This window comes from Phytopseudomonas argentinensis, from assembly GCF_900113905.1.
In the GTDB taxonomy this organism is placed as follows: domain Bacteria; phylum Pseudomonadota; class Gammaproteobacteria; order Pseudomonadales; family Pseudomonadaceae; genus Aquipseudomonas; species Aquipseudomonas argentinensis.
This window is the reverse complement of record NZ_FORC01000004.1, coordinates 230,687-344,230: the sequence shown is the minus strand read 5'-3', so window position 1 is coordinate 344,230 and position 113,544 is coordinate 230,687. Positions and strand designations below refer to the sequence as shown.

Below are 113,544 nucleotides of genomic sequence, written 5' to 3'. Positions count from 1 at the left end.
CGTCCTCCTTGCCAGCCAGGCCCACCTTGGCCAGCAATTGTCGACCCAGCTCGATCGCCTTGTCTCGCGGCTGTTTCTTGACCACTACCGGGCCTTCGATGACGTTTTCCAGGGCGCTGCGGTGGGGGAACAGGTTGAAGTTCTGGAACACGAAACCGACCTGCTGGCGCAGCTTGCGAATCAGCCCCTGTTGCTGGCTGATCGGCTTGCCGGCATCGATCTCGATCTCGCCGACGCGGATGCTGCCGCCGTCAGGGGTTTCCAGGAGGTTCAGGCAGCGCAGCAGGGTGGTCTTGCCCGAGCCGCTGGGGCCGATGATGGCGACGACTTCACCGGCGGCGATATCCAGGTCGATACCCTTGAGTACGCCCTGGCCCTTGAAGGATTTGCTCAGGTTGCGAACGGTGATCATGGGTGAGGCCATCAGTTGTCCGCCTCGTGGCGATTGACGCGTGCTTCCAGACGGTTCTGCAGGTGCGCCAACAGGCTGGAGAGAATCCAGTAGATCACCGTTGCCGCCAGGTACATGGCGAACACCTCGTAGGTGCGGGCAGTGATCAACTGGGCCTGGCGGAAAAGCTCCGGCACCTGGATGGTGGCAGCCAGGGCGGTATCCTTGACCAGCGAGATGAAGCTGTTGCCCAGGGGCGGCAAGGCGGTACGCATCGCCTGCGGCAGGATGGCGCGCAGCATGGTCTGGCTCTTGCTCATGCCGATGCTGGCCGCGGCTTCCCATTGGCCGCGGTCGATGGAGGCGATGGCCGCGCGCATGATCTCGGCGACATAGGCCGCCATGTTCAGGGAAAAGCCGATCAGCGCCGCGGTAAGGGGCTGGAGCTGCAGTCCCAGCTCAGGCAGGCCGAAATAGATGATGAACAACTGCACCAGCAGCGGCGTGCCGCGGAAGAACGAAATGTACACCCGGGCCAGCCAGCCCAGCGGCGCAATGGCGTAAAGCCTGACCAGGGCGAGTCCGAAGCCCAGCAGCATGCCGAAGAACATGCCGCCGAGGCTCAGGACGATCGTCCAGATTGCACCCTTGAGCAGAAAGGGCAGGGAGTCCAGCACCAGCTGGAGGGTGTCCGGCGTCATTGCGTAACGTCAGCCTTGAACCATTTTTCGGAGAGCTGTTTCAAGGTGCCGTCGCTGCGCAGCTTATCAAGGGCCTTGTTGATGGCCGCGAGCAGCTGCGGGTTGCCTTTGCGCAGCGCGACCCCGGATTCCTGGCGGGAGAAGGCATCACCGGCGACGGCCATGCGCTCACCGGTCTTGGCGACCATCTCGAAGGCGGCCAGGCGGTCGACCAGTACCACGTCGATACGGCCGACGTTGAGGTCCTGGAACTTGGTCGGATCATCGTCATAGGTGCGGATGTCGGCTTGCGGCACGTTCTCCTTCAACCACTGCTCGTAATTGGTGCCCAGGCCGACGCCGACCTTCTTGCCGGCCAGGTCCGCGGCGCTCTTCACACTGTCCGCTTCACTCTTGCGGGTCAGCGCCTGGATGCCCGAAACGGTATAGGGCGTGGAGAAGTCGTACTTCTTCTTGCGCTCGTCGGAGATGGTCACCTGGTTGATCACCACATCGATGCGGCCCGATTCGAGGGAGGCGAGAATCCCATCCCACTTGGTTGGCTGAAAGCTGGCCTGCACGCCCAGCTCCTTGGCCAGGGCATTGGCCAGGTCCACTTCGAAACCAGCCAGCTTTCCGCTTTCATCCTGGAAGTTGAACGGCGGGTAGGTGCCTTCCAGGCCAACCTTGATGCTGCCGCTATCCTTGATCTTCTGCAGGTCATCGGCCGCGTAGGCCTGGCCACCGATGCCGGCGAAGAGCGCCAGGCCAAGGCTGCCAATAAGGAAATGTCGACGCAGTGTGGCGATTATCATGAGCGAGCCTCGGTGGGTGGTTTGCTAGGTGCCTTCGGGACGCGGCACTCTAAGGTTGCCTGGGTATTCGAGAAAATAATAAAAAATTATTTGTATATGCCGTTCATAGAGTCAAGGACTGGTACGCAAACAGTGCCGGCGCACCACCGGTGTGCAGGAAAACGATTGGTTTGCTTTCCTCGAAGGCGCCTTTATGAACCCCATCGAGCAAGCCGGCGAACGCCTTGCCGGTATACACGGGATCGAGCAGCAAGCCCTGGCTGCTGGCCAGCAGCCGAATGGCGTCCAGGGTACCGGGGTTCGGTTCGCCGTAGCGAGGGCCGTAGTACTCGTCCCACAGCTCGACGGTCAACTCATCCGGCACCCCGATGCCCAGCAATTCGGCCGTGCGCTGTACCAACCCCAGCACCTTGGGACGCTGCTGGTCGGCAGGGCGCGACACCGTGATGCCGAGCACACGCCAGGCGGGCAGCACATGGGCCAATGCCAGGGCCAGGCCGGCGTGGGTTGCACCGCTTCCCGAGGCCAGTACCAGGGTGCCGCTGTCGAGGCCCATGGCGCTGACCTGCTCGGCGAACTCCAGGCCGGCCTTGACGTAACCCAGGGTACCCAGCGCGTTGGAGCCGCCGATCGGGATCACGTAGGGGCTCTTGCCGGTGGCCCGCAGGCGCTCGGCCTTGGCCATCAGCATCATGTCCGGTTCTTCCAGGTTGTCGACCACCTCCACCCGCGTACCGAACAGATCGAGCAACAAGCGATTGCCGTTGTGCAGGTAATTCTGCTCCTGGGTGTCGATGGGGTTTTCCAGCAGGGCCACGCAGGCCAGCCCCAGCTTGGCCGCAAGCGCTGCAGTCTGGCGTACGTGATTGGACTGGATGGCACCGGCGGTAATCAGCGTATCGGCATTCTGAGCCAGGGCGTCGGAACCGAGGTATTCGAGCTTGCGCGCCTTGTTGCCACCGAGGGCGAAAAGGGTCAGGTCATCGCGTTTGACATAGATCTCACGGCCCAGGTGGTGCGACAGGCGCAGCAAGTGTTGCAGCGGGGTGGCATGGGGAACCAGTTCCAGGCGTTCGAAACGGCTCAGGGCTTCGCTGATCATGTTCATCAATCCGCAATAGAGGTGCTTTCACTGTAGAAGTGACCGCCCGAAACACAACAAGTGCGCCAGCTTCCGCTTATTCTGAAAAGAAATATGGGAATGAATTAAAAGTATTTTCAACGTATAACTGTGATCCGTATTGTCAGCGTGCCGCCCTATCGTATGCGGCCAAATCACCCATGCCGTTGTCGATCCAGCGGCTTCTACGAGAATAAACATGAAAAAAACGCTTCTGTTGGCTGCACTGGCCGCCGCTCTGACCTCCCAGGCATTTGCTGCGGAAAAGCTCACCATCGCGGCCACCCCGGTTCCTCACGCCGAGATTCTCGAGCTGATCAAGCCGAAGCTGGCCGAGCAGGGTGTGGACCTCGAGATCAAGGTATTCACCGATTATGTGCAGCCCAACCTGCAGGTCGCGCAGAAGCAGCTCGATGCCAATTACTTCCAGACCAAGCCGTATCTCGACAGCTTCAATGAAAGTCGCAAGACCGACCTGGTGATCGTCAAGGGTGTGCACGTCGAGCCTTTTGGTGGCTACTCCAGCAAGTACAAGAGCCTCAAGGAACTGCCAGACGGCGCTACCATCGCCATCCCCAGCGAGGGCAGCAACAGTGGCCGCGCCTTGCTGCTGCTGCAGCATGCTGGCCTGCTGACCCTCAAGGACCCGAGCAATGCCCAGGCAACGCCTAAGGACCTGGCCACCAACCCGCACAACTTCAAGTTCAAGGAACTGGAGGCGGCCATGCTGCCCCGGGTGCTGAATCAGGTCGACCTGGCGCTGATCAATACCAACTACGCGCTGGAAGCCAAGCTCAACCCGAACAAGGATGCGCTGGTGCTCGAAGACAAGGATTCGCCATACGTGAACTACCTGGTCGCGCGCCCGGACAACAAGGACAGCGACGCCATCAAGAAGCTGGCTGACGCGCTGACCAGCCCGGAAGTGAAGACCTTTATCGAGAAGAAATATTCCGGCGCGGTAGTGCCTGCGTTCTAAGGATCTTTCCAAGATCTTTTAGGCGACGTATCGAGGCTGCTACAAGGCAGAAGCGGACATCGCTGCTTTCACTGTGGGAACGGGCGGGGACGGCCAGTTCATGCCCGTGATTTTTTTCGCGGGCATGGCCCGCTCCCACAGATTATCGCCAGTGGCCGACCGGATGCTTTCGCTACTTTGCAGCCAAAGCGCTGAAGTCGTGACCGGGCCCTAAGGTTCACGCCTGCTATATCAAACGCCGACAGGGCTGAACCCTGTCGGCGTTTTTTGTTGGTATCGGCAACTGCAGATCGCCATAAGCACATGCGAAAAAGGTATTTAAATTTAACTTTTTATATCGATATAGTTATTCCCATGCGTACCCGCCGGCCAACCGGCGCGCCGCACGACTGAATACAGGTGCCAGACACCTGCTTCTGAAGACGCGTCCCGTTGGCGCCCTTACCGTGTGGAGTTGCGCAAATGCCTGCCGTGCCCTTGAGTTCTGCCTATCACCCGCCAGCGCAGAATTTTGCAGTCCGTCCCTTTTCCGCTGCCGTCGGCGCCGAGATCACCGGCCTCGACCTCAGCCGCCCGCTGAACGACGCCGATTTCGCCCGTGTGCACCAGGCACACCTCGACTACAACGTCGTGGTGTTTCGCGACCAGCGCATCACCCCGCAGCAACAGATCGATTTCAGCCGTCGCTTCGGTGTGCTGCAGATCCATGTGCTCAAGCAGTTCCTGCTGGCCAACCACCCGGAAGTGTTCATCATTTCCAATATCATCGAGAACGGCCAGCCGGTTGGCCTGGGCGATGCCGGCAAGTTCTGGCACTCGGATCTGTCCTACAAGGAGTTCCCCAGCCTGGGCTCGATGCTTTATGCCCAGGAGCTGCCGGAAGAGGGCGGCGATACGCTGTTCGCCAGCCAGCAACTGGCCTACGAAACACTGCCGGGCGAACTGCGCCAAGCCATCGACGGCAAGCGCGCGGCGCATTCCTACACCGCCCGCTACGCCGATGAAGTATTCAAAGGCATCCGTCGCCCGACGTTGACCGCAGCGCAGCTTGCCGAGGTCAAGGCCGTGGTGCACCCGGTGGTGCGTACCCACCCGGAAACCGGGCGCAAGGGATTGTTCGTCAACGAGAACTTCACCACCCACATTCTCGACGTTCCCGAGGACGAAAGCCGGCAGATCCTCGCCGAGCTGTATGCCCACAGCGCCAGACCGGAATTCATCTACCGCCATCAGTGGCAGGACGGCGACATGGTGTTCTGGGACAACCGCGCGCTGATCCACCTTGCCACCGGCTGCCCGAGTCACCTGCGCCGGCGCATGCACCGCACCACCATTCAAGGTGATGTGCCTTTTTAAACAGGTAGCCACCCGGCAAACCCAATTCCCGTATCACTGACTGGAGCCTCGCAATGTCGGCAGGTAAGCGCTTTCCCTTTATTCCACGTTTTGGCCGCTTGGCCAGCGGCATCACCTTTAGCCTGAGTCTGCTGGCAGGCAGCCTGGCGGCGCCGCAAGCCGCCCATGCCGAGGGGCAGATCCGCATCGCCGAGCAGTTCGGCATCGTTTACCTGCTGCTCAACGTGGTGCGTGACCAGCAACTGATCGAAAAGCACGGCAAGGCCGAAGGCCTGGATATCAAGGTCGACTGGCAGCAGCTCTCCGGTGGCTCGGCGGTCAACGATGCGCTGCTGTCCGGCGCCATCGATATCGCCGGTGCCGGCATCGGCCCGTTGCTGACCGTGTGGGATCGCACCCAGGGTCGCCAGAACGTCAAGGGCGTGGCCTCGCTGGGCAACTTCCCGTACTACCTTTTGAGCAACAACCCCAAGGTCAAGACCATCGCCGACTTCACCGCCAAGGATCGCATCGCCGTTCCTGCGGTGAGTGTGTCGGTGCAGTCGCGCTTCCTGCAGTACGCCGCCGCCAAACAGTGGGGCGATAAAGAATTCAACCGCCTCGACAAGTACACCGTGGCGCTGCCGCATCCGGACGCCACGGCGTCCCTGAAAGCTGGCGGCACCGAGCTGACCGGGCACTTCTCCAATCCGCCGTTCCAGAATCAGGCGCTGGAAAACCCGGATGTGCACGTGGTGCTCGACACCTACGAGCTGCTCGGCCCGAACTCGCCGACCGTGCTGTATGCCACCGAAAAATTCCGCACCGACAACCCCAAGACCTACAAGGCCTTCGTCGCTGCATTGGCCGAAGCGGCGGACTTCGCCCAGAACGACAAGGGCGCGGCAGCCGACACCTACCTCCGCGTCACCGGCGCCAAGATCAGCCGCGACGAGCTACTGAAGATCATCGACAACGAGCAGTTCCAGTTCACCGTCACCCCCACCAACACCTATCCGCTGGCCGACTTCCTGCACCGTGTCGGCGCCATCAAAAACAAGCCGGCCAGTTGGCAGGACTACTTCTTCGAAGACCCCGCCATCGGTCAGGGAAGCTGAAACCATGAATGCCCTTCTGCAAGGCCACACGGCCAGCACGCTGAATCCAGCCGCCTTCGACACCGTTCTGCAGGTGCAGAAGGTCAGCCTCGAGTACCGCACCCCGCAGCGCGTCGTGCGCGCCACCCACGAAGTCAGCTTCGAGGTGGATCGTGCCGATCGTTTCGTACTGCTCGGCCCCTCCGGCTGTGGCAAGTCCACGCTGCTCAAGGCGGTCGCCGGTTTTATCGAGCCGGTCGCCGGCAGCATCCGCCTGGACGGCGCCCAAGTGCGCGAACCGGGCCCGGATCGCATCGTGGTGTTCCAGGAGTTCGATCAACTGCCACCGTGGAAGACGGTGAAGCAGAACGTGATGTTCCCGTTGCTGGCCTCGCGCACCCTGGGCCGCGAAGATGCCGAGGAGCGCGCCCTGCATTATCTGGAGAAGGTCGGCCTGGCCGGCTTCGCCGATGCCTATCCGCATACCCTGTCCGGCGGCATGAAGGCCCGTGTAGCCATCGCTCGGGCACTGGCCATGCAGCCGAAGATCCTGCTGATGGACGAACCCTTCGCCGCCCTCGATGCACTGACCCGCCGCAAGATGCAGGAGGAGTTGCTGCAGCTGTGGGAGGAGGTGCGCTTCACCCTGTTGTTCGTCACCCATTCCATCGAAGAGGCGCTGATCGTCGGTAACCGCATTCTGCTGCTGTCGCCCCACCCTGGCCGAGTCCGGGCGGAGATCAACAGCCATCAGTTCGACCTGCACAGCCTCGGCGGTGTGGGCTTCCAGCAGACCGCGCAACGCATCCATCGCCTGTTGTTCGACGAGGAGGTCGACAGCGGCCAAGGCGCCGAGCTGGGTTTCCACGATATCCGCATCGCCTACTGAGGAGCGTTCAACCATGAATCTTTCCCCCGCACGGCGTGAGGAATACGAAATCCCCCTGCAACCGTTGCCCGGCCTCAAGCTGGAGCGCGAGCTGTCCCTCGGCCAGCGCCTGTGGCAACAGGGCTGGCTGCGCAAATCGCTGATTCTGCTGGCCCTGGCGCTGGTCTGGGAGGCGGCGGCTCGCTACCAGGCCAACGACCTGCTGCTGCCCAGCTTCCTGCAGACGGCCAAGGCCTTCATCGAAGGCATCGGCAGCGGCGAGCTGCTGGAAAAGGTGGCGATCTCGCTGTCGGTGCTGGTCAAGGGTTACCTGATCGGCATCGTCCTGGCCTTTCTGCTGACCAGCCTGGCGGTCTCGACCCAGCTCGGCCGCGACCTGCTGTCGACCCTGACCTCGATGTTCAACCCGCTGCCGGCCATCGCACTGTTGCCGCTGTCGCTGCTGTGGTTCGGCCTGGGCGAGAACAGTCTGATCTTCGTGCTGGTGCACTCGGTGCTCTGGGCCCTGGCGCTCAACACCTACGCCGGCTTTCTCGGCGTGTCCGAGACCCAGCGCATGGCCGGGCGCAACTATGGCCTCAAAGGCCTGCGCTTCGTGCTGTTCATCCTGATTCCAGCGGCGCTGCCGTCGATCCTCTCGGGGCTGAAGATTGGCTGGGCCTTCGCCTGGCGCACGCTGATCGCCGCCGAACTGGTGTTCGGCGCCTCCAGCGGCAAGGGCGGCCTGGGTTGGTACATCTTCCAGAACCGCAACGAGCTGTACACCGACAAGGTCTTCGCCGGGCTGGTGGCGGTGATCCTGATCGGCCTGCTGGTGGAGAACCTGGTGTTCGCCACCCTGGAGCGCGTCACCGTCAAGCGCTGGGGGATGCAGCGCTGATACGCAGGGGCACGTCACCGATCTACCTGTACAACACGAGTCGTAGGGTGGGCCGGGCGGCGATCCGCTTTAGCCCACCAGTTGGAAGCACTGTTGGTGGGCCGAAGCCCACCCTACATGCTACGTAAAACAGCATGCTGCTCGGCAACATTTTTGCCGGGCGCACATAACGAGAAGAGATGATGACCAACACTTACAAACTTGGCCGCCTGGCTACCGCTCTGGGCTTGCTAGGCGCCCTGGCAACTCCGCTGGCCGTTCACGCGGAAGGCAAGATCAGCATCGCCCAGCAATTCGGCATCGGTTACCTGGTGCTGCACGTGGTCAAGGAGCAGCAGCTGATCGAGAAGCACGCCAAGGCTCAGGGCCTGGACAAGATCGACGTCGAGTGGCGGACCATCTCCGGCGCCACCGCGATGAACGAAGCGCTGCTGGCCGGTGCCATCGACATGGTTTCGGCCGGCGTGCCGCCGATGCTTACCGTGTGGGATCGCACCCACGGCCGGCAGAACGTCAAGGCGGTCGCCTCGTTGGGTTCGCTGCCCAACTACCTGCTGAGCAACCGTGAAGAGGTGAAGACCCTCGATGATCTCGGCGAGAAGGACCGTATCGCGGTGCCGGCCGCCGGTGTCGGCTTCCAGTCGCGTACTTTGCAAATCGAGACCGCCAAGCTTTACGGCAATACCGACTTCCAGCGTTTCGACAAGATTTCCGTCAGCCTGCCGCACCCGGATGCCACCGCGGCACTGACCAAGGGCGGCTCGGAAATCACCGCGCATTTCTCCAGCCCGCCGTTCCAGTACCAGGCGCTGGAAAATCCCAAGGTGCACAAGCTGATCAGCAGCTACGACATCCTCGGCGGCCAGGCCACTTTCAACGTGCTCTACGCCACCGAGAAATTCCACGATGCCAACCCCAAGACCTACAAGGCCTTCTACGATGCGCTGGTCGAGGCCTCGCAGATCATCAAGGCCGACAAGGCCGCTGCGGCCGAGACCTACATTCGCGTGGAGAACTCCAAGTTGCCGCTGGAGTTCGTGAAGAAAATCATCGAGGACCCGGAGAACGACTTCACCGTGTCGCCACAGCGCACCTTCATCTACGCCGAGAAGCTGCATGAGCTGGGCGTGCTGAAGAACAAGGCAGCGTCCTGGAAGGATTACTTCTTCGAAGAAGCCTACGCCAATCCGGGTAGCTGACCAGCGTTGAACTGGATAGCGCCCTGGCTACTGGGCGCTTGACTTCTGGCACCGTAGCGACTCGATTGACGCGTAATATCGAATGGGAACAGCGCACTGCTGACGAACGCGCCACTGGCGTTGACCAGGCGTTGCTGGTGCGCGCCGGCATCAGTGTGACGCCTTCGCAGGCTCGACTTCGAGAAAGGCGGCCACCGAGGCCCTGAGGCCTTTGGCGATCTTGTACAGTCAGTCCTTGCGATTGCGGCGCAACTCCTCCAGCAACTTGTGCTTGTCGCGCTCGCGCTTGGCAATCACGTCACGCTCGCTGCGGATCTGGGCATGGCTGAGCAGGGCAAAGATAAAGCTGCCGCCGATGATATTGCCGGCCAGGGTGGGCCCCGCAAACACCAGCCAGAAATCGCCCCAGCTCACTTCACCGGCATATACCAAATAAGACACCTCTACCGAGCCGACCACGATATGGGTGAAGTCACCCAGTGCCATCAGGTAAGTGATCAGCACGATAATCGCGATCTTGGCGCTTTCCATCGAGGCGATCATCCACACCATGGTGGCGATCATCCAGCCCGAGATGATGCCTTTGGCAAGCATCTTGGACATGTCGTTTTCCATCACCTTGCGGCCGATTTCCAGAAACGCGACGTCGGTCTGGGTATCGAAAATCGGCAGGCGCAGCATCACCCAAGCCACCAGCAGGGTGCCGGCCAGGTTTCCGCATAGCACCACGCCCCAAAGACGCAATAGTCGCCCGACATTGTTCAGGGTCAGCTTGGTCATCACCGGCAGCACGGCGGTCAGGGTGTTTTCCGTAAACAGTTGCTGACGGGCGAGGATCACCGCCAGAAAGCCTGCCGAATAACCGAGGCTGGCGATCACATGACTTTCATCGCTGGGGCCCAACCGAGAGCGGAACAAACCCATGGCCATCAGCGACAGGCCCATGGTCAGCCCGGCGGCCAGCGCCGACCACCATAATGCTGCGATGCTGCGTTCCAGCTCATGGTCGCCCTGGATCCTGATGGTTTCATGCAACACCGCCGCCCGCGGCGGCAGCTTCTCGTCGATCTCGCGCTCTTCTTCGGCTGACAGGCCGGGGGTCTTGCCGTCTGCTTGTTCTTGCATACCAGTTACCTTCATGGGGGGGAACGGCGGAGGCCCGTTTGTCTGAGAACCTGTTCAAAGTCTGCTGCGCGTCGGCACTGCGGCGTTAAAAACAGGCTGGATTGCCAGCCCAGTCGGACTGCTCATTTACAGCTCGTAAACTCCGCGTCCTCGCCTGTTTTCGCCTTGCATTGCTCTAGCTCGCGAGACTTTGAACAGGCTCTGCGGATTCAGACCTGCGGCGCCCGGCGTCGTTCTGCCGTGATTAAGGCGGTCCTTGCCTCGCCGCAAAATGGGCTACGGCGTAGCCGTGCATGTAACCTCAACAGCCCCCTAGTGCGTTGTGGAATATGGTTATGATAAAAGGGTTCTTTTAAGGCATAAGGCCATCAGGCAGACTGCCGCCCTTATCTGCGCTCTCGTAAGGAAACCCTGGATCATGCTGAAGAAAATCCTGCTGGCGACTGCCGTCACCACGTCGCTGCTTGGCAGCGCTGTCGTATCGGCGGCGGACAAGCCGATTCTCAACGCCTCCTACGATGTCGCCCGCGAGCTGTTCGCCGAGATCAACCCCAAGTTCCAGGCCCACTGGAAAGCCGAGACCGGCAAGGATCTGAAGATCGACCAGTCGTTCGCCGGCACCTCGCGCCAGGCTCAGGACATCATTCAGGGCAAGAAGGTCGACACCGTGACCTTCAACCAGGTCACCGACGTGGACATCCTCGCCAAGCGTGGCCTGGTGCGCAAGAATTGGGCCGAGCAGTTCCCCAACCACAGCTCGCCGTACTACAGCACCACCGCATTCCTGGTGCGCAAGGGCAACCCCAAGGGCATCAAGAACTGGGACGACCTGGCCCGTTCCGACGTGAAACTGGTGTTCCCCAACCCGAAAACCTCCGGCAATGCCCGTTACAGTTACCTGGGCGCCTGGCTGTATGCCAACGAGGCATTCAAGGGTGATGAAGCCAAGATCAAGGAGTTCGTCGGCAAGGTACTGCGTAACGTCGAGAACTTCCCCACCGGCGGCCGTGGCGCCACCGTGGCCTTCGCCCAGAACGGGCAGGGCGACGTGCTGCTGAGCTTCGAATCGGAAGTGGTGAACATCGCCAAGGGCGAGGAATTCAAGTCCGGCGAGTTCGAGGTGATAGTGCCGCCGGTGAGCGTGCTGGCCGAATTCCCGGTCGCCATCGTCGACAAGGTGGTGGACGAGAAGGGTACCCGTGACGTAGCCAAGGCCTACCTGGACTTCCAGTACAGCAAGGACATCCAGAAGCTGCTGACCACCTACCACTACCGCGTGCAGGACAAGGAAGTGGCTGCCGAGACCGCTGGCCAGTTCCAGGAGCTGCGCCTGCTCAACCCGACCGATGTGCTCGGCACCTGGGACGAGATCACTGCCAAGCACTTCGATGGCAATGGTATTCTTGACCAGCTTTTGGCCGAAGGCCGCTAACTCGGCTCTCGCAACGATCTGCTGCGCGTCGGCCCTGCGGCTCGAGCGATCATGATGATTGCCGGGCGCTGAGCCGCATCAGCTGTATTTCACAAACCGCCGATTTCCGGCGGTTTGTGCATTCAAGGATTTCCGAGTGAGCAAGACCCCCGTTTTCTTTCTGCAGAATCCGCTGCTGCCGGGTTTTGGCCTGAGCTTCGGTTTCAGCGTCTTCTACCTGTCGCTGGTCATTCTGTTTCCGCTATCGGCCCTGTTGCTGTACGTCAGCGACATGAGCTGGGCGCAGTACTGGCAAGCGATCAGCGATCCGCGCGTTGTGCAGAGCTACAAGGTGACCATCAGCGGCGCCTTCTATTCGACGGTGATCGTGCTGCTGATCGGCCTGCTGATCGCCTGGATCATCACCCGTTACGACTTTCCGGGCCGCCGCCTGGTCGATGCCCTGGTGGATCTGCCGTTCGCGCTGCCAACCTCGGTCGCTGGCCTGACCCTGGCCACACTGCTGGTACCGAGCGGCTGGCTTGGCCAGTATTTCGATGCCGCCGGCATCAAGATCGCCTATGCCTACCCGGGCCTGCTGATCGCCATGGTGTTCACCAGCCTGCCATTCGTGGTGCGCACCGTGCAGCCGGTGCTGCAGAGCCTGGGCAGCGAATACGAAGAGGCGGCACGCACCCTGGGCGCCAAGAAATGGCAGAGCTTTGCCTACGTGGTGCTGCCGAGCCTGGCGCCGGCGCTGATCACCGGTGCGTCGCAAGCCTTCGTGCGCAGCCTCGGCGAGTTTGGCGCGGTGATCATGATCGCCGGCAACATTCCCTACAAAACCGAAGTGTCGTCGCTGATGATTTTCGTGCGCCTGCAGGAATTCAACTACCCGGCAGCGGCGGCGATCGCCTCGGTGATTCTATTGGCGTCGCTGTTCCTGCTGTTCAGCCTGCAGGTGGTGCAGGGCCGACTGTTCAAATGGCAGAGGCAAGGTCGATGAAAAAGCCTCAATCCTGGCATCAATGGTTGCTCATCGGCCTTGGCCTCGGCGCGGTAGCGCTGATGCTGGTGGTGCCGCTGGTGCTGATTTTCAGCAAGGCCCTGAGCGGTGGTTGGGCGATGCTGGTCGACAATCTGTCCCAGGACTACATGCAGCACGCCATTGGCCTGACCTTGCTGGTCGCCGCGCTGACCGTGCCGTTGAACCTGTGCTTCGGCATTCTGCTGGCCTGGTGCGTGACCCATTACGACTTCCGCGGCCGCAAGTTGCTGACCACCCTGGTGGACATTCCCTACGCCGTTTCACCAGTGGTTGCAGGCCTTTGCTACCTGGTCGTCTACGGGCTGGAAACGGCGCTGGGCCAGTGGTTCTACGATAACGACATGCAGCTGATGTTCGCCTGGCCGGGCATCGTCATGGTCACGGTATTCGTCACTGCACCTTATGTGGCGCGCATCCTGATTCCGGTGATGCAGTCCCAGGGCAATGACGAGGAAACCTCGGCGCTGTGCCTGGGCGCCAATGGCTGGCAGATCTTCCGTCACATCACGCTGCCCAATATCAAGTGGGCGCTGCTGTATGGCGTGGTGGTCACCAATGCACGAGCGGTCGGCGAGTTCGGTGCGGTGTCGGTGGTCTCCGGCACCATTCTCAACCAGACCCTGACGCTGCCGTTGCTGGTCGACCAGCTCAACAACGACTACAAGCCGGTCGCCGCCTTCACCGCGGCAGCGCTGCTGGCCTGCATGGCGTTGCTCACCTTGCTGCTGAAGACCTATATGGAATGGCGGCAACGGGTGAATATGCAGCGTGCCGCCGACAGCTGATTAGGCTCTGTCCGAAAAGTACCTGCGCTCGGAGACTTTTCAGACAGACCCTAGCGCGAAACCTGGGTCAGATGACGGGCCAGCGCCGTCTTGAAGGGCGGCAGGTTCTGCGCCAGGCGCAGCCCGGCATTGCGTAGCAGGCGGGTAGGCGTACGGTCATCGGTGTACAGACGCACCAGCAGGCTGGTGGCCTGGTACAACGGCCAGCTGGCACGTTGCTGGGTGCGGGCGTAGCGCTGTAGTACCGCTGGCGCGCCAATGTCTCGGCCTTGGCGCAGCGCGTCGAGCAGGTTATCGGCAAGGCGCTTCTGGCTTTGCAGACCCAAGTTGAAACCGTGGGCCGTGACCGGATGCATACCCACCGCAGCATCACCGACCAGCGCGCTGCGCATACCCGAAAAGCGCTCGGCATAGACGCCAACCAGCGGATAGGTGGTACGCTCGCCAACCAGCTCCATGCACCCCAGGCGCCCGTCAAAACGCCGTTCCATCTCACGGGCGAATGCCTGCGGATCGAGGCTCATCACCCGATTCATTTGCGTAGGCGCAAGCGTCAGCACCGCCGAGGCTAGATTGCCGTTCAAGGGCAGCAGGGCGAGCGTCTGGCCGTAACCGAACCATTCCCAGGCGACCTGTTCATGGCTGCGCTCGTGGGCCATGCGGCAAACCAGCATGGTCTTGCCGAAATCCTCCATGCGCGCGCCGATACCGAGACGCCGCCGTGTTTCCGAGAAACGGCTATCTGCGGCGACGATCAGGCGCGCTTGCAGTCGGCGGCCATCGCTCAGGCGTAGCGCGACACCTTCGACGCTGCAGCTCAGCTCATTTATCGTGCACTCGGCCAGCAGTTCGATATCCGCACACTCCTGCACGGCTGCATGAGCCGCACGGCGAATCGCCTGGTTGGGCACCAGGCAGCCCAGGCGCTGCTTGCCGGCTGCGGCAGCGGCGATGCGCAGTGCGTAGGGCGATGGGCCGTTGAGCACCTGGGCATCGCGCAGTACAGCGATCTCGTCGCCACGCACGCGCGGCCAGAGGCCAAGGGTTTCGAGAATGTGTTGCGAGGCGTGGGTCAGCGCTATTTCGCGGCCGTCCAGCGGCGGATCGGCAAGCTCGGCGTGGGATTGCCGTTCGATGATGCCGATACTCAAGCCCTGGCCCGATAACGAACGCGCCAGGCACAGCCCAGCCGGCCCGGCTCCAACGATAACCACATCGACTTTCATGGCTGTACCCCTCGCAACTGACCAGCCGGCAGTCTAGGTCAGCAGCTGCCGGCAAGCCTTGCTCAGGATCAGTCAAACACCGGCTTACCAGAAGCCGATGGGGTGACGCTCGTTGATGTAGTCAAGCGGCAGGGCGAAGCCCTTGCGGAAGAAGTTGGCCAGACGGGTATCGATGACCTTTTCATTGATCGAGGCGAGCAGCGACTCCTGCCGGTGGATATCGCCACTGTCGGCATAGAACTCCTCGTGCAACATGCGTTGCGAGGCCAGATTGGCGACCAGGCTGTAACTGCTGACGGTGTCTTCACCTGGACGGCTGACCGCCAGGATCAGACGTGGCTTGTCGTGCTCCAGCACCAGGTCGACGACCACGTCGAGGTCATGGTTGCGGGCATAGCTGGCCGCTTCCTCGAACAGCGGTCGCGCCTTTTCGCCCAAGGCAAGGATGAATGCCTGGCGCGTCGAGTCGTCGCTCACATCATGCAGCTCATGGGTGTCATGCAGTTTGCGCAGCGTATTCACGTGTCTTCCCCTCGATTCTCAAGCTGTCTAGAGTCGGAAAGACAAGCTGCCTACGGAGTTCAGGCGTTGCGATCAGTGGTCTGCGTGAATTGCTTCGGAACTTGTATGCCAAGGGCACTGCCATAGACACACAGAAACGATTGCTGGGAGTCATCGGCGGGCATGCAAAACATCGAGCAGGCGGTTCATTTCCTGGAAAAGTACAACCTGGTGCTGAGCACTGCCGAGTCGGCCACGGCCGGCCTGCTGGCCGCCACAGTGGCTGCCGTGCCGGGTTGTGACGGCGTGCTCGAGAGCGGTTTCGTGGTGTATTCCAAACACGCCATGCAGAGCTCCCTGGGTGTGAAACCGGAGACCATCGAGGCCTTCGGCATGAACAGCGAAGAGGTTGCCCGCGAAATGGCCCTTGGCGTGTTGATGGCCAGCAGCGCCGACATCATCCTGGCGATTACCGGCGCGCCGACTGCCGACGACAAGCGTGGCCAGGAGGTCTACGACGGCGCCATGTGCTTCGCCTGCGCCACGCGCCTGGCCGAGCACCAGGGTGTCACCAGCGAGACCGTGACCTTCCCCGGAGACAACAACGAACGGCGCGCCGCTGCGGCACGCCATGCCTTGCTGCGACTGCCTTATTACTACGAGCGGCTGCGTCAGACCTCCTGATGAAGCCGGTTCAGCGACTTGAGCAACATTGACCATTCAAGGAAAACACATGATCAAGAAATGCCTATTCCCTGCGGCCGGTTATGGCACCCGCTTTCTCCCGGCGACCAAGGCCATGCCCAAGGAAATGCTGCCAGTGGTCAACACCCCGCTGATCCAGTACGGCGTCGAAGAAGCACTGAATGCCGGACTGACTGAAATCGCCATGGTCACCGGTCGCGGCAAGCGCTCGCTGGAAGACCATTTCGACATCAGCTACGAGCTGGAACACCAGATCCGCAATACCGACAAGGAAAAGTACCTGGTCGGTATTCGTCGCCTGATCGACAACTGCACCTTCTCCTACACCCGTCAGGTAGAAATGAAGGGCCTGGGGCACGCGATTCTCAGCGGCCGTCCGCTGATCGGCGACGAGCCGTTCGCCGTGGTGCTGGCCGATGACCTGTGCCTGAACGTAGGCGGCGATGGCGTGCTGACCCAGATGGTCAAGCTGTACAACCAGTTCCGCTGCTCGATCGTGGCGGTGCAGGAAGTGCCGATGGAAGAGATCCACAAGTATGGCGTGATCGCCGGCGAAACCATCCGTGATGACATCTTCCGCGTCAGCCACATGGTCGAGAAGCCGAAGGCCGAAGATGCGCCGTCGAACCTGGCGATCATCGGTCGCTACATCCTGACACCGGATATCTTCGACCTGATCGCGAACACCGAGCCGGGCAAAGGCGGTGAAATCCAGATCACCGACGCGCTGATGAAACAGGCCCAGGACGGTTGTGTGCTGGCTTACAAGTTCAAGGGACAGCGTTTCGACTGCGGTGGCGCCGAGGGTTATATCGAGGCAACCAACTTCTGCTTCGAGCACCTGTACCGCGAAGGTCGTGGCTGATACGCGGCACTGATCGAGAAAACCGGGCCGTGTGCCCGGTTTTTTATTGCCTGCGCTTTGTTGACCTGGGCCATACGGCGATCACCATCTGCAGATACAATCGCCCAAGCCTCGGCAGTCCCAAACAGATGGATCGGATGGCTAGGCGCAGGGTCGATAACAGTGGCCAATGCGCAGCGATCCCGCTTGGTCATTGCCCTGCAAGTTGGCAAACTGCCTCTCTATCTTTTCAGCGCCCGTGCGCCGGTTACCCCATGATCATCAACGCTCTGGTTTTTCTCGCCACCCTGACCGCCATGGAAGGTGTGGCCTATTACGCTCACAAATACGTGATGCACGGCTGGGGTTGGGGTTGGCACCGTTCGCACCATGAGCCCCGTGAGGGCTGGTTCGAGAAGAACGACCTGTATGCCGTGGTGTTCGCCGGGCTGGCCATCGTGCTGATCGCCCTGGGCACTCAGGGTATGCACCCGCTGGAATGGGTCGGTGCGGGCATGACCGCATACGGGCTGCTGTACTTCGTCGTCCATGACGGCCTGGTGCATCACCGCTGGCCGTTTCGTTTCGTGCCGCGCAGCGGCTACCTCAAGCGCCTGTACCAGGCGCATCTGATGCACCATGCGGTGGAAGGCAAGGAGCGCTGCGTGTCGTTCGGCTTTCTCTATGCGCCGACTACGGCGCGTCTGAAGGCGCAGTTGCGGGCGATGCACGATGGCCCGCTGCGCAAGACGGACGCGGACGTTGCCACAGCTGCGCGGAGCGAGCCGGCCAGCGCGCGAAACGACTCGTAACGGCGCGCCACAAGCCGATCGACACAGCGCCGATCTTCTCCGCCTTGGAGGTTGAAATGCGCTCGTCCCAGGCATGCTCGCCTGCTTCCAGCACCTTCATGCCGATCTGCCGATACACCGCTGCGGCCGTCGCCACCGCCCAGGCCGAGCGCCAGGGCAGGGCGGCAAGGCCCGCCTGGGCGCTGGCATAATAGGGTTCGGCCAGTTCCACCAGGCGCTGGCCAAGTATGGCGATGGCGGGCCGGTGATGGATGTCGGCGACCTGGTCACGTGGTACCCCCAGCTCCTCAAGCCACTGTTCGGGCAGATAGCAGCGGCCTACCGCCGCGTCATCGACGATGTCCCGGGCGATATTGGTCAGCTGGAACGCCAGACCCAGGTCGCAGGCGCGATCCAGGGTCTCTTCATCGCGGGCGCCCATTACCCGGGCCATCATCAGGCCCACCACGCCAGCGACGTGGTAGCAGTACTGCAGGGTGTCATCGATGCTCAGGTAGCGGCGCTCCAGCACATCCATCTCGAAGCCGGCCAGGTGCTCGAGGGCATGCTGCTCGGGAATCTGGTGGGCGAGCACCACCTGGCGAAAGGCGGCGAACGCCGGGTCATCCAGCGCGTCACCGGTATACACGGCGCGGGTCTGGTCCTTCAGGTGGGCGAGGCGGCGTTCGGCTTCTTCGCGGCTGATCGATACCGCATCGTGGCCGGCCACCTGGCCATCGATCACATCGTCGCAGTGCCGGCACCAGGCGTAGAGCATCACGGCGCCGCGCCGGGTTTGCTCGTCGAACAGTTTCGACGCTGCCGCGAAGCTTTTCGAGCCCACCGCGATGCTCTGGTTGGCGTGCTCGATCAGCGCGTCATCCCGGGCTGCCTTGCCGGTCATGGCTGCAAATCCTCGAGCATCAGGCCGGCGGTCGCCTTGGCCGAGCCGATCACCCCCGGCACGCCCGCGCCCGGGTGAGTGCCGGCGCCGACCAGGTAGAGGTTGCCGAGCTGGGCGTCGCGGTTGTGCGGGCGGAACCAGGCGCTCTGCTGCAGGACCGGCTCCAGCGAGAACGCCGAGCCCTGGTAGGCATAGAGCTCGTCACGGAAGTCGTCCGGGGTGAAGATCCGGCAGGTCACCAGGTCTTCGCGCAGGCCAGGCATGTAGTGCTCTTCGAGGTAGGCGAGGATACGGTCGCGGTAGCGCGGGCCTTCGACGCTCCAGTCGATGGGGGCATTGCCCAGGTGCGGCACCGGTGACAGCACGTAATGGCTGGAGCAGCCTTCGGGGGCCAGGCTCGGGTCGGTCACGCAGGGCGCGTGCAGGTAGAGGGAAAAGTCCTCGGCCAGGGTCTGGCCCTTGAAGATCTCCTGGATCAGCTCGCGGTAGCGCGGCCCGAAGCACACCGTGTGGTGCTGCAACTGCGGTTGCGGGCGCTTGAGGCCGAAATGGATCACGAACAGCGAGTTGCTGAAGCGCTTGCCCTTCAGACGCTTGCCTTCCTGGCGCCCGCGTGGGTGACCCGCCAGCAGTTTGTCGTAGGTGTGCACCACGTCGCCGTTGGAGGCTACGCTGTCGGCGGCAAAATGGCGGCCGTCCTGCAGGCGCACACCGGTGGCGCGGTTGCCGCTGGTGTCGATGGCGGCCACGTCGGCATTCAGTTCCAGCTTGCCGCCCAGGTCTTCGAACAGCCTGACCATACCCTGCACCAGCGCGCCGGTACCGCCCTTGGGAAACCACACGCCCCATTCACGCTCCAGCGCATGGATCAGCGTATAGATCGACGAGGTGGCGAACGGGTTGCCGCCCACCAGCAGCGAGTGAAAGGAAAACGCCTGGCGCAATTTGTCGTGCTCGACGAAGCTCGACACCATCGAATAGACGCTGCGCCAGGCCTGCAGGCGCGCCAGTTGCGGGCCGACCTGCAGCATGTCGCGAAACGACAGGAAGGGCACAGCGCCAAGCTTCAGGTAGCCCTCCTTGAACACCGCTTTCGAGTAGGCGAGAAAGCGCTGGTAACCGGCCACGTCGGCAGGGTTCAGGGCGGCGATCTGGCGATCCAGATCGGCCTGGTCATTGGCGTAGTCGAACTGCGTGCCGTCTTCCCAGCACAAACGGTAGAACGGCGCGACCGGCAGCAGCTCCACATAGTCCTCTATCTTGCGGCCGCTGAGGGCGAACAGCTCTTCGATGGCGCTCGGGTCGGTGATCACCGTCGGGCCGGCATCGAAGGTGAAGCCCTGATCGCGGTACACGTAGGCACGGCCGCCGGGCTGGTCACGTTTTTCCAGCAGGGTGGTGTGGATGCCGGCACTCTGCAGGCGGATGGCCAGGGCCAGCCCGCCGAAGCCCGCGCCAATGACGATGGCAGTTTTCGTTTGGTTCATGAACGCGTCTCGAAATGCCTGGGGGCGTGGCGCATGGCCGCCCGCATGGCTTGATCAACGGGCACCGGCGGCTTGCCGATAAGAATGCGGGCACGGTCGTACCAGGGGTTGCTGCCAGCGTAGAAACGCTCGATCAGCCCCGCAGGCAGGCCGTAGAAACGTTGCATCACCTGCCAGCGATCCTGCGGCTGGCCGGCCAGGAACAGCATGCGATTGAGCAGGCGGTAAAAGCCCTGGTTACGCCATTCGCCACGGGCATGAGTGCGCAGGTCGCGGGCCAGGGTGGCGGCGTCGCGCAGCTCATAGGCCACCAGCCAGTCGGCCAGGCGCACGGCATGGGGCAGGGAATAACCGGTGGTGCAGTGGAACAGTCCGGCCCGCAGCCCGGACAGCGGTTGCCCAGCGGCCTCATCCCAGAATGCATCGAAATCGCCGGCCAGGGTGATGGGTAGAATGCCCTGTTCTTCACGCAGACATTCGGCCACCTGCCAGCCGTGCTGACGGACATAGGCGGCAATGTGCTCGCGCAGCTGCTCGATAGTGGCGCGGTGGTTGTCGACGTAGTGGGTGTCTTCGATCAGCAGCGTGTCCGCCGAGAAGGGCAGCACGTAGACGAAACGATAGCCGTCACCCTGGGGCACGCGCGCGTCCATGATGATCGGCGCGGTCAGCCCGTGGGGCTGTTCGAGGCGCAGCAACTGGCCGACGAAGGCCTGCTGGCCCAGCACCAGATTGCTGCTCTGCCGTGCACCGCGGCCATCGATCACCGCGCGGGCCGCGAGGCGCTCGCCGCTTTCCAGCAGCACCTGGGTCGGGCTGATCTCGCTGATGGTGCTGTTCAGGCGCAGGGAAGAGCCCAGCGCCGGGGTGATCACCTCGGCGAAGTGCTCGCCGGTGATGCTCGCGTAACCGCTGTCCATGGCGCGGGACAGATAAGGAAAGTGCACCTGATAGCTTGCCCAGCGCTTGACCACCAGCGGCTCCAGCCAGCGGTGCTGCGCTTCGCTCAGGTCGCCATCGTGGAACGACCAGGTATGGTTGCCGCCCAGGTGTGGCTGCTCTTCGATGCACAGCACCTTCAAGTCCGGCCGCTGTTGCTGCAGTCGCCAGGCGATAAGCCCATTGGCGAGGCCGCCGCCGGCAAGGATCAGGTCATAGGTCATAGGGTGTGCGCCTGTGTTGTGGCGTGCTCGACCACCGCGGCCTCGACGATATCGGCGGCGCGTCTTACACCGCCAGCCTGCTGCAGCTCATCGATCAGCGCATCGAAGCCGGGCAACGGCTGCGCGAGCAGCGCCCGCAGTGCACTTTCGATACGTGCTGCACTGGCGCGCCGGCTCAATTGACTGCCAACCCTCCGATAGGCCACACGGGCCGCGACACCTGGCTGGTCGAAGGCAATCGGCATTACCAGCATCGGCGTGCGGGCGGCAATCGCATCCATCACGGTATTCAGGCCGCCATGGGTAATCACCGCGTCGGCCTGCTCGAGGGCCCATTGCTGCGGCGCGAAATCGGTCACCCAGGTGGCGCCGCAGTCGATCAACCGACGTTCCTGAGCCGCGTCGAGCTTGCCGCAATGAGCAATCAGCAACTGGCCGTCGAGGCGCTTGCAGGCTTTGGCGATGCGCTCGAACTGCTTGAGGCGGTCGCCCTGCAGGGTGCCGAGGCTGGCGAAAAAGAACGGCCGCTGGCCGTCGATCGGCCACTCGCCCTGCTGCGGCGTGGACGGGCTGCGCAGCGGGCCGACCGCATGGAAACTGGCCGGCAACCGGCTGCGCGGAAAGTCGAAGCCGGGCAGGGTCTGGCTGATCTGTGCCAGGGGCGACAGGCATTCGTGCAGGGCGCTGCGCGGCGGAACACCCAGGCGCCGCGCCGCCTCATTGATCACCTTGCCGAGCGGCTTCATCAGCCAGTCGTAAACCTGGCTGCTGCCGCGGTACATATGCCCGCTGCGCTCGTCGGTGGCATAGGCGAAGGGCATTACCGGCAGCGGTAGCCCGGGCTCGCGATTGACCGGCAGCGCGCAGGCGACGGATACGAACGGCAGGCCCAGGCTTTCGGCAACCAGCCCGCCAGCCGGCTCCATCTGGTCGCAGAGCAGCGCATCGACCCCGTTGTCCGCCAGCGCTTGCGGCAATTCGTTGCAGAGCATGGCGGTGGTAGCCGCCATCTGTTTGATGATCCGTCGCAGGCCCCAGGGCGTATCCGGGTGCGCGGCCTGATGCAGGGTACGCTCCAGGCTGCCCGGCGGATGGCTGTTGGCGCCGACCGAACGAAAGCTGACCCGCGGATCGCTGAGCCAGTGGGCAGCATCGGACTGATGAAAGAAGGTCACCCGGTGGCCGCGCTCGATCAGTTCGATGGCGAGGGCCTGCAGGGCCTGGAAGTGGCTGTAGTAGGGCGGCGCGACGACGGCGAAATGGGTCATGCTTGAGTCGTTCGTGGTGAGCCGGTCGGGAGCAGTCGCGCGTTGCGCAGTGCGGCCAGGTTGGCCGAGCCGGTGCAGAAGCAGGCCGTGCGCAGTTGCCGGATGACGATCTGGAAGTGCTCGACCACCGCTTCGGTCGACAGCGTGGCGCCAGGCAGCGCGCCGGCCGCCTGGCCGACGATATCGGCGCCCAGGCGGATGGCTTTGGCCGCGTCGACGCCGTCGCGGATCCCGCCAGAGGCAATCAGGGTCGCTTGCGGCAAGGCAGCGCGTATCGCCTGAACGGCGCTCGCAGTGGGAATGCCCCAGTCGGCGAAGGCCATGGCCACCGCGCGATCCGCTTCATTGGCCGCGCGCTCGCCTTCCACGGCGGCCCAACTGGTACCGCCGGCGCCGGCTACATCGATGACCTGCACGCCAGCCTCTATAAGCGAGCGGGCCACCGAAGCCGACAAGCCGGCGCCGACTTCCTTGACCACCACCGGCACCTCCAGGCTGCTGGCCACGCGGGCGATTTGCGTCAGCACACCGCGCCAGTTGCGATCGCCTTCGGCTTGCACGGCTTCCTGCAGCGGGTTGAGATGAATGATCAGGCCGTTGGCGTGCAAGGTATCGACCGCGCGGCGGGCCAGGTCGATGCCCTCGGCCTCGAGCAACTGGGCGGCGCCGATATTGGACAGCAGCACGATATCCGGAGCGAGTCGGCGCAGTTCGCGAGTCAGCCCCTGGTCGTTGCCGGTCTGCAGGCTGACACGCTGGGAGCCAACGCCCATGGCGATACCCAGCTCTTGCGCGGCTTCGGCAAGGTGGCGGTTGATGGCCTCGGAGCGGTTGGCGCCGCCGGTCATCGAGCTGATCAGCAGCGGCGCCTGCAACGCGATGCCAAGCAAGGAGGTACGCAGATCGATGGCCGCGTGGTCGAGTTCGGGCAGGGCGCAATGCTCGAAGTGCACCTCTGACCAGCCTGCACTGATACGCGACGCCGCCTTGTGCCGATCCAGAACGATATCGAGGTGATCATCCTTACGCCGACTGAGGTCGCTATTATTCATGCAGGCTCCATTACGCCGGAATCATTTTTGGGTGCGCGCGGTCTGTGCAAAACGGAATAATCGAATAGCATGTCGATTCAGCTGTCTTGTACAAGTCTTTTACAGGCAGCTGGCGTGCAAGATTATCAGGCAACCGCGCGCATTAGACGTTCCAACATTACAAATCGGCTTTGGGTTACGAACATTTCAGTGTCAGGATCGTACACCGCCGTGACCTTGCAGTACTTGGGGGTATGTTCGGGTGCTGCAGGAATACAGAAGAAGAGAGTGAACGATGACGGCCTATGCGACTGCGACGATCGACAGCGGATTTACCGAACACCTGATGCAGCTGCGGGTGGCCATCGATGGCCGGCTCGACGAGTTGCTGCCAGCCGCCAGCAATGAACGCGATCTGGTCGCAGCCGCCGTTCGCGATGGTGCTCTGGCGCGGGGCAAGCGCATGCGTCCGCTGTTGCTGCTGCTGGCGGCCAATGGCCTGGGTGCCAGCCAGCACCATGCCCTGGATATTGCGTGTGCCATCGAGATGGTGCACGCCGCCTCGCTGATTCTCGATGACATGCCCTGCATGGACAACGCCCAGCTGCGCCGCGGCAGGCCGACCGTGCACCTGGCGTTCGGTGAGGACATCGCCATCCTCGCCGCCGTGGCGCTGCTGTCACGGGCATTTGGGGTGGTCGCGTCGATCGAAGGTGTACGCCCGTTGGTGCGCACCCAACTGGTGGAAATCCTTGCCAATACCGTGGGCTCCCAGGGCCTGGTACAGGGGCAGTTGCAGGATTTGCGTGATGGCAAGCATGCGCGCAGCGAAGAAGAGATCGCCGCGACCAACAACCTCAAGACCGGTGTGCTGTTCAGCGCGATCATGGACATGGCGTACCTGATCAGCGATGCACCGAAACCCGTGCGCAGTGTGCTGCAGTGCTTCGCCATCGAACTGGGGCATGCCGTGCAGCTCTACGATGACCTGCAGGACATCAACCCCAACAGCGACAAGGATCAGGGCAAGGATGACGGCAAGTCGACCTTGCTGGCCCTGTATGGCGAGCAGAAGGTACGCGAGCGCCTCGATGGGCACCTGGCGCGCGCGCAGGTCTGCCTGGATGAAGCCTACGGCGGCGACGTCTACATCGGCCGCTTCTTGAGCATGTTGTTCGCCTGACTACTGCGGCAGCGCCTCAAGGGCGCTCTGCAGCGCGGCGGCATCGCTGAAACGCTGCTCGCGAATCACCTTGCCGTCTTCCAGATCCAGCCACTGCACGGTTTCCCGATCACCGTCATAACGGCTGGCGACCCGGCCGGTCTGGTCGAGCATGATGCGGTACTTGGCCGAGCGCATGGCCGGTACCGCAACCATCTTCGCCAGCGACGGCATCTTCTCGATATCCGCCACATAGACCACGTGGCGGGCATCCAGGAAACCCTCTTGTTTCTCTTCCAGCGCGCCATTGACCAGGCGAGCGGTGGACATGCTGCGTGCCACCAGCACCACCCGGGCGCTGTCATCCAGGGTGTAGGCCTTCTCGAATTGATCGAGCAGCGTCCAGCGCGTCGTCACCGGGGCGGCGGCGTCCGCCCAGGCAGATGAACAGACAACACTGAACAACAGGATGCAAAGACGCTTCATGGTGGGCCGCTCTGTCGGAAAATTGGCAGCACAATAGAGCGCAGCAGCGGTGCTTGCCAAATATTTTGCGTTCGCCTGCAGCGCAGGGGCTCAACCAGGTAGCGCGGTTTTGCTTGAGCGAAGCAAATCACAGGCGAGGCTACCTTTCGGGATAATTGTTAATTAGAATCGATCTCGTTATTGATCCTTCGTATCGGGTGTCTGGATGGGCGGTTTGGCTGTATCGAGTGAGCAGGCTTTCCACAATCTCTACCGGGAACATCGCAGCTGGCTTGAGCAATGGCTGAGCCGCCGCATGGGCAACGGTTGGGATGCTGCAGATCTCAGTCAGGATGCCTTCATACGTGTGCTGGCAGGTTCCCAGTCGATCAGCGAGCTGCAAGAACCCCGTGCCTACCTGAAAACCATCGGCAAGCGCCTGCTGATCAACCTCTACAAGCGCCGCAGCCTGGAGCAGGCGTATGTGGATGCGCTTGCGCAACTGCCGGAGGCCTGCGCGCCGTCACCGGAAGAGCGCTGGCTGGTGCTGGAAACCTTGCAGGCCCTGGACGAGCTGCTCGATGGCCTGCCACAGGTGGTGCGCCGGGCCTTTCTGCTTAGCCAGCTCGAAGGCCTGGGCTATCGGGATATCGCCGAGCGCCTGGAGGTGTCCGAGCGCAGCGTCAAACGCTATATGGCGCAAGCCTACGAACATTGCCTGCTGGCCGAGCTGTGCTGAATCGCGAAGTAAGCGAGGACAGCCGCCGGGTCGCCCGCGCGGCGGCGCGCTGGTTGGCGCTGATCGAATCCGGCGAGGCAAGCGAACGCGACCACCTGGCCCTGCAGCGCTGGCGCGATGTGCATGCCAGTCACGAGCGTGCCTGGCAGAAGATCCAGGCCTTGCGCTCGCGTTTCGCCGGGCTGCCGCCCGAGCTGGCGATGGCCAGCCTGGATCGCCCTGACCAGGGCCGGCGGCGCATGCTCAAAGGCATGCTGGGATTTGCCGCATTGGCGCCCGCTGCCTGGCTGGCCAGCCGTGAACTGCCTATCGATGCCTGGCGCGCCGATCTGGCAACCCGTGTGGGTGAGCGGCAGCGGCTGACCCTGGCCGATGGCAGCGTGCTGGATATCAATACCGATTCTGCGCTGAACCTCGACGCTGGTGCGCGTCGCCTGACCCTGTTGCAGGGCGAGGTTGCCCTGAAGGTCGCTGGTAGCACGCCATTCGTTATCGAGACCAGCCAGGGCAGGGCGACGCTTGGCACGGGTGAGGTCTGCGTGCATCAGCAGGGCGACAGCTGCCAGTTCTCGGTGCTGGCTGGCTCGGTGCAACTGCAGGCAAGTACTGATGACACGCAGGTCCTGCAGCCGGGCCAGCGGGTCACGTTACGTGCCGGGCGCATCCAGTCCACCCAGACTTTCGACACCGGAGCGCTTGGCTGGCGTGACGGTGTACTGATGGCCAATGATCAGCCGCTCGGCGACTTCCTGCGCGAACTCGACCGCTACCGCCCAGGCATTCTGCGTTGGTCGCCAGCCCTGGAAAGCCTGCGGGTGACCGGCAGTTTCCGCCTGGCCGACACCGACCAGATCCTCGATTTGCTGGCCGCCAGCCTGCCAGTCGAGGTACACAAACGCACCCGTTACTGGGTCACGCTGGTACCGCGCGAAAAAATTGCCTGAGCGCTGTCCCTTTTTTTCCACTCGCCTGTCATGGGAGGTAGTGAATTAAAAAGAGAGCGTCTGCCATGCCACCCCTGACACGTAATCGGCCTCGTCTGGTGTCTTCGATTTCCTATTCCACCCTGTGCCTGAGCCTGATGCTCGGCCTGGGCAGCATCGCGCCCCTGAACGCCGAGGCACAAAGCGCCGAGCGCAGCTATAGCGTGCCGAGCAGCAGCCTCGGTGAGGCCCTGAGCCGCTTTGCCAGCCAGGCCGGAGTGAGCCTGTCAGTGGACCCGGCATTGGTCAGCGGCCGCAGCAGCCAGGGACTGTCCGGCACCTACAGCGTCGATGAAGGTTTCGCACGTCTGCTGCAGGGCAGCGGCCTGCGCCTGCAGCCGGTGGGCGACTCGGCCTACACCATAGCCCCGGCAGCCGACAGCGCCGAGACCCTGGAAATCGCACCCACTGCCATCACTGGCGTGACCATGCCCTCGGAAAGCCTGGAAGGCGAGCGCTACGCCGGCGGCCAGGTCGCGCGCCGTAGCTCCCAGGGGCTGTTGGGCTCGCGGGACTTCATGGAGTCGCCGCTGAGCATGACCACCTACACCAGCGAGGCGGTGAAGAACACCCAGTCGCGCACCCTGGCCGACCTGACCGCCAGCGACCCGGCGGTGCGCTCCACCAACCCGGCGGGCGGGCGCTTCGAGCAATTCACCATCCGCGGCTTCAGCCTGTTCAACAGCGACGTGTCCTACGGCGGCCTGTACGGAATCATGCCGACGTACTCCATCGACATGGAAATGGCCGACCGCGTCGATATCCTTCGTGGCCCGACCCAACTGGTCAACGGCATCTCGCCACGCGGCAGCGTTGGCGGCGGTATCAACGTGGTGCCAAAGCGCGCCACCGGCAAGCCGATCACCGAGTTCACCGGCAGCTATGCCTCGGACAGCCAGGTCGGCGGCGCAGTGGACGTAGGTCGCCGCTTCGGCGAGGACAACCGCTTCGGCATCCGCTTCAACGGCGTCAAGCAATCCGGTGATACCGAGTGGGATCACCAGAAGGTCAATCGTGAAATGGCCGTGGTTGGCCTGGATTTCCGCGATGAGCGCCTGCGCCTGTCGATGGATGTGGGGCATACCGAGCGCGATACCGATGCGCCCCAGGAGCGGGTGCTGGTCGGCGCAAACGCGCCGGTACCAAGAGCCAGTGACGTGCGCCACAACTATGCCCAGGCCTGGAGCAAGGCCGAGACCAGCGACACATTCGGTGCACTGCGCGGTGAGTACGATATCGACGATTCGTTGATGGTTTATGGCGCTGTGGGTGCGCGTAAGAGTCGTCACGATTTCCTGCGTCACAACGTGACGGTGACGAACGCTGCTGGCGACTTCACGGTTGACCCGAGGGGGTTCAGCAGGGATGAGGATGTTCGAACCATCAACGCCGGCGTGCGTAAATGGTTCAACACAGGATCGGTCAGCCATGAGGTCAACCTGGCCGCCGACTATTTCTCCATGGATTTTGAAAACGGCGACACACGCTACGCCCGTGGAAATAGCAACCTCTACAACCCGCGACCAACGCCTGAGCCAGGCTTGCCCACTAGGCCGTCAACCAAGGATTACACCGAGAATCGCTTCAGCGGGGTAGCGCTCTCGGACACGCTTGGTTTCATGGAAGACAGGCTCTTGGTTACCTTGGGAGGACGCTGGCAGCGAGTGATTGTCGATGACTGGGCGGACGGGGTGAAACAACCTACAGCGTACGATGAAGAGAAGTTCTCGCCTTCGGCTGGCGTGCTGTTCAAGGCGACCGATCAGCTGTCGCTTTACGCCAACTACATGGAAGGTTTGAGCCAGGGCAAGATTGCTCCCGGCACTGCCGAGAACGAAAACGAAATTTTCCCGCCTTTCATCAGTCGCCAGGCTGAGGCAGGTGCCAAGTACGACATGGGCAAGTTTGCTTTGACGGCAGCAGTATTCCGCATCAAGCAACCGGCTTACGAGACTGCAGCACCGGTGGGAACACAAACAGAAGGTACCTTCGGCCCCAACGGCAAACGCGTCAACGATGGTATCGAACTCAATGTATTCGGTGAGCCAGTTGATGGCGTCAGGCTGCTCGGCGGCGTGATGTACATCGACAGCGAGCTGAAGGACACCAACAACGGCGGTGCCAATGATGGCAACCGCGCGCCTGCCACGCCAAAGCTCAATGCCAATTTCGGTGCAGAGTGGGACCTGCCTGGTATTCAGGGCCTGACGGTGACTGGTCGCGGGATCTACAGCAGTTCGCAATATCTGGATCAGGCCAATAACCAGAAAATCGGTTCTTGGACGCGTTATGACCTTGGGGCGCGCTATGCCTTCAAAGTTAACGAGACTGATGTGACCCTGCGAAGCACCGTTGAAAACGTCGCCAATTCGCGTGACTGGATTTCCGCTGGCGCCTCGGATGACAGCGCTGCCGGCCTGACCCTGTCCGCTCCACGCACTTTCGTGCTGTCGGCCACCCTCGGGTTCTGATGCATTGAACAGGATCGAGCTTGCAACCTGACAAGACCGGGCTGATGTCCAGGCGCACGCTGATGCGCCTGTCCCTGGGCGTTCTCGCTGCCGGTGCAATGCCCCTGGCCAAGGCCGGGCCTGCAGCGCAGCGCGTCATCACCTTGTTCCAGGGCGGCACCGACACTGCGGTGGCGCTTGGTATCCGGCCGGCCGGCGTGGTCGATTCGTGGAGCGAGAAGCCCATGTATCGCTACCTGCGCTCGGCGCTGGCCGGCGTGCCCCATGTCGGCCTGGAAACCCAGCCGAGCCTGGAGGACATCGCCTTGCTCAGCCCGGACCTGATCGTCGCCTCGCGCTTTCGCCATGAGCGGATCGCCGGGCTGCTCGAACAGCTGTGCCCGGTGGTGATGCTCGACGAGGTATTCGAATTCCGCCATACCCTGCGCGTGATGGGGGTTGCCACCGAGCGCAGTGGCGAAGCGCAGGCCTTGCAAACGCGCTGGGATGCGCGCGTCGGTGAGTTGCGCGGGCGGCTGGCCGCGAAGTTCGGCGCGCGCTGGCCGCTCAGCGTGTCGGTGCTGGACGTGCGTGAAGATCACCTGCGCAGCTACCTGCCCGACAGCTTCGCCGGCAGCGTGCTGGCCGAGCTGGGTTTCGTGTGGAACCGCCAGAGCCGCGATGCCACCGGCGTGTCCATCAAGCTGCGCAGCCGCGAAAGCCTGCCGGTGGCCGACGCCGATGTGTTCTTCGTGTTCGGCCGTGCCGACAGCCCGGCGGTGCAGCGCCATTACCAGGCGATTACCCATCACCCGCTATGGCAGCGCATGAGCGCGCCCAAAGCCGGGCAGGTGTGGTGGGTCGATGGCGTGGCCTGGATATTTTCCGGCGGCATCCTCGGCGCCAATCGCATTCTCGACGATATCGAACGCACCCTGCTGCAGGACGCTGCGGCATGACGGCGTGGAGCAAACTGATCATCGTTTCGTTCGTGCTGCTTGCCTGCTGCGTGCTGAGCCTGTCCACGGGCCCCAGCTGGATCGCCCCGCACACGGTGTTCAACGCCTTGCTGCAGGCGGATCCGTCTAACGTCGATCATCTGCTGGTCAACACCACGCGGTTGTCGCGCACCCTGATGGCGGTGGTGGTCGGCGCCAGCCTGGCGGTGGCCGGCGCGCTGATGCAGGCCATGACCCGCAATCCGTTGGCCTCGCCTGGGTTGTTCGGCATCAACGCCGGGGCGACCTTCGCGCTGATCGTCAGCCTGTCGCTGTTCTCCCTGAATGCGCCTGAGCAATGGCTGTGGAGCGCCTTCTGCGGCGCCGCCGTGGCCGGTGCGCTGGTCTGGACCGTGGGCAACAGTGGGCAGGGCGTGCTCAACCCGCTGCGCATGGTGCTGGCGGGGGCGGCGATCACCGCGCTGTTCACGGCATTCAGCCAGGCGCTGCTGGTGATCGACCAACAAGGTTTGGATACCGTGCTGTTCTGGCTGGCCGGCTCGCTCAGCGAGCGCAGCCTGGTCACTGCCGAACCGCTGCTGATCTGCGCGCTGGTGGCGCTGCTGGTGGCCTGCCTGCTCGGCGCCCAGGTCAACGTGCTCAATGCCGGCGTGCAGATCGCCATCGGCCTGGGCCAGCGCACCGGTCTGATCCGCCTGCAACTCGGCGTGCTGGTGGTGATGCTGGCCGGCAGCGCCGTGGCCCTGGCGGGCAGCATCGGTTTTATCGGGCTGATCGTGCCGCACATGGTGCGTCGCCTGGTCGGTATCGACCATCGGGTGATGCTGCCTGGCTGCGCGCTACTTGGCGCCACGCTGCTGCTGGTCGCCGACATGCTCGCCCGGGTGCTGATCCTGCCTCAGGAAGTGCCGGTCGGGGTGATGACCGCACTGTTCGGCGCGCCGTTCTTCATTGCCCTGGCAAGGCGTGGAGGTCGCAATGCCTAGACCTCGCATCCTGCGTCAGGGCGGCTTTTCACGGCACATCGAAGGCACCGGCGCGCTGCGTCTGCTACTGGCCGTGTCATTGAGCCTCGTCGTCCTGATCCTCGGTCTGTGTCTGGGCAAGGTCATGCTCTCGCCACAGCGGGTCGCCGCCGTGCTGATGGGCGAGGGCGGTGCCGGGCTGAGCTTCATCGTCGAGCAGCTGCGCCTGCCGCGCCTGCTGCTCGGCGCGCTGATCGGTGGTGCCCTGGCGGTGTCCGGGCTGATCCTGCAGGCCATGGTGCGCAACCCCCTGGCCTCGCCGGATCTGCTCGGGCTGTCCAGCGGCGCCAGTGCGGCGGCGGTGCTGTACCTGTCGGCCTTCGCGGCGAGCTGGGGGACGGGCGGCTTGCCGCTGGCGGCGATGCTCGGTGCGGGCAGCGCCGCACTGGCGGTCTATGGCCTGGCCTGGAAGCAGGGCACTTCACCGCTGCGGCTGGTGCTGATCGGCGTCGGTGTATCGGCCATGCTGGCTGCGACCACCACCTTCATGCTGGTGTTCAGCCCGCTGAGCACCACCCTGTCGGCCTATGTGTGGCTGACCGGCAGCGTGTACGGCGCGGGCTGGCGAGAGGTCAAGGCGCTGGCGGGCGTGCTGCTGTGCCTGCTGCCTATCCTGGTATTGCTGTCGCGCCATGTGGTGGTTCAACAGCTGGACGAGGGCCTGGCTCGCGGTATCGGCGTGCGCGTGCAGTTGCTGCGCGCTGCGCTGCTGGCGGTCAGCGTGGCCCTGGCCGGTTCCGCCATCGCCTGGGGCGGGGTCATGGCCTTCGTCGGTTTGATCGCCCCGCATATCGCCCGCCAGCTGATCCCCACCGGCTTCGCGGCCCAGGCCTGCATGGCGGCGCTGGTCGGTGCCAACCTGGTGATGCTCGCCGATCTGGCCGGGCGCACCCTGTTCCTGCCGCTGGACCTGCCCGCCGGTATCTTCGTCGCCGTGTTCGGCACCCCGTATTTTCTCTACCTGCTGATCAAGCAGCGGCCGTGAGGACCCAGACATGACCGCCATCGCCAGCCGCAACCTGACCCTGGCCTACCAGCGCCAGACGATCATCGACAACCTCGACCTGGATCTGCCACGCGGCCGGGTCTCGGTGCTGATCGGCAGCAACGGCTGTGGCAAGAGCACGCTGCTGAAAGCCTTCGCCCGGCTGCTCAAGCCCCAGGCCGGCACGGTGATCCTCAATGGCGCCGACATCCAGCGCAAACCCACCGCCACCGTGGCGCGGGAGCTGGCGATCCTGCCGCAGATGCCGGTGGCGCCCGAGGGCATCAGCGTGCGCCAGCTGGTCGCCCTGGGGCGCTACCCGTACCAGAGCTGGATGCAGCAGTGGTCAGCCGAGGACGAAGCCGTGGTGGCCCGCGCGCTGACCCGCACCGGCCTCGATGAGCTGGCCGACCGCCCGGTCGATGCGCTGTCCGGCGGTCAGCGGCAGCGCGCCTGGATCGCCATGACCCTGGCCCAGGAAACCGAACTGGTGCTGCTCGACGAGCCGACCACCTTTCTCGACCTGGCCCACCAGATCGAGGTGCTGGACCTGCTGCGCGAGCTCAATCGCCAGGAGGGCAAGACCATCGTCATGGTCCTGCACGACCTCAACCTGGCCTGTCGCTACGCCGACCACATGGTCGCCGTGCACCAGCGCACCGCCTATGCCCAGGGCAAACCGGCGGACATTCTCAGCGAAGAGCTGGTCAAGACGGTGTTCGACCTGGATTGCCGGATCATCCCCGATCCGTTCTTCCACACGCCGCTGTGCATTCCGTTCGGCCGGGACATTCCACGATGAGCTTCAGCGACGCCGAGTGGGCCAGCCTTTCCAGCGCGCTGCGCCTGCGCCGTGAAAGCGAACGGGATATTGAGCGCAGCCTACCGGCCGCCGAGCTGCTCGACGAAGCCACCTGCATGGCGCTGCTGGATCAACTCGGCCCGGTGATTCTCTCGCCGTCGCGGCGCATTACCGCCTCGCTGCTGGGCAAACGTCAGTCTTTCCTGCTCACCGGCGCCTGCCTGTACGCCATGTCTGCCTACGACAAGGGGCTTGAGCTGTCGCTGGACAACACCTTCATCGAGTACGGCCACGACGACGGCCTGTGGACCTCGTCGCTGCCGCTGCGCAGCCTGGCGGTCTCCCGGCCCGAACCCGGCGCGCGCGATGCCTGGCGCGAGGCGGTGGCCGGCGGGCTGTTCGCCGGCTTGCTGCAGCCGCTGTGGGAGAGCTTCTACCGGCTCACCGGCGTGTCGCGGCGCATCCTCTGGGAGAACACCGCGGTGCGCGTCTACTCGCTGTACGAGCGACGCCTGGCCAAGCTGGAGTGCGCTGCGACGCGCCAGCGCTGCGCCGAGGACTTTCGCTGGCTGACCATCGATGCACCCGGCAGCCTGTTCGGTCTCGACTACAACCCGCTGCAGCACTTCAACCGGCCGCTGACCCTGCTCGACGATGGTGCCAAGGCGATACGCTTCCGTCGCACCTGCTGCTTCTACTACCAGGCCAGCGATCCGGTGGAATATTGCTCCACCTGCCCATTGATCCGCCCTAAGGCCCCGCGATAACCGGGTGGTCGTTGGCCGGGCGCCGTGGCAGCTCAGACCGGCCAAGGCAATTGCGCAGGGGCAGACTAATCGCTCCGGTTTTCTTGGCTGACCACCCAGCGCAGCAGCCTTACCAGCGACACCCGGTGATCGCGGCTGCTGCCCCAGACGCAGCGATCCTCGCTGTACAGCTCGGCATAGCGGCTGAGCACCAGATAACGACCATCGGCGTCGAGGCGCAGCTCCAGTTCCCGGCAATGCAGGGTGGCCAGGTCGGGGGTTCTGATTCGCCGGTGAAGCACCAACACCTCTTCAGCGTTCATCGTTCCCTCCACAGTGCCGGGCCAGATCCAGCTGTTCGCCGAGCTTGCCCTCGGTGACGAAGTGCGCCCGCCGTTCGGCCACCGCATCACGCAGCGCCGCGTAGTAGTCAGGCTCCGTGCGCAGTTGGTCGGTCAGCGGCAGCAGCTCGGCCCGGCCATCGACGATGCCGCCAACGGTATTGAGCGTGCTCAGGGTGTCCACCGTGTCGCTGCTGCTGCCGAACGGCGACACCGCGAAGCTCAGCGCCTTGCCCGTGGCGTCGCGCAGGTTGCCGGTACCCAGCAGCGGTAGCTCGACGATCGGCCCATTGGCGATATTCCATACGCCGAAGGTCTGGCCGAAGTCCGCCTCGTGGCGTTCGATGCCGAGCCGCCCGGATACGTCGATCAGGCCGACGATACCAACCGTGGTATTGAGCGCGAAGCGGCCGACCGTGGTGACCGAGCGCTGGCCGTTGCCCTGCAGCAGGTCGTTGATGAACACCTTGGGCTCGCCGAAGTTGGCCACGAAGTTATGTACGCCGCCCTGCACGAACCCGGGCAGGTGCCGATAGCCGCGAGCTACCGGGGCCAGCAGGTAGTCGTCGAGGCTGCGGTTGAACGCGAAGATGCCGCGGTTGAACGGCTCGGCCGGGTCATGGGGCGCTGCCAGGGGGCCCTGGCAAAGCTGGGTGGAAGAGGGCGTGGGGCTGGCACAGCCCGTGGCCAGGCCCACGACGGCAGCCAGCGAAAGTGTACGGGCAAAGGGGCAAGCGAAAGCGATGGTCGGCATGGCTGATCCTCTATGGAAACTGCGCCGATGCTGCCTCTCAGTTTTTTCCGGTGGATGTCCGCACTGTTGCCAAGGCGTCGCTTTATTGCCGAATTGAAATATATGACGCGCCCGCGCCAATGGTTTTAGATAGCCGCTCCGGAAACTCCCGCAGTGAGCCGCGCGTGAACCACCTATTGCTTGTGGGCGACGATCTCGACGTCCTTGCCCTGCTGAAGAAATTTCTCGAGCAGCACGGCTATCGCGTCGATGTGGCGACCGATGGCGCCAGCCTGTGGCAGGCGATGCAGCGCCAGCAGCCCGACCTGGTCATCCTCGACGTCATGCTACCGGGGGAGAGTGGGCTGGTGCTCTGTCAACGCCTGCGCAACGAACACTCGGTTGCGGTGATCATGCTCACCGCCATGGGCGAACTCAGCGACCGTGTGGTGGGCCTGGAGCTTGGCGCCGATGATTACCTCACCAAGCCCTTCGACGCCCGCGAGCTGCTGGCCAGGGTACGCGCGGTATTGCGCCGCACCGGGGAAGTCAGCAGCGTGCTCAATGACAAACCGCGGCCCACCCTGGAGTTCGCCGGCTGGCAGCTGGACGTCACCCGCCGTGAATTGCGCTCCCCGGACCGGATAATGATTCCGCTGTCCGGCGGCGAATTCGAGCTGCTGCTGGTGTTCGCCGAGCATCCCCGGCGGGTGCTGAGCCGTCAGCAGTTGCTGGACATGACCCGGGGCGAGGCATTCGAGGCGTTCGATCGCAGTATCGACGTGCAGGTCAGCCGCCTGCGTCGCAAGCTGGAGGGTGATGTCAGCGGTTCACCGATGATCCGTACGGTGCGCAACAGCGGCTACCTGTTTACCCCCAGCGTACTGGTGAAACGGTGAACAGCTGGCGTAGGCTGGGTGGCCGACGTGACACCGTGGCGCGCTGGATCGCCCTGACAACGCTGACGGCGATGCTCACCGCGCTATTGCTCACCTGGGCGCTGAGCAAGCTTGCCGGCGTGTGGGCGCGCCCGCCCTTGCTGGAAACCGGGCTGCTGGAGAGCCTGGGCAGCATCAGCCGGATCATCGATGGCGCGCCGGTCGAGCAGCGCGATGCCATCGCCCGTTCGGCCAGCAACGAGGTCTACACCACCACCTGGCTGCGCCGCTACGAGGATGCCGGGCTGCCGCGGGGCGACGACGATGCGGATTTCCGCTCCGGTGAAGCCTACTTGCGCCAGCAGCTCGGCAATCCCGGCGCACGCCTCGAAGGCTACGAACCTGCCGATTGGCCGGCCGGCCATCCGGGGGCGGGCTACGCCTTGCTGGTCGAACTACGCGACGGCTCCTGGGTTCGCTTCTCGGCCCTGACCCGCAATTGGGGGCTGGACGAATTGCCACGCAACCTCGTCGTCATTGCCCTGGTGCTACTGTCGACCATTGCCGTGGCCCTGATCGCCACGCGTCACCTGGCCACCCCGCTGGAGCGCTTCGCCCACGGCGCACGGCGCTTCGGCAGTGATCTTCGCGCACCGCCCATCGCTGTCGAGGGGCCTCGGGAACTGCGCCAGGCCATCGTCGCCTTCAACGCCATGCAGGCCCAGCTGCAGCACTTCATCCACGACCGCACGCAGATGCTCGCGGCGATTTCCCACGACCTGCGCACACCGCTGACGCGTATGCGCCTGCGCGGTGAGTTCATCGACGACCCGGAGCAGCAGGCCAAGCTGTTTCGCGACGTGGATGAGATGCAGGCGATGGTCAACAGCGCCCTGGCGTTCTTTCGCGACGATGCGCGGCTCGAAGCGGCAACGGCCTTCGACCTGAGTGGTTTGCTGCACACCGTGGTGGACGACTACCGCGATGCTGGCGTCGACGTGCAGCTGAGCGCGCCGGCACGGGTGGTGTACGTCGGTCGCCCGATCGGTATCAAACGCCTGCTCGCCAACCTGCTCGACAATGCCATCAAGTACGGCGACGAACCGGCCGTGACGCTGGAGCAGGGCGCCCGCGGCGTGACAATTCGCGTGCTGGACAGTGGGCCGGGCATAGCCGCGGTGTACCAGGAGGAGGTCTTCAAGCCGTTCTTCCGCATCGAGGGCTCGCGCAACAAGCATACCGGCGGCGTTGGCCTGGGGCTCTCCGCCGCGCGCGCCATCGTGCTGGAACATGGTGGCAGCCTGATCTTGCGCAATCGCTCGCGCGGTGGCCTGGAAGTGCGGATCGAATTGCCGTTCGCCTGAACCTTGCCGAGGCCTCAACCGAGCGCTCGGCCATCTGGCAGGCCAGCGGCGTGGCCCTGCAAGCCGTCGAAAGTCGCCATGCACCGCGCCTCTGGTGCAGCGGATGGCCGGCATAGTACCGCCGCCCATCCATCCCATCGCTGGCCGGCAGATGGGCTCGGCTCACTGCATGTCGCGGGCCTGTATCCACAGCACGGCGTCCTGCGACAGCGCCTTGCCCTTGTAGGTCTTGGTGCTGCCGATATCGAGTGCGGCGATGCCCCACCAGCCGGCGCGGGGCAGGCCGATGGTCACCACGCCTTCGGCGTCCGAGTAGGTGCTCAGGGTATTGAAGGCGGGTTGCGGCGATTTGACTTCGCCCTCCGACTTGAAGGCGTTCTTGTCGAGCTCGACGCCGTGGTTGAGGTACTCGACCTCGATCTGCGCGAACGGTACCGGCTTGCCATCGGCCAGCACCTGCGCACGGAACACGCCGCCAGTCCAGTTCGCATAGGGTTTGCTGAGCGGCTTGATGTCGACCGGCAGATCCTGGGCGTCCGACCACTGGCCCGGCACGCCACCGACATTGACGATCAGCTTGGTGAACTGCTGGATGTACAGGTCTTCTTCGGTTTCCAGGTAGGGCTCGGGCTCAAGGACGAAAATATGGTCGCCCAGGGCGCGCATCATCGCCTTGGGGAGGGTGGCGCGGAATGCCCTGGCCTGGTTCTCGCGGCTCTGCCAGTCGACCGGGCGAAGGTAGCGCAACAGGTCGGTTTTCTCGCCGTTGTGGGAACTGATATGGCTGAACGACAGCGGCTTGCCCATGGCCATCGTCGGGCCGCCGTCGAACGGGTGGGTGAATACCGCCGCCATCTCCAGTTCCTGGGCCTTGTGCATCGCGGTGTCGTTTACATAGAGCAGTTGGAAATGTGCATGAGCGACGCTGGCGGTGCAGCTCAAGGCGGCGCCGGCGAGCAACTGGAGCAGTCTGCTTTGTTGGGTCATGGCGGTATTACCTCGTGATGTCGGAAGACTGGATGGTGACGCCGTGGCCTTCACCGCCAAGAAACACCACGGCGTAATCACCGGCAGGCGGCTTGAAGCCATAGGTGCTGTCCGCGCCGACGCTGCCGTCGAGCAGCACCTTGCCGCTGGCGTCCTGCACATGCACCTTGCGCCCGGCAGCCGAGCTGCCGTCGGTGAAGCCCGCTTCGCATTTCACCCAGTCGTCCTGCTCGAGGTAGCAGTCGAATACCGGGCCATGGGCAAGTGCGGCCTGGCTGAGCACAAGCGTGCCCAGCACCGCGGTTCGAGCAACAGAACAGAAGCGTTTCATGGGTGTGGGTCTCCACGGTCAGGGGTGATCAACAGCAGGCGTGGCCGGGCTCGACGGGGCGAAGCCTGCCAGCACGGCATCCAGGTCGGCGCGCAAGAGGTCTTCGTAGGGTTTGCCCGCCTCGGCGAGAACGCCCGGGTTGCCGGCATCGAGAATCAGCAGGCGTGCGCCGCCGGCTTCGATGGCCTGGGCGATGGCAGCGTCCGGCGCCCATTTGTGCACCACCACCTTGATCTCGCGTTCGCGCAGGTAATGGGTCAGGGCCTCGCGGTCGGCGGGGCTCCAGTCGATGTCCTGGCGCACGAACCAGCCGTCGACGAAGATATCGAACTCGCCGAACAGGTAGACGAACTCGCTGGCCAGCGACAGCACGCGCAGGTCCGGGATCTGCGCCAGGCGCGGGCCGTAGTCGGCCTTGAGCTGCCGTAAACGGTTCTCCAGGGTGCTGAGGTTACGGGCGATTCGCGGCACATCCTCGGGCGACAGGCGCGCCAGGTCGGCAGCGATGATTGCCGCCATGCGCATGGCGTTGATCGCGCCGAGCCAGGCATAGGGCGACGGCTCTGCGCCGGGCTGATCGTCAGCCCCGGCCCACGGCACGTCGTTGCCCGGGGCTTGGGTTACCGCCACACCCGGCTTGACCGGATCCCAGGAGCGCGATGCGTCGATCTCGACGATACGCAGGTTGTGCCGGCGCGCGGTGGCGAACAGCGGGTCGGCGCGCCACAGGCTGCTCAGGGTGATCACCGCATCGGCCTGCTGGAACACGCCAGGATCCAGGCGCAACAGGGCATTGGCCTGGCTTTGCATGGGCACCGCAGCGTCTGCCGGAATGCGCACGGCCGTGATGCGGGTGCCCTTGCAAAGGCTCGCGGCCAGTGCATGCAGCGCCGGCAGGGCAACCAGCACCCGCGGCTGCGCGGTGTCCGCCAGCACGCCCGTTGTCGCGCCCAGCAGCAGGGCCACACACAGCCAGCGCACGGCACGCAATGGCGCTGAAAATACCGTCAGGCTCATACGCTGGCTCCCCTGAAGCGGGCGGTACTGGTGCGGATGATGGTGGTCAGCACGAACACCAGGGCGGCGGCGATCACGATCGCGCCGCCGGTAGGCACCGGTATGTAGAACTGCATGGGCACCAGGATGCCGACCACGCAGGAGAAGGTGGCGATCAGCGCGGCAAGGGTGACCAGCACCGGCAACGAGCGGCTGATGTTGCGTGCGGCTGCGGCCGGGATCAGCAGCAGTGCCTCGACCAGCACCGCGCCGATGATCTTCAGGCAGGCCACCGTCACCAGGGTCACCAGCACCACGAACAGGTATTCGACGACCCGCACCGGCACGCCACGCGCATGGGCCAGGCTGGGGTTGAGACTGGCCAGCAGCATGGCGTTGTACAGTGGCAGGCCGATGAGTGCGCACAGGGCGCTGACGCCCAGCAGCACGTTCATGTCGGTGTGATCCACCGCCAGAATGGAGCCGAACAGCACGCTCTCCATCACGTGGGTGTTGATCTTCGCCGAGACGAACAGCAGCAGCGAGGCACCGACCGCCAGGGAAATGGACAGGAACACGCCGATCAGCGTGTCGTTGGGCAGCGTGGTGCGGTGCTGGGTGTACTTCAGCGTGAGGGCGAACAACAGGCAGAAGCCGAACATCGACAGGTAAGGCGAGGTATAGGACTCGCCGACCAGCACGCCGATGGCCACGCCGGTCATCGCCGCATTGCCGACCGACTGGCTGAAGAACGCCATGCGCTTGATCATCACCATCGAGCCCAGTACGCCGAGCAGCGGGCCGATCAGCAAGGCGCAGAGCAGGGCGTTGATGACGAACTCGTATTCGAACGGCTGCGGCAGCACCTGGCTGGCGGCCAGCGCCTGCAGGTGGTCGCGTATCCAGCTGTACAGATCATTCATCAGCGGTACTCCAGCTCATCGGCAGTTTCTGCGTGGCACCGTGGAACAGCACACGCTGGTTCAGAACGGTCACCGACTGGGCGATACGCCGTACTTGCTCGAGGTCGTGGTTGATCCACAGGATGGTCACGCCACTGTCGTGCAGCTCTTGCACCAGTCGCTCCACCAGTTGCAGCCCTGGCTTGTCGATCCCAGCGGTGGGTTCATCGAGAATCAGCAGGCGCGGCAACGGGCTGATGGCCTGGGCGAGCAACACGCGCTGGCGCTGGCCGCCAGACAGGCTGCCAAACGGCTTGTGGCCCATGCCCGCCACACCGGTGCGCTGCAGCGCTTCGGCATTGGCCGCCCTGGCCGCCCGGCTGGAACCGAGGAAAGCTGGCCGGCGCTGGCCGAGCAACGCCATCACGTCATAGACGGTCATCGGTACGTTACGGTCGAAGTCGGCCAGTTGCGGCACGTAGCCCACCGGGCGGCTGGGCTCGCCATCGAGGCGGATGTTGCCCGTATGCGGCATCTGCCCCAGCAGGGCCCGCACCAGCGAGGTCTTGCCGCCGCCATTGGGGCCGACCAGGCAGTGCAGCGCACCGGCCCCGACCTGGAAACTCACCGCGTCCAGTACATGGGTGCCGCCCAGCTTCAGGGATACGTTGTCGAACACCAGGGCCGGGCCGCGCATGCTGTTTTCCTTGCTCATTGCTGGGTGTACTCGACGGCTTCGGCGAGGGTTTCGAGGTTCTCGGCCATGGCCATTTCGAACTCATCGGCGCTGTAGGTGCCGCCGGTGATGTGGGAGAGGGCGAACACCTTCACGCCGGTGGCGGCCTCGATGGGCTTGGCCAGATCGAGGGAAAAGGTCTTCTCGGCGAACAGCACCCGCACCTTGGCCTTCTTGATGGCTTCGATGGTGTTGGCCAGTTGCCGTGCGGTGGGCGCAACGCCGTGGCGTGGCTCGATGACCGCACTGACGAACAGGCCGAACTCCTGCATCAGGTAGTCGTAGCCTGCGTGGGTGGTGGCGCAGCGAAATGTGGACAGGTCCAGCCCGGCAAGGCGGTTCATGAACTGGGCACGCAGCGCGCGGATACGCCCGGCGTAGGCCATGGCGTTGCGCCGGTAGGTGGCGGCGTTGTCCGGGTCCAGCTCGCCAAGGCGGCGGGTGATTTCGAAGACCTGCTGGATCGCCGCCGTGGTGGAGACGAAGGTATGCGGGTTGACCACCTTGGCGCCGCTCTGATCACCGCCGATGGGAATCAGCGCGACCGAGGCGTTGGCCTGGATGATCGGCAGGTTCGCGCTGCGCCCGGCCGCCTTGACGATGGCCCCGGCCCACTCGTCGTGACCGATGCCGTTGACCACCAGGGCATCGAGGGTCATCGCGCGGGTGATATCGGCAGGCTGCGGCTGATAGTTGTGCGGGTTGGCTTCACCCGGAATCAGCGCCACCACCTCGGCGCGGTCGCCGACGATATTGGCGACGAAACTGTAGTAGGGGTGCAGCGTCACACCGATCTTGAGTTTCTTCGCGGCCGCCTGCGCGTGGCCGGCCAGGACCAGTGCGGGAATCAGTACCAGCAGGGCGAGATAGCTGCGCAGCCGCGGCCTATGTGTTGCTGAAACAGTCATGGCTGGGTTCCTTTCACACGTTCGATTTCACTGTTGCCGTCGTAGGCGATGACCTGGCGCCAGCCTTTGCCCACCAGCGATTCGGGCTTGACGATGCCGGGGTAGGGCGCATTCGGGTCGCGGTGCACCCAGATGGTCGCCTGGTTGGCCCACATCACCCCGGCGTGGGCATGGCCGATGACCAGCAGGTAGGCGCTCTGGCCTGGCAGGCGACCGCCCGAGCCGTAGTACACGGCGGCGCCCTGGCCCTGGGTGGCCTGGGAAACCTCGCTGGGGCTAGGCGCCGGCGCAGCTGCATCACCGCTGCGCGCATGGGCCTGGTGGCTGCCGGGCAGAATCAGCTGCCAGTGCACTTCACCGTTGTTCTTCCAGAACGCGTCACGGTAGAAGGGCGGCAGAACGATCTTCTGGGCGTGCTCCAGGGTGATCCAGCCGCCGGTGTCGTTGTTGTTCCAGATGATTTCCTCGCCAGCCGGCAGCAAGGCGCTGTGAATGGCCTGGTCGACCGCATTCAAGCCGTCGAACGAGCGCACCTGCCAGCTCAATGCCGCGGGCGGGCCGACCTGCTGCGGGCGCAGCAGCAGGTAGCCCGCCAGGCAAGCGATCACGCTCAGGGTCAACAGCAGCATGGCGACTGATTCCCAGCGCCCGGAGGCCGGCCTCACCACCTTGCCGGGCTTGCCAGCGCTCAGGTCGGCATCGAGGTCGTGCAGCGCCTGGCTGGCCATCAGACGAACGCGATCCAGCGGCCGAGAAAGATCACCCCAATCCACAGCGCCAGCGAACTGAAGCCGGCGATGCGCGCCTGGGTCGGCGGTGGCAGGTTGGTGTCCCACTCGTGGATGCGGCGAAAGGCACCCAGGTGGAAGATCGCCATGTTGAGGCCCGCCAGGGCCAGCAGGCCCATCTTGCCCAGAAACATGGGGTTTTGCGCGTAGGTGGTGGCGTTGGCCATGAACATCAGCACGCCGGTCACCACGCACGTCACGAAGGCCACCCAGGTAAAGGGCAGCAGTTCCTTGATCAGCCGCAGCGCGCCAGGGCGGTGAGCGGCGATGCCGAGCAGGCGCAGGTCGACCACGACAATGCTGCCCAGCACCAGGGCGATGCCGATGACGTGCAGCGACTCCAGGGCTGGAAAGCCCGAATCGGACTCGCGGATCAGCGTGGCGAGGGTGGTGTCCTGCAGGGTTTGCAGCAGTGATTGGATATCCATGACGGCTACCTGAGAGCGTTGGAATGAATTAGATCGAGTAGGCGATCCAGCGACCGCAGAAGATCACCACGCACCACAGCGCGATCGACAGCCAGGCCAGCAGCTTGATGCCGGGATGACTGGCATCGCTTTGCGGCCCGCCGACAGCCGGTTTGAGCAGCGGTCGGCGGATGCTCCAGGTCACCGCGAAGGCACCGATCACCAGGGCCATCTTCAGCCAGAAGGTCGAGTTGACGAGTACCCGGTCCGGCTCGCCGATGATCATGACCAGGCCGGTGGCCAGCAGTACCAGCAGCGCGTTGCGCATCCACGGGTAGTAACGGCCTATCACCTCGCGAGTCGGGCGATCGACGGCCAGCACGCCGGCCAGGCGCAGGTCGGAAATCACCGCGGAACCAAAGAGCGCGGCGATGGCGATGATGTGTACGCTCTGCACGGTGGGCACCACCCAGAGCATGTCCCGGATGGTGGTGCTCAGCGCTGACGCGTAGAGCCAGGCAATGAATTCCGCTGACATCGGTTGTCTCCCTGAAACGGGTTAGAAGTCTTGGGGTTTGGCGATGGGGTGCAGGCCCTTGGCGTCCTCGGGCAGCAGATAGCCTTCGCGCACCGAGCGGGCCTTGGCGTCCTCGAAGGCCTTCTGGTACTGCGCGTAGCTGCCGTAACGCCTGCGCAACTCGTCCCGCGAGTAGGCCACCTTGGTGTCGTAGATCAGCCCGCAGGCGGTTTCCTGATCGGTGAGGTAGGTGGCGCTCGGCGCCTGGATCCACGGCGGGCGCACACCGCCCAGCAGGTTGCCGGTAGCGGCGTCGCGCACCGCGCTGTTGCCCTGGCGCGGCACGCGCGGGGCCTTGGGCATGGGCGTGCCGTCACGTACCCAGCGGTCCATGCCGTCGAGCAGCGCCGCGATGACCAGCTCGGCAGGCTCGTCGTAGAGCGTCTGGCAGCGCGGGTCATTGCCCTTGCCGACATCGGCGGCGAGGCGCTCGCTGTGCTGGGTACCGAGGTCGGCCAGGCGCAGGTGTGGCATGCCGATCACTTCGTAGTAGCGAAGCTTGGGGGTGTCGGTATCGGCGGGCAGCGCGATGCCTTCGAGTACGTCGTGCATCAGCTCGGACTGGCTGTAGACGGTTACGAAGGGCGCGTCGCCCGGCATCCTGCGCGGCACGCGGATGACATCGCCGCCGACTTCGCCATAGGCCATGCGGCCGGTCATGTAGGCATCGATCAGCGGTTTGCCGTCGGGCATGCGCCACTGCTGGTGGCGGCCCTGGTCGAGGTAGTCCATCCACACCTGGGCGGTCACCGCCCAGCTGTTGACGTACACCCGCTTGACGTCCAGCCCGGCCAGCGGGCCGCCCGGCGTCGCGCTCTTGAGCAGCAGCGCCAGTTGCGCACCGATGCCCTGGGATTGCGGCACGAAGGGATCCGGCGCGTCGCCGCGGGTGAAGCGTCTGGCATCGTAGTAGCTGCCCAGAGGCGCGTAACGGGCGTAGTCGAAACGGCGCATGAAGTCGAAGTTGACGATCTTGCCGTACTGGGCAATGCCATCCGCTTCGACGGCCGGGTCAGCGGCGATGAACTTGGGATCCACCTCAGGCTTGTTGATGTTCAGCGTGTAGCCGACGTAGGCATAACCATGACGCAGCAGGTAGTCGCGAGTGAGAATCCAGCCCGCGGCGCGCTCGCCAAACCAGCTGAACGGCTCGATGATCACCGTACCGTTGAAACGCGCCGGGTCGGCAGGTTTGCGCACCAGCATGCGGGTGGTATAGGGCGCTTCGAGCAGGGTTTGCCCGGCCGCGGTGATCGCCGGCGCAACGCCTTGCAGGTAGAACTCCTGCTCGAGGTAGCCGCTGCCCTTGAGGTCGGCGTACTCGGTACCCCGATAGGTCGCCGACGACAGCGGCGGCTTGCCGGAGTCCGGCACCGCCACGGCGGTGGGCAGGCGTGGCACCTCGGCGAAGGCGGTGGGAGCCAGGGCCAGCGTCAACAGTGCGCCATGCATGGCGGCGTGCAGGATGCTGATTGTTATTGGGCGTTGCATCCGATCCTCTCCTGATGATGGTCGACAGTGGGTGTCACTCAGTCCGTTTTAAGGGTGGCCTTGCCTTCGCTGTCGATGACTATCTGGTTGTTCTCGCAGACGTATTCCTCGATGCGGTAGTCCGAGCGCTTGTATTCGAAGGTGAATTCATAGGGTTTGGTGAGGATCTGCGGATCTTCGATGGTCACGCGGTTCTGCAGGTGATCAGGTGCCGTCAGGCGGATGCGCTCGGTGATCTTCACGCCTTCGCTGTGGGGCACGTCGTAGAAGGTCACGTCGGTGCGAATGGCGCGGGTTTCCACCACCAGGGTGTCGCCTTGCCAGCGCCCACGTGAGTGGCCCTGATAGACCGGGTCGAGTTCGTCCAGCGGCGGCAGCGCTTCGTTGAGGATGATGCGGCGCACCTGCTGCAGGTATTCGCCGAGCACGATCACGTTGTTGTCGTCATAAATGATCTGGATCGGAAACAGCGCCGCCATCAGCGTCGGCATGCCCTCCGGCAAGCACTTGGCACTGGTGGTGGCCAGTGGCGTGCCGGCCTCGTTGGCCTCGGCCTGCTTTTTCTTCAGCTCGCTGTACTGGCTGGCGTACGGCTCCTTGAGCGGTATCGGCCCACCTGGCAGTACCGGGTCATCCGGGTCTTCGCCAAACCAGTCATCCGGGGTGCGTTCCCAGGTGCCGCTGATGTTCGGCTTTCGCGCGGCGATTTCGGCTGCGCCGCTGGTGGCGGCCAGGGCCAGGCAAAGGGCGCCCAGCAGCAACGCTACCGGGGTCAGGTGTCGTGTCGGTTTCATGCAGGTGTCTCCAGCCTGGGGATTCAGTGCGGTCGGGTTGCAGCGCGGCAGCAGCGGTCAGCCGCCACCGGTGAGCACCGTGTCGCCAATCTTGATCTCGACCAGCAGGCCACCAGGCTCGCCGTTCTTCAGCGGCTTGAAGGTCACCTCGGCCTCGTCGCCCGCCTTGATCACATTGGCTTTCCAGCCCGTGCGTTTGAGCGCGTTGACGCTGCCGGTCTCGATCTTGAATTGCTGCTCGGGTGGGCCGGGGGCGTCGACGTAGATGGCGACGTGGGGGTTGGTCCAGGCGAAACGCGAAACCACGCCCTTGATGGTGACCGTCTTGGTCTGATCGAAAATGGCGAATGAGTGGTGGGCGCTGACCACACCGGGGAGTGCGCAGGTGACGAGGGCTGCGAGCAGCCAGCGTCGCTGACGGAAAAGCGGGGGGAACGACATGAGCGTCATGACAGGTACCTCGGTTCTTATTTGTTCTTATGAGGCCGAGCATAGGGCCGTGCACCTGTCGGCCCTTATCCCAAAATGGCAGTGAATGACCGGGGGATGCTGTTTTTTGGCGCAGGTAGCCAAGCAATAAAGAAACACCCGTGAGTGCGGCGTCGTTCGTTGCTGATTTGGGATACCGCTGCCGGGGTTCAGGGGAAAACACTCGCGGCTCGCCTCATCAATAACAACAACAGGAGAGACGTCATGCGCACCCACAGCTATGCCCCGGTCTTGTCACTGGTCGCACTCTGTACGGTCGGCTTGCAGGCCCGTGCCTATGAGCTGTACAACGAGAACGACGGCGCTACCGTGCTGAACGCCGACCTTTGGGCGGGAGTCGGCTGGTACACCGCCAACAAGAATTACCTGGGGGATCCCGAGCGTGAGCCGGGGCGAATGCACTGGCAGGAAGGTTTCATCAAGTACGGCCTGAGCGGCGCCACCGACAAGATTGCAGCCGGCTCGCTATACGGCGGCCTGAGCATGATCAGTTCGGGATCGTTCGGGGATGGCGATCCGGGCGGCCTTACCAATGGCGAAGAACGCAGAACCTCGCTGGAGGATGCCTATCTGGGCTGGAAATCCGCCGACATGTTCCCGGCCCTGGGCACCGATGGTGTGGATTTTTCCTTCGGCCGGCAGATCGTCACGCTGGACGGCTTTCTGATCACCGATGACGGCTTCTCGCCCGGCCGCGCCTTCAACCCCATCGAAGGCGTGTCCGACGGCCGTTTCGACCGCGGCGGTGCGTTCTACCTGGGCCCGCGCCTGGCGTTCGGCAGCTCGGCGGTGCTCAAACTGGGCGGCACCGAAGGCCTGCATGGCAGCATGATGTGGCTGAAGATCGACAGCCCGGGGCAGTCCAAGACCGAAGTCGCCGCCGCCACCGTCGACTACACCACGGCATTCGGCTCGATCGGCTCGACCTACATCCACGGTCTGCATGTCGATGAGCACTACGCTTTCGGTGACCGCATGGAGCGCGAGGGCATGGATGTCTACAGCATCCGTGGCCAGGGCGACGCGGGTATCGAGAACGCCGACTTCGCGTTCGAGGTGGCCCGCCAGGAAAAACGCTCGGGCTCGCAACGGGCGATGTTCTTCGATGCCGGTTACACCTTCAACGACGTGCGCTGGAAGCCTGCGGTGAGCTACCGCTTCTCGCGTTATTCCGAAGGCTGGGACTTTCTGTTCCAGGGCGGCTATCGCAAGCGCCTGCAGGGCGAAGTGGGGGTGAACTACGCGGGCTCGGTCACCTCGAACATGCGCATCAACGATGTGCAGTTTTCCGTACAGCCAACGGAAAAACTGACCCTCAATGCCATGTATTTCAACTTCCACCAGCTGTCGCGGCGCGACGAGCAGGATTACAGCGCGCAGGAGATCGATCTGTTCCTGGACTGGATGGTGACCGACAACATCACCCTCTCGCCGCTGGTGGGTTTCTACAAGCCTGACAAATGGCGGGAAACCGGTGGGCTGCAGAGTGGCCCGGGCACCAACACCTACATGCAGTTCATCGTGTGGATGGAGTTCTGACTCAACGCTATCGGTAACAACCTGTTCATGATTTTTCAGTACAGGCTCGTCGACTTTGGCAGCTAAGTGGCGATGGCGGCCAGGGTGGCTGGTGATTATCTGTGGGAGCGGGCCATGCCCGCGATTTTTCGCGGGCATGGCCCGCTCCCACAATGGATCATTGACGGCTGCCTTTGCCGGGCAAGCGGCCGTTCGCGACCTCGTGGGAGGGGCTTTAACCCCGAGCTCTTTACGCCTAGGCAGGCAAAATCGAGGCTAAAGCCGCCGCCCGGCCTCTCCCACAAAAGCTCCGCCCACCGTCCGCTTTTGCCTTGTAGCTGCCGCTTCATGCTCATAAAGATCGCGAACAGGTTCGAAGGGTTTTCAGCCCGCAAAAACAAGCGCCACCCTGAGGTGGCGCTTGTTTTTCAGTAGGATTACCGGCCTTTACAGCATGCGTTTCAGTACATCGTTGCGCTTGTCCTTGTCGAAGAAGCGGTGCTTCAGCGAGCCGACCAGGTGCACCACGATCAGGGCGAGCAGGGTGTAGGCCAGCACCTTGTGCAGCCACTGGAAGACCACGAACCAGTCGTCGTTCTTGGCCAGCAGCTCCGGCAGGTTGATGCCGAAGAAGTACACGCCATCGCTCATGGTGTAGGTGCTCGACATCGAGTAACCCATCAGCGGTACCAGCACCAGCAGCACGTACATCGAGCGCTGCACCAGCTGCGCGAGAACACGCTCGTGGCTGGCCAGGCTCAGCGGTGGTTTCGGCAGCACCGGGGTCTTCAGGCGAATGGCGATCTGAATCAGCACCACCAGAAAGGCCAGCACACCGAAGGATTTGTGCCAGGGGTAATAGAGTACGAACTTGCTTTCCTCGTCGTCGCTCATCCCGGTCATGTGCCAGCCGGCCCAAAGCAGGCCGATGATCAGCACCGCGCGTACCCAGTGCAGCGCAATCAGTGACCTGGGATAGCGGTCAGTGGGTTGTTTTCCAATCGTATTCATGACGGTCTCTTTTATTCTCATCAGGGAACTGCCAGTGCGCTCGCCGCCCTCAGCTGAAGGGGGCGATCACACCTGCGGTGGGGTCAGCTGGGCAGCAATACGGTGACCACCTTCTCCTCGGTGTAGGCGAGCGCGCCGCCAAAGCCGCCCTCGCGCCCGATACCGCTGGTCTTCACGCCGCCCCAGGGCAGGTTGGCATCCAGCGGGCTCCAGCAGTTGACGCCCACAGCGCCGGTTTTCAGGGCCGCCGCCACGCGGTGCGCGCGGGCCAGGTTGGTGGTCCAGACGGTGGCCGCCAGGCCGTAGCTGGAATCGTTGGCCAGGGCGATGGCTTCTTCTTCAGTGTCGAAGGTGATCACCGTGCCGACCGGGCCGAAGATTTCGTCGCGGGCGATGGCCATGTCATTGCGGGCGTTGGCGAAAATGGTCGGGCGCACGAAGAAGCCCTTGTCGGGGTTCGACACGCCGCCGGCCAGCAGCGTCGCGCCCTGGTCGATGCCCAGCTGGATGTAACGGTTGACGCGGTCGAACTGCGCCTTCTTGGCCACCGGGCCCATCTGGGTGTCGGGCTGGCGCGGGTCGCCGACCTTCACCGCACTGGCCGCCTGTGCCAATGCCGCGGCGAAACGCTCGGCCACGCCGCGCTGCACCAGAATCCGCGAGCCAGCTGCGCAAACCTGGCCCTGGTTGGCGAACAGGCCGAGCGAGCAGCCGAACAGGGCGTCTTCGAAAGACGCATCATCGAAGACGATCTGCGGGCTCTTGCCGCCCAGCTCCAGGGCTACGCGCTTGAACAGCACGCCGGCGGTGCGCTGGATCTCGCGACCCGCTTCGGGGCTGCCGGTGAAGCTGATCTTGGCGATGTCCGGGTGTTCGCACAGAGCGCGGCCCACCTCGGCGCCAAAACCGGTGACGATGTTGATCACGCCGTCGGGGAAGCCCGCTTCCTTGGCCAGGGCGGCCAGGTGCAGGGCCGACTGCGGGGTTTCTTCGGACGGTTTGACCACCACGGTGCAGCCAGCGGCCAGCAGGGCGGCCAGTTTCCACACGGTGATCATCAGCGGCGAGTTCCACGGCACGATGGCGCCGACCACGCCGATCGGTTCACGCACCGTGTACGAGAGGGTCTTGGTGCCGAAATAGCCGCCGCTTGGAATGGTGCGGCCTTCGAGCTGGTTGGCCCAGCCAGCGGCGGCGCGCAGGTTGGCGAGGACGTTGGGCAGGTCCATGCGCCGCGGCTCCATCGGCGAGCGGCCGATGGCGTTGGCGTCCATGTCGGCGAGCTGTTCGCTGTCGCGTTCAACGAGGTCGGCCAGCTTGATCAGCAGGCGAGCGCGCTGGGAGCCGGAAAGCTGACTCCAGGCGCCGCCTTCGAGTTGGCTGCGCGCCGCTTCCACGGCACGGTTGACGTCCTCGGGGGTGCCGCGGGCGGAGCTGCCGTAGACCTTTTCGGTCACCGGGTCTACGAGGCCGAAGCGGCGGCCGTCGGACGAGTCCGCGGCGGCGCCGGCGATGAAGTGCTGCAGATGCTGAGTCATGTGCGTATCCACGAATGAGGGAGTCGGTTAAGCCTTGAGCGACGCCAGGGCGTCACCGAAGATGTCCAGTGCCTTGAAGAACAGCGCGCGGGAGATGGTCAGCGATGGCATCACACGCATCACGTTGCTGTAGCGCCCGCAGGGAATCATCAGCACGCCGTGGTTCATCAGGTAGCCCATCAGCTGGCCGATCTTGTCGCGCGACAGCGGCTCCTTGGTGGCCGGGTCCTCGACCAGTTCGATGCCGATCATCAGGCCGCGGCCGCGCACCTCGCCCACCAACGGGCTGTTGAAGCCGCGGATTCGCTCCTGGGCTTCCAGGCCCAGCACCTGGGCACGGTTGAGCAGATCGAGCTCCGGGTCCTGGAGGATGGCGATATTGGTCAGCGCCACAGCGGCGGACAGCGAGTTGGCGGCAAAGGTGTTGGGCATCGAGCCGTCGGGGATCTGCGCCGCCAGGTCCGAGCGCATCATCAGGCCGGCCATTGGCAGGTCGCTGCCGATGCCCTTGCCGAAGGTCAGCATGTCCGGCTTGACGCTCGAGTGCTCGACGGCCCACATCTTGCCGGTGCGCCCGGCGCCGGCCTGCACTTCGTCGACGATCAGCAGGGCGCCGCTGCGGTCGCAGGCCTTGCGCAGCAGCTGCAGGAACTCGGGCGAGGGCGGCACGTAGCCACCTTCACCCTGCACCGGCTCGACGATCACCGCAGCCACGTCGTCGGCGGCGGTATAGGGCGTGTTGAGCAGGTAATCCACGTACTCGCCGGCGATCTGCTCGGCGCTCTTGTGGGTGGTGTCGAACGGGAAGCGGTAGGCGTAGGGATAGGGCGCATGAATCACGCCGCCCATCTGCGCGCCGTAGCCCTTGCGGTAGGCGTTGCCGGTAGTCAGCGCACCCGAGGCGTTCCATACCCCGTGGTAGCCGCCGTGGAAGGCGATGATCTGGTGGCGCCCGGTGATGCGTTTGGCGAACTTGATCGCCGCTTCCAGCGCGTCGCTGCCACTTTGCGTGAAGAAGGTCACGCAGTCGCCGCGCAGGCCGGGTGGCGCAACGTCGGAGAGCTTGGCGGCCAGCTCGGTACGCCGGGTGCTGTTGATCTCCAGCGCATGCATCAGCACTTCGGACTGCTCACGAATGGCCGCCACCACCTTGGGGTGACAACGGCCGACGCTGCTTACGCCGACGCCAGCGGAGAGGTCGATGTAGGTGTTGCCGTCCGGATCCTTGAAGGTCGCGCCGAATGCACGGTCCATGGCGATAGGCATGCGGCCGCCACCCCGGGCCATTGATTCGGTGCGTGCCGAGAGGGCCAGGGCTTCGCTGGTTTTCGGGCCGGGCAGGGTGCTGGAGAGAATGTGTGGCGCATCGGCAAAATGCAGGGCTTCGAGTATGGCTTCGCTCATGATGGTCTCTACGGGTGTCGGTTCTGATGCGCCGATCATCTCCGCTGCACGTGCGTAGCCGGTATCCCAAATTGGCACTTGGATAGCCCATGGCGGGTGCAGGTCCCGTTCACGAGCGAGGCGCCATGTGCGACTATCTCACCCCAGGGCAGCCTGAAAACAACAAGGCTGGCGAGGGCGCTGCAGGCCATGAAACACCAGAACATCAGCCATTTTCGCGACATCCATCTGCATGCCGCCACGGTGCAGCAGTGGAGCCAGGACTACAGCCAGTTAAGCGCCGGCTCGAGCGAAAGCTCGCTCATGCAGCTGAGCACAGAGCATTGCCATATGTTTCTGGAGCAGATCAATCAGCGCGTGGTGCAGAACGGCGTGGCGCCGCGCGAACGCATGTGTTTCGCCGTGCCGATCAACGTACCGGGCTCGGTGCGCATGCAAGGGCGTGACGTGGACGACAGCAGCCTGTTCTTTCTCAACGGCGGCGAGGAGTTCATGTTCCACATGCCGACCGGCATGCAGCTGCTGTCCGTGACCTTTGAACGGGAAACCTTCGAACAGGCCCTGGCGCAGACGCCCTCGGCGAAGGAAATCGGTGTGTTGCTGCGCCAGCCAGTGATCAGGGTGTCCCACAAGCGTTTCGCCGCTGCCCGTCGTCGCCTGCTGTCGATGTTCTCCCAGGCGATGACCAGCGAGGCGCCCGGCGGTGTCTGGGAGCCGGCCCTGGAGCAGGCGATGCTCGATGAGCTGCTGCAGCTGATGATCGACCCGGCGTGCGACAAGCAGCAACGCTCGCCGAGCTCGACACGCAGTTTCATCGTCGAGAAATGCCATCGGTTGGTCGCCGCGCAAATGCTCAGCGCGCCCAGCGTGATCGATCTGTGCGAGCGCCTGCAGGTCAGCCGACGCACCTTGCAGAACAGTTTCCATGCGGTCGCCGAAACCACACCGCTCAAGTACCTGCGTTCGGTGCGCCTCAATGGCGTGCGGCGAACCCTGATGACCACCCGGGCAGCACAGCTGTCGATTGGCGATGCGGCCGCCCAGTGGGGCTTCTATCACCTGAGCCATTTCGCCGCCGAGTACTTCGAGCTGTTCGCCGAGTTGCCGTCGCAAACGACGCGCGCCGCCATTCCCGGCTGAGCCTTGGCCTGAGCGTACTGCGCCATCCATCATTTTCCAGCATCGATAGCGGCCTGCACCGGTCATAACCTGACATGACCGTTCAGGGAGCCGCCAATGAAGCGCCTGCGCATCGCCACCTTCAATATCAATGGCATCAATGCCCGACTGGCCAACCTGTTGAGCTGGCTGGAACGCGAGCAGCCGGACGTGGTGTGCCTGCAGGAGCTGAAAACACCGGACAAGTCGTTCCCGGCCAGTGATATCGAGGCCGCTGGCTATGGCGTGGTGTACCAGGGGCAGACCTCGTGGAACGGCGTGGCGATTCTTGGCCGCGATACCCAGCCGCTGGAGATTCGTCGCGGCCTGCCCGGCGCCGAATGGGACAGCCAGGCGCGGTACATCGAGGCGGCGGTACTCGGGGTGGTGGTCGCCTGCCTGTACCTGCCCAACGGCAATCCGCAGCCCGGCCCGAAATTCGATTACAAGCTCAAATGGTTCGAACACCTGATCGAGCATGCGCAAACGCTGCAGGCCAGTGAACACCCGGTGGTGCTGGCCGGCGACTTCAACGTGGTGCCGACCGACTTCGATATCTACAACACCCGTTCCTGGCTCAAGGATGCCCTGCTGCAACCCGAGAGCCGCGAGTGTTTCCAGCGCCTGCTGGATCAGGGCTGGGTGGACGCGTTGCGCGCACTACACCCGGACGAGCAGCTGTTTACCTTCTGGGATTACTTCCGCCGCCACTGGCAGAGCAACTCCGGGCTGCGTATTGACCACCTGCTGCTCAACCCGGCGCTGGCGCCCTATCTGCAGTCGGCAGGGGTGGACACCTGGGTGCGCGGGGAGGATCACCCCAGCGACCATGCGCCAACCTGGATCCAGCTGAGCAGCCGCAAACGGCGAAGCAAATAGCGCAGCGCTAACAGGGGCTCTCGTTATTTCCTTTGGTAATAACTAAAGACTTTTTTCATATTGGCGGCCATCCGGAGTGACAAGGAAAATGCTCTGCTACTGAAATTTATTGATACAGGTCAAGACCTTACTTTAAAGGTGCCTTTTGAACACTTCTCTCAGCGGCCAGCTGGCCAGAACGCTTTTCGACAGCCAGCCAGGGCCTGACGAGCGTCGGCGCGCCCGTGAGGGCCTGATCGATTATTTCGCCTGCCTGCTGCCCGTGCAGCTTGGCTTGCTGCAGGACTCGGGGCTGGTGCCGGTGCGTGAAGTGTTTCCCGCAGCGCGCAGTACGGAGAATCATGCCCTGCAGCTGGGTTACATGAGCCACGCGCTGGATTTCGACGACTACCATGCGACCTTCCGCGGCCACCCGACCACAGTGGTGCTGTCGACGCTGCTGGCCTTGCTCGCGAACCAGCCACGCCTGGCGGTCGAGGATTTTCTCGATGCCTATGTCGTCGGCGTCGAGCTGGCTGGGCGTCTGGGCAAGGCCATCGGTACCCGCCATTACGCCGCCGGGCTGCACAGCACCGCGACGCTTGGCGTGATTGCGGCAACGGGCGCCGCGTGCCGGTTGCTGCGTCTGACGCTTGGGCAAAGTGAAGTCGCCCTTGGCCTGGCCGCCACCCAGGCTTCGGGCCTGCGCGCCCAGTTCGGCTCCGCGGCCAAGGCGCTGCACGCCGGGCTGGCCGCACGCGGTGCCGTCAACAGTGTCGAGTTGGCCCGTGCCGGTTTCGCCGCGCAGCGCCACGGCGTGCTGGAGGGATTCCTGGCTGCCCTGGGTTACGGCGTCGAACGCCCTGATGACCTGCTGGCCGAGTGGGGCGCACCTTGGCGAATCATCTCGCCCGGCCTGGAATTCAAGCGCTATCCCACCTGCGGTGGAACCCACAGTGCGGCGGAGGCCGCGTTCGTGCTGCGCGAGCGGCTGGGCGCCGACCTGCATGCGGTGCAGCATATCGAGGTGAGTTTCCCGCCGGGCGCCGACACTGCACCCAATATCATCGCCCCGGTCAATGGCGTGCAGGCGCGCTTCAGCCTCGAGTACGTGATCGCCGACGCGCTGCTCAACGGCGCGATTTCCCTCGAGCGTTACGGCGAAGAACCGGTCGATACCCAGATCGCCGCGCTGGCAGCACGAGTGAGGCGAGTACCGGACTCCAGTGCGCCGGCCGATGAGCACGATCCGGATCGCCGCTTTCACCGCGTCACCCTGTTCATGGCCGATGGTACGTCCCACAGCCATTGCGTGACCCGCATGGAAACCGCCGCGGCGCCCACCGATGTGCTGGCCAAGCTGCGCAACAACCTTCGATCCCTGCCCGAGGCGCGGCTGGCCGCGATCAGCGCGGATCTGCAACTCGCTGACGATGCCGCGCTGCATCGTCTGGCTTCACTCATTAGCTGTCAGTAAGGATTCGTTATGTCCGTGCAACCTGCTTCACCCCGTCAACTGCGCCTCGGCCTGTTCGTGCAGGCGCTGGGGCACCACGTGGGCGGCTGGCGTGCCGAGGGTGCGAAAGGCTCGCCCACCGACATCGACTGGTTCACCTGGATCGCCAGGAAGGCGGAAGAGGGCAAGTTCGACATGTTCTTCGTTGGCGACGCCCTGGCCACCAGCGTGCACCGTCTGCCGTCGACCATGTCGCGCCTGGAACCGCTGACGCTGCTCTCGGCCCTGGCCGTGCAGACCAAACACATCGGCCTGGCCGCCACGGCGTCCACCACCTTCGACGAGCCGTTCCACCTGGCCCGCGCGCTGTGTTCGGTGGACCACATCAGCCGTGGCCGTGGCGCCTGGAACGTGGTCACTTCGTTCTCCCTCGACGCGGCGCGCAACTTCAGCCGTGAAGACCTGCCGTCCCACGCTGACCGCTATGAAATGGCCCGCGAGTTTCTCGATGTCGCCTTCAAACTGTGGGATGGCTGGGAGGAGGGCGCCATCGTCCGCGAGAAGGACACCGGCCGTTACTCGGACGAAAGCAAGATCCACCCGGCCAACCACAAGGGCAAGCACTTCCAGGTGCAGGGGCCACTGAACATCGCCCGTTCGCCCCAGGGCCGCCCGGTGATCATCGAGGCGGGTTCGTCGCCGGCCGGTCAGCAGCTCGCTGCGCAAACCGCCGAAGTGGTTTTCACCGCAGCGTCGTCGCTGGAGGAGGGCCAGGCCTTCTACCAGAGCCAGAAGCAATTCGTGCGCGACGCCGGTCGCCAGCCCGACCACCTGCTGATTCTGCCGGGGGTGATGCCCATCGTCGGTCGCACCCGTGAAGAGGCCCAGGCAGTCTGGAATCAGCTCAACGAGCTGGTGGACATCGATAACGGCATCGAGCAGCTGTCGGCGCGTTTCGGCGTGGACATGACCGCCTACCCGCTGGACGGCCCGGTGCCGGAAATCCCCGCGACCGAAGGCAGCCAGAGCCGCGTCAAGCTGCTCACCGAGCTGGCCGCCCGCGAAAACCTGACCCTGCGCCAGCTGGCTGCGGTGGCTGCAGGCTCGCGTGGTCACCGCGTGGTGGTCGGCACCGCCGAGGATATCGCCGATGACTTCCAGCACTGGCTGGAGCAGGGCGGCGCCGATGGTTTCAACATCATGCCGGCCGTACTGCCCGACCAGCTCGAGCTGTTCGTCGAGCTGGTGATTCCAGAGCTGCAGCGCCGCGGCCTGTTCCGCACCGATTACCAATACAGCACGCTGCGGGAAAACCTCGGCCTGCCCTCCGTTGACGAAAATTTTGCCGCCGTTGCCCCACTGGCAACCGAGAAGGAATAAGCCATGAAACGTTCTGTTCTGACCGCTGCCGCCTTTGCGCTGTTGCCGTTGACTGGCGCCATTGCCGCCGACAAGGGCGTGCCCTTCAACGCCACCGCCAAACCTGCGGCCGACGCCGCCCTGCACGACACGCTGCCCGAGGCGATCAAGAAGCGTGGCAGCATCATCGCCGGTACCAACCCGAACACACCGCCGACCACCTTCTACCAGGCCGACAACAAGACCCTGGCCGGGCGCGAGATCGACATCATAAGTGCCGTTGCCGATCGCCTCGGCGTGAAGCTGGACCTGCGCGACACCGGCGGCTTCGACAACATCATTCCGGGGCTGAAATCCGGGCGCTACGACGCGGCGGTCGCCAATATCGACGCCAATGCCAAGCGCCTGGAGCAGGTGGACTTCGTCGGCTACTACAACGCCTCCAAGCTGGCCCTGATCGGCCGCGCGGATGCCGACAAGGGGCCGTTCAACAGCTTTGCCGAGCTGTGCGGCCAGACCGTCGGCGCCGGCGCCGGCACTTCCCAGGTCACGCGTCTGCAGCAGGCCAGCGAGGCGTGCGTGGCCGATGGCAAGCCGGCCATCAAGGTGCCGATCTTCCCGGATCGCCCAGCCGGCGTGCAGGCGGTGATCAGCGGCCGCGTGCCGATGTTCTTCGGCCCGTACGAAGGTCTGCGCTACCAGGCCAGCCAGGTGAAGGCGCTGAAACTGGCCGGTGAGATCACCATCGAGGACACCATCGTGTCCATCGCCCTGGCCAAGGATTCGCCGCTGGGCAAGCCGATCCAGGCAGCGCTGAACTCGCTGATCAAGGACGGCACCTACCAGCAGATCCTCGACAAGTGGGAAATCGGCTTCGGCGCCGTCGAGTCCGCCGGCCTCAACGCAGAAAACCTCAAATGAGCCAACGGCCTGACGACGACATCGCCGGGCTGCGCATCGTCAAGCACCGTCACTGGGGGCGCTGGTTCAGCGCCCTGATCGTGCTGTTGCTGCTGTCGCTGGTGGCCACTTCGATGGTCAACAACCCGCGTTTCGAATGGGACGTGGTGGCGCAGAACCTGACGGAAGAGTCGATCCTCGCCGGCGTGCTGATGACCATCGAACTGACGGTCATCTCGGTAGTGTTCGGCTTCGCCGGCGGCACGCTGCTGGCCCTCATGCGGCTGTCTTCCAACCCGGTGCTGGTCAGCGTCAGCTGGGCCTACACCTGGTTCTTTCGCGCCGTGCCGATGCTGGTGCAGCTGTTTCTCTGGTACAACATCGCAGCGCTGTATCCACAGTTGTCGCTGAGCCTGCCGCTGGTGGGCGAGGTGTGGAGTGCGGAAACCAACGAGATCATCAGCCCGTTCAGCGCGGCGGTGCTGGCCCTGGTGATTCACCAGTCCGCGTACGCCGCGGAGATCATCCGTGCCGGCATCCAGAGCGTCGGCCAGGGCCAGCTCGAAGCGGCCAAGGCGCTCGGCTACCGGCCTGGGCAGATTTTCCGCCAGACCGTGCTGCCCCAGGCCATGCGCACCATCCTGCCGCCCGCCGGCAACGAGGTGATCGGCCAGCTGAAAACCACTGCGGTGGTGTCGGTGATCGCCCTGCAGGACGTGCTCTATTCGGCACAGATCATCTACCAGCGCACCTATGAAGTCATCCCGCTGTTGCTGGTCGCCACCCTCTGGTACCTGGTGATGACCTCGGTGCTGTCGGTGCTCCAGCATTACATCGAGGTGCGGTTCAGCCGCGGTAATGGCCCGGTGCGCAGCAGTTGGTTGCGCCGTAACAAGGTCACTCAGGAGGCCGAATCATGAGCGAGTCCGTCCGCCTGCGGGGCGTACACAAGCAGTTTTCCGGCAACAGGGTGCTGCACGGCATCGACCTGGACATCGCCGCCGGCTCGGTGACGGTGATTCTCGGGCCCTCCGGCTCGGGCAAGTCGACCTTGCTGCGCTGTATCAACCACCTGGAAAAGCTCGACGGCGGCACCATCCATGTTGGCGACGCTCTGATCGGTTACTGCCGCAAGGGCCAGGCGCTTTATGAACTGCCGGAGAAGGTCGTCGCCCAGCAGCGTCAGCGCATCGGCATGGTGTTCCAGCAGTTCAACCTGTTCCCGCACCGCACGGTGCTGCAGAACATCGCCGATGCACCGATCCGCATCCTTGGCCAGAAGCGTGCCGAGGTGGAGGCGCGGGCCATGCAGCTGCTCGAACAGGTCGGCCTGGCGCACCGCGCACAAGCCTGGCCGCGCGAGCTGTCCGGTGGGCAGCAGCAGCGTGTGGCGATCGCCAGGGCGCTGGCCATGCAACCCGACGTGATGCTGTTCGACGAGCCGACCTCAGCCCTGGACCCCGAACTGGTTGGCGAAGTGCTGCAGGTCATGAAACAGTTGGCGCACTCGGGCATCACCATGCTGGTGGTCACCCATGAAATCGGCTTTGCCCGCGAGGTGGCGGACAACATCGTGTTCATGGACAACGGCAAGGTGGTGGAGGCGGGCGATGCCCGGGCCTTGCTGGATAACCCGCAGCATCCACGGCTGCGCGAGTTCCTGGCCAGCGTGCTTTGAGGCGCCGCCTGGTGATGGGCCCACGCTCATCGCCAGGTGGCTCATTCCTCCGGCCTGAGTTAATGGCCTGCAGAAATTGCCCACCGTTCAAGGCGGGTGAGGGCGCTGATTCGAAATCCCTGCCCATTTAATGGGTTAGATCACGCGCCCTGACGGGTCGGAATCATTCGCCTGATGCTTTAGACTTGGCGGTTGCCAAAAGAACCGTCATGGCCAAGCCATGAAGGGCTTTAATCCTTCAAATATCTGTGGTGAAGATGAACAAGCCTTTCATTTCGCTGTGCCCTGAAATTACTCGGGCGCATGCGCTGAAGCTGATGGACTGGTTGGAAGATGATCGCGTTACCTGCTACCTGAGCGATTCACGAGATGTCTCCCGTTCCATCGAACATGCCATCGATCGGACTCAATTGCCGATCCTGACCCATCTATTCAACCAGGGCGGCCGCTTCTTCATGGCCTACGACCGGTATGACGCCCCTGTAGGCTTTGTGCGACTTATCAAGAGCGGCTCGGATTGCGAGATCGTCCTGGCCATCGGCGACAGCGAAAAATGGGGCCGTAACCTCGGCACCCGCACCATCCGCGAAGGCATGAAGCTGGCGTTCCTCGACATGCGCGCCGGGAAGCTCATCGCCAAGATCCACCCGGACAACCAGCGCTCGCAGAAAGCCTTCCTTCGTAGCGGCTTCAGACTCGAGAGCGAAACATCGACCATGACGTCATGGGCCATGACGGCCGAGCACTATCTGCAGTTCTTGCGAGAAGATGCCTTCAATGACGCCCCGGGGATATACATCACCGAAATGGACAAGGCCAAACTCGACAGTCTGATCGCGCTGGAGGATGGCCCGGTCGTCCAACTCGAACATGAGCTCGAACGCGCCGTCGTCGTCGAACCCCAGCAGGTGCCCAGCACTGTCGTCACCATGAACTCCAGGGCTCTGGTGCAACTGGATGACGAAGCGATCGAAGTGGCCCTGGTTTACCCCGAAGATGCTGACCACAGCGCCGGCAAGCATTCTGTGTGTTCCGACCTCGGCGCCGCCATCCTGGGTTATCAGGAAGGTGACGCCATCGACTGGCGGATCGCGGGTCGCACGCGGCAGATCGAGATCAGGAAGGTGCTGTACCAGCCGGAGGCTGCGGGCGACTACCACCTGTAGTTGCATCTGGCCCGGTGGGCGGACATCAAGCGCGGGAATGTATAAAGGCACTTCGCGCCTGATGCCCCTGGCCGTCATCAGTAGGCCGTAAATCTTGCTGAAGCAAGTCTTCGAGGCCCGGCCTGCCAGGCGACGATAGGTCTTGGTCATCTCCAGCGCAGTGTGGGCTCACTCTGAACCGGCGCCGAAAACAACCTATCGCTCAGCTCACCCGGCATCAGGTCGGCGATCTGCTTGGCCACAAGTTCCTCGGTTTCTTGCAATTGATCTGCGCCAAATGCCGCAAAGGCCGTCAAGCACGCGGCCAGCTTGAGTCGACTTGCAGGTAGAGCAGGGGCCTGCAGGATCTTCCGAACGTGCAATCAGCTTGTAACCAATTAATGGGTGAGTTAAATCTGTATCTACTTATCTTCACGTATTGAAAAACTCACCCATGCCCAAAAAAGCCCCGCTGAGCCAGGTCAGTGATTTCGAACTGCGCCTGCTCAGGCTGTTCAAGACGGTGGCCGAGTGCGGCAGCTTCGCCGCGGCCGAGGGGGCGCTGGGCATCAGCCGCTCGGCCATCAGCCTGCATATGAGCGATCTGGAAAAGCGCCTTGGCATGCGCCTGTGCCAGCGCGGGCGTGCCGGGTTCGCGCTGACCGATGAAGGCCGCGAAGTGCTGCGCGCTGGCGAGGCGGTGCTGGTGGCCATCGAAGGTTTTCGCAGCGAAGTGAACCAGATGCACCAGCAACTGCGTGGTGATCTCAACGTCGGCATCGTCAACAATCTCGTCACCCAACCGAAGATGCGCATTACCCGGGCGCTGCAGGCGGTGCGCGCGCAGGGCAGCGGGGTACGGATCAACCTTAGCATGAGCACCCCGAGCGAGATCGAGCGGGGCCTTCTCGACGGCCGCCTGCACCTTGGCGCCATGCCGCTGATCACGCCGCTGTCCGGGCTCGAATACAGCCTGCTGTACGAGGAGCGCTCGAATCTCTACTGCAGCCGCGAGCACCCGCTGTTCGCGCGGGCCGCCGAAATCGGCAACGAGGAGCTGCGCAGCGCCGATGCCGTGGTGCCGAGCTACCGGATGAGCGCAGAGGCCATCGGCCTGCACCAGTTGCTCAACTTCGCCGCCTCGGCAACCGACCGCGAGGGCATCGCCTTTCTGATTCTCACCGGCAGCTACATCGGCTTTCTGCCCGATCACTACGCAGCGGCCTGGGTGGAGAAGGGGCTGATGGCCCCGCTCAGCCCGGATCGTCTGTTCTTCGATACCAAACTGGCCGTCGCCGTGCGCAAGGGCCGCCGGCAGAACCTGATTCTCGAGCGCTTTCTCGAGGCCTTGCAGCTTTCCCGGTAACTCTCGGCTATCCCCCTGATTTCCCCTCGCTTTTCACTGTTGAGCCAGCCTCCGCTGGCGCGACCGGCCGGTCATTGCCCGGGAAAAATCCAGGTTGCGTGTTGACAGGGTGTTTTTCTCGGCCCTAATCTGCATGCAGCACTGCACACAACAGCACATGCCTTGAAACTCAGTGCAACACCCTTTGCTGTGACTTCTGCCTACAAAAACAACTTATCGGTGAGGTGCAACATGGCTCGGTTTTTCCCAGGCTCCATCCGTAATCTGATCGCCAGCGCAGCGGCGATCGGCGCATTGCTCGCTCAGGTCCCTGCCCAGGCGGCCGAAACACAGATCTGGAAAGACATTCAGAAGGCTGGTGTGCTGCGCTGCGGTGCGGCGGTGGCCGCCCCCTACGTCATGCGGGACGCGGCCTCCGGCCAGTACAGCGGCTATTTCGTGGAGCTGTGCCGCGATTTCGGCGAGCAGGTGCTGAAGGTCAAGGTCGAGTTCGTCGATACCAGCTGGGACAACATCGTCGCCGGTGTGCAGAGCAACAAGTGGGACCTGGCCATGGCGCTCAATCAGACGCCGGAGCGCGCCCTGGCGCTGGCCTTCTCGGCGCCCGCGACCGAGTATCAGGTGTCGCTGCTGGTCAACAAGGACAACCCGAAGTTCGCCGAGGCAGGCAACAGCGTGGCCGACTATGACAAGGAGGGCGTGACCTTCGCGGTGATGTCCGGTACGGCCGGTGACAAGCTGATTTCCGCCGCGGTGAAGAACGCCAGGATCATGCGCCTGCCGGGCATGGACGAAACGCGCATGGCGCTGATGTCGCGCCGCGCCGACGTACTGGTCGATGCCAACGACACCAACCACCTGTTCGCCCTGGCCAATCCGGACTGGAGCAAGGAGATTCTGCCCGAGCCGGCCCTCGCCAAGCAGGGCGTTTCTTTCGGCCTGCGCCGCGACATTTCCCCGGCCGACCTGCAGGTGCTGAACATCTACCTGACCCAGCGTCGTGAGACCGGTGAGATCGATGCGCTGATCGACAAGGCCTCCGCCGAAGTCAACGCCACCTCCAAGACCGCCCAGTAATCCTGCTCAGCGCCGAGGGTTGCCCGAACGGGCAGCCCTCCCGGAGACACGCTCATGAATACTCCCCGTTTGGTGGCTGCCCAGCCACAGCCCGTGCACGCCTCCAGTGCGCCGCCCGCTGGTGATTTCATCCAGTTGCGCGGCGTGTGCAAGTCCTATGGCGAGCAACTGGTGGTGATGGACAACCTCAGCCTGGACATGCGCGCGGACGACCGGCTGGTGATCATCGGCCCGAGCGGCAGCGGCAAGAGTTCCCTGCTGCGGGTGTTGATGGGGTTGGAAGGTATTCAGGGCGGCACCATCAGCTTTCAGGGCCAACCCTACATTGCCGGTGGCTCGGGTTGCGGCAAGCCGCTGCACGAGGGCCTGCGCACCCAGATCGGCATGGTCTTTCAGCACTACACCCTGTTCCCGCACCTGTCGGTGCTGGGCAACCTGATCCTGGCGCCGACCAAGGTGCATGGTCTGTCGAAGGCCGAGGCCAGCGAGAAGGCGCGTGCCTACCTCGCGCGCCTGGGCCTGGAGAGCAAGCTGCACGCCTATCCCAGCCAGTTGTCCGGCGGCCAGAAACAGCGCGTGGCGATTGCCCGGGCGCTGATGCTGGAGCCCAAGCTGATGCTGTTCGACGAAGTGACCTCGGCACTCGACCCGGAGATGGTCATCGAGGTGCAGAACGTGATGCTGCAACTGGCCGAGCAGAAGATGGCCATGATCATCGTCACCCACGACATGCACTTCGCCCGGCATATCGCCACCCGCGTGGTGTTCTGCGCAGGCGGCAAGGTGATCGAGCAGGGCCCGCCCGAGCAGATTTTCACCCAGCCGAAGGAAGCCCGTACCCGCGAGTTCCTTGAAAAAGTCCTGCACCTGGACTGAGGGCCGCCGCCATGAACTATCAATTCGACTTTCACTTCCTGACCGGCAGCCTCGGTGCGCTCTGGGAGGGCCTGCAGGTGACCCTCGAACTGGCGCTGGTGGCCAACCTGATCGGCCTGGTGCTCGGCTTCGGCCTGTGCCTGATGACGCTGAGCCGCTGGTTCTTCATCCGCTGGCCGGCGCAACTGTTCATCGAGTTCTTTCGCTGCACGCCGGCGCTGCTGCAGATCGTCTGGTTCTTCTACTGCGTGCCGATGCTGTTCAACGTTTTCATCGACCCGGTGGCCATGGGGTTTCTGGCGCTGGGCCTGAACCTTGCGGCCTTCAACTCCGAGGCCTATCGCGCCGGGGTGCAGGCGGTGCCCCGCGAACACCTCGACGCCTCCATCGCCCTGGGCCTGCGTGCCTGGCAGCGCACCTTCTACGTGGTGCTGCCGCAGGCCCTGCGCAGCGCGCTGCCGGTGCTGATGACCAACGGTATCGGCAGCCTGCAGCAGAGCGCGCTGGTGGCCATCGTCGCGGTGGGCGACCTGATGTACGTGGGCAAGAGCCTGGCCACCGAGGCTTACCGCCCCCTGGAAACCTACACCCTGATCGCCCTGATCTACTTCGCCCTGTCGCTGCCCATCGCGCAGTTGGTGCAGTACATCGAGCGGCGTCAGGAAGCCGCGACCGCGCGCTGAGGAAAACGCCATGAACATCGATTTTTCCGTGGTTTTCCCCTACTGGTACATCCTGCTCAAGGGGCTTGGGCTGACCCTCGCCATCACCCTGACCTGTGCCGTGCTGGGCAGCCTGGCGGGCTTCGCGATCAGCCTGTTGCGCACGCTGCGCAACCCGCTGATCAGGCTGCCGATCGGCCTTTACGTGGAGTTCTTCCGCGGCACGCCGCTGCTGATCCAGTTGTTCTGGGTGTTCTTCTGTTTCCCGGTGGTGTTCGGCCTGACCCTGTCGCCCTACGTCTCGGTGATGCTGGCGCTGATTCTGTACATGGCGGCGATCACCAGCGAGACGTTCCGTGGCGCGCTCAAGTCCATCGCCAGCGAGCAGCATGACGCCTGCACGGCGCTCGGGCTGACCCCACGGGCCAAGGTGCTGTTCGTGATCTTCCCGCAGGCCCTGCTGCGGGCCACGCCGCCGCTGCTGTCCAACGTGGTCAGCCTGTTCAAGGAGAGCGCGCTGATCTCCTCGGTGGGCATCGCCGACCTGATGTTCATCGGCCAGAACATTTCCAACAGCACGGCCCGCCCGGTGGAGTTCCTCACGGCCGTGGCCGCCATCTACTTCCTCGTCGCGTTCCCCTTGACCCGCCTGGTCGGCGTGGTCGAGTCGCGGATGCTGCGTCGCTACGCCTACTAACCCCCCAGCTGCAGCGGAGACACCACCATGCAACTCAAAGGCATCCTGCCCGCCATCGTCACCCCTTTCGACAAGCACGGCGCCGTCGATCACGAGATTCTCGCCTCGATCCTCGAACACCAGCTCAAGGCCGGCGTCAGCGGCTTCGTGCCGCTGGGCTCGACCGGCGAATACTACGCGCTGACCAACGAAGAGCGGCGTCAGGTCCTGGCCACCGTGAAGGAAGTGGTGGGCGAGCGCGGCACCCTGATCTCCGGGGCCAACGGCTCCTGCACCCGCGAGGTACTGGAACAGGTGCAGCAGAGCGTCGACGCCGGCTACAGCAACCTGCTGATCGCACCGCCGTACTACGCGCTGCCGTCCCAGGAGGAGTTGCTCAGCCACTACCACACCATTCTCGACGCCTTCCCGCAGATCAACCTGGTGCTCTACAACTACCCGGTACGGACCAACGTCGAGGTGGGCATGGGGGTGATCGAGGCGCTCAAGGATCACCCGCGCGTCATCGGTATCAAGGAAAGCAGCGGCAACCTGCTGCGCGGCATCGAGATCGGCGAGCACTACAAGGGCAAGATCCAGCTCTCCTGCGGCTCGGACGACCAGGCGCTGGACTTCTTCCTCTGGGGCGCCACCAGTTGGATCTGTGGCCCGGCCAACATCTTCCCGGAGAAGGTGGTGGACTTCTACAACAAGTTCACCGCTGGCGATCTGGCCGGTGCCCAGAACGTGATGCGCAACCTGTTCCCGATCATGGCCAACCTGGAAAGCGGCAAGTTCGTGCAGAAGGTGAAGTACGGCGCCGAGCTGGCGGGCTTCAAGGGCGGCAATGCCCGTGCGCCGTTGCTGCCGCTGACCGATGAGGAAAAGGCCGAGTTCCGCCGCGTCTTCGAGGCCTCGTTGCGTTGAGGCGGCCGCCTGCCGGCCCACATCGGCCGGCACGCGCAGACCCGGGGCGGCGTTACGCAACCGTCGCAACGGGCGCTGTGTGCATACTGACAGCGCGATCAGCCACCGCGGTATTGATTCCCCCGTCATTCATCGTTCGGGCCAAGTGAGCGTCATATGAACTCTTTACCCGCTGCAAACCCGCAACAAGCCGTGGTCATCGGTGGCGGCATTGTCGGCGTCTGTTGCGCGCTGTACCTGCAGCGCGAAGGTCATCGGGTCACCCTGGTCGACCCCGCAGCCCCCGGCGACAGCACGGCCAAATGGAGCTGTGGGCAGATGGCCGTCAGCGAGGTCATTCCGCTGTCCAAGCCCGGCATCCTGAAGAAGATTCCCGGCTGGCTGCTGGATCAGAAGGGCCCGCTGGCCCTGCGCCCGAGCGCGCTGCCGGGCATCCTGCCGTGGTTCCTGCGCTTCGTGGCCAACGCCCGCCAGGCGAAGATCGTCGAGATCGCCCAGGCCATGACCACCCTGACCGAACATGTCTACCAGGACTACGCGCCGCTGCTCGATGCCTGCGCGGACAAGACCCTGCTGGGAGATCGACCGATCCTCGAAGTCTTCGATTCGCCGGCCGGGGTGGCCCACGAGCGCCCGCATCTGGAACTGCGCAAGGCCCTGGGTTTTGCCTCCGAGGAACTGGATGCCGGCGCCATCGCCGAGCTGGAACCGAGCCTGGCCGGCAAGTTCCAGCACGGTCTGCTATTTCCCGACTGGCGCGCGGTCAGCGACACCGAAGGTTTCATTGCCGCGCTGACGCAGAGCTTCATCGACCAGGGCGGCGTGCGCGTGCGCGAGCAGGCCAAGCGCATCGACTGCCTGGCCGACCGCGCCACCGGCGTGACCCTGGCCAGTGGCAAGCGCCTGCCCGCCGAGCATGTGGTGGTCGCCGCAGGCACCGGCTCGCGGCAATTCTTCGCGCAGCTTGGCGTGGCGGTTCCGCTGGCCGGCATCGCCGGTTACCAGGTGGTGGTGCCCGAGCCCGGGGTGGAGGTGCGCCACTCGGTGATCTATGCCGACGGCGGCTTCTGCTTCGCGCCGATGACCCGCGGCCTGCAGATCGGCGGTACCATCGAGTTCGCCGGCGAGGGTGCCGAGCCGAACTTCGAGCGCGCCGAGATCATCCTGGCGAAAGCCCGGCGCATCCTGCCCGAACTGCAGACCGCCCGGCTCGAATACGGCGTCGGCTATCGGCCGTTCCTGCCCGATACCAAGCCCATCATCGACCGCTCAGCGCGCCTGCCCAACGTACTCATGGCCTTCGGCCACGGCCAATTGGGCCTGACCCTGGGGGCCACCACCGGGCGGCTGATCGCCGACCTGGCAGCCGGGCGAGCCCCCGCCCAGAACCTGACCCCCTTCAGCGCCAAGCGCTTCGCCCTTATTGGAGGACTTGCATGAACACCTATGACCAGCTCTATATCGACGGCCAGTGGGTCGCGCCGGTAAGGGGCGGCACCTTCGAGACACTCGATCCGAGCAGCGAGCAGCCTCTGGCCAGGGTCGCCGCGGCCAACGCCGAGGACATCGACCTCGCCGTCAGGGCGGCGCGCCGGGCCTTCGACGAAGGGCCCTGGCCGAACATGAGCGGTGCGGCGCGCGCCGCCGTGCTGCGGCGCATCGCCCAGGGCATCCGCGCGCGTCAGCAGGAACTGGCCGAGCTGGAGGTGCGCGACAACGGCAAGCCGCTGCCCGAGGCGCTCTGGGATATCGGCGACACCGCTGGCTGCTTCGATTTCTATGCCGACCTGGCCGAAGACCTCGACAGCCATGCTGAACAACCCGTGGCGCTGGCCGACGAGCGCTTCAGCTCGGTGGCGCGCAAGGAGCCGGTGGGCGTCGCCGGCGCCATCATCCCCTGGAACTTCCCCATGCTGATGGCTGCCTGGAAGGTCGCCCCGGCCCTGGCGGCCGGGTGCAGCATGGTACTCAAACCATCCGAGCTGACCCCGCTGACCGCCCTGGAACTTGCCGGTATCGCCCATGAGGCCGGGCTGCCGGCCGGCGTGCTGAACCTGGTCAGCGGCCTTGGCCCGGATGCCGGCGCGCCGCTGGCCGAGCACCCCGGCATCGACAAGCTGGCCTTTACCGGCAGCGTGCCGACCGGCAGCCGGATCATGCAGGCGGCTGCCAAGGACATCAAAAACATCAGCCTGGAGCTGGGCGGCAAGTCACCGTTCATTGTCTTCGCCGATAGCGATATCGAGGCCGCCGTCGAGTGGATCATGTTCGGCATCTTCTGGAACCAGGGCCAGGTCTGCTCGGCCACCTCTCGCGTGCTGGTGCAGCGCGAGCTGTACGCGCCGCTGCTCGAACGCCTCAGGCAGGAGGCCGGGAAGGTGCGCATCGGCAACGGGATGGAGGAGGGCGTGCTGCTCGGCCCCTTGGTCAGCCAGAGCCAGTACGACAAGGTGCGCGAGGCCATCGGCCGTGGGCGCGAGGAGGGCGCCAGGCTGGTCCATGGCGGCGAGCGCCCGGCTGGTTTCGCCAAGGGCTTCTACCTGCAGCCGACCATTTTCGCCGACGTGCCAGAAGACAGTTGGATCTGGAACGAGGAAATCTTCGGCCCGGTGGTATGCCTGCGCCCGTTCGATGACGAAGCCGAGGCGCTGCATGCTGCCAACGACTCGCGCTTCGGCCTGGCGGCTGCGGTGATGTCCAGGGACCTGCCGCGCGCCGAGCGGGTCGCCCGCAAGCTGCGCGCCGGCATCGTCTGGATCAACTGCTCGCAACCGACCTTCACCGAGGCGCCGTGGGGCGGTTACAAGCACAGCGGCATCGGCCGCGAACTGGGCGAGTGGGGCCTGAACAACTATCTGGAAACCAAGCAGATCACTCGCTACGACAGCGAGCAACCCTGGGCCTGGTACATCAAGTGAGGTAACGGCCATGCGCTGGAAGAAAACGCTGCAACTGGTGGACGTGCACTGCGAGGGTGAGATCGGCAAGGTCATTACCGCAGGCGTGATCGGCATCCCCGGCGAGACCATGCTGGACAAGATGAACCATATCAACCAGGTGGACGACAGCCTGCGCCGCCTGGTGACGCTGGAGCCACGCGGCTGCCTGCAGATGTCGGTCAACCTGCTGCTGCCGCCGACCCGGCCGGAAGCGCAGGCCGGCTTCATCGTGCTGCAGGCAGACAAGGCCCACCCGATGTCCGGCAGCAACTGTATCTGCGTGGTCACCGCGTTGCTGGAACTGGGCATGCTGCCGATGCAGGAGCCGGAAACCAGCGTGGTGCTGGACACCCCGGCCGGCCTCGTCACCGCCCGCGCGCAGTGCGCGGACGGGCGCTGCCTGAGCGTGTCGCTGGACATGGTGCCGTCGTTCGTCGAACACCTGGACCTGGCCATCGACACCGAGGCATTCGGCACCATCAAGGCCGATATTGCCTTTGGCGGCGTGTACTACGCCCTGGTCGACGTGGAACAGGTGGGCCTGAGCATCGCCCCGCAGCACGCCCGCGAGCTGGCCGCCGCCGGCGTGGCGCTGAAGGAATTGATCAACCGCCAGGTCAGCGTGCAGCACCCGCTGTTCGCCGCGCTCGACGAAGTGGCTTATGTGATGTTCCGCAACCGCCTGGATGACCGCACCTACCAGACCTGCACCACCTTGCCACCGGGGCGCGTCGACCGCTCGCCCTGCGGTACCGGCAGTTCGGCCAACCTGGCCACCCTGGCGGCACGGGGCCTGGTCGAGGAGGGCGCGCAACTGGTCTCGCGCTCCACCATCGGCGGCGAGTTCCAGGTGCAGCTTCTGGGGCACTGCGAGGTCGGTGGCCGGCCTGCGGTGTTGCCGCGCATCACCGGGCGCGCCTGGATCTACGGCATCCAGCAACTGGGAGTGGACCCGGACGACCCCCTGGCCGCAGGTTTCATGCTCAGCGATACCTGGGGCCCGGCCTTCGCCCAGTGAGTGCGTGACAGCCGGCCCGTCCGAACCTGCGGAGCAGCGCCATGGGCGTAATCGAGATCGAAGCGCAAGGCAGCGCCAGGCGCCACGGCGGTCGCTATATCTACGAGGCGCTGCGCCGGCAGATCCTTACCTTGCAACTCAAGCCCGGTGCGCAGTTGGACGAGGTCTCGCTGGCGACGCAGTTCAAGCTGTCCCGTTCGCCGGTGCGCGATGCCCTGGCACGGCTGATCAGCGAGGGGCTGGTGAGCATCCTGCCCAATCGCACCCTGCTGGTCACGCCCTTCGAGATCGAGGCGTTTCCCGACTATATCGCCGCGCTGGACCTGACCCAGCGCGCGGTAACCCGACTGGCGGCGCTGAACCACACCGAGCAGGACCTGCAGCGCATTCGTCAGGCCAATGGCGCCTATGTCGAGGCGCTGGGAAAGGGTAGCTTCGAGGCCATGTCCGAGTTGAACAAGGCCTTCCACCTGGAGATCGCCAGGGCAGGGCACAACCCCTATTTCACCCGCTACTACGAAAAGCTGCTGGGCGAGGGCCAACGCCTGCTGCACCTGCAGTTCGACTTCATCGTCAGCTCGCAGGGGCTCAGCAGTGCCGAGCAGGACCATGACGGCATCATCGACGCCATCGCCAACCGCCAGGCGGACCTGGCCGAACGGGCTTCCCACGAGCACACCATGCTGTTTCGTGATCGCTTTCTGGAATTCATGAAGCAGAACCTCACCCAGGGCGTCTCGATTCGCTAGCGGCGATCTCTTCGCGCTGCACGGCGCCGGCCGATGGTTCGGCGTCGCGACCATGGGGTACTCTTGGCAGCATTCGCCGGCTGCGCTGCCGGGCCCAGGCACTGTCAGGAACCACCGATGAGCAACGATGCAGTAGAACCCGAAAGCAACGGGCGCCGACATGGCGGGCGTTACATCTACGAAGAGCTGCGCAAGCAGATACTCACCCTGAAACTCAAGCCGGGCTCGCAACTCGACGAGGTGTCGCTGGCCGCACAGTTCGGCCTTTCCCGCTCGCCGGTGCGCGATGCCCTGGCGCGGCTGATCACGGAGGGGCTGGTCACCATCCTGCCGAATCGCACCACCCTGGTCACACCGTTCGAGATCGAGGAGTTCCCCAACTACGTGGCGGCGCTGGACCTGATCCAGCGTGCGGTCACCCGGCTTGCCGCCTTGCAACGTACCGATGAAGACATGCAACGCATCCGTGCTGCCGAGGATGCCTACATGGCGTCGATCTCCAAGGGCGACTTCCAGGCCATGACCGAACTGAACAAGGCGCTGCACCTGAAAATTGCCCAGGCCGGCAAGAATCCGTACCTGACCCGCTACTACGAGCGGCTGCTGGGTGAGGGGCAGCGCCTGCTGCACCTGCATTTCGACTTCATCATCAGCACCGCCAGCTCGTCGGGTCTGGGCCGCGATCACGAAGAGCTCGTCGAGGCCATCGCCGCCCGCGACGCCGATGCCGCCGAGACCGCCGCACACGAGCACACGATGCTGTTCCAGCGCCGGTTCCTGGATTTCATGCAGCAGAACCTGACGGCGAACATAACCATTAGCTAATTCAATGACGCCAAGTTCGCAGGCGATGGCTATCAACCAAGAAAATCTCCCCAAGGAAGGGGCGCGTTTTCTCGTACCTGATGCCAGCTTTCGACAGCAGCAGAAACGACGAGGAGAAAATTGCCAGAGGATCAGGATTTGGTGTTGCTGAGTGGGGCAAACGGCACAGGTTGGTCTGGCGTGGATCAATCTAGAATACTTAATTTAACATAATATACATTATGCGAAGTTATGTGTTGGCTGATGCCAGCTGTTCTCCCGCCAGATTCTCGTGACCATCTGCTGCAAAACTCACTTCGTAATCGTCAGTCCCTTCAAAGTGGCCGCTGCTCATGCCGAACGCTTTAGTTTTGCGAAAGATGCTCTCAATGTGCGCGCGCACGGTGCTTGGACGACTTTGCAGATATCGCTGTCAAAGATGCCGCGGCTGGCGCCTTGCTTTCAGTTCGCGTTGTGCCTGAGAAATATCCCGGGTCGTTCGTCAGGATCTGGCGCCGCGTAAGGCACCAGATGAAGCTGCCGGGTTGTTCCAGATCTGGAACGGTGTGTAATCCCGCACCGATGCCGTCGCCATGACGGCATCGGCCTTACACGCTACAGGATCAGGCTGCCAATGACCGCCAAGATGAAGGCGATGCCGCCGAGCAACGTTTCCATCACCGTCCAGGTTTTCAGCGTGGTCTTCTCGTCCATTTCCAGGAAACGGCTGACCAGCCAGAAGCCCGAGTCGTTGACGTGGGACAGCACCGTCGCGCCACCGGCGATGGCGACCACGATAAAGCACAGATCGAACTCGCTAAGGCCTGCGGTCGCCGCGACCATTGGCGCCACCAAGGCTGCCGTGGTGGTCAGGGCGACGGTTGCCGATCCCTGAGCTACGCGCAGCGCCGCGGAGATCACGAAGGCCGCGACAATGACCGGCATGCCGGTATCCGAGAGTGTGTCCGCCAGGGCGTCACCAATGCCGCTGGTGCGCAGCACACCGCCGAACATGCCCCCTGCCCCGGTAACCAGAATGATCGAGCAGATCGGCCCGAGCGCACCATCACAGACTTTCTCGAGGTGCTTGCCGCTGTGCCGGCCGCTGAAGGCGATCAGCGCGAACAGTACGGTAATCAGCAGCGCCACCGGGGTTTTACCGAGCATGCGCAGGAACTGCACCCAGTTGCTGCCGCCATCCACCGCGCCTATGACGGTCAGCGTGTTGAGGCCGGTATCCAGGAAGATCAGCGCCAGCGGCAGCAGGAGAATGGTCAATACCAGTGAGAACCGCGGCGGTGTCACGTTTTCGTCGCGCGGCACATCGGTCAGGAAGCTGGCCGGCAGCTTGAGGTCGAAGCGTTTGCCGGCCCATTTGCCAAACACATAGCCGCCAAAGTACCAGGTAGGCAAGGCAATCACGGCGCCGACCAGCACCAGCAGGCCAATGTTGGCCCCCAGCAATTCTGCCGCCGCAACCGGGCCGGGGTGTGGCGGAACCAGCGCATGCATGGCAGCGAAGGCACCTGCGGCAGGCAGTGCGTAGGTCAGCGTCGAGCCACCAAAACGTTTGGCCACGCTGAAGATGATCGGCAGCATGACCACCAGGCCAGCGTCAAAGAAGATCGGAAAGCCGAACAGCAACGAGGCCACGCCCAATGCGAATGGCGCCCGCTGTTCACCGAACTTGTTGATCAGCGTGTCTGCAAGCACCTGGGCGCCGCCGGTGATTTCCAGCAGGCGCCCGATCATCGCGCCAAGGCCAACCAGCAAGGCCACCGCCGCGAGCGTGGTGCCGAAGCCGCCGAGCAGTGTCGGGACGATCTTGTCGAAGGGAATCTGCGTCGCCAGTGCCGTGAAGATGCTCACCAGCACCAGAGCCAGGAAGGCGTGCAGGCGGAAGCGGATGATCATCAGCAACAGCAGCAGGACGGCGCCGGCAGCGATGGACAGCAGTGGCCCGGCACCAAGGGTGGTGGTCACCTCATTCATGGTGAGCGCCCTCCTCTATGCCGGCTGCCGGGTGATTAAAGGGGGTGCGGTACAGCTCAGCCCGATGTTTGGTATTCATGTCGCCTCCACTTGTCTTTGTTATGGGAGATGCATGGGGTGCACGGTTAACGAGCGTCGTTGGCCCGCCACCAGTCAGCGGCCTTGCGGCCAAGGGTATCGATGGGTTGCGTGGCATCCAGCGCCAGCGTGGAAGGCTCGCCATGGGGCGGTTCCAGGGTGGCGAACTGGCTGTCGATAAGGCTGGCCGGCATGAAGTGACCTGGGCGATTACCAACGCGTTGCGCCGCCTCCTCACGGGACAGCTCGAGAAACACGAAGCCCAGGCCGGGCACGGCTTCGCGCAGCCGGTCGCGGTATTTGCGCTTGAGCGACGAGCAGGTCAGTACCGGGTGGGCGTGGGTTTCCAGCGCGCTGACCAGCTCCTGACCCAGGCGGGCCAGCCAATCGGCACGGTCGTCGTCATTGAGGGGAATCCCGGCGCTCATCTTCTCGATGTTGGCGGGCGGATGAAACTGGTCACCTTCGATCAGGTAACCGCCGACATGATTGGCGATAGATTCTCCGACGCAGCTCTTGCCACACCCGGACACGCCCATGACGACCACTGCGGTTATCGGTTTATTCATTGTGCAACTCCAGCAGAAGACAGCGCTATCTTTGGCGGATAAAACCTATGCAAGACAGCGGCTTCAGATGTTGTAACTGTTATATCGCCGGTTACTGCTGCTCCAGGCTTGAGAGCGCAAGATGCTCAATTGCCAAGCCTTCGAGACAGCGCTACCTTACCCAGCACTTCCGGCCGATGACAACCCCCTGGCGATGAAATCTCCGACGCACAGCAACTCCCGCACCCTAGGCATGCCCACCCTGGCAGAGGTCGCCGAGCGCGCAGGGGTATCGACCATCACGGCTTCGCGGGCGCTACGCGGCGTGGCTACGGTGGGCACCGATCTCGCCGAGCGTGTGCGCAAGGCGGCCGACGAGCTGGGCTATGTGGCCAACCCGGCGGCCCGCATGCTGGCCTCGGCCCGTAGCACGTCCGTGGTGGTGTTGATTCCGTCGCTGTCCAACCAGCTGTTCATCGAACCTTTGGAAGCCATCCACGAAGTGATGCGCCCGCGCGGTATCGAGGTACTGATTGGCGATTACCACTACTGCCGGGACGAGGAAGAACGGCTGGTGCGCAACTACCTGCCGTACCGACCGATGGGCATGCTGTTGACTGGCTTCGACCGCACCGAAGGCACGCGGCATCTGCTCAGCGCCAGCCGTATTCCCTGCGTGCACATGATGGAGTTGAGCGATGCGCCGGGTATCGCCAGCGTCGGGTTTTCCCAGCAGGCGGCCGGTGAAGCCGCGGCCAGGCATCTGCTGCAGCAAGGTCGCAAGCGGCTAGCCTATGTGGCGGCCCAGCTGGACCCGCGGGTGATGCAGCGCGGTGAAGGGTTTCGCCGCGCCTTGCAGGCCGCCGGCTTCTACGACCCGGCCCTGGAGCTGCTGCATCCCCTGCCCTCGTCCATCGGCCTGGGCTGCCAGCTGTTTCGCGATTTGATGCAGCGCCATCCGGATGTCGACGGCATCTTCTTCTGCAACGACGACCTGGCCCAAGGCGCGCTGTTCGAAGCACAGCGCTGCGAGATGGAGGTGCCGGGGCGCGTGGCGATGGTCGGTTTCAATGATCTGCCGGCTTCGGCGCACACCGTGCCGCGGCTGTCGTCGATCCATACGCCGCGCACGGAAGTGGGCCGCGAGGCCGCCAACCTGTTGCTGAAGATGCTCGATGGCAGTGCCGCGACGCCCCACGTCGACCTGGGTTTCGAACTGCGGGTGCGCGAGAGCAGCTAGCCGCCGGGTTCATCAAATCGCAATGCTTGGGCGGCATGCTGCACACTGACACAGGGAAGTGTCAGCCCCATAAAAAAGCCCGGTATCTACCGGGCTTTTCTGGTTCAGGGTGAGTCACTCGAGGGTCAAGGCGACGCGTCCACGCTCGGGGCAGGCCTCCATGTAGCGATGCGACTCGGCGAACTCCTCGAAAGCGAAGGTCTTGTCGATCCGCGGCTTGAGCAGGCCATCGGCGGTGAGCATGTTGATATGATCCAGGGCGCGCTGCACGGCGGCGTGATCCTGCTCGATGCCCAATTCCGAATGCCCGGTGAAGTCGAGCACGCAGTGGCGGAAGAACTGCAGGTGTTTCTTGAACGCGGCGCAGGCGGGAAACGCGGTGTCATTGCCACCGTTGAGGCCGTAGAGAATCAACTTGCCCCGGGTAGCGGCCACGTCACCGAGCAGCTTGAGCTGCTGGCCGGCGCAGTGGTCGAGGATCACTTCGGCGCCCTTGCCTTCGGTGTAGCGCTCGACCTCTAGCACCAGGTCCTGCTCTTCGGTGAAGATGATCTTGTCGGCCCCCAGCTCGCGCAGGAACTCACGGCTACCCGGCACACTGGTCGAGACGATGACATTTGCACCCAGCGCCTTGGCCAGCTGTACGGACTGGGGTGCCAGGCAGTGGCAGGCTTCGGTGATCAGCACGTGCTGACCGGCCTTGAGCTTGGCCAGGTCGACCATTGCGAAATACGCGAACAGCAGGCCGGTGTAATGGATGCTGGCTTCAACCGGGCTGAGCACGTCCGGGTAGCGGGTCAGCGCATAGCGCGGCACCACCACCATATCGCCCCAGGTCGGGTAACGGTTGGGGGTATTGGCCGGGAACGCGGCCACCGGCGTGCCGACCGCGAGGTCGTCAACGCCCTCGCCCACGGCTTCTACGATACCGGCCAGCTCCGAGCCGACGCCGGAGGGTAATTTGGCTTCCTCGGATGCCAGGTTCTGGCGCCACAGCACGTCGCCCCAGCTGACGCCGAGCGCCTGGACACGTACCAGCACCTCTCCGGCGCTCGGCGTGGGTGTCGGCACTTCTTCGCACTGCAATACGCTGGCGTCGCCGAACTTGTGGAAACGGATCATGCGGGACATCGTCAACCTCAACTGATCGCGGATTGGGTCATTCACTGGATTCGACTTTATCTGCTGCCCTGGGTGCGCACCACCCGACAGGAGTGATAGTCGTCATGTCTGGCAGTGATATAGGCCGCCGGAACGTGTGGATATAGTAATGATACCGGTGTCTTTCCCAATGCGCTCAAGTGCTCGTACTATTGGCGGACAAGGCTCTCACTAGCGTCCCGCTCTGGCAAGCCCGCACATTTGGAACCCGGATGAACCGCAACGACCTGCGCCGTCTCGACCTCAACCTGCTGATCGTGTTCGAAACGCTGATGCATGAGCGCAGCGTGACCCGTGCGGCCGAGAAGCTGTTTCTCGGCCAGCCGGCGATCAGTGCCGCCTTGTCGCGGCTGCGCAACCTGTTCGATGACCCCTTGTTCGTGCGTACCGGGCGCAGCATGGAGCCGACTGCCCGCGCCCAGGAGATCTTTGCCCTGCTCTCGCCGGCGCTGGACTCGATCTCCACCGCCGTCAGCCGCGCCTCCGAGTTCGACCCGGCCACCAGCACCGCGGTATTTCGCGTTGGCCTCTCGGACGACGTCGAGTTCGCCCTGCTCCCTGCCCTGCTACGCCGCTTGCGCTCCGAAGCGCCCAACGTGGTGCTGGTGGTGCGTCGCGCCAACTACCTGCTGATGCCCAACCTGCTCGCTTCCGGTGAAATCTCGGTGGGCGTCAGTTACACCGAGGAGCTGCCGGCCAACGCCAAGCGCAAGACCCTGCGCCGCAGCAAGCCCAAGCTACTGCGCGCCGACGCCATTCCGGGCAAGCTCAGCCTCGACGAATACTGCGCTCGGCCCCATGCGATGGTGTCGTTTGCCGGCGACCTCAACGGGTTTATCGATGAGCAACTGGCGCGTTTCGATCGCACCCGCAAGGTTGTGCTTGCCGTGCCGCAGTTCAATGGCCTGGGCACCCTGCTCGCCGGTACCGATCTGATCGCCGTGGTGCCCGACTACACGGCCGCCACCCTAACAGCCGCGGGTGGGTTGCGGGCCGAGGACCTGCCGTTCGAAAGCAACACCTTCGAGATGTCCATGGCCTGGCGTGGCGCCCAGGACAACGACCCTGCCGAGCGCTGGCTGCGCTCGCGCATCCAGATGTTCTTTGGTGATCCCGACAGCCTGGAATGAAAACGCTATGGGCGCCGAGGGCTAGACTCAAATAGATAGGTAGCTTTCTATTTATATTCCAACAGGTAATATCATCATTCACGATGATATCTATCTTCGTGGCGTTCGATTCGTTCCTGGATGTTGCTGCGACCAAAATCCGCCTCCATCACTCCCTCTTGGCGGATCGCAATCATGGAACAGCCCAATCCAAGGCTCTGGCAATTTCCTCTGGCACTTACCGCGGCACTGATGCTGTCGGCCTGTGGCAAGACCCAGGAAAGCGCACAGCAGATGCCTACTCCCAAGGTCAGTGTGGCCGAAGTCATCGAGCAGCCCCTCAATGAGTGGGACGAATTCACCGGTCGCCTCGAAGCGCCCGAGTCGGTGCAGATTCGCCCTCGCGTGTCCGGCTTCATCGACAAGGTGAGCTTCACCGAAGGCGCCTTGGTGAAGAAGGGCGACCTGCTGTTCCAGATCGATCCACGTCCGTTCCAGGCCGAGGTCAAACGCCTCGAGGCACAGTTGCAGCAAGCCCGCGCCAACCAGCTACGGGCCAGCAGCGAAGCCCAGCGTGGTGAGCGCTTGCGCGAAGGCAACGCGATCTCCACCGAACTGGCCGATGCGCGCAAGACCGCCGCCCAGGAGGCCCAGGCGGCAGTGGTCGGCATTCAGGCCGAGCTGGACAATGCCCGCCTCAACCTCAGTTTCACCCGCGTGACTGCGCCCATCGATGGCCGTGTCAGCCGCGCTGAAGTCACCGCCGGCAACCTGGTCACCGCCAGCGAATCGTTGCTGACCTCGCTGGTTTCCACTGACAAGGTCTACGCCTACTTCGATGCCGACGAGCGCGCCTTCCTCAAGTACACCGAGCTGGCGCGCAAAGCCGGTCATGACAGCCGCAGCAAGAGCCCGGTGTACCTGGGCCTGTCCAATGAACAAGGCAACCCGCACCTGGGCCAGCTGGACTTTCTCGACAACCAGGTCAACCCGCGTACCGGCACCATCCGTGGCCGGGCGGTGTTCGATAACGCCGACGGGCGCTTCACCCCAGGCCTGTACGCACGTTTGAAGCTGGTAGGCAGCAGTACCTACGACGCCACCCTGATTCAGGATGTCGCCGTCGGCACTGACCTAGGCAAGAAGTTCGTGCTGGTGCTCGGCGCCGACAACAAGGTCGCCTATCGCTCCGTTGAGCTGGGGCCGAAGCTGGAAGGCTTGCGCATCGTGCGCAGCGGCCTGGCCAAGGGTGATCGCGTGGTGGTCAACGGCCTGCAGCGCGCCATTCCGGGCAGCACCGTGGACCCGCAAGCCGTGCCGATGGCCGACGAGAAAACCCTGGCGACCCTGGAAAAGCAGCGCAAGGCAGTGGCCTCGGCGCGCAATGACGGACCCCTGAAGGTCAGCATCAAGTAACGCCGGGCCTCGCCCTCCACCTTACTACCGAGAACCTGCTCGCGCCGCCTATGGCGCGGGCAGGCCGGACTGTGCCCGCATCACAAGGACATTAACGATGAACTTCTCACAGTTCTTCATCCAGCGGCCGATCTTTGCCGCCGTGCTGTCGCTGATCATCCTGATCGGAGGCGCCATCTCGCTGTTCCAGCTGCCGATCAGCGAATACCCGGAAGTGGTTCCGCCCACCGTGGTGGTCACCGCCAACTTCCCCGGCGCCAACCCCAAGGTCATAGGTGAAACCGTGGCCTCGCCACTGGAACAGGCCATCGTCGGCGTGGAGGGCATGCTGTACATGTCCTCCCAGGCCAACAACGACGGGCGCATGACGCTGACCATCACCTTCGCCCTGGGCACCAACCTGGATACCGCCCAGGTGCAGGTGCAGAACCGCGTGACGCGCACCATGCCGACCCTGCCCACCGAGGTGCAGCGCCTCGGCGTGACGGTCGACAAGGCCTCACCGGACATGACCATGGTGGTGCACCTGACGTCGCCGGATAACAGCTACGACATGCTCTACCTGTCCAACTACGCCGCCCTGAACATCAAGGACGAGCTGTCGCGTCTGGATGGCGTCGGTGACGTGCGCCTGTTCGGCCTCGGTGACTACTCGATGCGCGTGTGGCTGGACCCGGACAAGGTCGCCTCGCGCGGTTTGACGGCCACCGACGTGGTCAACGCCATTCGCGAGCAGAACCGCCAGGTCGCCGCCGGCTCCCTGGGCGCGCCGCCCGCTGCCAGTGACACCAGCTTCCAGCTGTCGATCAACACCCAGGGCCGCCTGGTCAGCGAGGAAGAGTTCGAGAACATCGTCATCCGTGCCGGCGAAAACGGTGAAATCACCCGCCTCAAGGACATCGCCCGAATCGAATTGGGCTCCGAGCAGTACGCCCTGCGCTCTCTGCTCAACAACCAGCCCGCCGTGGCCATGCCGATCTTCCAGCGCCCGGGCTCCAACGCCATCGCCATTTCCGATGCGGTACGTGAGCGCATGGCCGAGCTGAAGCAGAGCTTCCCCCAGGGTGTGGACTACGAAATCGTCTACGACCCGACTATCTTCGTGCGCGGTTCCATCGAGGCGGTGGTGCACACCCTGCTCGAGGCCATCGTGCTGGTGGTGCTGGTGGTTATCCTGTTCCTGCAGACCTGGCGCGCCTCGATCATCCCCCTGGCCGCGGTGCCGGTGTCGTTGATCGGCACCTTCGCGGTGATGCACATGTTCGGCTTCTCGCTCAACGCCCTGTCGCTGTTCGGCCTGGTGCTGGCCATCGGCATCGTGGTGGACGACGCCATCGTCGTGGTGGAGAACGTCGAGCGCAACATCGGGCTTGGCAAAACGCCCGTGGAGGCCACCAAGCAGGCGATGAAGGAAGTTACCGGCCCCATCGTCGCCACGGCCCTGGTGCTCTGTGCGGTATTCGTGCCGACGGCGTTCATTTCCGGCCTTAGCGGGCAGTTCTACCAGCAGTTCGCGCTGACCATCGCCATCTCCACGGTGATCTCGGCCTTCAACTCCCTGACCCTTTCGCCGGCCCTGGCCGCGGTGCTGCTCAAGGGCCACCATGAGCCCAAGGATCGCTTCTCCCGTGGCCTGGACCGGCTGTTCGGCGGCTGGCTGTTCGCCCCGTTCAACCGTGTGTTCGAGCGGGCCAGCAATGGTTACGTCGGCACGGTGCGCCGCGTATTGCGCGGTAGCGGCATTGCCCTGATCGTCTATGCCGGCCTGATGGGTCTGACCTACCTGGGCTTCGCCAGCACACCGACCGGCTTCGTGCCGCCCCAGGACAAGCAGTACCTGGTCGCCTTCGCCCAGCTGCCGGATGCCGCCAGCCTGGATCGCAGCGAAGCGGTGATCAAGCGCATGTCCGATATCGCTGCCAAGCACCCCGGCGTGGCCAACACCGTGGCCTTCCCCGGGTTGTCGATCAACGGGTTCACCAACAGCCCGAACAGCGGCATCGTGTTCGTCACCCTGAAGGACTTCGACGAGCGCAAGGACCCATCGCTGAGCGCCAACGCCATCGCCGCGGAGCTCAACGGCCAGTTCGCCGGGATTCAGGAAGCCTATATCGCCATCTTCCCGCCACCACCGGTGATGGGCCTGGGCACCATCGGCGGCTTCCGTGTGCAGATTCAGGATCGCGCCAACCTGGGTTATGACGAGCTGTACAAGGAAACCCAGAACATCATCGCCAAGAGCCGTCAGGTGCCAGAACTGGCTGGGTTGTTCACCAGCTATCAGGTCAACGTGCCTCAGGTCGAAGCCAATATCGACCGTGAAAAGGCCAAGACCCACGGCGTGGCCATCGATGAGATCTTCGACACCATGCAGGTCTACCTAGGTTCGCTGTATGCCAACGACTTCAACCGCTTTGGCCGCACCTACCAGGTCAACGTGCAGGCCGATCAGCAGTTCCGCCTGGAGGCCGAGCAGATTGGTCAGCTGAAGGTGCGCAACAACCGCGGTGAGATGATCCCGCTGTCGACCTTCGTCAAGGTCAGCGATACCTCGGGCCCGGATCGGGTGATGCACTACAACGGCTTCATCACCGCGGAAATCAATGGCGCGGCAGCCCCCGGCTACAGCTCCGGCCAGGCCGAAGCGGCTATGGCCAAGTTGTTGAAGGAAGAACTGCCCAACGGCATGAGCTTCGAGTGGACCGAGCTGACCTATCAGCAGATCCTTGCCGGCAACACTGCGCTGTTCGTGTTCCCGCTCTGCGTGCTGCTGGCCTTCCTGGTGCTGGCTGCCCAGTACGAAAGCTGGAGCCTGCCGCTGGCGGTGATCCTGATCGTGCCGATGACCCTGCTGTCGGCCATCGCCGGGGTGATCCTGGCAGGCGGTGATAACAACATCTTCACCCAGATCGGCTTGATCGTCCTGGTGGGGCTGGCGTGCAAGAACGCGATTCTCATCGTCGAGTTCGCCAAGGAACAGCAGGAGCACGGCCTGGATCGCGTCGCCGCGGTGCTGGAAGCCTGCCGCCTGCGCCTGCGGCCGATTCTGATGACCAGCTTCGCCTTCATCATGGGCGTGGTGCCGCTGGTACTGTCCAGCGGTGCCGGTGCGGAAATGCGCCATGCCATGGGTGTCGCGGTGTTCAGCGGCATGCTCGGGGTGACCTTCTTCGGTCTGCTGCTCACGCCAGTGTTCTACGTGCTGATCCGCGCCTTCGTGGAAAAACGCCAGGCGCGCAAACAGGCTCGTCTGCAGGAGGTTCAGGCATGAATTCAATGATCAATCTTTTGCCGCGCTCCCTGTTGCTCTCGGCTCTGGCATTGGCCGTCAGTGCCTGTGCCGTCGGCCCTGACTATAAGGCGCCCCAGGACGCCGCTGTGGTCTCGGCGCAAGCAGCCCAGAGCAGCTACGACACCGCCCGCTTCGAAGCACAATGGTGGCAGCAGTTCGACGACCCGACCCTCAATCAGCTGGTCGAGCAATCGCTGCAGGATAACCGCGAGCTGCGCGTGGCCTATGCGCGTCTGCGCGCCGCCCGCTCGATTCGCGATGATGTGGCCAATGATCGCCTGCCCACGGTCACCAGCCGGGCCAGCAGCGAGATCGGCAAGGCCCAGCAGCCTGGCGTCACCGAGCAGCGGGTCAACAGTGAACGCTATGACCTGGGCCTGGACATGGCCTGGGAGCTCGACCTGTTCGGGCGCATTCAGCGGCAACTGGAGGCCAGCGAAGCGCAGATCGAGGTGGCCCAGGCCGACTATCAGCAACTGCAGGTCAGCCTGATCGCCGAATTGGTCGATGCCTACGGCACCTTGCGCGGCGCTCAGCTACGCGAAGGCATCGCCCGTTCCGACTTGGAGAACCAGCAATCTTCGCGGGACATCATCGAGCGTCGCCGCGAAGTGGGCCTGGGCAGCGAGCTGGATGTGCTGCGCTCCGATGCTCGCCTGGCCGCTACCGAAGCGACCCTGCCGCAGCTGCAGGCGCAGCAGGTACGGGCGCGCAACCGCATCGCCACCCTGCTCGGCCAGCGGCCGGATGCGCTCAGCGTCGACCTGTCGCCGCGCCCTTTGCCAGCGATTGCCAAGGCCTTGCCGATCGGTGATCCGGGCGAGCTGCTGCGTCGCCGGCCGGATGTGCGTGCCGCCGAGCGTGAATTGGCAGCGGCCACTGCCCAGGTTGGCGTGGCCACCGCGGATCTGTTTCCGCGGGTCAGCCTGTCCGGCTTCCTCGGCTTTACCGCCGGGCGCGGCTCGCAACTGGGTTCCTCGGCGGCGCGTGCCTGGGGTGTGGCGCCGACCATCAGCTGGGCTGCGTTCGACCTGGGTAGCGTCAGGGCTCGCCTGCGCGGTGCCGAAGCGGATGCCGACGGCGCCCTGGCCAGTTACGAGCAGCAGGTGCTGCTGGCCCTGGAAGAATCGGAGAACGCCTTCAGCGACTACGGCAAACGCCAGCAACGCCTGCTGTCGTTGGTACGCCAGTCCGAAGCCAGCCGCGCTGCGGCTGCCCAGGCTGCCCTGCAGTACCGCGAAGGCAGCGCCGACTTTCTGGTGCTGCTCGATGCCGAGCGTGAACGCCTGGCCGCCGAAGACAGCCAGGCCCAGGCCGAGGTCGAGCTGTATCAGGGCATCGTGGCCATCTACAAGGCACTGGGTGGCGGCTGGCAGCCGGCGTCCTGATCGTTTCCTCCCCCTGGCCGGTATCGGCCCCTGTACCCCGCGCAGATGCCCCTCTGCGCGGGGATTTTTTGGTTCCATAAAAGAGCGGCGCTGTTGTTGTGGGAACGGGGCATGCTCATGATGTCGCGCGCATGGTGCGCTCCCACGGATGGCACTCAGGCGAAGCTCTCGCCGCAGGCGTCATGCCTGCACGCGAAAAATGATGATTTGCATCGGAATCCTCGATTGCCCGGCAGGCCGCCTTCCGGTACAAACGGCACCTTGTCGCCCGCCCCCATTCTGGAGAATTTCATGTCCCGCCCTGCTCCGCTGTTGCTGCTGATCGCCCTGGCCAGCGCCCTGATGCTCGCTGGGGCATTGGTCGCCCAGCATGTATTCGGTTGGGAGCCTTGCACCCTGTGTGTACAGATCCGCCTGTGGTTGTGCCTGACTGCCGTCATCGCGTTGCTGCTCAGCGCTGCATCGGCGGCCCGGCAGACCTGGCTGGCGGTGCTGCTGTGGCCGCTGTTGCTGGCCGCCAGCGGTATGGCGCTGATCGACAATGCCCATGTCACGCTGATCGAGCTGGGCATCATGGAGAGCTTCAGTTGCTCGCCCTTCCCGTTTTATTACCAGGTGCTGCCATTGCATGAGTACTGGCCTGGGGTGTTCATGAGCGGCGGCGTGTGCGGGATGAACGACTACAAGATTCTCGGCCTGCCCTTCACCCTGTGGACGCTGGTCAGCATCGCCGCCCTCTTCGCCCTGGTGCTGGTCACCCTGTGGCGCAGCATTCGCGGCAAACGCTGAACCGCCATGCGCAAGGTACTGGTAATCGGCTACGTGTGGCCGGAGCCGCGCTCGTCCGCAGCGGGCAGCCGCATGCTGGAACTGCTCGGGGTGTTTCGCAGCCAGGGCTGGCAGGTGACCTTCGCCAGCGCCGCGGCGCTGTCCACTCATCGCGCAGACCTGGCCGAGCTGGAGATCGAGGAAGTCGCCGTCGCCCTCAACTGCGACAGTTTCGATGCCTATGTGGCGAGGCTGCAGCCGGACCTGGTGCTGTTCGACCGCTTCTTCACCGAGGAACAGTTCGGCTGGCGGGTCGAGCAGGCCTGGCCGGCGGCGCTGCGGGTGCTCGACACCAGTGACCTGCATTGCCTGCGCGATGCTCGCCACACATTGCTCAAGGCCAGCCAGCAGGCCTGCGGCAGCGAAGCGCAGCGCCATCAGATCGGCCCGGTAGCCGCCACGCCGCAGCAGTTGTATGCCGCCATGGCAGCCAGCGACATGGCCCAGCGCGAGGTCGCAGCGATCTATCGTTGCGATCTCACGCTGATGATTTCCGAGTTCGAGATGCAGTTGCTGCAGGAGCAGTTCGGGGTGCCGCCAAGCCTGCTCCACGACTGTGCCCTGATGCTTATCCCGCCCACGCAGGATGACTTGCCCTTCAGCAAGCGCGAACACTTCCTGAGTATCGGCAACTTCCGCCACGCGCCCAACTGGGATGCCGTGCTGTGGCTCAAGAACGCTTTGTGGCCGCTGGTTCGCGCCCGCCTGCCCCAGGCTCAGTTGCATGTCTACGGCGCCTATCCGCCGCCCAAGGCCACGGCGCTGCACAACCCCAAACAGGGTTTTCATGTGCTGGGCTGGGCCGACGATGCCCACCGGGTGATGGCTCAGGCCCGGGTTTGCCTGGCGCCGCTGCGTTTTGGCGCGGGTATCAAGGGCAAGCTGGCCGATGCCATGGCCTGCGGCACGCCCAGCGTGACCACCGCGATCGGCAGCGAAGGCATGCACGGCGCGCTGCCCTGGCCGGGCCATATAGTCGACACCGCCGAACAGTTCGCCGATGCCGCCGTACAGCTTCATGAGGATACCAATGCCTGGTCCCGGGCGCGTGCCCATGCCGCCGACCTGTTGCGGTCACGCTTCGATCGGCAGCGGCTTGGGGCCGAACTGCTTGCCAGGCTGGAGCGTCTGCTGGCCACCCGCGAGCAGCATCGCCAGATGAATTTCGTCGGTGCCATGCTCAGGCATCACCAGCACAAGAGCACCCGCTACATGTCCCAATGGATTGCCGCCAAGAATGCAGTTAGCAGCTGAAATGCGCTTATACAGGGCTTTTGCCAGATATCCTGGTGCGGCTAGGAAGGCCGTCACATATATGGCGCCATGATTGCAGTAGACTTCGCCTACAATGCTAGACGATTGCCCTGGGCGCTGCCGCCAACCGGCGCCCGACCGAAAAATACAGTCGACAATAATAAGGTCATCACCATGCTTAAAAAGATCGCCGTCGCGGCTGTCTACGCCCTGACGCTCACCTCCTACACCGCCTTCGCTCAAGACAGCACCCTGGTGATCAAGCTGTCCCACGTGGTAGCGGACGATACTCCCAAGGGCCAGGGTGCCCTGATGTTCCAACGCCTGGTTGACCAGCGCCTGGAGGGCAAGGTGAAGGTCGAGGTCTACCCCAATTCTTCGCTCTACGGCGATGCCAACGAGCTGGAGGCGCTGCGCAACAACGAGGTGCAGATGCTGGCCCCGTCGCTTGCCAAGTTCGACCAGTACACCAAGCAACTGCAGGTCTTCGACCTGCCGTTCATGTTCGATGACCTGGAGGCCGTGAATCGCTTTCAGAAGCGCGCCAAGGGTCGCCAGCTGCTGCGCTCCATGGAAGACAAGAACATCGTTGGCCTGGCCTATTGGCACAACGGCATGAAGCAGATGTCGGCGACCAAGGCCCTGCGCGCGCCAGGCGATGCCGCCGGGCTGAACTTCCGCATCCAGAACTCCAAGGTGCTGGACGCCCAGTTCGCACAACTGGGTGCGAAAGCGGTGAAGATGCCCTTTGCCGAGGTCTACAAAGGCCTGCAGAGCGGCCAGGTGCAGGGCGCGGAAAACCCCTGGTCGAACCTCTACAGCCAGCGCCTGCACGAGGTTCAGCCGTATATCACCGAGACCAACCACGGCGTGCTCGATTACATGCTGATCAGCAACGCGCGCTTCTGGTATGGCATCCCTCACCAGATTCGCACCGAGCTGGAGGCGATCATCGATGAGGTCACCTACGCGGTGAACCGCCAGGCCGAAGAGGCCAACCAGGCCGATCGTCGCCGTATCGAAGCTTCCGGCAAGAGCCAGATCATCACCCTCACACCGGAGCAGCGACAGGTCTGGCGCGAGGCCATGCGCCCGGTATGGCAGCAGTTCGAGGCCGACATCGGCAGCGACGTGATCAAGGCAGCGCAGACCGTCAACCGCAAGCGCAACGACTGATCGCTGCAAACGAAAGAGGCCCGCATAACGCGGGCCTCTTTCGTTTTAGTCGCTATTGGTCCCTGCCCGTTCGAAGCGCTATCAGTAGTAGCTCCCGGGTATCGCTGCGCTCAATGCCGGGCTACGAAAACACCACTATTGGGACGCGTGCTGAGCCCCTTCGAACCAGGCCAACTTCTCGCGTAGCAAGACCACTTCGCCAACGATCACCAGCGTCGGCGCATGCACCTCATGCCGTGCCACGAGGTCGGGAAGGTTGGCCAGCGTGCCGGTGAATACCCGCTGATTCTCCGTAGTGCCCTGCTGGATCAGTGCCGCCGGTGTGCTGGCGGCACGGCCGTGGGCGACCAGTTGTTGGCAGATGGTCGGCAGACCGACCAGGCCCATATAGAACACCAGCGTCTGGCTGGAGGCGACCAGTTCCGACCAGGGCAGATCGGCACTGCCATCCTTCAGGTGGCCGGTGACGAAGCGCACCGACTGCGCATGGTCACGGTGCGTCAGCGGAATGCCGGCGTAGGCCGAACAGCCACTGGCGGCGGTGATACCCGGTACGACCTGGAAGGGAATACCGTGGGCCGCCAGCTGCTCGATCTCCTCACCGCCACGGCCAAAGATGAACGGATCACCGCCCTTGAGGCGCAGCACCCGCTTGCCGGACTTGGCCAGGTCGATCAGGCGCTGGTTGATCTGCTCCTGGGGCACGGCGTGATCGGCGCGGCGTTTGCCGACGTAGATGCGCTCGGCATCGCGCCGGCACAGCTCGACGATGGCCGGTGCCACCAGGCGGTCGTAGAGCACTACGTCGGCCTGCTGCATCAGGCGCAGGGCGCGAAAGGTCAGCAGATCGGGGTCACCGGGACCGGCACCGACCAGATACACCTCGCCAAGGGCCTGGGGCGCGGCGCCATTGATCTTGTCTTCCAGTAGCCGGCGGGCTTCACCGAGCTTGCCGGCGAACGCGCTCTCGGCGACCGGCCCCTGGAACACGTCCTCCCAGAACACGCGGCGCTGCTGCACGTCCGGAAACAGGCTCTTGACCTGGGCGCGAAAAATTTTCGCCAACCCGGCCAACTGACCGTAAGTAGCGGGGATCCAGGTTTCGATCTTGGCGCGAATCAGGCGGGCCAGCACCGGCGCATCACCGCCGCTGCTGACCGCGACGATCAGCGGCGAACGATCGACGATGGCCGGGAAGATCACGCTGCAAAGCGCCGGCGCGTCTACCACGTTGACCGGAATACCGAGGGCCTGGGCCTGCTCGGAAATCAGCGCGTTGAGCGGCACGTCGTCGGTCGCGGCGATGACCAGCGACACACCCTGCAGATCGCCTGCTTCATAGCCACGCAGCAGCAGCTCCCCTGCCCCCTCCTCGACCAGTTCACGCAATTCGCTGCCCACGTCGGGCGACACCACCCGCAGCGTACCGCCGGCATCGGCCAGCAGCCGTGCCTTGCGCAAGGCGATTTCGCCACCGCCCACCACCAGCACGCGGCGGTTCTGCAATTTATGGAACAGGGGAAGGAAGTCCATAGCGAGGCCCGTCTCAGTCACCCGATCGGCGACGTATGAAATAGAGAGGCCCCTGATGCGGGGCCTGATTCGGCACGGAGCTGCAACACGCGCGGTGCAGCGGCTCAGATGACCTCGATGCCACCCATGTACGGCTTGAGCACTTCAGGCACGCGGATGCTGCCGTCAGCCTGCTGGTAGTTCTCCAGCACGGCAACCAGGGTACGGCCCACTGCCAGGCCGGAGCCGTTGAGGGTGTGCAGCAGCTCGGGCTTGCCGGTTTCCGGATTACGGTAACGGGCCTGCATGCGGCGCGCCTGGAAGTCGCCACAGTTTGAGCAGGAGGAAATCTCGCGGTACTTGTCCTGGCTCGGCACCCAGACTTCCAGGTCGTAGGTCTTGGTGGCGCTGAAGCCCATGTCGCCGGTGCACAGGGCCAGCACGCGGTACGGCAGTTCGAGCAGCTGCAGCACCTTCTCGGCGTGGCCGGTCAGCTCTTCCAGCGCTTCGAAGGACTTGCCCGGCTCGACCACGTGGACCATCTCGACCTTGTCGAACTGGTGCTGGCGGATCATGCCGCGGGTGTCACGGCCCGAGGCGCCGGCCTCGCTGCGGAAGCACGGCGTGTGGGCGACGAACTTCAACGGCAGTTGCTTGGCATCGATGATTTCACCGGCGACGATGTTGGTCAGCGACACTTCGGCGGTTGGAATCAGGTAGAAGTCGGCCTCGCCTTCGCGGCTGATCTTGAACAGGTCTTCCTCGAACTTCGGCAACTGACCGGTACCCTGCAGCGCCGGTGCCTGCACCAGGTATGGGGTGTAGGCTTCTTCGTAACCGTGCTCGGCGGTGTGCAGGTTGATCATGAACTGCGCCAGGGCGCGATGCAGACGGGCGATCGGGCCGCGCAACAGGGCGAAACGCGCGCCGGACAACTTGGCGGCGGTTTCGAAATCCAGCCAGCCGTGCTGTTCGCCGAGGCTGACGTGATCCTGAACAGGGAAGTCGAAGGTCTTCGGGGTGCCCCAGCGACGCACTTCGACGTTGTCGTCTTCATCGGCACCGACCGGCACGGATTCATCCGGCAGGTTGGGAATGCTCAGCAGCAGGTTGTCGAGTTCGACCTGGATGGCGTCCAGTTCGCGCTTGCCCTCTTCCAGCTCACTGCCCATGCGGTCGACGTCGGCCAGCAGGGGGGCGATGTCTTCGCCGCGCTGCTTGGCCTGGCCGATGGACTTGGATCGACTGTTGCGCTCGGCCTGCAGTTGCTCGGTGCGGGTCTGAACGGACTTGCGCTGGGCCTCGAGGGCTTCGACGCGGGTCACGTCCAGTTCATAGCCACGGGTGGCCAGACGCTGGGCAATATCGTGCAGTTGGCTGCGCACCAGTTTGGAATCGAGCATTTCAGGTTCTCGTCGATCAGATTTTGGTTAACGAAAGGCCTGCCCAGGTCGCGAGCAGGCCGCCCAGCACACTTATCGCCAGATAGCCGATGGCCAACGGCGCCTGGCTGCCTTCGAGCAGGCGCAGGGTGTCCAGGGAAAACGAAGAAAACGTAGTGAAGCCGCCCAGTACGCCGACGATCAAGCCGGCCCGAACAGGCAGCGGCACCTCGGGGCGCATCAGGAACAGGCCGTAGAGTACCCCGATCAGCAAGCAGCCGACGAGGTTGACGAGCAAGGTGGCGGCATAAAAATGCTGCGGCCAGTTGGCATTGACCCAGTTGCCGGTAAAAAACCGCGCCAGGGTGCCCAGTGCACCGCCAGCGGCAACCGCCACGATGGTCACGATCATGACTTTCTCCGTTGCCTGGGGCTGTTGGCATCCTGGCTGGCCAGATGCGCGAGCTTGTCGCGAATCTTTAGCTCCAGGCCCCGTGGCACCGGTTCGTAGTAGCGACGCGGTTCGAGGTCTTCCGGAAAATAATCCTCGCCGGCTGCGTAAGCATCGGGCTCGTCATGGGCGTAACGGTATTCGTCGCCATAACCGAGCTCCTTCATCAGCTTGGTCGGCGCATTGCGCAGGTGCAGCGGCACCTCTCGAGAGCCGTTCTCCGCGACATCGCGCTTGGCGGCCTTGAAGGCGGTGTACACCGCGTTACTCTTCGGTGCGCAGGCCAGGTAAACGATGGCCTGGGCCACCGCCAGCTCACCCTCCGGGCTGCCGAGGCGTTCCTGCACGTCCCAGGCATTGAGGCATAACGTCAGGGCGCGCGGGTCGGCATTGCCAACTTCCTCGCTGGCCATACGCACCACCCGGCGGGCGATGTACAGCGGGTCGCAACCGCCGTCGAGCATGCGTGCGAACCAGTACAGCGCGCCGTCCGGGCTGGAGCCACGTACCGATTTGTGCAGCGCGGAAATCTGGTCGTAGAAGGCTTCGCCGCCCTTGTCAAAACGCCGCCGGGTATCACCCAGCAGGTCGAGCAGCAGCGAGGGGCTGATCTCGCCGCAGTCCTCGGCCAGGTCGGCAGCGTTCTCGAGAAAGTTGAGAAAGCGCCGGCCGTCACCATCCGCCGCGCTCTTGAGAATCTCGAAGCTCTCATCCGGCACCGTCAGGCGGCGCTCGCCCAACCCTTTGGCTTCGCCCAGTGCGCGGTCAACCAGCTTGCGCAGGGCCGCGTCATCCAGGCTTTTCAGCACATAGACACGAGCACGGGACAGCAAGGCGTTGTTGAGCTCGAACGACGGGTTTTCGGTGGTTGCGCCAATGAAGATCAGCGTGCCGTCTTCCACATAGGGCAGAAAGGCGTCCTGCTGGGACTTGTTGAAGCGATGTACTTCATCGACGAACAGGATGGTCCGGCGACCGTACTGGGCGGCGTGCTGCTGAGCCTTTTCAACGGCCTGGCGGATTTCCTTGACCCCGGACAGCACCGCGGAAATGGTCTCGAAATGGGCATCGGTGACCTGGGCCAGCAGGCGCGCCAGGGTAGTCTTGCCGACCCCGGGCGGGCCCCAGAAGATCATCGAATGCAGAGCGCCCTGCTCCAGCGCCTCGCGCAGCGGCTTGCCACGGGCCAGCAGGTGCTCCTGGCCAACGTATTCGTCCAGCGTGGTCGCCCGCAAACGGGCGGCCAGGGGCTGGGCAACGGGCGTGCTGCGAAACAGATCCACGACTTACCTACTCTTGTATGACGTCCGCACCCTCGGGGATTTCGAAGCTGAACTGCTTGTCATCCAGAGGCTGGTTCATCTTCACGCTCATGAACAGGATGTTGGTGCGCTGGCCGATGCTGTCGATCAGTTGCATGTCGTTCAGCACGCCGTTGCGAAACGACAGGCGCAGGCTGTCGAACAGGGTGTCCTTGGACTTCGGCTTGAGGATGAAGTCGACCACGCTGCCGCCTTCCTTGAAGGTGATCTCGAAGTTCTCGCGGATCTGCGAGACGTCGCCGGACAGCAGCAGCGCCGGGGTGTGGGTCAGGCGCTGGTCGAGGGACTGGATGGTCACCTGCTCCAGATCCGGGTCGTACAGCCATACCTGCTTGCCGTCGGACACCAGCAATTGCTCCATCGGCTCATCGGTGTGCCAGCGGAACAGGCCTGGGCGCTTGAGTGCCAGTTCACCAGCGGTTTCCTGCAACTGGGTGCCGCTGCCGTCGAGCGACAGCTGGGAGAAACGTGCGGTGATGGTCTGCGCCTGGTTGAGCAACTCGGTCAGGCGTTTGACCGCTGCCTCGTCGTCAGCGTGGGCGAACAGGCTCGCAGTGGTGAGAACGGCGAGCAGCATCAGGCGAATCAGGCGCATGTGAATCCTCTTTCAGATTAATCGCGGTTCTGCCCGGGTGCGATGACCTCGCGCGAGCCGTTGGTATTCATCGGCGTGACCACGCCGGCCATTTCCATGGCTTCGATCATGCGTGCAGCACGGTTGTAGCCGATCTTCAGCTTGCGCTGCACCGAGGAGATCGAGGCGCGACGGCTCTCCAGCACGAAGTTGACCGCTTCGTCGTACAGCGGATCACTTTCGCTGTCTTCGCCCCCTTCACCACCGCTGCCGCCGTCGAAGCCACCGCCGCCGCCTTCTTCCGTCCCGGCGAGAATATCCTCGTTGTAATCCGGCGCGCCGCGCAGCTTCCAGGCTTCGACCACACGATGCACTTCGTCATCGGACACGAAAGCGCCATGCACGCGGATCGGTAGGCTGGTGCCCGGTGGCATGTAGAGCATGTCGCCGTGGCCCAGCAGCTGCTCGGCGCCGCCCTGGTCGATGATGGTGCGCGAGTCGATCTTGCTGGATACCTGGAAGGCCATACGGGTCGGAATGTTGGCCTTGATCAGACCGGTGATCACGTCCACCGATGGGCGCTGGGTGGCGAGAATCAGGTGAATACCGGCCGCACGGGCTTTCTGGGCGATACGGGCGATGAGTTCTTCGACCTTCTTGCCGACGATCATCATCATGTCGGCGAATTCGTCGACCACCACCACGATGGTCGGCAGCGGCTTGAGCAGCGGCGCCTCGTCTTCCATGCTCTCGCGACGGTACAGCGGGTCGGACAGCGGCTCGCCGGCTTCGATGGCGTCCTTGACCTTGCGGTTGAAGCCCGCCAGGTTGCGCACGCCCATCTTCGACATCAGCTTGTAGCGGCGCTCCATCTCGGCGACGCTCCAGCGCAGCGCGTTGGCCGCTTCCTTCATGTCGGTGACCACAGGGCAGAGCAGGTGCGGAATACCTTCGTAGATCGACAACTCGAGCATCTTTGGGTCGATCATGATCATCTTGGCGTCTTCGGGGCCGGACTTGAACAGGATCGACAGGATCATCGCGTTCACGCCCACCGACTTACCGGAACCGGTGGTACCGGCGACCAGCAGGTGCGGCATCTTCGCCAGGTCGGTGATCACCGGCTTGCCGCCGATATCGTGGCCCAGGGCCAGGGTCACCGGCGACTTGGCGTCGTCGTACTCGGGGGTCGACAGCACTTCGGAGAAGCGCACGATCTGGCGGTTCTCGTTGGGAATTTCGATACCCACGGTAGTCTTGCCGGGAATCACTTCCACCACCCGCACGCTGGTCACGGCCAGGGAACGCGCAAGGTCCTTGGCCAGGTTGGCGATACGGCTGACCTTGACGCCGGCAGCGGGCTGGATTTCGTAGCGGGTAATCACCGGCCCCGGATGAATGGAATCAACCGAGACTTCGACGCCGAATTCCTTGAGCTTGATCTCCAGCAGATGGCCGACGCCGGCCAGCGACTCGGGCGAGTATTCGATCTTCTTGGCTTCGGCCGGGTCGAGCAGCGAGATGGGCGGCAAGGTGCCCTCCACGGCGCTGTCGACGAACAGCGGCGCTTGCTTTTCTTTCTGCACGCGTTTGCTCGGCTCGGGCGCCTTGGGCGCCGGCGGGGTGGAAATCACCGGCGCCGGGCGACTTTCGCGCTCGCTCATATGCTTGTTGAGCGACTCTTCGCGTTCGATCAGGCGTTCCTTGACCTTGGCCTGTTCGCGGCGGTCACGTACCACCGGCGCGGCCACCTCGTGAACCCGCTCATCCACTTCGCGTAGCTGGGCAACCAGTTGCTTGCGCTCCTGGCGCGAACTCCACCAGCGATTGATCACGCTCTGTACCAGCTCCAGCAGGTCAAGGGTGATCTTGCCGGTCAGGTCCATGACCTTGAACCAGGACAGGTCGGTGAATACGGTCAGGCCGAACAGGAACAGGGCGATGAACAGCAGCGTACTGCCCTGCACGTTGAGTGCCGCCACGGTCAGCTGCCCGAGGCTCTCGCCCAGCGCGCCGCCGGCCGAAGCGGGCATGCTGGCGCCGCTCTGGAAATGGATATAGGCCAGGGCCGCGCCGGACAGCACCAGGAACACCAGGCCGATCAGCCGCCAGGAGAACAGCCAGCCGCTCCAGTGCCAAGGCTCGTGTCGGGCACGAAACACCTGCAGGGCCTTGATGCCCAGCAGCAGCGGAAACAGATAGGCGAAATAGCCCAGGGCCATGAACAGCACGTCGGCGAACCAGGCACCAGCGCGCCCCGCCGCATTGTGCACCTGCTCGACATTGCTGGTATGGGTCCAGCCCGGGTCTGCCGGGTCGTAGGTGAGCAGCGCCATCCACACGTAAAGGCACAGCGCGCCGAGGGCAATCAGCGCGCCCTCCTTGAGGCGATATGGCAATTGCTGACGCCAGGCCGGCGCCGGTGCTGTAGAGCTAGAGTTCTTCAAAACGCATCTGTTCCTGCGCTGCTAGCGCGCCGAATGATCGGTGGAGGACGAAATGTCGCCATTGTACGGCAAGCTGCGCCTGTGATGGGGAGCTGATCGTCCCACCGGCTCCCGCTTGTTCCATGCTTCGGTGTAGCATAGCGGCCACTATTCGTCCGTGCGGCTCAATTTGAGCATGCATTCTCTTTTGTGACAAAGGCTTATGAGGTGTTTTTATGAGCGAAGTCAAGCATTCCCGCCTGATTATCCTGGGCTCGGGGCCAGCCGGTTACAGCGCCGCCGTGTACGCCGCTCGTGCCAATCTGAAGCCTGTCATCATCACCGGTATCCAGCCGGGCGGTCAGCTCACCACCACCACCGAAGTCGACAACTGGCCGGGTGACGTGGAAGGCCTGACCGGCCCTGGCCTGATGGAGCGCATGCAGAAACACGCCGAGCGCTTCGAAACCGAGATCATCTACGACCACATCCACACCGCCGAGTTGCAGAGCCGGCCGTTCACCCTCAAGGGTGACAGCGGCACCTACACCTGTGACGCGTTGATCATCGCCACCGGCGCTTCGGCCCAGTACCTGGGCCTGCCTTCCGAAGAAGCGTTTGCTGGCAAGGGCGTTTCCGCCTGCGCCACCTGCGATGGCTTCTTCTACCGCAACCAGGTGGTCGCCGTGATTGGCGGCGGCAACACCGCCGTGGAAGAGGCGCTGTACCTGTCCAACATCGCCAAGGAAGTGCACCTGGTGCACCGCCGCGACAAGCTGCGCTCGGAGAAGATCCTGCAGGACAAGCTGTTCGACAAGGTCGCCAACGGCAATATGCGTCTGCACTGGAACCACACCCTGGACGAAGTGCTGGGCGACGCCAGCGGCGTGACCGGCGCCCGCCTGCGCAGCACCCAGGATGGCAGCACCACTGACCTGCCGCTGGCTGGCGTGTTCATCGCCATTGGCCACAAGCCAAACACCGACCTGTTCCAGGGGCAGCTGGAAATGCGCGACGGCTACCTGCTGGTCAAGGGCGGTAGCGAAGGCAATGTCACGGCGACCAGCATCGAAGGCGTGTTCGCCGCCGGCGACGTGGCCGACCATGTCTACCGCCAGGCCATCACCTCGGCCGGTGCCGGCTGCATGGCGGCCCTGGACGTCGAAAAATTCCTCGACGACAACTGAGGTTTCGGGCGACGCAAGACTCGCCCTCCCCTGCCGTGGTCTCGCCGATGCTTACCTGGTTGCAACGCGACTCATTGACCTTCCCGCCACTCGACAAGGCACTGCGCGAGCCCAATGGCCTGCTGGCCGCGGGCGGCGACCTGCGCGCCGAGCGGCTGATTGCCGCCTACCGCCACGGCTGTTTTCCCTGGTATCAGGATGGCCAGCCGCTGCTGTGGTGGTCACCCGACCCACGTACCGTGCTGTTTCCCAGCGAGCTGCACGTCTCGCGCAGCCTGCGCAAGGTCATGCGTCAGGGCCGCTTTCAGGTGACCCTCGACCAGGCGTTCGCCGAGGTGATTCGCGCCTGCGCCGCCCCGCGCGACTACGCGGACGGCACCTGGATCACCACGCCCATGCAGCAGGCCTATATCGAGCTGCACGGGCGCGGCGTGGCGCACAGCGTGGAGGTCTGGCAGAACGGGCAGTTGGTCGGCGGGCTTTATGGGCTGGCGATGGGCAGGCTGTTCTTTGGCGAGTCGATGTTCAGCCGTGCCGACAATGCTTCCAAAGTCGGCTTCGTCAGCCTGGTCGAACAGCTCCAGGCCTGGCAATTCGAACTGATCGACTGCCAGATGCCGACCCAGCACCTGCACAGCCTCGGCGCCCGGGCGATCAGCCGCAAGCAGTTCGCCGACTACTTGCAACGGTTTCTGGACCAGCCCAGCCTGGCCGACTGGCAAGGCCCCGGCGACGGGTGACCAGCGCCCTTGTGGCCCGCAACCCTTCGCTGACATACACTGATTCAAGGCCACCCCCGGGAGTCGATCATGACTGAGCTGGCTCGCCTGAAGTTCTACGCCACCCAGCCTCACCCTTGCAGCTACCTGCTCGAAGAACAGGCGACCACGCTGTTTCTCGATCCCAGCCAGCCCATGGATGTTGAAATGTATGCCGAGCTTTCGGAGCTCGGCTTCCGGCGTAGCGGCGATCACCTCTACCGACCGCATTGCCAACGCTGTACCGCCTGCGTACCGGCGCGGATCCCGGCTGCACGCTTTATGCCCAACCGCCAGCAGCGGCGCATACTCAAGCGTAACGAATCACTTGAGGTTCGTGCGGTAAGGCCTTCATTCAGCGAAGAATATTATCAACTCTACGCTCGCTATATCGAGCAACGCCACGCCGATGGCGATATGTACCCGCCCAGCCGTGAGCAGTTCTCCACCTTTCTGGTTCGCGATCTGCCCTTCTCGTGCTTCTTCGAATTCCGCGAGCAGGGCCGGCTGCTGGCCATTGCCGTGACCGACGTGCTGCCCAATGGCCTGTCGGCGGTCTATACCTTCTATGACCCAGATGAAGAGCGCCGCAGCCTGGGCCGTTACGCCATTCTCTGGCAGGTCGCCGAAGCGTTGCGCAGGGACCTGCACGCGGTGTATCTCGGCTACTGGATCAAGAACTGCAGAAAGATGAACTACAAGACCCAGTACCGCCCCATCGAGCTCTTCGTCAATCAGCGCTGGGTCGCCCTGACCTGAAGCCGAGGTTCCTGACGAGCTTTCGCTGCTGAATCAGAGACAGCCCCTTGGCGTCAAGGCTGGTTTTCAGGCACAATACTTGCCGCTTTTGCCTGGGGCCAGTTGCGCCGGGCCATTCTCTGGATACCGAGGGCTTTACTGCATGTCGAAAGAAGACAGCTTCGAAATGGAAGGCACTGTCGTCGACACCCTGCCCAACACCATGTTTCGCGTGGAGTTGGAAAACGGGCACGTCGTTACTGCGCACATCTCCGGAAAGATGCGCAAGAATTACATCCGCATTCTGACGGGTGACAAGGTTCGCGTTGAGCTGACCCCCTATGACCTGAGCAAGGGTCGCATCACCTATCGCGCCCGCTAACAGGGAAAGAGCACGATACGCTGCTCTGTTTCCAGCGGCCAATAAAAAGCCCGGCATATGCCGGGCTTTTTATTGGCTTCAAGGCGCCTGTGGCGCAGCGCGACAAGCGCTGCGCCACACTCAGGCCATCGCCGCCGTGGTCTCGAACTCGAATGTCAGCTCGCCGTTCTCGAGATTCACATGCACCGTGCCGCCGTGCTCGGAAAGCTCGCCAAAGAGGATTTCCTCGGCCAGTGGTCGCTTGATGCGATCCTGGATGAGGCGAGCCATCGGCCGCGCACCCATCTGCACGTCGTAACCCTGCTCGGCCAGCCAGTCACGGGCTGCATCGCTGACCTCGAGCATGACGCGCTTGTCCTCGAGCTGAGCCTGCAGCTCGATGAGGAACTTGTCGACGATGCTCTTGATCGTTTCGTGACTGAGACGGCCGAACTGGATGATGGTGTCCAGACGGTTGCGGAACTCGGGCGTGAAGCTCTTCTTGATCACTTCCATTGCATCGGATGAGTGATCCTGATAGGTGAAGCCGATCGAAGCCCGCGAAGCGGTTTCCGCGCCGGCGTTGGTGGTCATGATCAGGATGACATTGCGGAAATCCGCCTTGCGCCCGTTGTTGTCGGTTAGGGTGCCGTGATCCATCACCTGCAGCAGCAGGTTGAAGACTTCCGGGTGCGCCTTCTCGATTTCATCGAGCAGCAGTACGCAATGGGGCTGCTTGGTGATCGCCTCGGTCAACAAACCGCCCTGGTCGAAACCCACATAGCCGGGTGGCGCGCCGATCAGGCGCGACACGGTGTGCCGCTCCATGTACTCGGACATGTCGAAACGCACCAGCTCTACGCCCAGCGCCTTGGACAACTGCCGCGCCGCCTCGGTCTTGCCGACCCCGGTCGGGCCGGCGAACAGGAACGAGCCAACCGGCTTGTCCGGCGCCTTGAGGCCGGCACGGGACAGCTTGATGGCGGTAGCCAGGGAGTCGATGGCGGCGTCCTGACCGAATACGGTCAGCTTCAGGTCGCGCTCCAGGTTGCGCAACAGTTCCTTGTCGGAGCTGCTGACATGCTTTGGCGGAATCCGCGCGATCTTGGCGACGATGTCTTCGACCTGGGGTACGTCGATGCACTTGACGCGCTTGTCCTGTGGCTGCAGGCGCTGGTAGGCGCCCGCCTCGTCGATCACGTCGATGGCCTTGTCCGGCATGTGGCGATCATTGATGTAACGCGAGGCCAGTTCGGCAGCGGCGCGCAATGCTTCGTCGCTGTACTGGATGTCGTGGTGCTGCTCGAAGCGCCCCTTGAGCCCCTTAAGGATGCCGATGGTGTCTTCCACCGACGGCTCCACCACATCGACCTTCTGGAAGCGTCGCGCCAGGGCACGATCCTTCTCAAAGATGCCGCGGAACTCCTGGAAGGTAGTGGAGCCTATGCAACGGATCTCACCGGACGACAGCGCCGGTTTGAGCAGGTTCGACGCGTCCATCACGCCGCCAGAGGCAGCACCGGCGCCGATGATGGTGTGAATTTCATCGATGAACAGAATGGCCTGCGGGCGCTTGCGCAGCTCGGTCAACAACGCCTTGAGGCGCTTCTCGAAGTCGCCGCGGTACTTGGTGCCAGCCAGCAGCGCACCCAGGTCGAGCGAGTACACCACGCTGTCGGCCAAGAGGTCCGGTACCTGGTTATCGACGATGCGCTTGGCCAGGCCTTCGGCAATGGCGGTCTTGCCAACGCCGGCCTCGCCGACCAGCAGCGGGTTGTTCTTGCGCCGCCGGGCAAGAATCTGCGCGACGCGCTCGACTTCGTGCTCGCGGCCGACCAGCGGGTCGATACGTCCCTGGCGCGCCAGTTCGTTGAGGTTGCTGGCATAGGCGTCCAGCGGATTGCTGGAAGACGGCGACTCGCCGCCCTCTTCGTCCTGCATTTCCGAGTCGGCTTCGGGGGATGCGCCCTGCCCCGGTACCTTGGAAATGCCATGGGCGATGAAGTTGACCACGTCGATGCGCGCCACGCTCTGCTGCTTGAGCAGGAATACGGCCTGGCTTTCCTGTTCGCTGAAGATCGCCACCAGCACGTTGGCACCGGTGACTTCGCGCTTGCCCGAGCTTTGTACGTGGAACACGGCGCGTTGCAGCACGCGCTGGAAGCCCAGGGTTGGCTGGGTTTCGCGCTCTTCGTCGTGCTGGGGGATCAGCGGCGTGGTGGAGTCGATGAATTCCTGCAGATCGCTGCGCAGCTTGTCCAGGCTGGCGCCGCAGGCGCGCAGCACGCTGGCTGCCGCTTCGTTGTCCAGAAGAGCCAGCAGGAGGTGCTCCACGGTCATGAATTCATGACGTTTTGCGCGTGCCTCCTTGAAGGCAAGGTTGAGGGTGACTTCGAGCTCTCGATTTAACATAGCTTCACCTCATGCCCAAGCGGCCGGCGTTAACCGTCCTTCTCGATTTCACAGAGTAATGGATGCTGGCTTTCCCGCGCGTATTGATTGACCTGCGCGGCTTTGGTCTCGGCGATGTCACGGGTGTAGAGCCCGCAGACGGCGCGACCTTCAGTGTGCACGGTCAACATGATCCTGGTTGCCACCTCGCGATTGAGGTTGAAGAAGGTCTCGAGTATTTCGACCACGAAATCCATGGGGGTGTAGTCATCATTGAACAAGACCACCTTATAGAGCGGAGGCGCCTGCAATGCCGGCTTGGACTCCTCGACGGCCAGGCCTGAAGAGTCGTCCTCATGCGGTGCGGGTCGATCCTGATTGAATGTTAGTCGAATCTGGCTACTTGCATGCATGCTGGATAAAAGGTTCGTGGGGTGAATGGAGCAGGTCGCAAAAAATCTGACCCGTTTATCGTCGTTTCGTGCGATGCCTTGACTATCGGCAAAAGGGTGTTACAACCAAGTGATACCCCTACGGGGCGAAAGGGCTTGCGCTCGCCGGATGACCGCGCGAACGCTGGATCGAATGGGGATGATACTCCAGCTATGGGGTTCCTTGCAGAGGGATATCGGCATGCTAAGTGGTAAGGTCAAGTGGTTCAACAACGCCAAGGGCTATGGGTTCATCCTGGCCGATGGTCGAGATGAGGACCTGTTCGCCCATTATTCGGCCATCCAGATGGAGGGCTACAAAACCTTGAAGGCCGGCCAGGCGGTGAGTTTCGACATCATTCAAGGCCCCAAGGGTCTCCACGCCGTCAACATCAGTGCGGCTCAGGTTGCCCAGGAAGTCCCCGCCGCCGTGAACAGGGTGAGCGAAATACCCATCGAAGCCTGACACTGCCTCTCACACGAACCGGCCTCATGGCCGGTTTTTTTATCGTCCTCGCCAGTCCTCGCCGAACCTGGGGCAGACCCACGGGCCGTCCGTCGGCGCCGGTCTGGGCGCCATGACCATTCAGCCGAACGGCAGCTTGCAGGCAGGCACGAGCAACATGCCCCGCCGGTTTGATATACTCGGGCGCTGACTGAGTAGTCATAAGGGCGCATCTGCCTGGAGTACGGCTTCCAGCACTTGTCGCATCGGCCTGCCTAGGTGATCGGTAATCGCCTCTGGTCGGCAGCGACACCCAACATCATCGGGATGGAACTTCGAATTCACATCATTGGTGCCGCGCTGTGGCCAGAAGCCACCTCACCCGGATCAGTGCCGTGCAAGTTCAGTAAAAAAGAGAGTTAAATCAAATATGACCACACGCTCGAAGATCATTTACACCCTCACCGACGAAGCCCCAGCGCTCGCGACCTACTCCTTGCTCCCCATCGTCAAAGCCTTCACCGCCTCTTCTGACATTGCCGTCGAAACCCGCGACATTTCGCTGGCCGGTCGCATTCTGGCGCTGTTCCCCGAGTTCCTGACCGACGCCCAGAAGCAGGGTGATCACCTCGCCGAACTGGGCGCCCTGGCCACCACGCCAGAAGCCAACATCATCAAGCTGCCGAACATCAGCGCCTCGGTGCCGCAGCTCAAGGCCGCGATCAAGGAACTGCAGAGCCAGGGCTATGCCCTGCCCGACTATCCGGATGCTGGCGACAGCGACGAAGCCCGCGACATTCGCAGCCGTTACGACAAGGTCAAGGGCAGCGCCGTAAACCCGGTCCTGCGCGAAGGCAACTCCGACCGCCGTGCGCCGCTGTCGGTCAAGAACTACGCCCGCAAGCACCCGCACAAGATGGGCGCGTGGAGCGCTGACTCCAAATCCCACGTGGCGCACATGGAGAGCGGCGACTTCTACGGCAGCGAAAAGGCTGCGCTGATCGACGCCAATGGCAGCGTCAAGATCGAGCTGGTCGGCGCCGACGGCAGCACCACCGTGCTCAAAGAGAAAACCGCCGTACTGGCTGACGAACTCCTGGATTGCTCGGTACTGAGCAAGAAGGCCCTGCGCAGCTTCATCGCCGCCCAGATCGAAGATGCCAAACGCCAAGGCGTGCTGTTCTCCGTACACCTGAAAGCCACCATGATGAAGGTCTCCGACCCGATCATCTTCGGCCAGGTGGTTGCCGAGTTCTACAAGGCGGCCCTGGACAAGCATGCTGCCGCCCTGCAGGAAGCCGGCTTCAACCTGAACAACGGCATCGGCGACCTGTACGCCAGCATCAAGAAGCTGCCCGCCGACAAGCAGGCCGAGATCGAAGCCGACATCAACGCCGTATACGCCGAGCGCCCGGCTCTGGCCATGGTCAACTCCGACAAGGGCATCACCAACCTGCACGTGCCGAGCGACGTGATCGTCGACGCCTCGATGCCGGCGATGATTCGTGACTCGGGCCGCATGTGGAACACCGCAGGCGAGCTGCAGGACGCCAAGGCGGTGATCCCGGATCGCTGCTACGCCGGTATCTACCAGGCGGTGATCGAAGACTGCAAGGCCAATGGCGCCTTCAATCCGACCACCATGGGCAGCGTGCCTAACGTTGGCCTGATGGCGCAGAAAGCCGAAGAGTACGGCTCCCACGACAAGACCTTCCAGATCCAGGCCGCCGGCGTGGTGCGCGTCAGCGACGCCAACGGCAAGGTACTGATGGAGCAGCAGGTCGAGGAAGGCGACATCTTCCGCATGTGCCAGACCAAGGATGCGCCGATCCAGGACTGGGTCAAGCTGGCCGTAAACCGCGCCCGCCTGAGCGACACGCCGGCGGTGTTCTGGCTGGACCCGGCGCGCGCCCATGACGCCGAAATGATCAAGAAGGTCGAGAAGTACCTGAAGGACCACGACACCAATGGCCTGGATATCCGCATCCTCGCCCCGGTCGAGGCCATCAAGTTCTCCCTGGCTCGCATCCGCGACGGCAAGGACACCATCTCGGTGACCGGCAACGTACTGCGCGACTACCTGACCGACCTGTTCCCGATCATGGAACTGGGCACCAGTGCCAAGATGCTGTCGATCGTCCCGCTGATGAGCGGCGGTGGCCTGTTCGAAACCGGCGCTGGCGGCTCCGCGCCGAAGCACGTACAGCAGCTGGTCGAGGAAAACTTCCTGCGCTGGGATTCGCTGGGCGAGTTCCTGGCTCTGGCCGCTTCCCTGGAGCACCTGGGCAATGCCTATGGCAATCCCAAGGCGCTGGTGCTGAGCAAGACCCTGGATCAGGCCACTGGCCAGTTCCTCGACAACGACAAGTCGCCGGCACGTAAGGTTGGCGGTATCGACAACCGCGGCAGCCACTTCCATCTGGCGCTGTACTGGGCCCAGGCCCTGGCAGCCCAGAGCGAAGACACCGCCCTGCAGGCGCAGTTCGCACCGCTGGCCAAGACCCTGAGCGACAGCGAAGCCAAGATCGTTGCCGAACTCGGCGCGGTACAGGGCAAGCCGGCAGAAATCGGTGGCTACTACGCACCGGACAAGGCGCTGACCGAGAAAGTCATGCGTCCGAGCGCCACCCTCAACGCTGCCCTGGCCGCCCTGGCTTGAGCACTACGTTGAGTTAGCGATACCGACAACCCCGGCCCCGTGCCGGGGTTGTCGTTTTCAGGCACCGAACAAGGAGTCAGCATGACCTGGCACGCACACGTCACCGTCGCCACCATCGTCGAGCAAGAGGGGCGTTTTCTGTTCGTCGAAGAGCTGAAAGGCGGCCGCCTGGTACTCAACCAGCCCGCCGGCCACCTGGAGCCGCGGGAAAGCCTGCAGCAGGCGGCGATACGCGAAACCCTCGAAGAAACCGCCTGCGATGTCGAGCTGACCGGCGTCACCGGCATCTACCTGTACACCGCGCCGAGCAACGGCGTGACCTACCAGCGCATCTGCTTCGTCGCCAAACTGCTCGAGCACCATGCCGAGCGCGCGCTGGATAGCGACATCAGCGGCATTCGCTGGCTCACTTACGATGAACTGTTGGCCGAGCGCGGCCGCTTGCGCAGCGAACTGGTGTTGCACTGCCTGGATGACTATCTGGCCGGCGCCCGCTTCCCCCTGAGCCTGATCCACGACCCGATATAGGGCCAGCCGTGCGCGCCAGACTGAAACGTGCCGTACATCCTGTTAGAATCCCGCCCCTTTGAAGCCCGTATTGATTCCGACCATGCAAGATCCAGCCACCCAGCGCGTTATCGTCGGCATGTCCGGCGGCGTCGACTCCTCCGTCTCGGCCCTGCTGCTGCTCGAACAGGGCTACCAGGTCGAAGGCCTGTTCATGAAGAACTGGGACGAGGACGACGGCACCGAATACTGCACCGCCATGGACGATCTGGCGGACGCCCAGGCCGTGTGCGACCGCATCGGCATCAAGCTGCACACCGCCAACTTCGCGGCCGAGTACTGGGACAACGTGTTCGAGCATTTTCTGGCCGAATACAAGGCCGGGCGCACGCCCAATCCGGACATCCTCTGCAACCGCGAGATCAAGTTCAAGGCGTTCCTCGACTACGCCCTGATGCTCGGCGCCGACCTGATCGCCACCGGCCATTATGTGCGCCGTCGTGACATCGATGGCCGCAGCGAACTGCTCAAGGGCCTGGATGCCAACAAGGACCAGAGTTACTTCCTGCATGCCGTCGGTGGCGAGCAGATCGCCAAGACCCTGTTCCCGGTTGGCGAGCTGGAAAAGCCCCAGGTGCGGGCGATAGCCGAGAAATACCAGTTGGCCACCGCCAAGAAAAAGGATTCCACCGGCATCTGCTTCATTGGCGAGCGACGCTTCAGCGACTTCCTCAAGCAGTACCTGCCGGCCCAGCCCGGCACTATCGAAACCACCGAGGGCGACGTGATCGGCAAGCACTACGGTTTGATGTATCACACCATCGGTCAGCGCCAGGGCCTGGGTATCGGCGGTCTCAAGGACGCCGGCGACGAACCCTGGTATGTGCTGCACAAGGATCTGACCCGCAATGTGCTGGTGGTTGGCCAGGGCAACGAGCACCCCTGGCTGTTCTCCCGCGCCCTGCTGGCTTCGCAGATCTACTGGGTCAACCCCGTGGAACTTGATACATCACGGCAATTGACCGCCAAGGTGCGCTACCGCCAGGCCGACCAGGCCTGCACCCTGGAGCGCACAGCGGAGGGTTATCGCGCCACCTTCGAGCAACCGCAACGCGCCGTTACACCTGGCCAGTCGGTGGTGTTCTACGACGGTGATATCTGTCTTGGCGGCGGCGTGATCGAAAGCGCCGAGCCGTGGAGCGAGGGCGCCCCGCGATGAATCCGATTCAGGAGCAACTGGTCGCCCTAGGCGCAGTGTTTCAAGCCGCGGTAATGGTCGACAAGATCGCCAAGACCGGCCAGGCCGGCGAAAGTGAAGTGACCTGCCTGATCGGCAGCCTGCTGGTGCGCGATGCCAACGGCACCCTGGATGTGTACGGCGGTGACGATCTGCACCTGCGCGACGGCTATCGCGCCCTGGTAAGCGCCCTGGAGCGCGACCCTGCCAGCCTGCAGCGCGAACCCTTGCGTTACGCCCTTGCCCTGCTCGGCCTGGAACGCCAACTCGACAAGCGCGGCGACCTGCTGCAGTTGATGGGCAATCGCCTGGACCAGATCCAGAGCCAGGCCGAGCACTTCGGCATTGGCCACGAGAATGTCATCTCCTCTTGCGGTGCGCTGTATCAGGACACCATCAGCACCTTCAAGCAGCGCATCCAGGTGCAGGGCGACAGCCGCTTCCTGCAGCAACCGGCCAATGCCTCGAAGATTCGCGGCCTGCTGCTAGCCGGCATTCGCTCGGCGCGCCTCTGGCGGCAACTGGGCGGGCACCGCTGGCAGCTGGTATTCAGCCGCCGCAAGCTGTTGCGCGAGCTGTACCCGATGCTGCGCGGTTGAACCTTACCTTTATTCCGACACGCATTTCACTCGTCGAATGACAGGGCTGCGGCACTGATAGCTGCCCTAATTCGTGTATGATATGCGCCCTTTTCAATGCCCGACTGTCCGAGAACGCCTCCCATGCAGCTTTCCTCGCTCACCGCGGTTTCGCCCGTAGATGGCCGCTATGCCGGCAAAACCAGCGCCCTGCGCCCCATTTTCAGCGAATACGGCCTGATCCGTTTCCGCGTCCAGGTGGAAGTTCGCTGGCTGCAGCGCCTCGCTGCCCATGAAGGCGTGAGCGAAGTGGCGCCCTTCTCCGCCGAAGCCAACGCCCTGCTCAACGAGCTGGCCGAGAACTTCGCCGTCGAGCACGCCGAGCGCGTCAAGGAAATCGAGCGCACCACCAACCACGACGTCAAGGCCGTGGAGTACCTGCTCAAGGAACAGGCGGCCAAACTGCCGGAGCTGGACAAGGTCAGCGAGTTCATCCATTTCGCCTGCACCAGCGAGGACATCAACAACCTGTCCCACGCCCTGATGCTGCGCGAAGGCCGTGACAATGTGCTGCTGCCGCTGATGCGCCAGATCGCCTCTGCCATCCGCGAACTGGCGGTGAAGTTCGCCGACGTGCCGATGCTTTCGCGCACCCACGGCCAACCGGCTTCGCCCACCACCCTGGGCAAGGAACTGGCCAACGTCGTCTATCGCCTCGAGCGCCAGATCACCCAGATCGACGCCGTGCCGCTGCTCGGCAAGATCAACGGCGCGGTGGGCAACTACAACGCCCACCTGTCGGCCTACCCGCAGATCGACTGGGAAGCCAACGCCCGTCAGTTCATCGAGCATGACCTGGGCCTGCAGTGGAACCCCTACACCACGCAGATCGAACCCCACGACTACATTGCCGAGCTGTTCGACGCCATCGCGCGCTTCAACACCATCCTCATCGACTTTGACCGTGACGTCTGGGGCTACATCTCCCTGGGTTATTTCAAGCAGAAGACCGTGGCCGGCGAGATCGGCTCGTCGACCATGCCGCACAAGGTCAACCCGATCGACTTCGAGAACTCCGAAGGCAACCTGGGTATCGCCAATGCGCTGTTCCAGCACCTGGCCAGCAAGCTGCCGATCTCCCGTTGGCAGCGCGATCTGACCGACTCCACGGTACTGCGCAATCTCGGTGTCGGCTTCGCCCACAGCGTGATTGCCTACGAAGCAAGTCTCAAGGGAATCAGTAAGTTGGAGCTCAATGCTCAACGTATTTCTGAAGACTTGAACGCTTGTTGGGAAGTGCTCGCCGAGCCGATCCAGACCGTCATGCGCCGCTACGCCATCGAGAACCCCTACGAGAAGCTCAAGGAGCTGACCCGTGGCAAGGGCATCACGCCCGAGGCGCTGCTGGCCTTCATCGACGGCCTGGATATGCCGCAGCAGGCCAAGGAAGAACTCAAGCAGCTGACGCCAGCCAATTACATCGGCAATGCCGTGGCCCAGGCCAAGCGCATCTAAACGGCCGTCGGCCCCAAGGACGCCCGGCTGAAGCCGGGCGTTTCTTTTTATACGCCTCGACAAATATCAAGGACTTACAGATGAATCCTGATGCTCCTCTTCAGCTACTGGGTGGCCTGAGCGCACGCGAGTTCCTGCGCGACTACTGGCAAAAGAAGCCCCTGCTGGTGCGCCAGGCCATCGCCGATTTCGAAAGCCCGATTTCCCCTGACGAGCTGGCTGGCCTGGCACTCGAGGAAGAGGTCGAGTCGCGCCTGGTGCTCGAGCATGGCGAAACGCCCTGGGAGGTTCGCCGCGGGCCATTCGCCGAGGATGCCTTTGCCGAGCTGCCGGAGCGCGATTGGACCCTGCTGGTGCAGGCCGTCGACCAATTCGTGCCTGAAGTCGCCGAACTGCTGGAACAGTTCAAGTTCCTGCCCAAATGGCGTATCGACGATGTGATGATCAGCTTTGCCACGCCGGGTGGCGGCGTTGGCCCGCACTTCGACAACTACGATGTGTTTCTCCTGCAGGCCCATGGCCGCCGTCGCTGGCAGATTGGCCAGATGTGCGACGCCGCGAGCCCGCTGCTGCCGGATCTGGACATGAGGATCCTGGCCCAATTCGATCAAACTGAAGAATGGGTGCTCGAGCCCGGCGATATGCTCTATCTGCCGCCGCTCCTGGCCCACTGTGGCACCGCCGAGGACGATTGCATGACTTATTCCGTGGGTTTCCGCGCGCCCAGCGCGGCCGAAGTACTGACCCATTTCACTGACTTCCTTGGCCAGTTCCTGCCGGACGAAACGCGCTACAGCGACGCTGATACCGCGCCGGTCAGCGACCCCAACGAGATCCAGCGCGACGCGCTCGAGCGTCTCAAGGCGCTGCTCGCCGAGCACATGAGCGACGAGCGTCTGCTGATGACCTGGTTCGGCCAGTTCATGACCGAGCCCAAATACCCGGAGCTGATTGCCGGTATCGAAATCGACGAGGACGGCTTTCTCGATCAGCTCGAAGAGGGCGCTATCCTGATCCGCAATCCGAGCGCACGCATGGCCTGGTCGGAAGTCGGCGATGGCCTGGTGCTGTTCGCCAGCGGGCAAAGCCGCCTGGTGTCCGCTGACCTGCGCGAACTGCTGAAAATGATCTGCTCGGCCGACGCCCTGCACCTGGAGAACCTGGGGCCATGGCTGGGCAATGACGAAGCGCGCGAGCTGTTGCTCGAGCTGGCCAAACAGGGAAGTCTGGAGTTCGCTGCCGATGAATGACCTGCACGTACGCATCGCCGACTGGCACAAGGATTACGAAGAGCTGCGGCGCATCCGCGAAACGGTCTTCGTCGCTGAACAGGCGGTGCCGCCTGAACTGGAATGGGACGCCGAAGACAGTGATGCCGTGCATTTCCTCGCCTGCGAAGGCGACTACCCGATCGGCACGGCACGCTTGCTGGCCGACGGCCAGATCGGCCGGGTATCGGTGCTCAAGGATTGGCGTGGCCTGAAAGTCGGCGAAGCACTGCTGCAGGCGGTAATCGCCGAAGCGGAAAAACGTGGGCTGAGCCAGCAAATGCTCAGCGCCCAGGTGCAGGCGACGCCGTTCTATGAAAAGCTGGGCTTCACTGTAGTAAGCGAGGAATACCTGGAAGCCGGTATCCCTCACGTCGACATGGTGCGCAGCAGCAGCTGATGTCAGCTGTGGCACGCACCGTGCCACAGAGGTCAGCATGAACGACGAACATACGCCCGCCGACCTCGAGCCCATCGAGTTCGAGTCGCCTGGGCGTTTCACCCTGCACAACCCGGATAGCCAGCTGCCAATGCCGGCGACCTGGGAGCCCGCCCCTTTCGTTCTCGGTAGCGAACAGGTGCTACAGCGCTTCAGCTCGCCCGAGCAGGCGCGCAGCCACACCCTGGCGCTTATGCAACAGGCCAGCCGCACACTGTGCCTGTACAGCCCCGATCTTGAACCCTGGCTTTATAACCACAGCAGCATGGCCCAGGCATGCACGCAGTTCGTGCTCAGTCATCGCAACAGCGGGCTGCGCATTCTGGTGCGTGACAGCAGCCGCGCCGTTCGCGATGGGCATCGGCTGATCGGCTTGTCGCGCAAGCTGTCCAGCCATATACAGATTCGCCGCTGTCACCCGGATTATGCCGCTCCCGATGGCGCCTTTCTGCTGGCTGACGATCAGGGTCTGCTGATGCGCCCCGAGCCGGATCAAGTCGGCGGCTATGCGAACTATCGGGACGCCCCACGCGTGCGGCAGTTACAGCGACTGTTCGACCAGACTTGGGATACCAGCATCACCGACCCTGACTTGCGGAGTTTCCTGCTATGAAACGGCATTATCTCGGCGCCGCCCTGCTCGCGCTCAGTCTCTCGGCGTTGGCCGCCACCGAAGTCATCCCACTGAACTACCGCACCGCTGGCGATCTGCTGCCCGTGGTGCAGTCGGCACTGGGCCACGAAGGGCGCGTCAGCGCCTATGGCAACCAACTGATCGTCAATGCCTCGCCAGGCAAGATAGACGAGGTGCGCGCCCTGCTCGCCCAGCTCGACACCCAACCGCGGCGCCTGCTTATCAGTGTCGATACCAGCGAGTCGACCTATCGTGATGACCGCGGCTATGCCGTGGACGGCAGCATCAGTGCCGGCAATGGCCGGGTGGACATCGGCAGTGGCGAGGTGGACGGTCGCGACCAGGCACGTGTCATCCGCCGCAGCACCGACAGCCGTGGCGGCGGTACCCAGCAGGTGCAGACCAGCGAAGGCTATCCGGCGCTGATCCAGGTCGGCCAGAGCGTGCCACTGACCACCTCCAGCCGTGATCCCTATGGCCAGGTGTACAACAATACCGAGTACCGCAACGTTACCCAGGGTTTCTACGTTACCGCCAGCCTGGCCGGCGACGTGGTGCACCTGGACATCAGCAGCAACCGTGACCGCGTCAGCCAGCAGCAACCTGGCGTGATCGACATCCAGCAGGCCGATACCCGGGTCAGCGGTCGGGTTGGCGAGTGGATCAACATCGGTGGCAGCAGCGAGCAAAGTCAGGCCGATCGCAGTGGCTTGATGCGCCGCTACTCCACCGAAGGTCGCAACGACATGAGCATGCGCGTGAAAGTCGAGGTGATCGACTGAAAGCCCCGTAAAACGTGACTGTACGGTCGCTCTAAGACTTATGTAGTAGATCCAAAAAAACACTACAAAAACGATTGACGAACATTTTCGTCAGTCGCATGATGGCCTCGCTCCCGCTAATCAGGGGCTCTGGAAACCGAGCCTCCGGGTCAATCTCCGCTTACCGCAGGGATCGATTCGTGTTGTTACGCCCACAAGGCAGCTCGACGAGATGGCGACTGGAACGAGGTTGTCCTGAGGGACGGGGAAGCGCTTTACGTATCGAACTGCAAGGTGCCAAGGGCGTCCACGGGCCTGTACGCACCACCGCTCGCCTACCCGGCAGCAGGCAACCGATACGCTTCGTCCACCCGGCCACGGCCCTCCTCCTTCCGGTTTATCTCAGCGTCTGCGGTGAGCTCGCGCCGAGCCCTGCGCCTGTGCTGTGCGCAGCGCCCGGTGTTCGCCCCAACACATACTTGAAGGATTGACCATGTCAGCTTACGAAAACGACATCAAAGCCGTTACCGCCCTGAAAGAAGCCGCTGGCAACAGCTGGAGCGCGATCAACCCGGAATCCGTCGCTCGTATGCGCGCCCAGAACCGCTTCAAGACCGGTCTGGATATCGCCAAGTACACGGCAGCCATCATGCGCAAGGACATGGCCGAGTACGATGCCGACTCGTCCGTCTATACCCAGTCGCTGGGCTGCTGGCATGGTTTCATCGGTCAGCAGAAGCTGATTTCCATCAAGAAGCACCTGAAAACCACCAACAAGCGCTACCTGTACCTGTCCGGCTGGATGATCGCCGCACTGCGCTCGGATTTCGGCCCGCTGCCGGATCAATCCATGCACGAAAAGACCGCGGTAGCCGCGCTGATCGAAGAGCTGTACACCTTCCTGCGTCAGGCCGACGCCCGTGAGCTGGACCTGCTGTTCAGCGCCCTCGACGCGGCCCGCGAGTCGGGCGATCGCACCAAGCAGAGCGAGATCCAGGCGCAGATCGATAATTTCGAAACCCACGTGGTGCCGATCATCGCCGATATCGACGCTGGTTTCGGCAACCCCGAGGCCACCTACCTGCTCGCCAAGAAGATGATCGAGGCCGGCGCCTGCTGCATTCAGATCGAGAACCAGGTATCTGACGAGAAGCAATGTGGCCATCAGGACGGCAAGGTCACCGTGCCCCACGCCGATTTCCTCGCCAAGATCAACGCGGTGCGCTACGCCTTCCTCGAGCTGGGCGTGGACGATGGCGTGATCGTCGCCCGTACCGACTCCCTGGGCGCCGGCCTGACCAAGCAGATCGCCGTGACCAACGAGCCGGGCGACCTTGGTGACCAGTACAATTCGTTCCTCGACTGCGACGAGATCAGCCCGAGCGAACTGAAGAACGGCGACGTAGTGATCAACCGCGAAGGCAAGCTGCTGCGCCCCAAACGCCTGCCGTCCAACCTGTTCCAGTTCCGCAAAGGCACCGGCGAAGACCGCTGCGTGCTGGACAGCATCACCAGCCTGCAGAACGGCGCCGACATGATCTGGATCGAGACCGAGAAGCCCCACGTGGGGCAGATCAAGGCCATGGTCGATCGCGTTCGTGAAGTGATTCCCAACGCCAAGCTGGTCTACAACAACAGCCCGTCGTTCAACTGGACCCTGAGCTTCCGCCAGCAGGTATTCGACGCATTCGTCGCCGAAGGCAAGGACGTATCGGCTTACGACCGTGCCAAACTGATGAGCGCCGAATACGACGAAACCGAACTGGCGCAGATCGCCGACGAGAAGATCCGTACCTTCCAACGCGATGGTTCGGCCAATGCCGGCATCTTCCATCACCTGATCACCCTGCCGACCTACCACACCGCGGCTCTTTCCACCGACAATCTGGCCAAGGGCTACTTCGCCGACCAGGGCATGCTCGCCTACGTCAAGGGCGTGCAGCGTCAGGAGATTCGTCAAGGCATCGCCTGCGTCAAGCACCAGAACATGGCGGGCTCGGACATCGGCGACAATCACAAGGAATATTTCGCCGGCGAGGCGGCACTCAAGGCCGGAGGCAAGGACAACACCATGAATCAGTTTCACTGACCACTGAGCGCCACCTGAGGGCGCCTGTTTCTAGCCTTGAGCCCTGGCAACAATGCCAGGGCTTTTTTTATCCAGCGATGTTTGCCGGCTATCAAGCGATGTTTAGAAGAAACGCTACTGCGGCATAAAGATAATTGATTCGCAAATGGAATTCATTCTTATTGAAGCGTTTTTTTATTCTCGCTACATGCAAACTTCCAGCGCGCTCGCGAAGTTGCCCATAGTTTCCGTAGCTCGTTGATTTGCGGCGCTTTCTGAAAGTTGCACCATTGCAGCTATGCGACCTTTTATTATTTTTTTGTGCTGAAAAATTTACTTACACCCGATACAGGCATAACATTGTGCGAATTGATTCAAGGCGCTTGGTGCCTTGCCATAATTTTAAATCGTGCGTTAAGCCGTTCCTTGCCTGAGGAGCCCCGGCATGCTGGAAGCAAGCAGTTCCCTGTCCCATAACTGGGCGTTGGCCGTTTTTCTGCTGGGTGTTGTAGGCCTTTGTGCCTTCATGATGGGCCTATCGAGCCTACTGGGCAGCAAGGCCTGGGGGCGCAGCAAGAACGAGCCCT

At 63.5% G+C, this 113,544-nt stretch carries 108 protein-coding genes and 1 pseudogene (2 of these 109 only partly in view); 67 read left to right on the top strand and 42 right to left on the bottom strand.

Annotated elements, in window-relative coordinates:
- The 4 genes from tcyN to BM154_RS19265 all read right to left on the bottom strand — a co-directional run.
- Nucleotides 1–412, bottom strand: the 5' portion of a protein-coding gene (gene tcyN / locus BM154_RS19280) for an L-cystine ABC transporter ATP-binding protein TcyN (protein WP_074888752.1). It extends 350 nt beyond the left edge of the window; 412 of the gene's 762 nt are visible here — the first part of the coding sequence; its start codon is at nt 410–412; the stop codon falls past the left edge of the window.
- An 11-nt stretch (nt 413–423) separates the two neighbouring features.
- On the bottom strand, nt 424–1,092 hold the full coding sequence (gene tcyL / locus BM154_RS19275; RefSeq protein WP_074887977.1) for a cystine ABC transporter permease: 669 nt from the start codon (nt 1,090–1,092) through the stop codon (nt 424–426).
- On the bottom strand, nt 1,089–1,886 hold the full coding sequence (tcyJ, locus tag BM154_RS19270; protein WP_074887974.1) for a cystine ABC transporter substrate-binding protein: 798 nt from the start codon (nt 1,884–1,886) through the stop codon (nt 1,089–1,091). Before tcyJ ends, tcyL begins: the two co-directional genes overlap by 4 nt.
- Nucleotides 1,887–1,989: 103 nt before the next feature.
- Nucleotides 1,990–2,988 carry a D-cysteine desulfhydrase gene (locus BM154_RS19265; RefSeq protein WP_074888750.1) on the bottom strand — a complete coding sequence of 333 codons (999 nt, stop codon included), beginning with the start codon at nt 2,986–2,988 and terminating at the stop codon, nt 1,990–1,992.
- Nucleotides 2,989–3,205: 217 nt separating this feature from the next.
- Here BM154_RS19265 and BM154_RS19260 point away from each other — a divergent pair, with 217 nt between their 5' ends.
- The 6 genes from BM154_RS19260 to BM154_RS19235 all read left to right on the top strand — a co-directional run bounded on the left by BM154_RS19260 (nt 3,206) and on the right by BM154_RS19235 (nt 9,385).
- Nucleotides 3,206–3,985: a MetQ/NlpA family ABC transporter substrate-binding protein gene (locus BM154_RS19260; RefSeq protein WP_074887970.1), complete on the top strand. Its 780-nt coding sequence runs from the start codon at nt 3,206–3,208 to the stop codon at nt 3,983–3,985.
- 462 nt (nt 3,986–4,447) lie between these two features.
- Nucleotides 4,448–5,341, top strand: coding sequence for a TauD/TfdA dioxygenase family protein (locus tag BM154_RS19255; protein WP_074887967.1), 894 nt, complete (start codon nt 4,448–4,450; stop codon nt 5,339–5,341).
- 53 nt (nt 5,342–5,394) lie between these two features.
- Nucleotides 5,395–6,438 (top strand): ABC transporter substrate-binding protein, encoded by a 1,044-nt coding sequence (locus BM154_RS19250; protein WP_074887964.1) that lies wholly within the window; start codon nt 5,395–5,397, stop codon nt 6,436–6,438.
- A gap of 4 nt (nt 6,439–6,442) precedes the next feature.
- Nucleotides 6,443–7,306: an ABC transporter ATP-binding protein gene (locus BM154_RS19245; RefSeq protein WP_074887961.1), complete on the top strand. Its 864-nt coding sequence runs from the start codon at nt 6,443–6,445 to the stop codon at nt 7,304–7,306.
- 13 nt (nt 7,307–7,319) lie between these two features.
- A complete protein-coding gene (locus BM154_RS19240; protein WP_074887960.1) occupies nt 7,320–8,186 on the top strand; it encodes an ABC transporter permease in 867 nt (288 codons plus the stop codon).
- Nucleotides 8,187–8,368: 182 nt separating this feature from the next.
- Nucleotides 8,369–9,385: an ABC transporter substrate-binding protein gene (locus BM154_RS19235; protein WP_074888748.1), complete on the top strand. Its 1,017-nt coding sequence runs from the start codon at nt 8,369–8,371 to the stop codon at nt 9,383–9,385.
- Between the two features lie 44 nt (nt 9,386–9,429).
- Here BM154_RS19235 and BM154_RS24455 read toward each other — a convergent pair.
- Both BM154_RS24455 and BM154_RS19225 read right to left on the bottom strand, forming a co-directional pair.
- A pseudogene (locus tag BM154_RS24455) lies at nt 9,430–9,613 on the bottom strand (helix-turn-helix domain-containing protein); the annotation flags it as partial.
- Nucleotides 9,614–10,510: a formate/nitrite transporter family protein gene (locus BM154_RS19225; RefSeq protein ID WP_074887957.1), complete on the bottom strand. Its 897-nt coding sequence runs from the start codon at nt 10,508–10,510 to the stop codon at nt 9,614–9,616.
- Between the two features lie 418 nt (nt 10,511–10,928).
- Between BM154_RS19225 and cysP the strand changes: the two genes are divergently transcribed.
- The 3 genes from cysP (at nt 10,929) to cysW (ending at nt 13,754) form a co-directional block, all read left to right on the top strand.
- Entirely contained in the window at nt 10,929–11,942 is a 1,014-nt protein-coding gene (gene cysP / locus BM154_RS19220) for a thiosulfate ABC transporter substrate-binding protein CysP (protein WP_074887953.1), read from the top strand.
- Nucleotides 11,943–12,078: 136 nt separating this feature from the next.
- Entirely contained in the window at nt 12,079–12,927 is an 849-nt protein-coding gene (gene cysT, locus BM154_RS19215; RefSeq protein ID WP_074887950.1) for a sulfate ABC transporter permease subunit CysT, read from the top strand.
- Complete coding sequence (cysW, locus tag BM154_RS19210) at nt 12,924–13,754, top strand: sulfate ABC transporter permease subunit CysW (protein WP_074887946.1); 831 nt, start codon at nt 12,924–12,926, stop codon at nt 13,752–13,754. Before cysT ends, cysW begins: the two co-directional genes overlap by 4 nt.
- Before the next feature lie 50 nt (nt 13,755–13,804).
- Here the strand turns inward: cysW and ubiM are convergent, their stop codons facing one another.
- Complete coding sequence (ubiM, locus tag BM154_RS19205) at nt 13,805–14,980, bottom strand: 5-demethoxyubiquinol-8 5-hydroxylase UbiM (protein WP_074887943.1); 1,176 nt, start codon at nt 14,978–14,980, stop codon at nt 13,805–13,807.
- A gap of 84 nt (nt 14,981–15,064) precedes the next feature.
- Entirely contained in the window at nt 15,065–15,502 is a 438-nt protein-coding gene (locus tag BM154_RS19200; RefSeq protein ID WP_083414613.1) for a hypothetical protein, read from the bottom strand.
- Between the two features lie 162 nt (nt 15,503–15,664).
- Between BM154_RS19200 and BM154_RS19195 the strand changes: the two genes are divergently transcribed.
- From BM154_RS19195 to BM154_RS19185, 3 genes are all read left to right on the top strand, one after another.
- On the top strand, nt 15,665–16,165 hold the full coding sequence (locus tag BM154_RS19195) for a CinA family protein (protein ID WP_074887941.1): 501 nt from the start codon (nt 15,665–15,667) through the stop codon (nt 16,163–16,165).
- A 49-nt stretch (nt 16,166–16,214) separates the two neighbouring features.
- Nucleotides 16,215–17,051, top strand: a complete 837-nt coding sequence (galU, locus tag BM154_RS19190) for a UTP--glucose-1-phosphate uridylyltransferase GalU (protein ID WP_074887938.1) — start codon at nt 16,215–16,217, stop codon at nt 17,049–17,051.
- Between the two features lie 254 nt (nt 17,052–17,305).
- Nucleotides 17,306–17,842 carry a sterol desaturase family protein gene (locus BM154_RS19185; protein ID WP_074887936.1) on the top strand — a complete coding sequence of 179 codons (537 nt, stop codon included), beginning with the start codon at nt 17,306–17,308 and terminating at the stop codon, nt 17,840–17,842.
- On the opposite strand, the gene crtB is transcribed toward BM154_RS19185, so the two are convergent.
- Genes crtB through fni form a run of 5 tightly spaced genes read right to left on the bottom strand, consistent with a single transcriptional unit; the run spans nt 17,724 to nt 23,695 of the window.
- Complete coding sequence (crtB, locus tag BM154_RS19180) at nt 17,724–18,725, bottom strand: 15-cis-phytoene synthase CrtB (protein ID WP_074887931.1); 1,002 nt, start codon at nt 18,723–18,725, stop codon at nt 17,724–17,726. The two genes, BM154_RS19185 and crtB, sit on opposite strands and share 119 nt — an antisense overlap.
- Complete coding sequence (locus BM154_RS19175) at nt 18,722–20,212, bottom strand: phytoene desaturase (protein ID WP_074887929.1); 1,491 nt, start codon at nt 20,210–20,212, stop codon at nt 18,722–18,724. The genes crtB and BM154_RS19175 overlap by 4 nt, the downstream gene beginning before the upstream one ends.
- Nucleotides 20,209–21,375: a lycopene beta-cyclase CrtY gene (gene crtY / locus BM154_RS19170; protein ID WP_074887926.1), complete on the bottom strand. Its 1,167-nt coding sequence runs from the start codon at nt 21,373–21,375 to the stop codon at nt 20,209–20,211. The genes BM154_RS19175 and crtY overlap by 4 nt, the downstream gene beginning before the upstream one ends.
- A complete protein-coding gene (locus BM154_RS19165; protein ID WP_074887923.1) occupies nt 21,372–22,643 on the bottom strand; it encodes a glycosyltransferase in 1,272 nt (423 codons plus the stop codon). Before BM154_RS19165 ends, crtY begins: the two co-directional genes overlap by 4 nt.
- Nucleotides 22,640–23,695: a type 2 isopentenyl-diphosphate Delta-isomerase gene (gene fni, locus BM154_RS19160; RefSeq protein ID WP_074887920.1), complete on the bottom strand. Its 1,056-nt coding sequence runs from the start codon at nt 23,693–23,695 to the stop codon at nt 22,640–22,642. Before fni ends, BM154_RS19165 begins: the two co-directional genes overlap by 4 nt.
- Nucleotides 23,696–23,969: 274 nt before the next feature.
- Here fni and BM154_RS19155 point away from each other — a divergent pair, with 274 nt between their 5' ends.
- A complete protein-coding gene (locus tag BM154_RS19155) occupies nt 23,970–24,857 on the top strand; it encodes a polyprenyl synthetase family protein (protein WP_074887917.1) in 888 nt (295 codons plus the stop codon).
- On the opposite strand, the gene BM154_RS19150 is transcribed toward BM154_RS19155, so the two are convergent.
- The gene (locus tag BM154_RS19150) at nt 24,858–25,322 is read right to left on the bottom strand and encodes a hypothetical protein (RefSeq protein WP_074887914.1); all 465 of its coding nucleotides are present in this window, start codon (nt 25,320–25,322) and stop codon (nt 24,858–24,860) included.
- A 205-nt stretch (nt 25,323–25,527) separates the two neighbouring features.
- Between BM154_RS19150 and BM154_RS19145 the strand changes: the two genes are divergently transcribed.
- From BM154_RS19145 to BM154_RS19110, 8 genes are all read left to right on the top strand, one after another.
- Nucleotides 25,528–26,040 carry a sigma-70 family RNA polymerase sigma factor gene (locus tag BM154_RS19145; protein WP_074887912.1) on the top strand — a complete coding sequence of 171 codons (513 nt, stop codon included), beginning with the start codon at nt 25,528–25,530 and terminating at the stop codon, nt 26,038–26,040.
- Nucleotides 26,034–26,984, top strand: coding sequence for a FecR domain-containing protein (locus BM154_RS19140; protein WP_139225488.1), 951 nt, complete (start codon nt 26,034–26,036; stop codon nt 26,982–26,984). The genes BM154_RS19145 and BM154_RS19140 overlap by 7 nt, the downstream gene beginning before the upstream one ends.
- Before the next feature lie 65 nt (nt 26,985–27,049).
- Nucleotides 27,050–29,494 (top strand): TonB-dependent receptor, encoded by a 2,445-nt coding sequence (locus BM154_RS19135; RefSeq protein ID WP_074887908.1) that lies wholly within the window; start codon nt 27,050–27,052, stop codon nt 29,492–29,494.
- Between the two features lie 20 nt (nt 29,495–29,514).
- A complete protein-coding gene (locus tag BM154_RS19130) occupies nt 29,515–30,432 on the top strand; it encodes an ABC transporter substrate-binding protein (protein WP_074887905.1) in 918 nt (305 codons plus the stop codon).
- Nucleotides 30,429–31,418, top strand: coding sequence for a FecCD family ABC transporter permease (locus BM154_RS19125; protein ID WP_074887900.1), 990 nt, complete (start codon nt 30,429–30,431; stop codon nt 31,416–31,418). Before BM154_RS19130 ends, BM154_RS19125 begins: the two co-directional genes overlap by 4 nt.
- Entirely contained in the window at nt 31,411–32,442 is a 1,032-nt protein-coding gene (locus tag BM154_RS19120) for a FecCD family ABC transporter permease (protein WP_074887898.1), read from the top strand. Before BM154_RS19125 ends, BM154_RS19120 begins: the two co-directional genes overlap by 8 nt.
- A gap of 10 nt (nt 32,443–32,452) precedes the next feature.
- Nucleotides 32,453–33,244 (top strand): ABC transporter ATP-binding protein, encoded by a 792-nt coding sequence (locus BM154_RS19115; RefSeq protein ID WP_074887895.1) that lies wholly within the window; start codon nt 32,453–32,455, stop codon nt 33,242–33,244.
- Complete coding sequence (locus BM154_RS19110; RefSeq protein ID WP_074887893.1) at nt 33,241–34,011, top strand: IucA/IucC family C-terminal-domain containing protein; 771 nt, start codon at nt 33,241–33,243, stop codon at nt 34,009–34,011. The genes BM154_RS19115 and BM154_RS19110 overlap by 4 nt, the downstream gene beginning before the upstream one ends.
- Before the next feature lie 65 nt (nt 34,012–34,076).
- Here BM154_RS19110 and BM154_RS19105 read toward each other — a convergent pair whose 3' ends face one another.
- Nucleotides 34,077–34,313 (bottom strand): hypothetical protein, encoded by a 237-nt coding sequence (locus tag BM154_RS19105; protein ID WP_074887890.1) that lies wholly within the window; start codon nt 34,311–34,313, stop codon nt 34,077–34,079.
- A complete protein-coding gene (locus BM154_RS19100; protein ID WP_074887887.1) occupies nt 34,303–35,085 on the bottom strand; it encodes an MlaA family lipoprotein in 783 nt (260 codons plus the stop codon). The genes BM154_RS19105 and BM154_RS19100 overlap by 11 nt, the downstream gene beginning before the upstream one ends.
- A 164-nt stretch (nt 35,086–35,249) precedes the next feature.
- On the opposite strand from BM154_RS19100, the gene BM154_RS19095 reads away from it, so the two are divergent.
- A complete protein-coding gene (locus tag BM154_RS19095) occupies nt 35,250–35,963 on the top strand; it encodes a response regulator (RefSeq protein WP_074887884.1) in 714 nt (237 codons plus the stop codon).
- Complete coding sequence (locus BM154_RS19090) at nt 35,960–37,306, top strand: ATP-binding protein (protein WP_074887881.1); 1,347 nt, start codon at nt 35,960–35,962, stop codon at nt 37,304–37,306. Before BM154_RS19095 ends, BM154_RS19090 begins: the two co-directional genes overlap by 4 nt.
- 162 nt (nt 37,307–37,468) lie before the next feature.
- On the opposite strand, the gene BM154_RS19085 is transcribed toward BM154_RS19090, so the two are convergent.
- The 12 genes from BM154_RS19085 to BM154_RS19030 are packed head-to-tail and all read right to left on the bottom strand — an operon-like array spanning nt 37,469 to nt 46,673.
- On the bottom strand, nt 37,469–38,293 hold the full coding sequence (locus BM154_RS19085) for a DUF4198 domain-containing protein (protein ID WP_074887878.1): 825 nt from the start codon (nt 38,291–38,293) through the stop codon (nt 37,469–37,471).
- 7 nt (nt 38,294–38,300) lie between these two features.
- Nucleotides 38,301–38,624 carry a hypothetical protein gene (locus BM154_RS19080; protein ID WP_074887875.1) on the bottom strand — a complete coding sequence of 108 codons (324 nt, stop codon included), beginning with the start codon at nt 38,622–38,624 and terminating at the stop codon, nt 38,301–38,303.
- Nucleotides 38,625–38,642: 18 nt separating this feature from the next.
- On the bottom strand, nt 38,643–39,641 hold the full coding sequence (locus BM154_RS19075; protein WP_074887872.1) for a metal ABC transporter solute-binding protein, Zn/Mn family: 999 nt from the start codon (nt 39,639–39,641) through the stop codon (nt 38,643–38,645).
- The gene (locus tag BM154_RS19070) at nt 39,638–40,543 is read right to left on the bottom strand and encodes a metal ABC transporter permease (protein WP_074887869.1); all 906 of its coding nucleotides are present in this window, start codon (nt 40,541–40,543) and stop codon (nt 39,638–39,640) included. The genes BM154_RS19075 and BM154_RS19070 overlap by 4 nt, the downstream gene beginning before the upstream one ends.
- Nucleotides 40,536–41,237: a metal ABC transporter ATP-binding protein gene (locus tag BM154_RS19065; RefSeq protein WP_074887866.1), complete on the bottom strand. Its 702-nt coding sequence runs from the start codon at nt 41,235–41,237 to the stop codon at nt 40,536–40,538. Before BM154_RS19065 ends, BM154_RS19070 begins: the two co-directional genes overlap by 8 nt.
- Nucleotides 41,234–42,166 carry a metal ABC transporter solute-binding protein, Zn/Mn family gene (locus BM154_RS19060; protein ID WP_074887862.1) on the bottom strand — a complete coding sequence of 311 codons (933 nt, stop codon included), beginning with the start codon at nt 42,164–42,166 and terminating at the stop codon, nt 41,234–41,236. Before BM154_RS19060 ends, BM154_RS19065 begins: the two co-directional genes overlap by 4 nt.
- Nucleotides 42,163–42,894 carry a DUF6162 family protein gene (locus BM154_RS19055; protein WP_074887858.1) on the bottom strand — a complete coding sequence of 244 codons (732 nt, stop codon included), beginning with the start codon at nt 42,892–42,894 and terminating at the stop codon, nt 42,163–42,165. Before BM154_RS19055 ends, BM154_RS19060 begins: the two co-directional genes overlap by 4 nt.
- Nucleotides 42,894–43,382 (bottom strand): DUF6644 family protein, encoded by a 489-nt coding sequence (locus BM154_RS19050; RefSeq protein ID WP_074887856.1) that lies wholly within the window; start codon nt 43,380–43,382, stop codon nt 42,894–42,896. The genes BM154_RS19055 and BM154_RS19050 overlap by 1 nt, the downstream gene beginning before the upstream one ends.
- Before the next feature lie 28 nt (nt 43,383–43,410).
- The gene (locus BM154_RS19045; protein ID WP_074887852.1) at nt 43,411–43,899 is read right to left on the bottom strand and encodes a DUF6644 family protein; all 489 of its coding nucleotides are present in this window, start codon (nt 43,897–43,899) and stop codon (nt 43,411–43,413) included.
- A gap of 21 nt (nt 43,900–43,920) precedes the next feature.
- Nucleotides 43,921–45,429, bottom strand: a complete 1,509-nt coding sequence (locus tag BM154_RS19040; protein ID WP_083414612.1) for an alpha/beta hydrolase domain-containing protein — start codon at nt 45,427–45,429, stop codon at nt 43,921–43,923.
- A gap of 38 nt (nt 45,430–45,467) precedes the next feature.
- Complete coding sequence (locus BM154_RS19035) at nt 45,468–46,223, bottom strand: hypothetical protein (RefSeq protein WP_074887848.1); 756 nt, start codon at nt 46,221–46,223, stop codon at nt 45,468–45,470.
- A 57-nt stretch (nt 46,224–46,280) separates the two neighbouring features.
- Nucleotides 46,281–46,673 carry a DUF6152 family protein gene (locus BM154_RS19030; protein ID WP_074887845.1) on the bottom strand — a complete coding sequence of 131 codons (393 nt, stop codon included), beginning with the start codon at nt 46,671–46,673 and terminating at the stop codon, nt 46,281–46,283.
- 243 nt (nt 46,674–46,916) lie between these two features.
- Here BM154_RS19030 and BM154_RS19025 point away from each other — a divergent pair, with 243 nt between their 5' ends.
- On the top strand, nt 46,917–48,251 hold the full coding sequence (locus tag BM154_RS19025; RefSeq protein ID WP_074887842.1) for an alginate export family protein: 1,335 nt from the start codon (nt 46,917–46,919) through the stop codon (nt 48,249–48,251).
- Nucleotides 48,252–48,677: 426 nt separating this feature from the next.
- On the opposite strand, the gene BM154_RS19020 is transcribed toward BM154_RS19025, so the two are convergent.
- The 3 genes from BM154_RS19020 to BM154_RS19010 all read right to left on the bottom strand — a co-directional run bounded on the left by BM154_RS19020 (nt 48,678) and on the right by BM154_RS19010 (nt 52,183).
- Nucleotides 48,678–49,241 (bottom strand): cytochrome b, encoded by a 564-nt coding sequence (locus BM154_RS19020; protein WP_074887837.1) that lies wholly within the window; start codon nt 49,239–49,241, stop codon nt 48,678–48,680.
- Between the two features lie 83 nt (nt 49,242–49,324).
- Nucleotides 49,325–50,779, bottom strand: coding sequence for an aldehyde dehydrogenase family protein (locus BM154_RS19015; protein WP_074887834.1), 1,455 nt, complete (start codon nt 50,777–50,779; stop codon nt 49,325–49,327).
- A 27-nt stretch (nt 50,780–50,806) separates the two neighbouring features.
- Nucleotides 50,807–52,183 carry an aspartate aminotransferase family protein gene (locus BM154_RS19010; protein ID WP_074887830.1) on the bottom strand — a complete coding sequence of 459 codons (1,377 nt, stop codon included), beginning with the start codon at nt 52,181–52,183 and terminating at the stop codon, nt 50,807–50,809.
- A gap of 189 nt (nt 52,184–52,372) precedes the next feature.
- Here BM154_RS19010 and BM154_RS19005 point away from each other — a divergent pair, with 189 nt between their 5' ends.
- The 19 genes from BM154_RS19005 to BM154_RS18915 all read left to right on the top strand — a co-directional run bounded on the left by BM154_RS19005 (nt 52,373) and on the right by BM154_RS18915 (nt 71,852).
- The gene (locus tag BM154_RS19005) at nt 52,373–53,323 is read left to right on the top strand and encodes a helix-turn-helix domain-containing protein (protein WP_074887827.1); all 951 of its coding nucleotides are present in this window, start codon (nt 52,373–52,375) and stop codon (nt 53,321–53,323) included.
- Nucleotides 53,324–53,419: 96 nt separating this feature from the next.
- Entirely contained in the window at nt 53,420–54,220 is an 801-nt protein-coding gene (xth, locus tag BM154_RS19000; protein ID WP_074887824.1) for an exodeoxyribonuclease III, read from the top strand.
- Nucleotides 54,221–54,365: 145 nt separating this feature from the next.
- On the top strand, nt 54,366–55,676 hold the full coding sequence (locus BM154_RS18995) for an MmgE/PrpD family protein (protein WP_074887822.1): 1,311 nt from the start codon (nt 54,366–54,368) through the stop codon (nt 55,674–55,676).
- 9 nt (nt 55,677–55,685) lie between these two features.
- Nucleotides 55,686–57,035, top strand: a complete 1,350-nt coding sequence (locus tag BM154_RS18990; protein ID WP_074887819.1) for an LLM class flavin-dependent oxidoreductase — start codon at nt 55,686–55,688, stop codon at nt 57,033–57,035.
- 3 nt (nt 57,036–57,038) lie between these two features.
- A complete protein-coding gene (locus tag BM154_RS18985) occupies nt 57,039–57,935 on the top strand; it encodes an ABC transporter substrate-binding protein (RefSeq protein ID WP_074887816.1) in 897 nt (298 codons plus the stop codon).
- Complete coding sequence (locus BM154_RS18980; RefSeq protein ID WP_074887813.1) at nt 57,932–58,834, top strand: amino acid ABC transporter permease; 903 nt, start codon at nt 57,932–57,934, stop codon at nt 58,832–58,834. The genes BM154_RS18985 and BM154_RS18980 overlap by 4 nt, the downstream gene beginning before the upstream one ends.
- Nucleotides 58,831–59,592, top strand: coding sequence for an amino acid ABC transporter ATP-binding protein (locus tag BM154_RS18975; protein WP_074887810.1), 762 nt, complete (start codon nt 58,831–58,833; stop codon nt 59,590–59,592). Before BM154_RS18980 ends, BM154_RS18975 begins: the two co-directional genes overlap by 4 nt.
- A 257-nt stretch (nt 59,593–59,849) precedes the next feature.
- Nucleotides 59,850–60,758 carry a bifunctional GNAT family N-acetyltransferase/nucleoside diphosphate kinase regulator gene (locus BM154_RS18970; RefSeq protein WP_074887806.1) on the top strand — a complete coding sequence of 303 codons (909 nt, stop codon included), beginning with the start codon at nt 59,850–59,852 and terminating at the stop codon, nt 60,756–60,758.
- Nucleotides 60,759–61,191: 433 nt separating this feature from the next.
- Complete coding sequence (locus BM154_RS18965; protein WP_074887804.1) at nt 61,192–62,103, top strand: LysR family transcriptional regulator; 912 nt, start codon at nt 61,192–61,194, stop codon at nt 62,101–62,103.
- Between the two features lie 231 nt (nt 62,104–62,334).
- Nucleotides 62,335–63,180 (top strand): substrate-binding periplasmic protein, encoded by an 846-nt coding sequence (locus BM154_RS18960; RefSeq protein WP_074887801.1) that lies wholly within the window; start codon nt 62,335–62,337, stop codon nt 63,178–63,180.
- A gap of 54 nt (nt 63,181–63,234) precedes the next feature.
- Nucleotides 63,235–64,056, top strand: coding sequence for an amino acid ABC transporter ATP-binding protein (locus tag BM154_RS18955; RefSeq protein ID WP_074887797.1), 822 nt, complete (start codon nt 63,235–63,237; stop codon nt 64,054–64,056).
- A gap of 11 nt (nt 64,057–64,067) precedes the next feature.
- Entirely contained in the window at nt 64,068–64,739 is a 672-nt protein-coding gene (locus BM154_RS18950) for an amino acid ABC transporter permease (protein WP_074887794.1), read from the top strand.
- A gap of 10 nt (nt 64,740–64,749) precedes the next feature.
- Nucleotides 64,750–65,415 (top strand): amino acid ABC transporter permease, encoded by a 666-nt coding sequence (locus tag BM154_RS18945; protein ID WP_074887792.1) that lies wholly within the window; start codon nt 64,750–64,752, stop codon nt 65,413–65,415.
- 27 nt (nt 65,416–65,442) lie between these two features.
- Nucleotides 65,443–66,321 (top strand): dihydrodipicolinate synthase family protein, encoded by an 879-nt coding sequence (locus tag BM154_RS18940; RefSeq protein ID WP_074887790.1) that lies wholly within the window; start codon nt 65,443–65,445, stop codon nt 66,319–66,321.
- Nucleotides 66,322–66,477: 156 nt separating this feature from the next.
- Nucleotides 66,478–67,761: an NAD(P)/FAD-dependent oxidoreductase gene (locus tag BM154_RS18935; RefSeq protein ID WP_074887789.1), complete on the top strand. Its 1,284-nt coding sequence runs from the start codon at nt 66,478–66,480 to the stop codon at nt 67,759–67,761.
- The gene (locus BM154_RS18930; RefSeq protein WP_074887786.1) at nt 67,758–69,239 is read left to right on the top strand and encodes an aldehyde dehydrogenase family protein; all 1,482 of its coding nucleotides are present in this window, start codon (nt 67,758–67,760) and stop codon (nt 69,237–69,239) included. Before BM154_RS18935 ends, BM154_RS18930 begins: the two co-directional genes overlap by 4 nt.
- A gap of 10 nt (nt 69,240–69,249) precedes the next feature.
- Entirely contained in the window at nt 69,250–70,278 is a 1,029-nt protein-coding gene (locus BM154_RS18925) for a proline racemase family protein (RefSeq protein ID WP_074887782.1), read from the top strand.
- Nucleotides 70,279–70,319: 41 nt separating this feature from the next.
- Entirely contained in the window at nt 70,320–71,027 is a 708-nt protein-coding gene (locus BM154_RS18920) for a GntR family transcriptional regulator (protein ID WP_083414611.1), read from the top strand.
- 117 nt (nt 71,028–71,144) lie between these two features.
- The gene (locus tag BM154_RS18915) at nt 71,145–71,852 is read left to right on the top strand and encodes a GntR family transcriptional regulator (protein ID WP_074887779.1); all 708 of its coding nucleotides are present in this window, start codon (nt 71,145–71,147) and stop codon (nt 71,850–71,852) included.
- 594 nt (nt 71,853–72,446) lie between these two features.
- Here the strand turns inward: BM154_RS18915 and BM154_RS18910 are convergent.
- A complete protein-coding gene (locus BM154_RS18910) occupies nt 72,447–73,823 on the bottom strand; it encodes a GntP family permease (protein ID WP_074887776.1) in 1,377 nt (458 codons plus the stop codon).
- 125 nt (nt 73,824–73,948) lie between these two features.
- A complete protein-coding gene (locus BM154_RS18905; protein ID WP_074887773.1) occupies nt 73,949–74,470 on the bottom strand; it encodes a gluconokinase in 522 nt (173 codons plus the stop codon).
- 193 nt (nt 74,471–74,663) lie between these two features.
- On the opposite strand from BM154_RS18905, the gene gntR reads away from it, so the two are divergent.
- Nucleotides 74,664–75,689, top strand: a complete 1,026-nt coding sequence (gene gntR / locus BM154_RS18900; RefSeq protein ID WP_074888732.1) for an HTH-type transcriptional regulator GntR — start codon at nt 74,664–74,666, stop codon at nt 75,687–75,689.
- Nucleotides 75,690–75,803: 114 nt separating this feature from the next.
- On the opposite strand, the gene BM154_RS18895 is transcribed toward gntR, so the two are convergent.
- On the bottom strand, nt 75,804–76,820 hold the full coding sequence (locus BM154_RS18895; protein WP_074887770.1) for a zinc-dependent alcohol dehydrogenase family protein: 1,017 nt from the start codon (nt 76,818–76,820) through the stop codon (nt 75,804–75,806).
- Nucleotides 76,821–77,062: 242 nt separating this feature from the next.
- Here BM154_RS18895 and BM154_RS18890 point away from each other — a divergent pair, with 242 nt between their 5' ends.
- From BM154_RS18890 to BM154_RS18860, 7 genes are all read left to right on the top strand, one after another.
- Nucleotides 77,063–77,980, top strand: a complete 918-nt coding sequence (locus BM154_RS18890; protein ID WP_074887769.1) for a LysR family transcriptional regulator — start codon at nt 77,063–77,065, stop codon at nt 77,978–77,980.
- 174 nt (nt 77,981–78,154) lie between these two features.
- Nucleotides 78,155–79,375 (top strand): multidrug efflux RND transporter periplasmic adaptor subunit MexE, encoded by a 1,221-nt coding sequence (mexE, locus tag BM154_RS18885; protein ID WP_074887766.1) that lies wholly within the window; start codon nt 78,155–78,157, stop codon nt 79,373–79,375.
- Nucleotides 79,376–79,472: 97 nt separating this feature from the next.
- Entirely contained in the window at nt 79,473–82,646 is a 3,174-nt protein-coding gene (locus tag BM154_RS18880) for an efflux RND transporter permease subunit (protein WP_074887763.1), read from the top strand.
- Nucleotides 82,643–84,055: an efflux transporter outer membrane subunit gene (locus BM154_RS18875; RefSeq protein ID WP_425272840.1), complete on the top strand. Its 1,413-nt coding sequence runs from the start codon at nt 82,643–82,645 to the stop codon at nt 84,053–84,055. The genes BM154_RS18880 and BM154_RS18875 overlap by 4 nt, the downstream gene beginning before the upstream one ends.
- Nucleotides 84,056–84,346: 291 nt before the next feature.
- Nucleotides 84,347–84,844, top strand: a complete 498-nt coding sequence (locus tag BM154_RS18870) for a disulfide bond formation protein B (protein ID WP_074887760.1) — start codon at nt 84,347–84,349, stop codon at nt 84,842–84,844.
- Between the two features lie 6 nt (nt 84,845–84,850).
- Entirely contained in the window at nt 84,851–86,137 is a 1,287-nt protein-coding gene (locus tag BM154_RS18865; RefSeq protein ID WP_074887759.1) for a glycosyltransferase, read from the top strand.
- Nucleotides 86,138–86,311: 174 nt separating this feature from the next.
- On the top strand, nt 86,312–87,313 hold the full coding sequence (locus BM154_RS18860) for a TRAP transporter substrate-binding protein (protein WP_074887756.1): 1,002 nt from the start codon (nt 86,312–86,314) through the stop codon (nt 87,311–87,313).
- Between the two features lie 135 nt (nt 87,314–87,448).
- Here the strand turns inward: BM154_RS18860 and cysG are convergent, their stop codons facing one another.
- From cysG to ftsK, 6 genes are all read right to left on the bottom strand, one after another.
- The gene (cysG, locus tag BM154_RS18855; RefSeq protein ID WP_074887751.1) at nt 87,449–88,846 is read right to left on the bottom strand and encodes a siroheme synthase CysG; all 1,398 of its coding nucleotides are present in this window, start codon (nt 88,844–88,846) and stop codon (nt 87,449–87,451) included.
- Between the two features lie 104 nt (nt 88,847–88,950).
- A complete protein-coding gene (gene serS / locus BM154_RS18850; protein ID WP_074887747.1) occupies nt 88,951–90,228 on the bottom strand; it encodes a serine--tRNA ligase in 1,278 nt (425 codons plus the stop codon).
- A 16-nt stretch (nt 90,229–90,244) separates the two neighbouring features.
- The gene (gene crcB, locus BM154_RS18845; RefSeq protein ID WP_074887744.1) at nt 90,245–90,619 is read right to left on the bottom strand and encodes a fluoride efflux transporter CrcB; all 375 of its coding nucleotides are present in this window, start codon (nt 90,617–90,619) and stop codon (nt 90,245–90,247) included.
- Nucleotides 90,616–91,941 carry a replication-associated recombination protein A gene (locus BM154_RS18840; protein WP_074887742.1) on the bottom strand — a complete coding sequence of 442 codons (1,326 nt, stop codon included), beginning with the start codon at nt 91,939–91,941 and terminating at the stop codon, nt 90,616–90,618. Before BM154_RS18840 ends, crcB begins: the two co-directional genes overlap by 4 nt.
- Before the next feature lie 7 nt (nt 91,942–91,948).
- Complete coding sequence (gene lolA / locus BM154_RS18835) at nt 91,949–92,575, bottom strand: outer membrane lipoprotein periplasmic chaperone LolA (RefSeq protein WP_070887402.1); 627 nt, start codon at nt 92,573–92,575, stop codon at nt 91,949–91,951.
- Nucleotides 92,576–92,592: 17 nt separating this feature from the next.
- Nucleotides 92,593–95,001 (bottom strand): DNA translocase FtsK, encoded by a 2,409-nt coding sequence (gene ftsK / locus BM154_RS18830; RefSeq protein ID WP_074887739.1) that lies wholly within the window; start codon nt 94,999–95,001, stop codon nt 92,593–92,595.
- Nucleotides 95,002–95,216: 215 nt separating this feature from the next.
- Here ftsK and trxB point away from each other — a divergent pair, with 215 nt between their 5' ends.
- The 4 genes from trxB (at nt 95,217) to infA (ending at nt 98,045) form a co-directional block, all read left to right on the top strand.
- Entirely contained in the window at nt 95,217–96,167 is a 951-nt protein-coding gene (gene trxB, locus BM154_RS18825; RefSeq protein WP_074887736.1) for a thioredoxin-disulfide reductase, read from the top strand.
- 47 nt (nt 96,168–96,214) lie between these two features.
- A complete protein-coding gene (aat, locus tag BM154_RS18820; RefSeq protein WP_074887732.1) occupies nt 96,215–96,907 on the top strand; it encodes a leucyl/phenylalanyl-tRNA--protein transferase in 693 nt (230 codons plus the stop codon).
- 69 nt (nt 96,908–96,976) lie between these two features.
- Complete coding sequence (locus tag BM154_RS18815) at nt 96,977–97,684, top strand: arginyltransferase (protein ID WP_074887729.1); 708 nt, start codon at nt 96,977–96,979, stop codon at nt 97,682–97,684.
- 142 nt (nt 97,685–97,826) lie between these two features.
- Complete coding sequence (gene infA, locus BM154_RS18810; protein WP_002553999.1) at nt 97,827–98,045, top strand: translation initiation factor IF-1; 219 nt, start codon at nt 97,827–97,829, stop codon at nt 98,043–98,045.
- Between the two features lie 120 nt (nt 98,046–98,165).
- On the opposite strand, the gene clpA is transcribed toward infA, so the two are convergent.
- Both clpA and clpS read right to left on the bottom strand, forming a co-directional pair.
- Nucleotides 98,166–100,436 carry an ATP-dependent Clp protease ATP-binding subunit ClpA gene (gene clpA / locus BM154_RS18805; protein ID WP_074887725.1) on the bottom strand — a complete coding sequence of 757 codons (2,271 nt, stop codon included), beginning with the start codon at nt 100,434–100,436 and terminating at the stop codon, nt 98,166–98,168.
- 29 nt (nt 100,437–100,465) lie between these two features.
- Complete coding sequence (gene clpS / locus BM154_RS18800; RefSeq protein ID WP_074887722.1) at nt 100,466–100,828, bottom strand: ATP-dependent Clp protease adapter ClpS; 363 nt, start codon at nt 100,826–100,828, stop codon at nt 100,466–100,468.
- Between the two features lie 220 nt (nt 100,829–101,048).
- Between clpS and cspD the strand changes: the two genes are divergently transcribed.
- The 12 genes from cspD to BM154_RS18740 all read left to right on the top strand — a co-directional run.
- The gene (cspD, locus tag BM154_RS18795) at nt 101,049–101,312 is read left to right on the top strand and encodes a cold shock domain-containing protein CspD (protein WP_074888726.1); all 264 of its coding nucleotides are present in this window, start codon (nt 101,049–101,051) and stop codon (nt 101,310–101,312) included.
- 409 nt (nt 101,313–101,721) lie between these two features.
- Nucleotides 101,722–103,950: an NADP-dependent isocitrate dehydrogenase gene (locus BM154_RS18790; RefSeq protein ID WP_074887720.1), complete on the top strand. Its 2,229-nt coding sequence runs from the start codon at nt 101,722–101,724 to the stop codon at nt 103,948–103,950.
- A gap of 81 nt (nt 103,951–104,031) precedes the next feature.
- Nucleotides 104,032–104,478 carry an NUDIX hydrolase gene (locus BM154_RS18785; RefSeq protein WP_074887718.1) on the top strand — a complete coding sequence of 149 codons (447 nt, stop codon included), beginning with the start codon at nt 104,032–104,034 and terminating at the stop codon, nt 104,476–104,478.
- An 82-nt stretch (nt 104,479–104,560) separates the two neighbouring features.
- Nucleotides 104,561–105,676, top strand: coding sequence for a tRNA 2-thiouridine(34) synthase MnmA (mnmA, locus tag BM154_RS18780; protein ID WP_074887717.1), 1,116 nt, complete (start codon nt 104,561–104,563; stop codon nt 105,674–105,676).
- Nucleotides 105,673–106,293: a high frequency lysogenization protein HflD gene (gene hflD / locus BM154_RS18775; protein ID WP_074887714.1), complete on the top strand. Its 621-nt coding sequence runs from the start codon at nt 105,673–105,675 to the stop codon at nt 106,291–106,293. Before mnmA ends, hflD begins: the two co-directional genes overlap by 4 nt.
- A 123-nt stretch (nt 106,294–106,416) precedes the next feature.
- Nucleotides 106,417–107,787, top strand: coding sequence for an adenylosuccinate lyase (gene purB, locus BM154_RS18770; RefSeq protein ID WP_074887711.1), 1,371 nt, complete (start codon nt 106,417–106,419; stop codon nt 107,785–107,787).
- 80 nt (nt 107,788–107,867) lie between these two features.
- Complete coding sequence (locus tag BM154_RS18765) at nt 107,868–109,037, top strand: ribosomal protein uL16 3-hydroxylase (protein WP_074887708.1); 1,170 nt, start codon at nt 107,868–107,870, stop codon at nt 109,035–109,037.
- Complete coding sequence (locus tag BM154_RS18760) at nt 109,030–109,455, top strand: GNAT family N-acetyltransferase (protein ID WP_074887705.1); 426 nt, start codon at nt 109,030–109,032, stop codon at nt 109,453–109,455. Before BM154_RS18765 ends, BM154_RS18760 begins: the two co-directional genes overlap by 8 nt.
- Nucleotides 109,456–109,492: 37 nt before the next feature.
- A complete protein-coding gene (locus tag BM154_RS18755; protein ID WP_074887703.1) occupies nt 109,493–110,107 on the top strand; it encodes a DUF7931 domain-containing protein in 615 nt (204 codons plus the stop codon).
- Entirely contained in the window at nt 110,104–110,910 is an 807-nt protein-coding gene (locus BM154_RS18750; RefSeq protein ID WP_074887700.1) for a secretin N-terminal domain-containing protein, read from the top strand. The genes BM154_RS18755 and BM154_RS18750 overlap by 4 nt, the downstream gene beginning before the upstream one ends.
- A 472-nt stretch (nt 110,911–111,382) precedes the next feature.
- On the top strand, nt 111,383–112,978 hold the full coding sequence (locus tag BM154_RS18745; protein ID WP_074887697.1) for an isocitrate lyase: 1,596 nt from the start codon (nt 111,383–111,385) through the stop codon (nt 112,976–112,978).
- 424 nt (nt 112,979–113,402) lie between these two features.
- Nucleotides 113,403–113,544, top strand: partial view of an NADH-quinone oxidoreductase subunit A gene (locus tag BM154_RS18740; RefSeq protein WP_074887692.1) — the 5' end (the start) only. Its footprint extends 272 nt past the window's final position; the window shows 142 of its 414 coding nt (coding positions 1–142); its start codon is at nt 113,403–113,405; its stop codon lies off the right edge, out of view.

Bases quoted from the DNA above. Each gene is read 5' to 3' on its own strand.
- tcyL (WP_074887977.1), bottom strand. From the start codon at position 1,092: ATGACGCCGGACACCCTCCAGCTGGTGCTGGACTCCCTGCCCTTTCTG.
- tcyJ (WP_074887974.1), bottom strand. From the start codon at position 1,886: ATGATAATCGCCACACTGCGTCGACATTTCCTTATTGGCAGCCTTGGC.
- BM154_RS19265 (WP_074888750.1), bottom strand. From the start codon at position 2,988: ATGATCAGCGAAGCCCTGAGCCGTTTCGAACGCCTGGAACTGGTTCCC.
- BM154_RS19260 (WP_074887970.1), top strand. From the start codon at position 3,206: ATGAAAAAAACGCTTCTGTTGGCTGCACTGGCCGCCGCTCTGACCTCC.
- BM154_RS19255 (WP_074887967.1), top strand. From the start codon at position 4,448: ATGCCTGCCGTGCCCTTGAGTTCTGCCTATCACCCGCCAGCGCAGAAT.
- BM154_RS19250 (WP_074887964.1), top strand. From the start codon at position 5,395: ATGTCGGCAGGTAAGCGCTTTCCCTTTATTCCACGTTTTGGCCGCTTG.
- BM154_RS19245 (WP_074887961.1), top strand. From the start codon at position 6,443: ATGAATGCCCTTCTGCAAGGCCACACGGCCAGCACGCTGAATCCAGCC.
- BM154_RS19240 (WP_074887960.1), top strand. From the start codon at position 7,320: ATGAATCTTTCCCCCGCACGGCGTGAGGAATACGAAATCCCCCTGCAA.
- BM154_RS19235 (WP_074888748.1), top strand. From the start codon at position 8,369: ATGACCAACACTTACAAACTTGGCCGCCTGGCTACCGCTCTGGGCTTG.
- BM154_RS19225 (WP_074887957.1), bottom strand. From the start codon at position 10,510: ATGCAAGAACAAGCAGACGGCAAGACCCCCGGCCTGTCAGCCGAAGAA.
- cysP (WP_074887953.1), top strand. From the start codon at position 10,929: ATGCTGAAGAAAATCCTGCTGGCGACTGCCGTCACCACGTCGCTGCTT.
- cysW (WP_074887946.1), top strand. From the start codon at position 12,924: ATGAAAAAGCCTCAATCCTGGCATCAATGGTTGCTCATCGGCCTTGGC.
- ubiM (WP_074887943.1), bottom strand. From the start codon at position 14,980: ATGAAAGTCGATGTGGTTATCGTTGGAGCCGGGCCGGCTGGGCTGTGC.
- BM154_RS19195 (WP_074887941.1), top strand. From the start codon at position 15,665: ATGCAAAACATCGAGCAGGCGGTTCATTTCCTGGAAAAGTACAACCTG.
- galU (WP_074887938.1), top strand. From the start codon at position 16,215: ATGATCAAGAAATGCCTATTCCCTGCGGCCGGTTATGGCACCCGCTTT.
- BM154_RS19185 (WP_074887936.1), top strand. From the start codon at position 17,306: ATGATCATCAACGCTCTGGTTTTTCTCGCCACCCTGACCGCCATGGAA.
- crtB (WP_074887931.1), bottom strand. From the start codon at position 18,725: ATGACCGGCAAGGCAGCCCGGGATGACGCGCTGATCGAGCACGCCAAC.
- BM154_RS19175 (WP_074887929.1), bottom strand. From the start codon at position 20,212: ATGAACCAAACGAAAACTGCCATCGTCATTGGCGCGGGCTTCGGCGGG.
- crtY (WP_074887926.1), bottom strand. From the start codon at position 21,375: ATGACCTATGACCTGATCCTTGCCGGCGGCGGCCTCGCCAATGGGCTT.
- BM154_RS19165 (WP_074887923.1), bottom strand. From the start codon at position 22,643: ATGACCCATTTCGCCGTCGTCGCGCCGCCCTACTACAGCCACTTCCAG.
- fni (WP_074887920.1), bottom strand. From the start codon at position 23,695: ATGAATAATAGCGACCTCAGTCGGCGTAAGGATGATCACCTCGATATC.
- BM154_RS19155 (WP_074887917.1), top strand. From the start codon at position 23,970: ATGACGGCCTATGCGACTGCGACGATCGACAGCGGATTTACCGAACAC.
- BM154_RS19150 (WP_074887914.1), bottom strand. From the start codon at position 25,322: ATGAAGCGTCTTTGCATCCTGTTGTTCAGTGTTGTCTGTTCATCTGCC.
- BM154_RS19145 (WP_074887912.1), top strand. From the start codon at position 25,528: ATGGGCGGTTTGGCTGTATCGAGTGAGCAGGCTTTCCACAATCTCTAC.
- BM154_RS19135 (WP_074887908.1), top strand. From the start codon at position 27,050: ATGCCACCCCTGACACGTAATCGGCCTCGTCTGGTGTCTTCGATTTCC.
- BM154_RS19125 (WP_074887900.1), top strand. From the start codon at position 30,429: ATGACGGCGTGGAGCAAACTGATCATCGTTTCGTTCGTGCTGCTTGCC.
- BM154_RS19120 (WP_074887898.1), top strand. From the start codon at position 31,411: ATGCCTAGACCTCGCATCCTGCGTCAGGGCGGCTTTTCACGGCACATC.
- BM154_RS19115 (WP_074887895.1), top strand. From the start codon at position 32,453: ATGACCGCCATCGCCAGCCGCAACCTGACCCTGGCCTACCAGCGCCAG.
- BM154_RS19110 (WP_074887893.1), top strand. From the start codon at position 33,241: ATGAGCTTCAGCGACGCCGAGTGGGCCAGCCTTTCCAGCGCGCTGCGC.
- BM154_RS19105 (WP_074887890.1), bottom strand. From the start codon at position 34,313: ATGAACGCTGAAGAGGTGTTGGTGCTTCACCGGCGAATCAGAACCCCC.
- BM154_RS19100 (WP_074887887.1), bottom strand. From the start codon at position 35,085: ATGCCGACCATCGCTTTCGCTTGCCCCTTTGCCCGTACACTTTCGCTG.
- BM154_RS19085 (WP_074887878.1), bottom strand. From the start codon at position 38,293: ATGACCCAACAAAGCAGACTGCTCCAGTTGCTCGCCGGCGCCGCCTTG.
- BM154_RS19080 (WP_074887875.1), bottom strand. From the start codon at position 38,624: ATGAAACGCTTCTGTTCTGTTGCTCGAACCGCGGTGCTGGGCACGCTT.
- BM154_RS19075 (WP_074887872.1), bottom strand. From the start codon at position 39,641: ATGAGCCTGACGGTATTTTCAGCGCCATTGCGTGCCGTGCGCTGGCTG.
- BM154_RS19070 (WP_074887869.1), bottom strand. From the start codon at position 40,543: ATGAATGATCTGTACAGCTGGATACGCGACCACCTGCAGGCGCTGGCC.
- BM154_RS19065 (WP_074887866.1), bottom strand. From the start codon at position 41,237: ATGAGCAAGGAAAACAGCATGCGCGGCCCGGCCCTGGTGTTCGACAAC.
- BM154_RS19060 (WP_074887862.1), bottom strand. From the start codon at position 42,166: ATGACTGTTTCAGCAACACATAGGCCGCGGCTGCGCAGCTATCTCGCC.
- BM154_RS19055 (WP_074887858.1), bottom strand. From the start codon at position 42,894: ATGGCCAGCCAGGCGCTGCACGACCTCGATGCCGACCTGAGCGCTGGC.
- BM154_RS19050 (WP_074887856.1), bottom strand. From the start codon at position 43,382: ATGGATATCCAATCACTGCTGCAAACCCTGCAGGACACCACCCTCGCC.
- BM154_RS19045 (WP_074887852.1), bottom strand. From the start codon at position 43,899: ATGTCAGCGGAATTCATTGCCTGGCTCTACGCGTCAGCGCTGAGCACC.
- BM154_RS19040 (WP_083414612.1), bottom strand. From the start codon at position 45,429: ATGCAACGCCCAATAACAATCAGCATCCTGCACGCCGCCATGCATGGC.
- BM154_RS19035 (WP_074887848.1), bottom strand. From the start codon at position 46,223: ATGAAACCGACACGACACCTGACCCCGGTAGCGTTGCTGCTGGGCGCC.
- BM154_RS19030 (WP_074887845.1), bottom strand. From the start codon at position 46,673: ATGACGCTCATGTCGTTCCCCCCGCTTTTCCGTCAGCGACGCTGGCTG.
- BM154_RS19025 (WP_074887842.1), top strand. From the start codon at position 46,917: ATGCGCACCCACAGCTATGCCCCGGTCTTGTCACTGGTCGCACTCTGT.
- BM154_RS19020 (WP_074887837.1), bottom strand. From the start codon at position 49,241: ATGAATACGATTGGAAAACAACCCACTGACCGCTATCCCAGGTCACTG.
- BM154_RS19015 (WP_074887834.1), bottom strand. From the start codon at position 50,779: ATGACTCAGCATCTGCAGCACTTCATCGCCGGCGCCGCCGCGGACTCG.
- BM154_RS19010 (WP_074887830.1), bottom strand. From the start codon at position 52,183: ATGAGCGAAGCCATACTCGAAGCCCTGCATTTTGCCGATGCGCCACAC.
- BM154_RS19005 (WP_074887827.1), top strand. From the start codon at position 52,373: ATGAAACACCAGAACATCAGCCATTTTCGCGACATCCATCTGCATGCC.
- xth (WP_074887824.1), top strand. From the start codon at position 53,420: ATGAAGCGCCTGCGCATCGCCACCTTCAATATCAATGGCATCAATGCC.
- BM154_RS18990 (WP_074887819.1), top strand. From the start codon at position 55,686: ATGTCCGTGCAACCTGCTTCACCCCGTCAACTGCGCCTCGGCCTGTTC.
- BM154_RS18985 (WP_074887816.1), top strand. From the start codon at position 57,039: ATGAAACGTTCTGTTCTGACCGCTGCCGCCTTTGCGCTGTTGCCGTTG.
- BM154_RS18980 (WP_074887813.1), top strand. From the start codon at position 57,932: ATGAGCCAACGGCCTGACGACGACATCGCCGGGCTGCGCATCGTCAAG.
- BM154_RS18975 (WP_074887810.1), top strand. From the start codon at position 58,831: ATGAGCGAGTCCGTCCGCCTGCGGGGCGTACACAAGCAGTTTTCCGGC.
- BM154_RS18970 (WP_074887806.1), top strand. From the start codon at position 59,850: ATGAACAAGCCTTTCATTTCGCTGTGCCCTGAAATTACTCGGGCGCAT.
- BM154_RS18965 (WP_074887804.1), top strand. From the start codon at position 61,192: ATGCCCAAAAAAGCCCCGCTGAGCCAGGTCAGTGATTTCGAACTGCGC.
- BM154_RS18960 (WP_074887801.1), top strand. From the start codon at position 62,335: ATGGCTCGGTTTTTCCCAGGCTCCATCCGTAATCTGATCGCCAGCGCA.
- BM154_RS18955 (WP_074887797.1), top strand. From the start codon at position 63,235: ATGAATACTCCCCGTTTGGTGGCTGCCCAGCCACAGCCCGTGCACGCC.
- BM154_RS18950 (WP_074887794.1), top strand. From the start codon at position 64,068: ATGAACTATCAATTCGACTTTCACTTCCTGACCGGCAGCCTCGGTGCG.
- BM154_RS18945 (WP_074887792.1), top strand. From the start codon at position 64,750: ATGAACATCGATTTTTCCGTGGTTTTCCCCTACTGGTACATCCTGCTC.
- BM154_RS18940 (WP_074887790.1), top strand. From the start codon at position 65,443: ATGCAACTCAAAGGCATCCTGCCCGCCATCGTCACCCCTTTCGACAAG.
- BM154_RS18935 (WP_074887789.1), top strand. From the start codon at position 66,478: ATGAACTCTTTACCCGCTGCAAACCCGCAACAAGCCGTGGTCATCGGT.
- BM154_RS18930 (WP_074887786.1), top strand. From the start codon at position 67,758: ATGAACACCTATGACCAGCTCTATATCGACGGCCAGTGGGTCGCGCCG.
- BM154_RS18925 (WP_074887782.1), top strand. From the start codon at position 69,250: ATGCGCTGGAAGAAAACGCTGCAACTGGTGGACGTGCACTGCGAGGGT.
- BM154_RS18920 (WP_083414611.1), top strand. From the start codon at position 70,320: ATGGGCGTAATCGAGATCGAAGCGCAAGGCAGCGCCAGGCGCCACGGC.
- BM154_RS18915 (WP_074887779.1), top strand. From the start codon at position 71,145: ATGAGCAACGATGCAGTAGAACCCGAAAGCAACGGGCGCCGACATGGC.
- BM154_RS18910 (WP_074887776.1), bottom strand. From the start codon at position 73,823: ATGAATGAGGTGACCACCACCCTTGGTGCCGGGCCACTGCTGTCCATC.
- BM154_RS18905 (WP_074887773.1), bottom strand. From the start codon at position 74,470: ATGAATAAACCGATAACCGCAGTGGTCGTCATGGGCGTGTCCGGGTGT.
- gntR (WP_074888732.1), top strand. From the start codon at position 74,664: ATGAAATCTCCGACGCACAGCAACTCCCGCACCCTAGGCATGCCCACC.
- BM154_RS18895 (WP_074887770.1), bottom strand. From the start codon at position 76,820: ATGTCCCGCATGATCCGTTTCCACAAGTTCGGCGACGCCAGCGTATTG.
- BM154_RS18890 (WP_074887769.1), top strand. From the start codon at position 77,063: ATGAACCGCAACGACCTGCGCCGTCTCGACCTCAACCTGCTGATCGTG.
- mexE (WP_074887766.1), top strand. From the start codon at position 78,155: ATGGAACAGCCCAATCCAAGGCTCTGGCAATTTCCTCTGGCACTTACC.
- BM154_RS18880 (WP_074887763.1), top strand. From the start codon at position 79,473: ATGAACTTCTCACAGTTCTTCATCCAGCGGCCGATCTTTGCCGCCGTG.
- BM154_RS18875 (WP_425272840.1), top strand. From the start codon at position 82,643: ATGAATTCAATGATCAATCTTTTGCCGCGCTCCCTGTTGCTCTCGGCT.
- BM154_RS18870 (WP_074887760.1), top strand. From the start codon at position 84,347: ATGTCCCGCCCTGCTCCGCTGTTGCTGCTGATCGCCCTGGCCAGCGCC.
- BM154_RS18865 (WP_074887759.1), top strand. From the start codon at position 84,851: ATGCGCAAGGTACTGGTAATCGGCTACGTGTGGCCGGAGCCGCGCTCG.
- BM154_RS18860 (WP_074887756.1), top strand. From the start codon at position 86,312: ATGCTTAAAAAGATCGCCGTCGCGGCTGTCTACGCCCTGACGCTCACC.
- cysG (WP_074887751.1), bottom strand. From the start codon at position 88,846: ATGGACTTCCTTCCCCTGTTCCATAAATTGCAGAACCGCCGCGTGCTG.
- serS (WP_074887747.1), bottom strand. From the start codon at position 90,228: ATGCTCGATTCCAAACTGGTGCGCAGCCAACTGCACGATATTGCCCAG.
- crcB (WP_074887744.1), bottom strand. From the start codon at position 90,619: ATGATCGTGACCATCGTGGCGGTTGCCGCTGGCGGTGCACTGGGCACC.
- lolA (WP_070887402.1), bottom strand. From the start codon at position 92,575: ATGCGCCTGATTCGCCTGATGCTGCTCGCCGTTCTCACCACTGCGAGC.
- trxB (WP_074887736.1), top strand. From the start codon at position 95,217: ATGAGCGAAGTCAAGCATTCCCGCCTGATTATCCTGGGCTCGGGGCCA.
- aat (WP_074887732.1), top strand. From the start codon at position 96,215: ATGCTTACCTGGTTGCAACGCGACTCATTGACCTTCCCGCCACTCGAC.
- BM154_RS18815 (WP_074887729.1), top strand. From the start codon at position 96,977: ATGACTGAGCTGGCTCGCCTGAAGTTCTACGCCACCCAGCCTCACCCT.
- infA (WP_002553999.1), top strand. From the start codon at position 97,827: ATGTCGAAAGAAGACAGCTTCGAAATGGAAGGCACTGTCGTCGACACC.
- clpA (WP_074887725.1), bottom strand. From the start codon at position 100,436: ATGTTAAATCGAGAGCTCGAAGTCACCCTCAACCTTGCCTTCAAGGAG.
- clpS (WP_074887722.1), bottom strand. From the start codon at position 100,828: ATGCATGCAAGTAGCCAGATTCGACTAACATTCAATCAGGATCGACCC.
- cspD (WP_074888726.1), top strand. From the start codon at position 101,049: ATGCTAAGTGGTAAGGTCAAGTGGTTCAACAACGCCAAGGGCTATGGG.
- BM154_RS18790 (WP_074887720.1), top strand. From the start codon at position 101,722: ATGACCACACGCTCGAAGATCATTTACACCCTCACCGACGAAGCCCCA.
- BM154_RS18785 (WP_074887718.1), top strand. From the start codon at position 104,032: ATGACCTGGCACGCACACGTCACCGTCGCCACCATCGTCGAGCAAGAG.
- mnmA (WP_074887717.1), top strand. From the start codon at position 104,561: ATGCAAGATCCAGCCACCCAGCGCGTTATCGTCGGCATGTCCGGCGGC.
- hflD (WP_074887714.1), top strand. From the start codon at position 105,673: ATGAATCCGATTCAGGAGCAACTGGTCGCCCTAGGCGCAGTGTTTCAA.
- purB (WP_074887711.1), top strand. From the start codon at position 106,417: ATGCAGCTTTCCTCGCTCACCGCGGTTTCGCCCGTAGATGGCCGCTAT.
- BM154_RS18765 (WP_074887708.1), top strand. From the start codon at position 107,868: ATGAATCCTGATGCTCCTCTTCAGCTACTGGGTGGCCTGAGCGCACGC.
- BM154_RS18760 (WP_074887705.1), top strand. From the start codon at position 109,030: ATGAATGACCTGCACGTACGCATCGCCGACTGGCACAAGGATTACGAA.
- BM154_RS18755 (WP_074887703.1), top strand. From the start codon at position 109,493: ATGAACGACGAACATACGCCCGCCGACCTCGAGCCCATCGAGTTCGAG.
- BM154_RS18750 (WP_074887700.1), top strand. From the start codon at position 110,104: ATGAAACGGCATTATCTCGGCGCCGCCCTGCTCGCGCTCAGTCTCTCG.
- BM154_RS18745 (WP_074887697.1), top strand. From the start codon at position 111,383: ATGTCAGCTTACGAAAACGACATCAAAGCCGTTACCGCCCTGAAAGAA.